The 114,404-nt window shown below is 57.6% G+C and carries 110 protein-coding genes, 1 tRNA gene, 1 other RNA gene, 3 pseudogenes and 1 riboswitch (2 of these 116 cut by a window edge); of the genes and pseudogenes, 52 read left to right on the top strand and 63 right to left on the bottom strand.

Translation table 11 applies throughout. The features are described from left to right. Positions 1-510: the 5' end (the start) of a class I SAM-dependent rRNA methyltransferase gene (locus U5K34_RS07790; RefSeq protein WP_322567820.1), read on the bottom strand. Its footprint begins 690 nt before the window's first position; 510 of the gene's 1,200 nt are visible here — the first part of the coding sequence; it begins with the start codon at positions 508-510; the stop codon falls past the left edge of the window. Positions 511-645: 135 nt separating this feature from the next. Between U5K34_RS07790 and U5K34_RS07785 the strand changes: the two genes are divergently transcribed. The 3 genes from U5K34_RS07785 (at position 646) to U5K34_RS07775 (ending at position 4,250) form a co-directional block, all read left to right on the top strand. After that, positions 646-2,730, top strand: a complete 2,085-nt coding sequence (locus tag U5K34_RS07785) for a thioredoxin domain-containing protein (RefSeq protein WP_322567819.1) — start codon at positions 646-648, stop codon at positions 2,728-2,730. Positions 2,731-2,856: 126 nt separating this feature from the next. Beyond that, positions 2,857-3,477: a hypothetical protein gene (locus tag U5K34_RS07780; protein ID WP_322567818.1), complete on the top strand. Its 621-nt coding sequence runs from the start codon at positions 2,857-2,859 to the stop codon at positions 3,475-3,477. Positions 3,478-3,536: 59 nt separating this feature from the next. After that, the gene (locus tag U5K34_RS07775; protein ID WP_322567817.1) at positions 3,537-4,250 is read left to right on the top strand and encodes a DUF429 domain-containing protein; all 714 of its coding nucleotides are present in this window, start codon (positions 3,537-3,539) and stop codon (positions 4,248-4,250) included. A gap of 563 nt (positions 4,251-4,813) precedes the next feature. Here U5K34_RS07775 and U5K34_RS07770 read toward each other — a convergent pair. From U5K34_RS07770 to U5K34_RS07760, 3 genes are all read right to left on the bottom strand, one after another. Beyond that, positions 4,814-5,050 carry a YdcH family protein gene (locus tag U5K34_RS07770; protein WP_322567816.1) on the bottom strand — a complete coding sequence of 79 codons (237 nt, stop codon included), beginning with the start codon at positions 5,048-5,050 and terminating at the stop codon, positions 4,814-4,816. A gap of 148 nt (positions 5,051-5,198) precedes the next feature. Continuing rightward, entirely contained in the window at positions 5,199-6,122 is a 924-nt protein-coding gene (locus U5K34_RS07765) for an alpha-E domain-containing protein (protein WP_322567815.1), read from the bottom strand. Continuing rightward, positions 6,119-7,576 (bottom strand): circularly permuted type 2 ATP-grasp protein, encoded by a 1,458-nt coding sequence (locus tag U5K34_RS07760; protein ID WP_322567814.1) that lies wholly within the window; start codon positions 7,574-7,576, stop codon positions 6,119-6,121. The genes U5K34_RS07765 and U5K34_RS07760 overlap by 4 nt, the downstream gene beginning before the upstream one ends. Before the next feature lie 132 nt (positions 7,577-7,708). On the opposite strand from U5K34_RS07760, the gene U5K34_RS07755 reads away from it, so the two are divergent. Further along, positions 7,709-8,446, top strand: coding sequence for a proteasome-type protease (locus U5K34_RS07755; protein ID WP_322567813.1), 738 nt, complete (start codon positions 7,709-7,711; stop codon positions 8,444-8,446). Positions 8,447-8,715: 269 nt separating this feature from the next. On the opposite strand, the gene U5K34_RS07750 is transcribed toward U5K34_RS07755, so the two are convergent. From U5K34_RS07750 to U5K34_RS07675, 16 genes are all read right to left on the bottom strand, one after another. Then, positions 8,716-9,801: a putative zinc-binding peptidase gene (locus tag U5K34_RS07750; RefSeq protein ID WP_322567812.1), complete on the bottom strand. Its 1,086-nt coding sequence runs from the start codon at positions 9,799-9,801 to the stop codon at positions 8,716-8,718. 88 nt (positions 9,802-9,889) lie between these two features. Then, positions 9,890-10,819, bottom strand: a complete 930-nt coding sequence (locus U5K34_RS07745) for a carbohydrate kinase family protein (protein WP_322567811.1) — start codon at positions 10,817-10,819, stop codon at positions 9,890-9,892. Between the two features lie 21 nt (positions 10,820-10,840). After that, positions 10,841-11,203 (bottom strand): diacylglycerol kinase, encoded by a 363-nt coding sequence (locus U5K34_RS07740; RefSeq protein WP_322567810.1) that lies wholly within the window; start codon positions 11,201-11,203, stop codon positions 10,841-10,843. Positions 11,204-11,222: 19 nt separating this feature from the next. Further along, entirely contained in the window at positions 11,223-12,671 is a 1,449-nt protein-coding gene (gcvPB, locus tag U5K34_RS07735) for an aminomethyl-transferring glycine dehydrogenase subunit GcvPB (RefSeq protein ID WP_322567809.1), read from the bottom strand. 218 nt (positions 12,672-12,889) lie between these two features. After that, the gene (gene tpx, locus U5K34_RS07730) at positions 12,890-13,390 is read right to left on the bottom strand and encodes a thiol peroxidase (RefSeq protein ID WP_322567808.1); all 501 of its coding nucleotides are present in this window, start codon (positions 13,388-13,390) and stop codon (positions 12,890-12,892) included. Between the two features lie 64 nt (positions 13,391-13,454). Beyond that, a complete protein-coding gene (gene gcvPA, locus U5K34_RS07725) occupies positions 13,455-14,819 on the bottom strand; it encodes an aminomethyl-transferring glycine dehydrogenase subunit GcvPA (RefSeq protein WP_322567807.1) in 1,365 nt (454 codons plus the stop codon). Positions 14,820-14,863: 44 nt separating this feature from the next. Next, a complete protein-coding gene (gene gcvH / locus U5K34_RS07720) occupies positions 14,864-15,259 on the bottom strand; it encodes a glycine cleavage system protein GcvH (protein WP_322567806.1) in 396 nt (131 codons plus the stop codon). Between the two features lie 30 nt (positions 15,260-15,289). After that, positions 15,290-16,381 (bottom strand): glycine cleavage system aminomethyltransferase GcvT, encoded by a 1,092-nt coding sequence (gene gcvT / locus U5K34_RS07715; RefSeq protein WP_322567805.1) that lies wholly within the window; start codon positions 16,379-16,381, stop codon positions 15,290-15,292. Between the two features lie 45 nt (positions 16,382-16,426). Beyond that, positions 16,427-17,350, bottom strand: coding sequence for a lipoyl synthase (gene lipA, locus U5K34_RS07710; RefSeq protein ID WP_322567804.1), 924 nt, complete (start codon positions 17,348-17,350; stop codon positions 16,427-16,429). A 144-nt stretch (positions 17,351-17,494) separates the two neighbouring features. After that, a riboswitch (glycine riboswitch) is annotated at positions 17,495-17,582 on the bottom strand. Positions 17,583-17,928: 346 nt separating this feature from the next. Beyond that, positions 17,929-19,527, bottom strand: a complete 1,599-nt coding sequence (locus U5K34_RS07705; protein ID WP_322567803.1) for an iron ABC transporter permease — start codon at positions 19,525-19,527, stop codon at positions 17,929-17,931. 114 nt (positions 19,528-19,641) lie between these two features. Further along, the gene (locus U5K34_RS07700; protein ID WP_322567802.1) at positions 19,642-20,640 is read right to left on the bottom strand and encodes an extracellular solute-binding protein; all 999 of its coding nucleotides are present in this window, start codon (positions 20,638-20,640) and stop codon (positions 19,642-19,644) included. A gap of 145 nt (positions 20,641-20,785) precedes the next feature. After that, entirely contained in the window at positions 20,786-22,003 is a 1,218-nt protein-coding gene (locus U5K34_RS07695) for a cation:proton antiporter (RefSeq protein WP_322567801.1), read from the bottom strand. Between the two features lie 538 nt (positions 22,004-22,541). Further along, the gene (locus tag U5K34_RS07690) at positions 22,542-23,735 is read right to left on the bottom strand and encodes a UbiH/UbiF/VisC/COQ6 family ubiquinone biosynthesis hydroxylase (protein ID WP_322567800.1); all 1,194 of its coding nucleotides are present in this window, start codon (positions 23,733-23,735) and stop codon (positions 22,542-22,544) included. Then, positions 23,732-24,985: a 2-octaprenyl-6-methoxyphenyl hydroxylase gene (ubiH, locus tag U5K34_RS07685; RefSeq protein ID WP_322567799.1), complete on the bottom strand. Its 1,254-nt coding sequence runs from the start codon at positions 24,983-24,985 to the stop codon at positions 23,732-23,734. Before ubiH ends, U5K34_RS07690 begins: the two co-directional genes overlap by 4 nt. After that, entirely contained in the window at positions 24,982-26,289 is a 1,308-nt protein-coding gene (pepP, locus tag U5K34_RS07680) for a Xaa-Pro aminopeptidase (RefSeq protein WP_322567798.1), read from the bottom strand. The genes ubiH and pepP overlap by 4 nt, the downstream gene beginning before the upstream one ends. A gap of 215 nt (positions 26,290-26,504) precedes the next feature. Next, entirely contained in the window at positions 26,505-27,068 is a 564-nt protein-coding gene (locus tag U5K34_RS07675; RefSeq protein WP_322567797.1) for a UPF0149 family protein, read from the bottom strand. Between the two features lie 190 nt (positions 27,069-27,258). On the opposite strand from U5K34_RS07675, the gene U5K34_RS07670 reads away from it, so the two are divergent. The 5 genes from U5K34_RS07670 (at position 27,259) to U5K34_RS07650 (ending at position 29,372) form a co-directional block, all read left to right on the top strand. Continuing rightward, on the top strand, positions 27,259-27,465 hold the full coding sequence (locus U5K34_RS07670; RefSeq protein ID WP_134081070.1) for a TIGR02449 family protein: 207 nt from the start codon (positions 27,259-27,261) through the stop codon (positions 27,463-27,465). Continuing rightward, the gene (locus U5K34_RS07665; protein ID WP_322567796.1) at positions 27,458-27,775 is read left to right on the top strand and encodes a cell division protein ZapA; all 318 of its coding nucleotides are present in this window, start codon (positions 27,458-27,460) and stop codon (positions 27,773-27,775) included. Before U5K34_RS07670 ends, U5K34_RS07665 begins: the two co-directional genes overlap by 8 nt. Before the next feature lie 22 nt (positions 27,776-27,797). Further along, positions 27,798-27,980: non-coding RNA, 6S RNA (ssrS, locus tag U5K34_RS07660), on the top strand. A gap of 251 nt (positions 27,981-28,231) precedes the next feature. Then, positions 28,232-28,840: a 5-formyltetrahydrofolate cyclo-ligase gene (locus U5K34_RS07655; protein ID WP_322567795.1), complete on the top strand. Its 609-nt coding sequence runs from the start codon at positions 28,232-28,234 to the stop codon at positions 28,838-28,840. 67 nt (positions 28,841-28,907) lie between these two features. Next, positions 28,908-29,372 (top strand): EVE domain-containing protein, encoded by a 465-nt coding sequence (locus U5K34_RS07650; RefSeq protein WP_322567794.1) that lies wholly within the window; start codon positions 28,908-28,910, stop codon positions 29,370-29,372. A 224-nt stretch (positions 29,373-29,596) separates the two neighbouring features. On the opposite strand, the gene U5K34_RS07645 is transcribed toward U5K34_RS07650, so the two are convergent. Together U5K34_RS07645 and U5K34_RS07640 are read right to left on the bottom strand one after the other, a co-directional pair. Then, complete coding sequence (locus tag U5K34_RS07645; RefSeq protein ID WP_322567793.1) at positions 29,597-29,725, bottom strand: hypothetical protein; 129 nt, start codon at positions 29,723-29,725, stop codon at positions 29,597-29,599. Positions 29,726-29,912: 187 nt separating this feature from the next. Continuing rightward, positions 29,913-30,074, bottom strand: a complete 162-nt coding sequence (locus U5K34_RS07640; protein ID WP_322567792.1) for a hypothetical protein — start codon at positions 30,072-30,074, stop codon at positions 29,913-29,915. Positions 30,075-30,180: 106 nt separating this feature from the next. Here U5K34_RS07640 and U5K34_RS07635 point away from each other — a divergent pair, with 106 nt between their 5' ends. Beyond that, on the top strand, positions 30,181-30,552 hold the full coding sequence (locus U5K34_RS07635) for a hypothetical protein (RefSeq protein ID WP_322568096.1): 372 nt from the start codon (positions 30,181-30,183) through the stop codon (positions 30,550-30,552). Positions 30,553-30,823: 271 nt separating this feature from the next. Here the strand turns inward: U5K34_RS07635 and U5K34_RS07630 are convergent. After that, positions 30,824-30,988, bottom strand: a pseudogene (locus U5K34_RS07630) (threonine ammonia-lyase, biosynthetic); the annotation flags it as partial. A 124-nt stretch (positions 30,989-31,112) separates the two neighbouring features. After that, a complete protein-coding gene (gene ilvA / locus U5K34_RS07625) occupies positions 31,113-32,636 on the bottom strand; it encodes a threonine ammonia-lyase, biosynthetic (protein WP_416224045.1) in 1,524 nt (507 codons plus the stop codon). 145 nt (positions 32,637-32,781) lie between these two features. On the opposite strand from ilvA, the gene rpiA reads away from it, so the two are divergent. After that, complete coding sequence (rpiA, locus tag U5K34_RS07620) at positions 32,782-33,438, top strand: ribose-5-phosphate isomerase RpiA (RefSeq protein WP_322567790.1); 657 nt, start codon at positions 32,782-32,784, stop codon at positions 33,436-33,438. Between the two features lie 276 nt (positions 33,439-33,714). Then, positions 33,715-33,915 carry a DUF2905 domain-containing protein gene (locus U5K34_RS07615; protein ID WP_322567789.1) on the top strand — a complete coding sequence of 67 codons (201 nt, stop codon included), beginning with the start codon at positions 33,715-33,717 and terminating at the stop codon, positions 33,913-33,915. Positions 33,916-34,922: 1,007 nt separating this feature from the next. Here the strand turns inward: U5K34_RS07615 and U5K34_RS07610 are convergent. Then, a complete protein-coding gene (locus tag U5K34_RS07610; protein ID WP_322567788.1) occupies positions 34,923-35,153 on the bottom strand; it encodes a hypothetical protein in 231 nt (76 codons plus the stop codon). A 42-nt stretch (positions 35,154-35,195) separates the two neighbouring features. Here U5K34_RS07610 and U5K34_RS07605 point away from each other — a divergent pair, with 42 nt between their 5' ends. Both U5K34_RS07605 and U5K34_RS07600 read left to right on the top strand, forming a co-directional pair. Beyond that, a complete protein-coding gene (locus U5K34_RS07605) occupies positions 35,196-35,747 on the top strand; it encodes an RNA polymerase sigma factor (RefSeq protein WP_322567787.1) in 552 nt (183 codons plus the stop codon). Then, on the top strand, positions 35,744-36,475 hold the full coding sequence (locus U5K34_RS07600; protein ID WP_322567786.1) for a hypothetical protein: 732 nt from the start codon (positions 35,744-35,746) through the stop codon (positions 36,473-36,475). The genes U5K34_RS07605 and U5K34_RS07600 overlap by 4 nt, the downstream gene beginning before the upstream one ends. Positions 36,476-36,815: 340 nt before the next feature. On the opposite strand, the gene U5K34_RS07595 is transcribed toward U5K34_RS07600, so the two are convergent. The 3 genes from U5K34_RS07595 to U5K34_RS07585 form a co-directional block, all read right to left on the bottom strand. After that, entirely contained in the window at positions 36,816-37,022 is a 207-nt protein-coding gene (locus U5K34_RS07595) for a hypothetical protein (RefSeq protein ID WP_322567785.1), read from the bottom strand. Between the two features lie 400 nt (positions 37,023-37,422). After that, positions 37,423-37,881, bottom strand: coding sequence for an REP-associated tyrosine transposase (locus U5K34_RS07590; RefSeq protein WP_322567784.1), 459 nt, complete (start codon positions 37,879-37,881; stop codon positions 37,423-37,425). A 796-nt stretch (positions 37,882-38,677) separates the two neighbouring features. Then, on the bottom strand, positions 38,678-42,550 hold the full coding sequence (locus U5K34_RS07585) for an FAD/FMN-binding oxidoreductase (RefSeq protein WP_322567783.1): 3,873 nt from the start codon (positions 42,548-42,550) through the stop codon (positions 38,678-38,680). Positions 42,551-43,003: 453 nt separating this feature from the next. On the opposite strand from U5K34_RS07585, the gene U5K34_RS07580 reads away from it, so the two are divergent. The 3 genes from U5K34_RS07580 to U5K34_RS07570 all read left to right on the top strand — a co-directional run bounded on the left by U5K34_RS07580 (position 43,004) and on the right by U5K34_RS07570 (position 45,105). Continuing rightward, on the top strand, positions 43,004-43,294 hold the full coding sequence (locus tag U5K34_RS07580; protein ID WP_322567782.1) for a nucleotidyltransferase family protein: 291 nt from the start codon (positions 43,004-43,006) through the stop codon (positions 43,292-43,294). After that, positions 43,291-43,656 carry a DUF86 domain-containing protein gene (locus tag U5K34_RS07575; RefSeq protein WP_322567781.1) on the top strand — a complete coding sequence of 122 codons (366 nt, stop codon included), beginning with the start codon at positions 43,291-43,293 and terminating at the stop codon, positions 43,654-43,656. Before U5K34_RS07580 ends, U5K34_RS07575 begins: the two co-directional genes overlap by 4 nt. 819 nt (positions 43,657-44,475) lie before the next feature. Beyond that, the gene (locus U5K34_RS07570; RefSeq protein ID WP_322567780.1) at positions 44,476-45,105 is read left to right on the top strand and encodes a putative 2OG-Fe(II) oxygenase; all 630 of its coding nucleotides are present in this window, start codon (positions 44,476-44,478) and stop codon (positions 45,103-45,105) included. A 491-nt stretch (positions 45,106-45,596) separates the two neighbouring features. On the opposite strand, the gene U5K34_RS07565 is transcribed toward U5K34_RS07570, so the two are convergent. Continuing rightward, positions 45,597-46,634 (bottom strand): porin, encoded by a 1,038-nt coding sequence (locus U5K34_RS07565; protein ID WP_322567779.1) that lies wholly within the window; start codon positions 46,632-46,634, stop codon positions 45,597-45,599. A gap of 597 nt (positions 46,635-47,231) precedes the next feature. On the opposite strand from U5K34_RS07565, the gene U5K34_RS07560 reads away from it, so the two are divergent. The 4 genes from U5K34_RS07560 (at position 47,232) to U5K34_RS07545 (ending at position 48,885) form a co-directional block, all read left to right on the top strand. Continuing rightward, positions 47,232-47,471, top strand: coding sequence for a ribbon-helix-helix domain-containing protein (locus tag U5K34_RS07560; RefSeq protein ID WP_322567778.1), 240 nt, complete (start codon positions 47,232-47,234; stop codon positions 47,469-47,471). Beyond that, positions 47,472-47,882, top strand: a complete 411-nt coding sequence (locus tag U5K34_RS07555; RefSeq protein WP_322567777.1) for a putative toxin-antitoxin system toxin component, PIN family — start codon at positions 47,472-47,474, stop codon at positions 47,880-47,882. Positions 47,883-48,237: 355 nt separating this feature from the next. Beyond that, positions 48,238-48,444, top strand: a complete 207-nt coding sequence (locus U5K34_RS07550) for a type II toxin-antitoxin system RelE/ParE family toxin (RefSeq protein WP_322567776.1) — start codon at positions 48,238-48,240, stop codon at positions 48,442-48,444. An 87-nt stretch (positions 48,445-48,531) separates the two neighbouring features. Continuing rightward, positions 48,532-48,885: an addiction module antidote protein gene (locus tag U5K34_RS07545; RefSeq protein ID WP_322567775.1), complete on the top strand. Its 354-nt coding sequence runs from the start codon at positions 48,532-48,534 to the stop codon at positions 48,883-48,885. A 174-nt stretch (positions 48,886-49,059) separates the two neighbouring features. On the opposite strand, the gene U5K34_RS07540 is transcribed toward U5K34_RS07545, so the two are convergent. From U5K34_RS07540 to U5K34_RS07510, 7 genes are all read right to left on the bottom strand, one after another. After that, positions 49,060-50,010 (bottom strand): IS481 family transposase, encoded by a 951-nt coding sequence (locus U5K34_RS07540; protein ID WP_322567774.1) that lies wholly within the window; start codon positions 50,008-50,010, stop codon positions 49,060-49,062. A gap of 485 nt (positions 50,011-50,495) precedes the next feature. Continuing rightward, positions 50,496-50,569: transfer RNA gene (locus tag U5K34_RS07535), tRNA-Gln, on the bottom strand. 16 nt (positions 50,570-50,585) lie between these two features. Continuing rightward, a complete protein-coding gene (locus tag U5K34_RS07530; RefSeq protein ID WP_322567773.1) occupies positions 50,586-50,957 on the bottom strand; it encodes a four helix bundle protein in 372 nt (123 codons plus the stop codon). Between the two features lie 84 nt (positions 50,958-51,041). Further along, on the bottom strand, positions 51,042-51,431 hold the full coding sequence (gene rpsI, locus U5K34_RS07525; RefSeq protein WP_322567772.1) for a 30S ribosomal protein S9: 390 nt from the start codon (positions 51,429-51,431) through the stop codon (positions 51,042-51,044). A 12-nt stretch (positions 51,432-51,443) separates the two neighbouring features. Beyond that, complete coding sequence (gene rplM, locus U5K34_RS07520; RefSeq protein WP_322567771.1) at positions 51,444-51,872, bottom strand: 50S ribosomal protein L13; 429 nt, start codon at positions 51,870-51,872, stop codon at positions 51,444-51,446. A gap of 603 nt (positions 51,873-52,475) precedes the next feature. Then, positions 52,476-53,144, bottom strand: coding sequence for an alpha/beta hydrolase (locus U5K34_RS07515; RefSeq protein ID WP_322567770.1), 669 nt, complete (start codon positions 53,142-53,144; stop codon positions 52,476-52,478). A 391-nt stretch (positions 53,145-53,535) separates the two neighbouring features. Beyond that, a complete protein-coding gene (locus tag U5K34_RS07510) occupies positions 53,536-53,844 on the bottom strand; it encodes a (2Fe-2S) ferredoxin domain-containing protein (protein WP_322567769.1) in 309 nt (102 codons plus the stop codon). 388 nt (positions 53,845-54,232) lie between these two features. Here U5K34_RS07510 and U5K34_RS07505 point away from each other — a divergent pair, with 388 nt between their 5' ends. The 3 genes from U5K34_RS07505 to coq7 all read left to right on the top strand — a co-directional run bounded on the left by U5K34_RS07505 (position 54,233) and on the right by coq7 (position 56,881). Further along, positions 54,233-55,465 (top strand): (Fe-S)-binding protein, encoded by a 1,233-nt coding sequence (locus U5K34_RS07505; RefSeq protein WP_322567768.1) that lies wholly within the window; start codon positions 54,233-54,235, stop codon positions 55,463-55,465. Beyond that, positions 55,462-55,971 carry an outer membrane beta-barrel protein gene (locus tag U5K34_RS07500; protein WP_322567767.1) on the top strand — a complete coding sequence of 170 codons (510 nt, stop codon included), beginning with the start codon at positions 55,462-55,464 and terminating at the stop codon, positions 55,969-55,971. Before U5K34_RS07505 ends, U5K34_RS07500 begins: the two co-directional genes overlap by 4 nt. 265 nt (positions 55,972-56,236) lie before the next feature. Next, entirely contained in the window at positions 56,237-56,881 is a 645-nt protein-coding gene (coq7, locus tag U5K34_RS07495) for a 2-polyprenyl-3-methyl-6-methoxy-1,4-benzoquinone monooxygenase (RefSeq protein ID WP_322567766.1), read from the top strand. Positions 56,882-57,074: 193 nt separating this feature from the next. On the opposite strand, the gene speD is transcribed toward coq7, so the two are convergent. The 4 genes from speD to U5K34_RS07475 all read right to left on the bottom strand — a co-directional run bounded on the left by speD (position 57,075) and on the right by U5K34_RS07475 (position 60,570). Next, positions 57,075-57,860, bottom strand: coding sequence for an adenosylmethionine decarboxylase (gene speD / locus U5K34_RS07490; RefSeq protein WP_322567765.1), 786 nt, complete (start codon positions 57,858-57,860; stop codon positions 57,075-57,077). 47 nt (positions 57,861-57,907) lie between these two features. Beyond that, complete coding sequence (locus tag U5K34_RS07485; protein WP_322567764.1) at positions 57,908-58,300, bottom strand: VOC family protein; 393 nt, start codon at positions 58,298-58,300, stop codon at positions 57,908-57,910. A 148-nt stretch (positions 58,301-58,448) separates the two neighbouring features. Further along, positions 58,449-60,101 carry a DUF885 domain-containing protein gene (locus U5K34_RS07480; RefSeq protein WP_322567763.1) on the bottom strand — a complete coding sequence of 551 codons (1,653 nt, stop codon included), beginning with the start codon at positions 60,099-60,101 and terminating at the stop codon, positions 58,449-58,451. A gap of 40 nt (positions 60,102-60,141) precedes the next feature. Next, positions 60,142-60,570 (bottom strand): OsmC family protein, encoded by a 429-nt coding sequence (locus U5K34_RS07475; RefSeq protein WP_322567762.1) that lies wholly within the window; start codon positions 60,568-60,570, stop codon positions 60,142-60,144. 219 nt (positions 60,571-60,789) lie between these two features. On the opposite strand from U5K34_RS07475, the gene crp reads away from it, so the two are divergent. Then, positions 60,790-61,428, top strand: a complete 639-nt coding sequence (gene crp, locus U5K34_RS07470) for a cAMP-activated global transcriptional regulator CRP (protein WP_322567761.1) — start codon at positions 60,790-60,792, stop codon at positions 61,426-61,428. A 243-nt stretch (positions 61,429-61,671) separates the two neighbouring features. Here the strand turns inward: crp and trpC are convergent, their stop codons facing one another. The 7 genes and pseudogenes from trpC to rpe form a co-directional block, all read right to left on the bottom strand. Next, positions 61,672-62,469, bottom strand: a complete 798-nt coding sequence (gene trpC, locus U5K34_RS07465; RefSeq protein WP_322567760.1) for an indole-3-glycerol phosphate synthase TrpC — start codon at positions 62,467-62,469, stop codon at positions 61,672-61,674. 144 nt (positions 62,470-62,613) lie between these two features. Beyond that, entirely contained in the window at positions 62,614-63,630 is a 1,017-nt protein-coding gene (gene trpD, locus U5K34_RS07460; RefSeq protein WP_322567759.1) for an anthranilate phosphoribosyltransferase, read from the bottom strand. Positions 63,631-63,797: 167 nt separating this feature from the next. Continuing rightward, positions 63,798-64,385: an aminodeoxychorismate/anthranilate synthase component II gene (locus U5K34_RS07455; protein ID WP_322567758.1), complete on the bottom strand. Its 588-nt coding sequence runs from the start codon at positions 64,383-64,385 to the stop codon at positions 63,798-63,800. Between the two features lie 56 nt (positions 64,386-64,441). Continuing rightward, positions 64,442-64,822, bottom strand: a pseudogene (locus U5K34_RS07450) (GxxExxY protein). Between the two features lie 73 nt (positions 64,823-64,895). Then, positions 64,896-66,380: an anthranilate synthase component I gene (gene trpE / locus U5K34_RS07445; RefSeq protein WP_322567757.1), complete on the bottom strand. Its 1,485-nt coding sequence runs from the start codon at positions 66,378-66,380 to the stop codon at positions 64,896-64,898. Positions 66,381-66,493: 113 nt separating this feature from the next. After that, positions 66,494-67,183, bottom strand: a complete 690-nt coding sequence (locus U5K34_RS07440) for a phosphoglycolate phosphatase (protein ID WP_322564748.1) — start codon at positions 67,181-67,183, stop codon at positions 66,494-66,496. 150 nt (positions 67,184-67,333) lie between these two features. Then, positions 67,334-68,023, bottom strand: a complete 690-nt coding sequence (rpe, locus tag U5K34_RS07435) for a ribulose-phosphate 3-epimerase (protein ID WP_322564747.1) — start codon at positions 68,021-68,023, stop codon at positions 67,334-67,336. A gap of 199 nt (positions 68,024-68,222) precedes the next feature. On the opposite strand from rpe, the gene U5K34_RS07430 reads away from it, so the two are divergent. Further along, positions 68,223-69,017 (top strand): alpha/beta fold hydrolase, encoded by a 795-nt coding sequence (locus U5K34_RS07430; RefSeq protein ID WP_322564746.1) that lies wholly within the window; start codon positions 68,223-68,225, stop codon positions 69,015-69,017. A 131-nt stretch (positions 69,018-69,148) separates the two neighbouring features. Further along, positions 69,149-69,610, top strand: a complete 462-nt coding sequence (locus U5K34_RS07425; RefSeq protein WP_322567756.1) for a CopD family protein — start codon at positions 69,149-69,151, stop codon at positions 69,608-69,610. Positions 69,611-70,098: 488 nt separating this feature from the next. On the opposite strand, the gene djlA is transcribed toward U5K34_RS07425, so the two are convergent. From djlA to U5K34_RS07410, 3 genes are all read right to left on the bottom strand, one after another. Next, a complete protein-coding gene (djlA, locus tag U5K34_RS07420) occupies positions 70,099-70,920 on the bottom strand; it encodes a co-chaperone DjlA (RefSeq protein ID WP_322564744.1) in 822 nt (273 codons plus the stop codon). Between the two features lie 194 nt (positions 70,921-71,114). Next, the gene (locus U5K34_RS07415; RefSeq protein WP_322564743.1) at positions 71,115-71,471 is read right to left on the bottom strand and encodes a cupredoxin domain-containing protein; all 357 of its coding nucleotides are present in this window, start codon (positions 71,469-71,471) and stop codon (positions 71,115-71,117) included. Next, the gene (locus U5K34_RS07410; RefSeq protein ID WP_322564742.1) at positions 71,468-73,696 is read right to left on the bottom strand and encodes a heavy metal translocating P-type ATPase; all 2,229 of its coding nucleotides are present in this window, start codon (positions 73,694-73,696) and stop codon (positions 71,468-71,470) included. The genes U5K34_RS07415 and U5K34_RS07410 overlap by 4 nt, the downstream gene beginning before the upstream one ends. A gap of 198 nt (positions 73,697-73,894) precedes the next feature. Between U5K34_RS07410 and U5K34_RS07405 the strand changes: the two genes are divergently transcribed. The 3 genes from U5K34_RS07405 to U5K34_RS07395 are packed head-to-tail and all read left to right on the top strand — an operon-like array spanning position 73,895 to position 76,501. Then, positions 73,895-74,806 (top strand): HDOD domain-containing protein, encoded by a 912-nt coding sequence (locus tag U5K34_RS07405; protein ID WP_322564741.1) that lies wholly within the window; start codon positions 73,895-73,897, stop codon positions 74,804-74,806. 34 nt (positions 74,807-74,840) lie between these two features. Next, a complete protein-coding gene (locus U5K34_RS07400) occupies positions 74,841-75,554 on the top strand; it encodes a sulfite exporter TauE/SafE family protein (protein WP_322564740.1) in 714 nt (237 codons plus the stop codon). Next, positions 75,551-76,501 (top strand): sigma-54 dependent transcriptional regulator, encoded by a 951-nt coding sequence (locus U5K34_RS07395; RefSeq protein ID WP_322564739.1) that lies wholly within the window; start codon positions 75,551-75,553, stop codon positions 76,499-76,501. The genes U5K34_RS07400 and U5K34_RS07395 overlap by 4 nt, the downstream gene beginning before the upstream one ends. A gap of 320 nt (positions 76,502-76,821) precedes the next feature. On the opposite strand, the gene U5K34_RS07390 is transcribed toward U5K34_RS07395, so the two are convergent. Beyond that, positions 76,822-79,104, bottom strand: coding sequence for a TonB-dependent receptor (locus U5K34_RS07390; RefSeq protein ID WP_322564738.1), 2,283 nt, complete (start codon positions 79,102-79,104; stop codon positions 76,822-76,824). Between the two features lie 362 nt (positions 79,105-79,466). Here U5K34_RS07390 and U5K34_RS07385 point away from each other — a divergent pair, with 362 nt between their 5' ends. Continuing rightward, positions 79,467-80,156 carry a TonB family protein gene (locus U5K34_RS07385; protein WP_322564737.1) on the top strand — a complete coding sequence of 230 codons (690 nt, stop codon included), beginning with the start codon at positions 79,467-79,469 and terminating at the stop codon, positions 80,154-80,156. 484 nt (positions 80,157-80,640) lie between these two features. Here U5K34_RS07385 and U5K34_RS07380 read toward each other — a convergent pair whose 3' ends face one another. From U5K34_RS07380 to U5K34_RS07340, 9 genes are all read right to left on the bottom strand, one after another. After that, positions 80,641-81,030, bottom strand: a complete 390-nt coding sequence (locus tag U5K34_RS07380) for a DUF302 domain-containing protein (RefSeq protein WP_322564736.1) — start codon at positions 81,028-81,030, stop codon at positions 80,641-80,643. Between the two features lie 233 nt (positions 81,031-81,263). After that, positions 81,264-81,752 (bottom strand): c-type cytochrome, encoded by a 489-nt coding sequence (locus U5K34_RS07375; RefSeq protein ID WP_322564734.1) that lies wholly within the window; start codon positions 81,750-81,752, stop codon positions 81,264-81,266. Between the two features lie 2 nt (positions 81,753-81,754). After that, a complete protein-coding gene (locus U5K34_RS07370) occupies positions 81,755-84,904 on the bottom strand; it encodes an efflux RND transporter permease subunit (protein WP_322564733.1) in 3,150 nt (1,049 codons plus the stop codon). 65 nt (positions 84,905-84,969) lie between these two features. Beyond that, on the bottom strand, positions 84,970-85,362 hold the full coding sequence (locus tag U5K34_RS07365; protein WP_322564732.1) for a GxxExxY protein: 393 nt from the start codon (positions 85,360-85,362) through the stop codon (positions 84,970-84,972). A 40-nt stretch (positions 85,363-85,402) separates the two neighbouring features. Then, a complete protein-coding gene (locus tag U5K34_RS07360) occupies positions 85,403-87,010 on the bottom strand; it encodes an efflux RND transporter periplasmic adaptor subunit (protein WP_322564731.1) in 1,608 nt (535 codons plus the stop codon). Continuing rightward, positions 87,007-88,251 carry a TolC family protein gene (locus U5K34_RS07355; protein WP_322564730.1) on the bottom strand — a complete coding sequence of 415 codons (1,245 nt, stop codon included), beginning with the start codon at positions 88,249-88,251 and terminating at the stop codon, positions 87,007-87,009. The genes U5K34_RS07360 and U5K34_RS07355 overlap by 4 nt, the downstream gene beginning before the upstream one ends. A gap of 83 nt (positions 88,252-88,334) precedes the next feature. Continuing rightward, the gene (locus U5K34_RS07350; protein WP_322564729.1) at positions 88,335-88,691 is read right to left on the bottom strand and encodes a hypothetical protein; all 357 of its coding nucleotides are present in this window, start codon (positions 88,689-88,691) and stop codon (positions 88,335-88,337) included. A 135-nt stretch (positions 88,692-88,826) separates the two neighbouring features. Continuing rightward, positions 88,827-89,387: a DUF3365 domain-containing protein gene (locus tag U5K34_RS07345; RefSeq protein WP_322564728.1), complete on the bottom strand. Its 561-nt coding sequence runs from the start codon at positions 89,385-89,387 to the stop codon at positions 88,827-88,829. A gap of 137 nt (positions 89,388-89,524) precedes the next feature. Beyond that, positions 89,525-90,445, bottom strand: coding sequence for a LysR family transcriptional regulator (locus U5K34_RS07340; RefSeq protein WP_322564727.1), 921 nt, complete (start codon positions 90,443-90,445; stop codon positions 89,525-89,527). A gap of 380 nt (positions 90,446-90,825) precedes the next feature. Here U5K34_RS07340 and U5K34_RS07335 point away from each other — a divergent pair, with 380 nt between their 5' ends. The 11 genes from U5K34_RS07335 (at position 90,826) to U5K34_RS07285 (ending at position 101,805) form a co-directional block, all read left to right on the top strand. Next, entirely contained in the window at positions 90,826-92,244 is a 1,419-nt protein-coding gene (locus U5K34_RS07335; RefSeq protein ID WP_322564726.1) for a form I ribulose bisphosphate carboxylase large subunit, read from the top strand. A 132-nt stretch (positions 92,245-92,376) separates the two neighbouring features. Continuing rightward, positions 92,377-92,736, top strand: a complete 360-nt coding sequence (locus U5K34_RS07330) for a ribulose bisphosphate carboxylase small subunit (protein WP_322564725.1) — start codon at positions 92,377-92,379, stop codon at positions 92,734-92,736. A 304-nt stretch (positions 92,737-93,040) separates the two neighbouring features. After that, a complete protein-coding gene (locus U5K34_RS07325; protein WP_322564724.1) occupies positions 93,041-93,853 on the top strand; it encodes a CbbQ/NirQ/NorQ/GpvN family protein in 813 nt (270 codons plus the stop codon). A 139-nt stretch (positions 93,854-93,992) separates the two neighbouring features. Next, the gene (locus tag U5K34_RS07320; RefSeq protein WP_322564723.1) at positions 93,993-94,574 is read left to right on the top strand and encodes a class I SAM-dependent methyltransferase; all 582 of its coding nucleotides are present in this window, start codon (positions 93,993-93,995) and stop codon (positions 94,572-94,574) included. Positions 94,575-94,581: 7 nt separating this feature from the next. Next, positions 94,582-96,366 carry a SulP family inorganic anion transporter gene (locus U5K34_RS07315; protein ID WP_322564722.1) on the top strand — a complete coding sequence of 595 codons (1,785 nt, stop codon included), beginning with the start codon at positions 94,582-94,584 and terminating at the stop codon, positions 96,364-96,366. 5 nt (positions 96,367-96,371) lie between these two features. Then, positions 96,372-98,699 carry a nitric oxide reductase activation protein NorD gene (locus U5K34_RS07310; RefSeq protein WP_322564721.1) on the top strand — a complete coding sequence of 776 codons (2,328 nt, stop codon included), beginning with the start codon at positions 96,372-96,374 and terminating at the stop codon, positions 98,697-98,699. A 57-nt stretch (positions 98,700-98,756) separates the two neighbouring features. Next, positions 98,757-99,248, top strand: coding sequence for a 5-(carboxyamino)imidazole ribonucleotide mutase (gene purE, locus U5K34_RS07305; RefSeq protein WP_322564720.1), 492 nt, complete (start codon positions 98,757-98,759; stop codon positions 99,246-99,248). A gap of 2 nt (positions 99,249-99,250) precedes the next feature. Beyond that, positions 99,251-100,399 carry a 5-(carboxyamino)imidazole ribonucleotide synthase gene (locus U5K34_RS07300; protein WP_322564719.1) on the top strand — a complete coding sequence of 383 codons (1,149 nt, stop codon included), beginning with the start codon at positions 99,251-99,253 and terminating at the stop codon, positions 100,397-100,399. Between the two features lie 130 nt (positions 100,400-100,529). After that, on the top strand, positions 100,530-100,856 hold the full coding sequence (locus tag U5K34_RS07295) for a hypothetical protein (protein ID WP_322564718.1): 327 nt from the start codon (positions 100,530-100,532) through the stop codon (positions 100,854-100,856). 52 nt (positions 100,857-100,908) lie between these two features. Then, positions 100,909-101,307 (top strand): hypothetical protein, encoded by a 399-nt coding sequence (locus U5K34_RS07290; RefSeq protein WP_322564717.1) that lies wholly within the window; start codon positions 100,909-100,911, stop codon positions 101,305-101,307. Between the two features lie 93 nt (positions 101,308-101,400). Continuing rightward, positions 101,401-101,805, top strand: a complete 405-nt coding sequence (locus tag U5K34_RS07285; protein ID WP_322564716.1) for a rhodanese-like domain-containing protein — start codon at positions 101,401-101,403, stop codon at positions 101,803-101,805. Here U5K34_RS07285 and U5K34_RS07280 read toward each other — a convergent pair. Next, positions 101,792-102,160: a hypothetical protein gene (locus U5K34_RS07280; protein ID WP_322564715.1), complete on the bottom strand. Its 369-nt coding sequence runs from the start codon at positions 102,158-102,160 to the stop codon at positions 101,792-101,794. The two genes, U5K34_RS07285 and U5K34_RS07280, sit on opposite strands and share 14 nt — an antisense overlap. Before the next feature lie 209 nt (positions 102,161-102,369). On the opposite strand from U5K34_RS07280, the gene U5K34_RS07275 reads away from it, so the two are divergent. The 6 genes and pseudogenes from U5K34_RS07275 to U5K34_RS07245 all read left to right on the top strand — a co-directional run bounded on the left by U5K34_RS07275 (position 102,370) and on the right by U5K34_RS07245 (position 108,853). Continuing rightward, the gene (locus U5K34_RS07275) at positions 102,370-103,803 is read left to right on the top strand and encodes a UbiA family prenyltransferase (RefSeq protein WP_322564714.1); all 1,434 of its coding nucleotides are present in this window, start codon (positions 102,370-102,372) and stop codon (positions 103,801-103,803) included. A gap of 4 nt (positions 103,804-103,807) precedes the next feature. Beyond that, positions 103,808-105,130, top strand: a complete 1,323-nt coding sequence (locus U5K34_RS07270; RefSeq protein ID WP_322564713.1) for an FAD-binding oxidoreductase — start codon at positions 103,808-103,810, stop codon at positions 105,128-105,130. Next, entirely contained in the window at positions 105,127-105,864 is a 738-nt protein-coding gene (locus U5K34_RS07265; protein WP_322564712.1) for an SDR family oxidoreductase, read from the top strand. Before U5K34_RS07270 ends, U5K34_RS07265 begins: the two co-directional genes overlap by 4 nt. After that, the gene (locus U5K34_RS07260; RefSeq protein WP_322564711.1) at positions 105,864-106,805 is read left to right on the top strand and encodes an NAD-dependent epimerase/dehydratase family protein; all 942 of its coding nucleotides are present in this window, start codon (positions 105,864-105,866) and stop codon (positions 106,803-106,805) included. Before U5K34_RS07265 ends, U5K34_RS07260 begins: the two co-directional genes overlap by 1 nt. Positions 106,806-107,146: 341 nt before the next feature. Further along, positions 107,147-108,435 (top strand): annotated as a pseudogene (locus U5K34_RS16105) (NAD(P)/FAD-dependent oxidoreductase). A 10-nt stretch (positions 108,436-108,445) separates the two neighbouring features. Continuing rightward, entirely contained in the window at positions 108,446-108,853 is a 408-nt protein-coding gene (locus U5K34_RS07245; RefSeq protein ID WP_322564709.1) for a GtrA family protein, read from the top strand. Positions 108,854-108,930: 77 nt separating this feature from the next. Here U5K34_RS07245 and U5K34_RS07240 read toward each other — a convergent pair whose 3' ends face one another. Further along, complete coding sequence (locus tag U5K34_RS07240) at positions 108,931-109,419, bottom strand: hypothetical protein (protein WP_322564708.1); 489 nt, start codon at positions 109,417-109,419, stop codon at positions 108,931-108,933. Positions 109,420-109,633: 214 nt separating this feature from the next. Between U5K34_RS07240 and U5K34_RS07235 the strand changes: the two genes are divergently transcribed. After that, positions 109,634-110,056, top strand: a complete 423-nt coding sequence (locus U5K34_RS07235; RefSeq protein ID WP_322564707.1) for a hypothetical protein — start codon at positions 109,634-109,636, stop codon at positions 110,054-110,056. Here the strand turns inward: U5K34_RS07235 and U5K34_RS07230 are convergent. Continuing rightward, entirely contained in the window at positions 110,053-111,012 is a 960-nt protein-coding gene (locus tag U5K34_RS07230) for an MBL fold metallo-hydrolase (RefSeq protein ID WP_322564706.1), read from the bottom strand. The genes U5K34_RS07235 and U5K34_RS07230 overlap by 4 nt on opposite strands. A gap of 148 nt (positions 111,013-111,160) precedes the next feature. On the opposite strand from U5K34_RS07230, the gene dauA reads away from it, so the two are divergent. The 3 genes from dauA to U5K34_RS07215 form a co-directional block, all read left to right on the top strand. Beyond that, positions 111,161-112,861: a C4-dicarboxylic acid transporter DauA gene (gene dauA, locus U5K34_RS07225; protein ID WP_322567755.1), complete on the top strand. Its 1,701-nt coding sequence runs from the start codon at positions 111,161-111,163 to the stop codon at positions 112,859-112,861. A gap of 47 nt (positions 112,862-112,908) precedes the next feature. Beyond that, the gene (locus U5K34_RS07220; protein WP_322567754.1) at positions 112,909-113,316 is read left to right on the top strand and encodes a ferritin-like domain-containing protein; all 408 of its coding nucleotides are present in this window, start codon (positions 112,909-112,911) and stop codon (positions 113,314-113,316) included. A gap of 85 nt (positions 113,317-113,401) precedes the next feature. Next, positions 113,402-114,404 carry the 5' portion of an ATP-grasp domain-containing protein gene (locus U5K34_RS07215; protein WP_416224044.1) on the top strand. 293 nt of this gene lie beyond the right edge of the window, so only the first 1,003 of its 1,296 coding nucleotides appear in the window; its start codon is at positions 113,402-113,404; the stop codon falls past the right edge of the window.

Here is a 114,404-nt window from a genome sequence, read left to right as displayed (position 1 = left end):
GCCTTCCAGTTCGCGGGCACTGCTGTCGTTACGTAAATAGATCACCGCCGGTTTGAGCAGTGTGTCGAGTACCTCGAGGATCGTGTCGCGCAGCACATCCATGCCGACCGTGGTGATCTGAACCACCAGGATCGTATCGAAGCGGTCCACTACCAGGCCGGGCAGTCCGTCACTTTCGCCGTAAACCAGCCGGTAATGGGGCGCGGCAAACAGCTCATGACGAAACGTCAGGGCGCGCTCGAGTCGACGCCGAATCAGTTGTGCGTCCAGCGTGACATCCTCCTGATGGCTGAACAGGCGGGCACAGATCAGGCTGTTGGGATTCACATAGGCACAGCCGAGTACGTTACCGCGATAGTCCGCGATCTGCAGTTGCTCGCCCGGTTCCAGCTCTGTCAGCGGGGTCGTTTTGACATCGACTTCGTTACTATAGACCCACAGGTGGCCGGTCTTGAGGCGCCGTTCTTCGCGTTTTTTCAGGCGAAGTTGACGCGGGGTGGCATCTGTCACGATTGGCTCATATCCTCGGGAAACAGTTGCCTAAGCTACAGAATTTGTGGTCCTTTGCGCAAGGGCGACAGCAACTTCGCGTTGCGGTATAGTTGAGCTTAATAGTCAGGAATTAACCTCATAGCGAGGAGTCTCATGAGCCGCCCCAATCGGCTGGCCGACGAAACCAGCCCCTATCTGCAGCAACACGCCGACAATCCGGTCCAGTGGTATCCGTGGGGCCCCGAGGCGCTGCAAATCGCGCGCGAGCAGAACAAACCGATCCTGCTCTCCATCGGCTACTCCGCCTGTCACTGGTGCCATGTCATGGCGCACGAATCGTTCGAAGACCCGGATGTGGCAAGGGTGATGAATGAGCTGTATGTGAACATCAAGGTGGATCGCGAGGAACGCCCGGATCTGGACAAGATTTATCAAACCGCGTTCCAGTTACTCAACCAGCGCGGCGGTGGCTGGCCATTGAATGTGGTGTTAACGCCCGACGACCACACGCCTTTTTTTGCCGGGACCTATTTTCCCAGGCAGGCCAGACACGGTCTGCCACCGTTCACCGAGGTGCTGCAAAAAGTGGAAGCCTTCTTTCGCGAACACGAGAGCGATATCCGCCAGCAAAACCAGGCCCTGCAGGACGCGCTGGCCCGAATGCAGGCCAGCGAGGCTAGCGGCAGCGGACAACTCGACAGCGGCCCGCTGGATGCCGCCCGGCATCAGCTGGCGCAAAACTACGATGCGACTTACGGCGGTTTTGGTCAGGCGCCCAAGTTTCCACACCCTTCCAATCTGGAGCGGCTGCTGCATCACTGGTTTTCCACCGCGCGCAACGGCAGGCCCGATCAACCGGCGCGGGATATGTTGCACCTGACCCTGCACGGCATGGGCAGTGGCGGATTGTACGATCAACTCGGTGGCGGCTTTTACCGTTATTCGGTGGACGAGAAATGGATGATTCCTCACTTCGAGAAAATGCTCTATGACAACGGGCCGTTGCTGCAACTCTATACCGAGGCCTGGCGGGCACTGGGCGATTCGGCCTTCAAACGCATTGCGCTGGAGACCGGCGAGTGGGTCATGCGCGAAATGCAAGCGCCCGAAGGCGGCTATTATTCCAGCCTCGATGCCGACAGCGAGGGCGAGGAAGGCAGGTTTTATGTCTGGACACCGACACAGGTAAAGGCCCTGCTGAGCGATGACGAATACGCCGTTGCCGCCCCACACTACGGACTGGATCGCAGCGCCAACTTCGAGGGCCACTGGCATCTGCATATCTTTACCGATCTGGAGATGATCGCCGAACGTTTGGCCATTTCCATTGAGGCGGCACAAGCGCGATTACAATCGGCCCGCCACAAACTGTTCGCCGCGCGCGAGCAGCGTGTGCGCCCCGGTCGCGATGAAAAGATCCTCACCTCCTGGAACGGTCTGATGATCAAGGGCATGGCCTGCGCCGGACAACACCTGGGGCGCCGGGACTTTATCGAATCGGCGCAACGCGCGGTCGATTTTATCCATGCCACGCTCTATCGCGATCAGCGCTTGCTGGCCACCTGCAAGGATGGCAAGGCGCATCTGATGGCCTATCTGGATGATTACGCGTTTATGATCGACGGCTTGCTGGAACTGCTGCAGGCCGACTGGCGCGATCAGGATCTGGCCTTTGCCGTGCAACTGGCCGAAACCCTGCTGGCCCAATTTGAAGATCGGGAGCAGGGCGGCTTCTATTTCACCGCCGACGATCACGAACAGCTGTTTCACCGGCCCAGGCCGACGCTGGATGAGTCGACGCCCGCCGGCAACGGGGTTGCCGCCAGCACACTTCAGCGTCTGGGACACCTGATTGGCGAAACCCGTTATCTTGAGGCGGCTGAACGCACGCTCAAGATGAGCTGGTCCGGCATCAACCAGATCCCCTATGCCCATTGCGCACTGCTACTGGCACTGGAAGAGCATCTCACACCGCCGCAGCTGATTGTTCTGCGTGGCACCCCGGCCTCGATGCAGCCCTGGGTTGAACGCTGCCATCAGGCCTACAGCCCGGCGCGGCAGTGCTATGCCATCCCCACCGACGCCCGCGAACTTCCGGGCCTGCTGGCCGAACGTCCCGCCGGCGAGGCCGAGGTCATCGCCTATCCCTGCTCCGGCATGAGCTGCCAGGCAGCGCTCACCCGCCTGGACGATCTGGAACGATGCCTGGAAGATCATTCGCTTGTCGGCGCGAAATAACCCAGTAAAACAGTAAACGCCTTCTTCCATTGTGTGTAAATTCCGGTAAATGGATTCCCTCCATTTTTCCGGAATGATAAAGTCAAACATCACGCTTACGACATAATATCGACGGGAAGGAGCGATATGGCTAACAATACAAAGAACCCTGTGCGGGCAAATGGCCGACAGATTTTCTTGCAGCAGTTCCTCAAACATCCTCTTCAGGTTGGTTCTATCATACCCAGCTCCCGCTTTCTGGAGCGACGCATTATCGAAACCGCCGGTGCCGATTCCGCCAGGGTCATCGTTGAACTGGGGCCCGGCACCGGCGGTACGACGCGCGCATTACTGGATGCCATGTCCTCCGATGCCCGTCTGCTGAGCATCGAACTCAATGACTTCTTTTACAAGGTAATCAGCCAGATTAACGACGAGCGACTCATCCCCCACCTGGGCAGCGCCTGCGACATCCAGGCGATCCTGGCAGAGTACGATCTTGGTGCCCCCGATGCAGTCATCTCCGGCATCCCCTTTTCGACCATGAGCCGCGATATGGGCACCCGGATTATCGAGTCGGTCTCATCCGCTCTGGCCCCTCAGGGTCGCTTCGTGGCTTACCAGACCCGCGATCGGGTCGCGACATTGTGCCGACCGATCATGGGCTCGGAACAGGCGCAAATGGAATTTTTCAATATTCCGCCGACGCGGATTTACCAGTGGCAGAAGAAAGTCAATGGTGAAGCTCACCAGCCACAGGTCGCGTAACCGGCTTTGCAGCCGGCCTGTCACACCCGGCGCTTTGTGACCCATGAAGAAACCGGATCGTGACGCAGGTACTGGGTATAGATGGCTGCCGTGCCGGCTGGTTCGCGATAATCAAGCAGGACGATCGCTGGTCGTATGCCCTCGCCCCGACGATCGACACCCTGCTAAACGATTACGGTGCGGCGGATCGGATTTTCATCGATATTCCTGTTGGCCTCGCTGAAGATCAGACCCGCCAGTGCGACCAGCTGGCCCGGCGCCTGTTAAGCCCCCATCGTCACAGCAGCGTGTTTTCCACGCCCGTGCGCAACGCAGTCTATGCGCCGGACTACACCACCGCCTGCCGGATCAATGCACAACAGACTGATCGCAAGATCACACGCCAGACCTGGAATATCTGTCCCAAAATCCGCGAAGTGGATACCTGGCTGCGTCAACACCCCAACGCCCAGTCCCGCATTTATGAATCCCACCCGGAAGTGGCATTTTATGCCCTCAACAAAGCGCATCCGCTTAAGACACGCAAGAAATCGCCCGAGGGACGGGAACAACGCCTGACATTACTGGCGCAGGTCATTGGCAACGCACGCCAGCTGTACGATCGGGCCGTTGGCCATTATCCACGCGCGCAGTTACAGACGGATGATATTCTCGATGCGATGGTGCTGGCCGTGATGGCCAGCTGCAAAGAAACCGACCACTGCTACCTGCCACAGCCGGCACCGGTCGATCGCCATGGCATTATGATGCGAATAGTCTATGCCGAACAGTAATTAAACCCGGGTAAACCGTCGCCTTTTGCGGGGAAACACAACCCGGCTGTGCCGCAGAAGGAAAAAGCGGAACTCTCGCAGAGACGCCAAGGCGCAGAGAAATCTGATATTGCTCTCATTCCCGGCGCGCTCTGCGTCTCTGCGAGAGTAGTAGGCCGGACATAGCAACGCGGTGTCCGGCAATCGTCTGAACACACCCAATCCACCGACGGTTCCAACCCCTGTTTTTTTCAGTGCGGGGCGGTGCCTTCGATGTTTCGGGGGTTATCCCTGTTTGGGGCAGGTGTGCCACAGAAGGAAAAAGCGGCTCTCTCGCAGAGACCGCCACGGCAAAGAAAAACTGAACGCGTTTATTTTTCGCGCACTTCACGTCTCTGCAAGAGGTTTACAGCCGGGTAGAATGCATCCTGCGCGCCATCATTTCGACCAGGATAACGATGCGTGAAACGTACCCTGTCCCTGATATCACCCCTGCGGGGATTTCATCATACTACCCGTATTGCGGTAGTAATTGATTCATCCATATCAGCAGGCCTCCAGCCATACGTGCTGGCACGAGGTACTCAGCCTTTGATCAGACTGAAAAGCTCGTCCTTGAGCTGGAGACGACGCATCTTGAGATCTTCGGTATATTCATCGGACGGCGTTTCATTACCCTCTTCAATCCGACGTACCTCGTGTTCGAGCTCATGATACTCATCAAACAGTTTGGCAAAATGCGGGTCATTGAGCTTGAGTTCGTGAATACGCTCCTTGTGTTCGGGAAACTCGTGAATCAAATCATGTTTTTCACCCAGCATGGGATTCTCCTTTTTAAATTGGCGATGAATGTGTCGATCCGGTTCAGGTTGCCGTACGCACCTGCGATGACCGACAGGATAATAAGTCAATCCAGAATATCATATTAACAGAGTCAACTCTGTCAGACATTGAGCCGGATCAGATAACTCAGAAATAACTGGCACTGATTTCCTGGTGCAGTTTGGCCAGCCCCACCTGGAGCGTATCGACAAAGCCATGCAACTCTTCCTGGTGCAGTTTTTCGGGCTTGGCGGACAGGACTTTTTTCTGCAGGCCTGTCAGGGTCTTGAGTGGCTTGTCGTTGTGCGGCAGATGCTGCAGGCAGTTTTCCACCTCGCAAATCGTATGGTAAAACGCCCGCGGGAAACGGCGCTCCTGTAACAAAAAGCGCAGCACATCCGGACGACGCACCCGGATGCGCATTTCACGCCGGTACATCTGATAGGCGGTCAGGGACTTGAGCACGCTCACCCACTGGATATTCTCGAACGGACTGAGATCCTCGCTCATTTCCGGCAACAGGGAAGCGGAGCGCACATCGACAATGCGCGTGGTCATGTCGGCCCGCTCCAGGTTGCGGCCCATGCGCAGAAAATCATAGCCTTCATCATGGGTCATGGTGCCGGCCAGCATGCCGGTCACGGTCTGGGCACCCAGTATGATCTGGCGCAGAAAGTCATCGCGCTTCCGCCGCCCCAGGCTGCTGCCGGCCAGTTCGCGAGCCTGCAGATAGTTGTGGTTGATCTGTTCCCACGCTTCGCGAGGAATAATATCGCGAATGGTGCGGGCATTTTCCCGCGCCTGGCGCAGCGTGCTGATGATCGAACCGGGGTTGGCCTGCTCGCTGACCATAAATCGCACCACCTGACGCTCATCCGCCGCATCGTGACGCTGATAGAACAGCTCATGGTTACCCAGGATATCGATGATCGGCTCCCAGCCGAGGCGCACCCGTTTGGGCAGATCCAGCAACAGAAGGCTGTTAACATTGATCAGCCGCGCGGTATTTTCCGCGCGTTCGATATAACGGGCGGCCCAGTAAATGTTGTTGGCAACGCGCGAAAGCATCATGTTCCCGACTCCATGTCGACGATCCAGGTATCCTTGCTGCCGCCGCCCTGCGAGGAATTGACCACGGTGGAGCCCTTGCGCAGCGCCACCCGGGTCAGACCACCGGTGGTGACATCGATTTTCTGTCCACTGAGAATAAACGGGCGCAAATCCAGGTGCCGCGGCTCGACCCGGTTGCCGATCAGGGTTGGCGCGGTAGACAGGGTCAACATGGGCTGCGCGATATAGTTACGCGGATCGCGACGGATCAGGTTGACGAATTTATCCCGTTCCTCCTGGCTGGCCTGGGGGCCAATCAACATCCCGTAGCCGCCCGACTCATTCGCCGGCTTGACCACCAGTTTGGCAAGATTTTCGATGACGTAGTCCCGTTCACTCTTGTTAATACAACGGTAGGTGGGGACGTTGCCGATCAACGGCTCTTCGTTCAGATAATACTGGATCATCTCGGGCACATAGGAATAGACCACCTTGTCATCGGCCACCCCGGCACCCGGTGCATTGGCCAGCGCCACGTTGCCCGCTTTCCAGGCCCGCATCAATCCCGGGACACCCAGCATCGATTCGGGATCGAACGCTTCCGGATCCAGGAACATGTCATCAATACGCCGGTAGATAACATCCACCTGTGACAGGCCTTCGATAGTGCGCATGTAAACCATATTGTCCTTGTCCACGACCAGATCCGATCCCTCGACCAGTTCCGCCCCCATCTGCTGGGCCAGGTAGGCATGCTCGAAATAGGCCGAGTTGTAGATGCCCGGAGTGAGCACCACAATTTCCGGCTGTTCAACGCCACGCGGTGCCAGTGAAGCCAGCATGTCATACAGCTGGGAGGGGTAGTCATCCACCGGCAGGATATTGTAATTCTCGAACAGCTCGGGAAAGACCCGTTTCATGATCTGACGGTTTTCCAGCATGTAGGAAACCCCGGAGGGGACACGCAGGTTATCCTCCAGAACATAGATCGTCCCGTCGCTGTCGCGCACCAGATCCGAACCACAGATGTGCGCCCAGATACCATGCGGGGGGTCAACACCCACACACTGGGGGCGGAAGTTTTTCGAATCCTTGAGCAGCTCTTCGGGAAAAACCCCGTCCTTGACGATCTGTTGCTGGTGATAGAGATCGTCAATGAACAGGTTCAGCGCCTTGACCCGCTGCTTGAGCCCGGCTTCCACCTGCTGCCATTCCTTGCGGTCGATGATGCGGGGAATAATATCGAACGGCCAGGCCCGATCGATGGAGCCCTCCTCTTCGGTATAAACCGTAAAGGTAATCCCCATGACATGGATGGCGGTCTCGGCCGCCGCCCGGTACTCTTCAATATCCCGGTCCTTGAGCGCGCGCAGATAGTCACACAGGACCTTTGCCGCCGGGCGTGGCCGCCCGCTGACCCGTATCAGCTCATCGTAAATTCCCTTGACCTTGTAGCTGCCCCAGCGTATCGCCATGGTGTTGATAACCTTCTGATTATATCGCTTCAAGCATAACGTGATGGACAATCCCAGGCAAATATACGACCATAAGTCAGGCTGTTACCATCCATTTGTACGCTTCTTTACGACGGGTATTCGATTAATAACATGACTTATTGTCTCGCTATTCGGGTCAACAAGGGCCTGGTCTTCGCCTCGGACTCGCGGACCAATGCGGGGGTGGATTACGTCACCACCTACAGCAAGATGCACCGTTTCAACTGGCCCGGCGAGCGGAGCGTTGTCATCCTCACCGCCGGCAACCTGGCCACGTCCCAGGCCGTGATCAATCATATCCACAAGGACCTGGAAGATCCCGACGCCGGGATGAATCTCGCCCTCGCCGGTCACCTTTACGAGGCGGCTCACTATGTCGGCAAGCTCAGTCAGCGCGAGCAACAACAGCATGCACCCGCGATGGAAGGCTCCAAAAGCAGCGCCGAGGCCAGTTTCATCCTGGGCGGGCAAATCGCCGGCAAGGATCCGGAAATTTACCTGATCTACCCCCAGGGTAACTACATCAGCGCCTCCCCGGAAACGCCATTTTTGCAAATCGGCGAGAACAAATACGGCAAACCCATCCTGGATCGGATTATCGGCGCCTCTACTTCGCTGGAAGACGCCGCCCGCTGCGCCCTGGTCTCGCTCGATTCCACCATGCGCAGTAACATCTCCGTCGGTCCGCCGCTGGAACTGGCGATCTATCAGGTCAACAGCCTGGAAGCGCCACGGCACATCACCCTGACACTCAACTCCCCGATCTACAAATCCCTGCAAAAACGCTGGAACGAAGGCCTCAAACGCTCCTTCAACCGCCTGCCCCGCTTCGACTGGGAAGAAGAGTAACCCCCGGAAAGTTCTTGCCTCATTTTTATTTTCTGTGGAATTAACGCGGAGGACGCAAAGACGCAGAGAACGCAAAGTGATTATTGTGTTCAATTTGGCAGGTTATGGCCTCTGGGAGAGAATCGAAGCTCTATGTAGAGTATCCGAAATATCGAATACAAGTATTCAATGCTTAAGACTCAATATTAACGATTATTTATTTTGATTCTCCGCGTCCTTTGCGTCTTTGCGACCTTTGCGTTATTTTTTGCGCAATGAAAAGGGGTGATTCACCCCTGACGATCGGTTATGAGATGATGGACAAAGCGGAGTTTTTCCAGTACCGGAGCCGAGAGGACGAAGGGGTAGGCATCCGGCAGGCCCATGCTGCGATTGAGGGCATTGAGGCCGATGGTCAGGCTGGTCCAGTCGTCCATCAGGGCATCGAAGTTGGCGCCTTTGACCGAGGAGAGATCGCTTTCGCCGCGGTTATCGCTGGCCGCATGGGGATCGTTCTGGATACGAAAACCGATATCGTTGGCGGTTTCCAGGGTATCCACCATGTGCAGATAATGCGCCCAGGTTTCCGCCCAGTCTTCCCAGGGATGGGCGCTGGCATAACCACTGATAAATCCGTCCTGCCAGCTTGAGGTGGGCTCCTGCGTATAATAATTCTCAAGCGCACTTTGATAATCCAGACGCTCATCCCCGAACAACGCCCTGAAATCGTCCAGCCGCCCGCCAAACCGGATCAATCGCTCCCAGTAATAGTGCCCGATCTCGTGACGAAAATGGCCAAGCAGGGTCCGGTAACCTTCGTTCATCTGCTCGCGCATCTGTTCGCGGGCGCTATCCTCCGCTTCGCGAATGTTGATGGTAATGATGCCCTTGTGATGGCCGGTCATCACCTGGTTAACACCGGTCAGGGTATTGCTGAACTCGTCACGCCGATTCTGGTCCTGCATAAACTTGAAGGCGAGTCCCTGTTGCGGATCGTCCCGACGCCCCACCACCGGCAGCTCCAGCCGGTAAAGGGTATACAGCAGACGCCGTTTGGCCAGTTCAATCCGGTGCCAGAGTTTGAGATTCTGCCCCTGTGACAGGTTGGGAATGATCTGGTTCAGGCGACAGGAAGCACAATATTTTTTCCCCTCGTCCACCGGCACCAGCCAGTTGCAGATATCGTATTGGGCGTAGTTGTCACACAGCCGGTAGTTGCGGCCATTGGCCAGGGATCGCCACACGCCTTCGCCGGCAGATTCCAGCGCACTGAGCTGCATATCCTCGCGAATGAAACCGAGTTTACGGCCACAAACAATGCATTGGCTGTTCTCAAAATGCAGGGTGTTGCCGCACTGGCAAATGGAGGTCTTCATGGCAGCTCGACTTGTCGGTAGTGTGTTGGACTAATCATAGCCGCTCATATTCGCATAAAAAAGCCCGCGTAAGCGGGCTTTTTTACTCTTAAAAGCTCATATCGAAGCTTTCTTTGTAGCGTTTTTTGAACTCGTCCATGGTAAAACTGTGGTTCTGCGGGCCGGTCGACTCGACCTTGATCGCCCCCATCAGCGAGGCAATGCGACCGGTGGTTTCCCAGTCCATGTCATTGAGCAAACCGTACAGAATGCCGGCCCGATAGGCGTCGCCGCAACCGGTCGGATCGTTGATGCCCTTGACCGGGGCGGTCGGGATTTCATGGCGATGCTGTTTAGTATAGATTTGCGAGCCTTCACCACCGCGGGTAATGATCAGTGCATCGACCATTTCCGCCAGTTCATGCGGGGACTTGCCGGTGCGCTCCTCGAACAGCTGCGCCTCGTAGTCATTCAGCGCGATATAGCTAGCTTTTTCGGCGAAATCCATCAGTTCATCGCCGCCAAACATGGGCAGCCCCTGGCCCGGGTCGAAAATAAACGGGATACCCTGCTCGGCAAACTGTTCGGCATGCTGAATCATGCCGTCACGGCCGTCCGGAGCAACCAGTCCCACCTTGACGCCATCGGCATCCTGGACCCGGTTTTCATGGGAGAAGCCCATGGCGCCGGGATGAAAAGCGGTAATCTGGTTATCGTCCTTATCGGTGGTAATAAAGGCCTGACCGGTATAGCTGTTAACTTCCTTGATATGCTTGCGGCTGATGCCGTTTTTATCCATCCACTCGGCATAGGGAGCAAAATCGGTACCGACGGTGCCCATCGGCAAGGGATCGCCACCCAGCAGTTTCAGATTGTAGGCGATGTTCCCGGCGCAACCACCGAACTCGCGGCGCATCTCGGGCACGAGGAAGGAAACGTTCAGAATATGAACCTTGTCGGGAAGGATATGATTCTTGAACTGGTCGGGGAAGACCATGATGGTATCGTAGGCAAATGAGCCACAGATTAATGCAGACATAGATTACTCCTGATTTTTCGTTTAATTAGTGATCCGGTCAAAGAGCAGCAGGCCCCAGATAACCAGAAAATTGATCAGCGCGATAAATACCGCCGCCGATCCAATATCCTTGGCCCGACCGGAAAGTTCATGCCATTCACTGCTGATACGATCCACGACAACTTCAATCGCGGAATTGAACAGTTCGGCCAGCAACACCAGAAACAGGGTGCCGAACAATAACGCATATTCAACGGCATTACGCCCCAGCCAGAATACGCCGGGCGTCAGAACGACAAACAGAATCAGCTCGGTACGCACTGCCGGCTCGTTGGCCGCGGCGGCCCGCAACCCTTTCCAGCTATACCCGCCGGCCCGCCAGATGCGCCTGATTTCGTTTATCATTCGGCCAGTTTACCCGAATTCATTCGGGTTTCCAGGCGAGATCCAGCTCCTTGGCCGCCTTGACATCATCCAGACGTCGCACCGGCATGGTATGCGGCGCCTGTTTCACCGTCTCCGGCGAATTTTCTGCCTCGCCCTGAATGGCGATCATCGCCTCGATAAAGGCGTCGATATCTTCCTTCGATTCCGTTTCCGTCGGCTCGATTAACAGACACTCGGGCACCAGCAACGGAAAATAGGTGGTCGGTGCATGGAATCCGTAATCGAGCAGCCGTTTGGCAAAATCCATCGCGTTAACACCCAGCTCTTTGGCCTGTTTGCGCAGGGTCACGATGAATTCATGCGTGGCACGGCGTTGCGGATAGGCCAGTTCGAAACCGGCCTCGCGCAGGCGGGCCTGCATATAGTTGGCATTCAATGTGGCAAACTCGCTGACCCGGTGCATGCCTTCCTTGCCCAGCAGACGGGCATAGATATAGGCCCGCAACAGAACCCCGGCATTACCCATAAAGGTGGACAGCTTGCCGATCGATTCGGGGCGCTCGTTATCCGTCAGCCAGCGATATTGATCGCCTTCCTTGCTCAGCAGCGGCACCGGCAGATAGGGCTCCAGCCGCTGGCTGACACCGACCGGTCCGGCACCGGGACCACCGCCGCCGTGCGGAGTGGAGAAGGTCTTGTGCAGATTCATGTGAATCACGTCAAAACCCATGTCGCCTGGCTTCACCTTGCCCAGAATCGCATTGAGGTTGGCCCCGTCGTAATACAGCAGGCCACCGGCCTCGTGCACGATGTCGGCAATCTCCTTGATCTTGCGCTCGAACACGCCCAGGGTCGACGGATTGGTCAGCATGATCCCGGCGGTCTGTGGACCGACCGCGGCTTTCAGGGCTTCCAGATCCACATCGCCCTCGTCATTGGTCGGGATCTCGCGCACCTTGTAATTGCACATCACGGCGGTCGCCGGATTGGTGCCGTGCGCCGCATCGGGCACCAGGATCTCGGTGCGGGCCTCGTCGTTACGGGATTCGTGATACTTGCGAATCATCGCCACGCCGGTGAACTCACCCTGAGCGCCAGCCATCGGCGCCATCGAGACGGCTTTCATCCCGGTGACATCCTTGAGCATCTCCTGCAATTCATACATGCAGGCCATGAAACCCTGACTCATGCTGTCCGGGCTCATGGGATGGCGGCGCAAAAAGCCGGGCAACATCGCCAGGGTATTACAACCCCGCGGGTTGTATTTCATGGTGCAGGAACCCAGCGGATAGAAATGGGTATCAATGGAGAAGTTCTTCTGCGACAGCCGGGTATAATGGCGCACCGCCTGCATCTCGGACACCTCCGGCAGGCTCGGCTTCGACTGGCGTCGAAACTGATCCGGAATGTCATCGATCGCGACATCCTGCAACGGGGCCTGCGGCGGATTGGTCCGGCCACTTCTCGATTGTTCAAAAATCAACATAATCTCATCTCAAGTTCATCAAACAACGTCTCATCGACGATTCATACAACCATAGTGTCAGCTGGTTTTTAAATTTTTTACCGCAGAGACGCGGAGTTCGCAGAGTATTTAATAAACCCAATGATATCCTGGGCTGTTGTCTACACATTAATTACTTCTCTGCGTTCTTTGCGCCTCCGCGTCCTCCGCGTTACTTTCCAGAGCGAAGAAAAATGGATCTAACCCAGCGCCGCCAGGGCCTTGTCGTAGTCCGGCTCCTGGGCAATTTCGGGCACCATTTCGGTGTAGACCACCTTATCGTTTTCATCGACCACGACCACGGCACGCGCGGTGATGCCGGCCAGCGGGCCGTCCTGGATCAGCACGCCGTAGTCCTTGGCGAAGTTCTTGTCGCGCATCATGGACAGCGGGATCACGTTATCCAGCTTCTCGCCGGTACAAAAACGGCTCATGGCGAACGGCAGATCGGCGGCGATGATCAACATCACCACATCATCGCGCCCCCTGGCCGCTTCGTTGAATTTCTCGGTCGAGGTGGCGCAGACCGGGGTATCCAGACTGGGCACGATGTTGAGCAATTTTTTCTTGCCCGGGTAGTTATCCAGACCGACATCGTCCAGATCGGCCGTGGTCAGTTTAAACGCCGGAGCGGCGCTGCCGACAGCCGGCAGATCGCCGTTGGTATTGATGGTGTCACCTTGCAATGTAATCTGTGCCATGACGCTCCTCCTTACAGGATGGGTTTGGCCTGTGCCGTTTTTGCTTTCACACAACAGTCCGCCACTACAGGCGGCTGGTGATACGCTCAACCGCTTCGACGAAGGCATCCAGATCGGCCTCGGTCTTGGTTTCTGTTGCACACAACAGCAGACAGTTATCCAGTTCCGGATAATCCTCTTTCAGCGGGTAACCGCCAACAATGCCCTGTTCCGACAGGCTGTTCAGAATATCCTGTACCGGCTGTTTCAGGCGCACGACGACCTCGTGAAATACCGGGCGATCGAACACTTTTTCGGCGCCGTCGAGTTTGTCGACCAGCTTGTCGGCCAGTTTCACGGTGTTGGCATGGCTGTGGCTGGCGACCCGTTGCAGTCCCTGGGGACCGAGCAGTGACATGTAAATGGTTGCCGCGGTCACCAGCAGGCCCTGGTTGGTACAGATATTGGACGTGGCCTTGGAGCGACGAATGTGCTGCTCGCGGGCCTGCAACGTCAGGGCAAAACCTTCCTTGCCGTCCAGATCCACGGTGCGGCCGATAATCCGGCCCGGCATCTGGCGCACATAGGCCTGGCGACAGCACATGAAACCAAAGTACGGCCCGCCGGAAGAGAGCGGCGCCCCCAGCGGCTGACCATCACCGCAGGCGATATCGGCACCGATTTCGCCCCATTCACCGGGTGGCGCGATCAGTGCCAGCGACGTCGGGTTGACCACCGCAATCACCAGGGCGCCATGTTGATGGGCCCAGTCGGTCAACGCATTGACCTCTTCCAGGTTACCGAAGAAATTGGGCTGTGGAATCACCAGCGCGGTGAAATCACCCGGATCGTTGGGCAGCGAGTCGGGATCGATAATCCCGCTATTGCGATCGTAGTCGAGCTCTTCGAGCACGATGCCCTGATTGTGCACGATGGTGTGCGCCACCTTGCGATAGGACGGATGGACGGTGCGCGGCATCAGAATGCGTTTGGCTTTCGATTTACGATTGGCGCGCACGGCCATCAGAACCGCTTCAGCCAGCGACGAGGCACCGTCATACAACGAGGCATTGGAGACATCCATGCCGGTCAGACTGGCCATCATGGTCTGGTATTCATACAGCAGCTGCAGCGTGCCCTGGCTGGCTTCCGCCTGATACGGCGTATAGGCCGAATAGAACTCACCACGGGTGGTCAGTTCCCATACCGCCGCCGGAATATGATGTTCATAGGCCCCGGCGCCCAGGAAACACAGCGTGCGCGCATCCTGATCGGCGCGCTCGTGCATCAGCCGGGTGACTTCCATTTCATTGGTACTGGTCGGCACGTCCTGCAGCCCGGCACTGCGCAGGTTTTCCGGGATCTCGTCAAACAGCTGTTCGATGCTGTCGGCCCCGATGGCCTTGAGCATTTCAGCGATATCTTTTTCGGTATGGGGTATAAACGGCATTCTGTTTACCTGGTTACATCAAAGTTCAGTTTGAAGACGGATATTCAGTGTTCGTCTTCGGCTACGACCTCGGCATACGCATCGGCATCCATCAATGCATCATAGGCCCCTTCGTCTTCGGGCTTGAGCTTGAAGATCCAGCCATCACCATAGGGATCGTTATTGATGGTTTCCGGGGCATCGGCCAGTGCTTCGTTGCTTTCGATCACTTCACCGGCAATCGGGCAATAAACGTCCGAGGCGGCCTTGACCGATTCGATCACGGCACAGTCGTCGCTGTCTTTAAAACTGCTACCGACTTCCGGGACTTCGACGAACACCAGATCACCCAGCAGTTGCTGGGCATGATCGGTAATACCGACAACCAGCGTGCCGTCTTCTTCACGTTTGACCCACTCATGGGATTTGGTGAACCGCAGTTCCTGGGGAATATTGCTCATGATTTTTATCCTCTGAAATGTTCTGAATACTTAAACGTCGATACAGGCTTTGCCGTTACGCACAAACGGCGGCTTGACAACCCGGGCGGTCAACGGCTTACCGCGTACATCCACCTGGCAATGCGTGTCGACCGAGGCCGGAACCCGGGCAAAGGCGATCGACTTGCCCAGGGTCGGAGAAAAACTGCCGCTGGTGATTTCGCCGGCCTCATTGCCGTCGACAATCACCTTCTGATGATCGCGCAACACGCCGCGATCCTCGAGCACCAGCCCGACCAGCTTGTGTTTGACGCCGTCGGCCTTCTGTCTGGCAATGGCGGCGCGGCCAATAAAGTCCCGATCTTCCGGCTCCCAGGCCACGGTCCAGCTCAGGCCGGACTCCAGCGGCGTGGTGTTCTCATCCATATCATGGCCGTACAGATTCATGCCGGCTTCCAGACGCAGCGTATCGCGCGCACCCAGACCGGTCGGTTTGACACCGGCCTCGACCAGTTGTTGCCAGAAACCGGCCGCCTGATTCGCCGGCAGAATAATTTCATAGCCGTCCTCGCCGGTATAACCGGTGCGCGCGACCTTGAACTCGCCCAGCTCGCGCATGACAAACGGTTTCATGTCACCCAGTTTGTCGGCGGCCTCGCCCCCCAGCACCTGATGGGCCTTGTCGCGGGCATTGGGGCCCTGAACCGCGATCATCGCCATCTCGTCGCGCTCAGTGACGCTGACCTCGAAAGCGGCGGCCTGTTTTTCGATCCAGGCCAGATCCTTGTCGCGGGTCGCGGCGTTAACCACCATGCGGTAAAACGTATCATCCAGATAATAGACGATCAGATCGTCAATCACCCCGCCCTGCTCGTTGAGCATGCAGGTATACAGGGCCTTGCCGGCAGTCTTGAGCTTGTCGACATTGTTGGCCAGCAGATACTGCAAAAACGGTTTTACCTTTTCGCCGCTCAGATCGACGATGGTCATGTGCGAGACATCGAACATGCCCGCGTCACGGCGCACCTGATGATGCTCCTCGATCTGCGAGCCGTAGTTGATCGGCATGTCCCAGCCGCCAAAATCGACCATCTTGGCGTTGGCGCGAAGGTGTTCTTCGTATAGCGGAGTACGGTTACCCATAAGCCTGGTTACTCTTGAATCAGATAAAAAGAAAGAACAGAAAAATCAGTTCTGCTGTTCTTCGGCATGATAGGAAGAACGCACCATGGGGCCGGACTTGACCCAGCCAAAGCCCAGCGCCCGGGCCTGTTTGCCATAGTCGTCAAACTCGGCCGGCGACAGATAGCGCTTGACCGCCAGGTGATAGCGGCTGGGGCGCAGGTACTGACCGATGGCGATGCGGCTGACGCCGACCTCGCGCAGATCGCGCAATACCTGCAGCACTTCCTCGCGGCTTTCGCCGAGGCCGAGCATGATGGCGGACTTGGCTTCGACACCCGGCTGCAGAGCGGCCAGGCGCAGCATCTCCAGCGAGCGTTCATAACTGGAACCCTTGCGTACCTGTTTATACAGTGACGGGACTGTCTCCACGTTATGCCCCCAGACCATCTGCAGTTCGCTGCTCGGATGCACCGCCTGGCGCAGCGCGGCGTTCATAATCTCGATGGACTGTTCCTGACAGCGATGAAAATCGGGGGTCAGCAGCTCGACGCCGATCGCCGGCTTGTCGCGCCGCAGTGCCTTGACGGTTTCAGCATAGATGGTGGCACCGCCGTCGGCCATGTCGTCACGATTGACCGAGGTCAGAACCACGTAGTCGAGCCCCATGTCGCGCACAGCCGCGGCAATGCGCTCCGGCTCCTGATCGTCGAACCAGCCGGGACGGCCGGTCTTGACCGCGCAAAAACCGCAGGCGCGGGTGCAGGTATCGCCCAGCAGCATGAACGTGGCCGTGCCCTGGCTCCAGCACTCGCCGCGATTGGGACAACGGGCTTCCTCGCACACGGTGTGCAGGGTATTGCTGTGCACGCTGCGCGCTGTGTGGGAATAATTGACGTGATTACCGAGCGGCTGGCGAATCCACTGGGGCATACGCCCGGCATTCGGCTCGTGGGAGAAATCGAAAACTGGAATGACTTTATCGCTCATGGTGCCCGGTCAACCTTTAACTGGTGAAAATAAAAAAGGGCGAAACATAAGCAGTTAGCTGCTTTGTTTCGCCCCTCTGTCCTTTCACCTGAGAGCTTCAGCCCCTTCGGTGCCCCGCATATCGAGGTCTCTCCAGAGTCAGCCTTATTCCCCGCGGTCCTTTTGCCTGAGCGATTCCGGGCGGTTGCGCCTTCGGCGGCAGGTCAAGCCTGCACTCTCCCACAGGGTAGTGGCTTATAGTGTGATCTTAACGGGTTGAGCAAGAGAAGCCAAGGTGAATTTGGGGAAATACCGGTGATATTTATTGGGTCTTTGCAGTAGATAGTAATGGTGGAAGTAACGCGAAGGACGCAAAGACGCAAAGATCGCAGAGGTTTTTTAGTCGCTCATCTGGTTTGTTATTGCGACTTGATATCGCACAATTCTTTGATTACACATCAATAAATTAAGCCACCTGATGCGGGAAAATTCTCCAGGTACGGAAGTGTTACTCAAGAGATTACACAATATATTTTCTCTGCGTCCTTTGCGTCTTTGCGCCCTTTGCGTTTTTTTCCAGAGCGCCTGAAAAATCCCGCTCAGCGCTGTTTGACCGGGCGCATGAGGAACCAGAGCACCGGCAGGGTGCCGATGACCAGCATCAGGGCGGCGGGGGCCGCGTGTTCGAGCATTTCCTCGCTGGCTTCGATCCAGATGCGTACCGGCAGGGTGTCGAAGCCGGTCGGTCGCAGGATCAGGGTGGCGGGCAATTCCTTGAGGGTGTCGATGAACACCAGCACCCAGGCGCTGATCATGCCACCGCGGATCATCGGCAGTATGATGCGGCGCAGATTTTCGAAGGTCCCGGCGCCGAGACTGCGCGCGGCCTCTTCCATTGAGGGCGTCAGTTGCTGGGCCGCCGCTTCCTGGGCCTGGATGGCCAGCGGCAGAAAACGGATCAGCATGGCGATCACCAGCACCGCCAGGCTGCCGTAGAGAATATCCACCTGGCTCAGGACAAAGGCCAGGATGCCCAGCGCGATCACCGGCCCGGGCAGCACAAAGCCGACGCTGGAGACATGCAGATAGGTCTGACTCAACCAGCTGCGTTCCCGCGCGTGATAAAGCGCCACCGGCAACGCCACCACCACGGTCAGGCTCGCGGCCAGCACGCTGACCAGCAGCGAGTTCCCCACATAACCCCAGAACCGGTCGCTGATGAGATCCTGCATCCAGGCCTCCCAGCTCCAGATCAGCATCCAGAGAATCGGCAGGACAAAGGCAAACAGGGCGATCAGGCCCAGCCAGAACCAGATCGCGACGATCTCGAAGCGGGTGGCCCGACGGGCGGTATAGCGTTTGGCCTGCGCCGTGCCGTAGTAACGCTGCCGGTTACGAAAGAAGCGCTCCAGGATCAAAAACGTCAGGCTCAGGGAGACCAGCACCAGGGACAACCCGGCCGCCGCGTTGTAATCAAAGCGCCCGGTCATCTGCAGGTAAATACTCAGGGTAAACGTCTGATAACGCATCATGCTGACCGCGCCAAAATCGGACAGCACATGCAGCACCACCAGCGCCAGACCCGCGGCAATCGCCGGGCGCATCAACGGCAGATTAACCCGCCAGAAGACCTGGGCCGGGCGCGCCCCCTGAATGCGGGCCGCCTCTTCCAGGTTTTGCTGGGAGCGGGACAGGGAGTCCTGCACCAGCAAAAACACATAGGAAAAGCCGGCCAGAGTGAGAATAAAACCGACCCCCACTACATTGAAGAGATCCGGTATTGCCACCGCCTCGCCAAACAGCCATTGCCAGGCCTGGCCGATCCAGCCGTCATCATCGAACAGGGTGGTATAGATATGCGCAAACACATAGGTGGGTATGGTCAGGGGCAGGACCATCAACCAGATGGCAAGCCGCCGGCCCGGAAATTCCCGCCGGGTAATCCACCAGGCGGCGGAGACGCCCAGCACCATGCTGCCGACACCGACCAGTACCGACAGGGACAGGGTATTCCATAACAGCCCCGGCAACCGACTGCTCCACAGGCCGGCCCAGCCTTCACTGTCCAGCTGCAGACTGCTGTAGATGACAAACACCAGAGGAATCGCCGCCAGCAACACCACCAGTAGCGACAGGGCGCCGCGCAGGGTCAGGCGGGTGTTAAACAGCGGCAGAGTAACGGTTTGTGTGGCACTCAAATCGGCGATCTTCAAACAGGCTGGATTAAATTAAGTTGCCGCCCGGGATACCGGGCAGCCGGATAAAAACAGCTGTCGCGCTAACGGCGATCCGTTACCGCAAGGCTAACCGAATTACGGCATGCCGACTTCTTCGATCAGATCCAGCGTGGCATTGCGCATTTCCCCCAGACGCGCCATTGGCACATCGGCCACCTTGTAGGAATCCAGCGGCGGCACTTCATCGGCAGCCGGGACACCCGGACGCGTCGGATATTCCCGATTGACCTCGGCGAACAGCTTCTGGCCCTGTTCGGAAGCGGCAAAGGCCACGAATTTTTCCGCCGCCTCGACTTTCTGGCTGTGGCGACTCATGGCAATACCAGCCACGTTCCAGGCCACGCCCATGCCGTCTTTACCCTGGTCCGGAATAATCACCTTCAGGGGCGCGTCAGGATGCTGATCCAGATGGCGATAGATGTAATAGTGATTGACCAGCCCGATCGCCTTTTTACCGTCCGCAACCGCGTTAACAATCTTGCTGTGCTTGTTAAACACGCTGCCATCCACATTATCCTTCATGCCCTGCAGCCAGTCACCGGTGACCTCTTCGCCCGCCGCCAGCATGTAGACGGTCACCCCGGCGATATAGCTTTCGTTGCCGCTGTGGGTGATGGCCAGCTTGCCTTCCAGGCGCGGATCGGCCAGATCAAACACCGATTTGACGAAGTCTGTTTCCGACTGTTCGCTGTTGGCGACCAGCATCCGGGCCCGCGCCGAGAGTCCCAGCCAGGTGTTATCCGGCGCCCGGAAGTTGGCGGGAATCACACCGGCGATCGACTCGGGAACCGGCCGAAACAGTCCCATCTCGCTGCCTTTTTGCAGATTGCCGGCATCGTTGCTGATATACAGATCCGCGTCGGTCCGCGCGCCTTCCAGTCTGAGCTTGTTCAGCAAGGTGGTGGATCCCCCGGCATGCAGCAGCACCTGGATGCCGGTCTCTTTTTCAAACGCCTCGACCACCGGCTTGACGAATTTGTCCGAGCGGCCGGAGTAGATCACCAGCGGATCGGCCGCCAGTGCCTGCAGGGAGAAAAGCCCTGCTAAAAATACGAGTAAAAGACGTGATTTCATAATTCTCCCACCTATATATAAATAGAATGCCTGTTTATTTGAATGATAATAATTATCATTTGCAAAAGCAACAGGCATCGATTCGGGAACAGCGAAAAATCCTGGCTGCAACACGCATAACGGCCCGGGCGGCCGGTAAACCCTGTCAGTCTCCGATATGGCGAACCAGTGAGCGAAAGGTCAAACCCTGCACCACAACGGCAAACAACAGAACAACCGCACTCACCAGTACCAGCGCCTCGCGCGCCTCGCCGGGCGGCAGAGACAACACCAGCGCAATACTGATTCCTCCGCGCACGCCACCCCAGGTCATGATCTGAACCGAACCCGGTGCCTGGGCGCGAAAACGGCGCAATACGGTGACCGGTAAGCCCATGGCGATAAAACGGCCCAGCAACACCAGCGGCAGAATCGCCAGCGCCGCCAGCAGGTATTCCATGCGAAAACCGGGCAGCATCACTTCCAGGGCGAGCAGAACGAACAATGCCGCGCTAACCAGCCCGCCGATCAACTCCCAGAAATCGTGCAAATGCCGGCGCGACTTCTCGCTCATGGCCAGTAAAGTGCCATGATTGCCCAGCACGAGCCCGGCGGCCAGCAAGGTCAACGGCCCGGACAACGCCCCGTGCCCGGCCAGTACCAGCGCCCCGGCCACCAGCGCCAGCAGAATCAGCACTTCCACCTGGTAATGGTCCACATGCCGTAACAGGCGATAAGCCGCCAGTCCGATAAGCAGGCCGAACAACAGGCTGCCCCCCACCTGCCAGAGTACCCGATCAGTTATCGCCATCCCGCCGGGCGCAACCATGGCCATCAGCAACACGAACAGCACCACCGCCAGGCCGCCGGCAAGCACCGACTCACCCGCCATGCGATGCTGCAACTCGGGCGCAACACGAACCCGCGTCAACAAACCCCGCACCAGCACCGGATCGGTCGGTGCGATCAACGCACCGAACAACAAACCGTATAGCCAGGGTAAGGTGATGCCGAGACCGGCCAGAATGATCCAGCCAAGCGTCCCGACCAGGAACACCGACACGCCCACACCCAGGATAACCAGTGCCAGAACGACCCAGGTTTGTCTGGCCAGATCCGCCAGATTCAGGCGCAGGGCGCCGGCAAACAACAACAGGCCCAGCAACCCCGACACCAGCGGTTCATACACCGCATGCCCCCGCAGCCAGAGCTGCGCCTGCACCGCCGGCCCGCCCGCCTCGGTCCCGATCCCCAGCGCCAACGACCACAACAAGGCCATCAGCACCAGTCCCAGCATGATCGGCAAGCGCAGATAGCGTTCATTCAAAAACGCAAACCCCGCCATCAGCACCAGCAACACCGCGGCAATATCAAGGGGATCCATAAGCGATCACAAATTCGTATGATAGATAAGGATATTAAGGGTTTACAAAGGCTTTGCAAAGCCGGGCCGGCAGAATTTAGCACCCGTCGATTATCAGATTAACTGGAAAATAACGCAGAGTTCGCAGAGGCGCAAAGACGCAGAGGAGAACGATACAAGAACTTCCTTATCGCTCGAAAGTAGCATCACAGTGCGGTAAATTCTGTTCTTCTATGCGGGGCACCGTACATTTCAGAGCCCATATACTGATGCAACAACCCGGGTTCACACAGGCTACGCCAACATGACTCACAAACCGACTTACCACGAAGACACGAAGCAACGAAGTAATAACCACTTACTATTTTTCTTCGTGTCTTCGCGACTTCGTGGTGAAAACGACTCTGACAGGCACCAGCTATACTTCTCCGCGACTCTGCGCCTCTGCGAACTCCGCGGTTCTTCCCAGAAGCCCATATACCGATATGATCGCTTGAAGTCATGCAGGCTTCGCCAACGAGATCGTCAGGACCAGTACCTAGCACCTAGCACCTGTTACCTAGTCACTGCCCGAAGGGCCACCCATCGCCTGGCGCATGATGATTTTCTTGAGCGGGGCAAGGCGATCGGTGAGATTCAGCCCGCTGTTGCGTAACCAGCGCAACGGCCCCCACTGACTGCCGAACAGGCGTTTGAAGCCGTCCATGGTCATTAACATGGCCCGGTTGTCGGCACGACGCCAGCGCTCGTAACGGCGCAGTATCGGCAAACTACCAATATCTTTGTGTTGCTGTTGCGCCTCGCGGATCACCTGCGCCAGGGAGTCGGCATCGGCAAACCCGAGGTTGACGCCCTGCCCGGCCAGCGGATGAATGGTGTGCGCCGCATCCCCCACCAGCGCCAGACGCGGCCGGATGTAATGTTCGGTCTCGAAAAAACGCAGCGGGAACACGGCGCGCGGCCCGCAGATTTCGATCGCCCCGAGGGTATAATCGAATGCGGCGGCCAGCTGCTCGCAAAAAGCGGCGTCGTCCATCGCTTGCAGTTGCTGCGCCTGTTGTGGCGAGGTGGACCAGACAATCGAACTGTATCCGTCGCTCAACGGCAAAAACGCCAGCGGCCCGTCGGGCATGAAACGTTGCCAGGCCGTCTCGCGATGAAACTGTTCGGTTTTCACGTACGTGACCAGCGCGGCCTGATCGTAATCCCAGCCACGCACGCCGATACCGACCTGGCGACGTACCCATGAATTGCCGCCGTCGGCACCGACCAGCAACTTCGCCGTCAACGGTTCACCCGCTTCCAGGCTCAGGCGCACCTGTTGGTCGTCGAATTCGATCGCCGCCGGGGTCACCGGGGCCAGATAATCGATATTGTCTGCTTCAGCGATTTGCCGATGCAGACTTTTTATCAGAACACGGTTCTCGACAATGTGCCCCAGCGTCGCCTCGCCCAGTTCCGCACTGTCGAAATGAATCACGCCATCGCCGCTGGCATCCCAGACATGCATCTCGCGAAACGGACTGACCCGCTCGCCGTGATCACCGGGCCAGGCATCCAACTGTTGTAAAAATGCTTCGCTGGCGCGAGTGATGGCACTGACCCGCAGATCGAAGCCGTCGTCCGGCCAGTCAGCCTCGAAGCGCTGCGCATCGAGCAGCGCAATCCGCAACGGGGTATCGGCCAGGGCACAGGCCAGGCTGGCGCCGACCATGCTGCCGCCGACGATGATCAGATCATAATCGCGGCTCACAGTTTCAATCCCCGGGCCAGGCGCGGCAGCTTGCCGACATAACCCATGGCATGTCGCACCAGCTGTTTTTTCAGCGGCGGCAGAATATCCAGCAGCGTCAGCCCCAGATTGCGCGCCACCGCCAGCGGCAGAACGTTATTGGAAAACAGGCGCACCAGGCCGTCCGTCGCCAGCGAGGTTTGCAGATGATCCCGTCGGCGCCACCGGGCGTAACGCTGCAGCACACTCAGCTCGCCGAGGTCTTCCTGTTGCGTCAGCGCCTCGGACAGCACCTGGGACAACACCGCCACGTCGCGCAAGCCGAGGTTGAAGCCCTGCCCGGCCACCGGATGCAGGGTATGCGCGGCATTGCCGATCACCGCCAGGCGCGGACGCACATGCTCGCGGGTTTGCAAAAATTTCAACGGATAGAGATGCCGTTGGCTGGCGCGGGTAAAGTGCCCGGCCCGCTCACCAAAGCGTTCCTGCAGTTGTGACAAAAAGGTGGCATCGTCCCATGCCTGTACCGCGTCGACCTGATCCGGTTTGAGGGTCCAGACCAGGGCGAAGGCATTGTCGTTGCCCTGCTCATCGCACATGGGCAACAGGGCCATCGGGCCACTGTCGGTAAAGCGTTCGTAGGCAATGTTGCGATGCGGCCGATCGACGGCCACGTTGCTGATCAGCGCCGACTGATGATAATCCAGCGTGAAGGTGGCAATCCCGCTGTCGTTACGAATAAACGAATCCCCGCCATCGGCGGCCACCACCAGCGCCGCGCTAACCTCGCGCAGCTCGCCGTCCTGGTTTAAAACCACCTTCGCGTGCGTCGGCGCAAACTGGACGGCCTTGACGCTGGCCGGGCAGAGCAGCGTGACGTTGGCCTGCTGTTCGAGTTGCCGGGACAGCGCCTGGCCCAGCACCCGGATCTCGGCCACATAGCCCATCGCTGCCAGTCCCTGTTCAGCAGCATCCAGGTGCGCACTGCCGGCATGGCCCCGATCGGAGACATAAATCTCCCGAATCGGTGTCACCCCCTGCGCTTCGATCGCCGACCATACCCCCATGGCGTTAAATATCTGTTGCGAACCGTAAGCCAGCGCGACAGTGCGCGCGTCGAAACCGGGATGCTGTTGTGTATCATTGAAAGGATGCGACTCGACCACCGCGATACGCAGCGGCGTGTCGGCCAGCGCACAGGCCAGGCTGGCGCCGACCAGGCCGCCGCCGACGATGATCAGATCAAATTCGTTCGGGTTCGGTGCGCTCATTCAGTCATCAATGCCTCGATCTCGTCGGGATCCTTGGGGACATCGCGGGTCAGTACCTCGCACCCCTCTTTGGTCACCAGCACATCATCCTCGATGCGAATCCCGATGTTGTGCCATTTTTTGGCCACCTCGCTGTGACGCGCCGAGATATACAGGCCCGGCTCGATGGTCAGGGTCATGCCCGGCTCCAGCACACGCCATTCGGTATCCACCTTGTAGTCGCCCACATCGTGCACATCCATACCCAGCCAGTGGCCGGTACGGTGCATGTAATACGGCTTGTAGGCCTGGTCCTCGAGCAGTTTTTTCAGGCCGCCTTTTAGAATCCCCACATCCTTGAGCCCCTGCGTGAGCACCTTCACCGCCGCTTCATGCGGATCGTTCCAGTGATTGCCCGGTTTGACCTGTTCGATCGCCGCGTACTGGGCTTCCAGGACAATATCGTACAGGGTCCGTTGTGCCTTGCTGTATTTGCCGTTAACCGGGAAGGTACGCGAGATATCCGCCGCGTAATAATCATACTCGGCGCCGGCGTCGATCAGCAGCAAATCGCCGTCATTCAAGGTCGAATAGTTTTCGATGTAATGCAGAATACACCCGTTGGCGCCGCCGCCGACGATGGACGGGTAAGCCGGAAACCGCGCCCCCTGTTGCATGAAGGTGTGCAACAGCTCGGCCTCGATCTGGTATTCATACAGCCCCGGCTTGCAGCTTTGCATGGCACGAATATGTGCCCGGGCGGAGATTTGGGCCGCCCTGCGCATTGCCTTGATCTCCTGGCTGCTCTTGTACAGACGCATGTCGTGCAGGTGATGTTCCAGCGAGACAAACTCGCCCGGGGTATGAATGCCCGCGCGGGACTGTTTGCGCAGGCGATTGACCCAGCCGATCAGGCGCTGATCGAAATCGGGGCTGGCGCCCATGGTATAAAACACCCGTTCCTTGTTCTCCAGCAGCCCCGGCAGAATGTCGTCGATATCATCGATGGGAAACGAATCATCCGCCTTGTAGCGTTCCACCGCCCCTTCCTGACCGGCACGCGGCCCGTTCCAGACTTCCATGTCAAGATCGTTCTCACGGCAGAACAGAATATACTCGCCATGCTCGCGCCCCGGCACCAGCACCACCACCGCCTCCGGCTCGGGAAAACCGGTCAGATAATAGAAGTCGCTGTCCTGGCGATAATGAAACTCCGTATCGCGATTGCGCATCCGCTGCGGCGCCGCCGGCAAAATCGCCACCGAATCGGGCCCCATCAGCTCCATCAGGTGCTTGCGGCGTTTGGTAAATTCCTGAGCATTCATAAATATAGTTACAAGTAGTCAGTTAGCAGTTATCAGTTTCAGTAACGAGGGACGAGGTACGAGTGACGAGGAAAAGCATCAAGGCCACAGGTTGTAGGAGCGCCTCTGGCGCGACAGGCCGTGCGGTCGGCAGGATCTATCGCGGCGCAGCCGCTCCTACGAACCTTCGGTTTTACCGTCCTCGTCACTCGTACCTCGTCCCTCGGCCCTTTGTTTTAATGTATCGACCCCTCGCCGGCTTTGGCGTACTGGCGCCGAAACTCCTCACGAAACAGCAACACCCCCATGCGCAGGTATTCGACCAGTTCGGCATAGGCGGCTTCGTCTTCGCCGTCGTCTTCCAGTTCATAACCTTCGGCGCGGGACATTTCCAGCATGTCCTGGATAATTTCGGGCAGCTCACCGGGCAGGTTTTCCGGTTGCTGGACTCCGCCGGCGGCCAGGCCGGTCAAAAAACCCTGGCACCAGTGTCCCAGCGCTTCCACCCGAACCGCCAGGGCGGCCTCGTCGTGGGGTAATAATAAATGGAAGTCGAACTGTTCGCTGTCGAACTGTTTGCGGGTCTCCTCGAACAGGGTCAACAACGATTCGGGAGTCGGCGCCAGGGCATCCCGGCTCGGGCCGGTGAGCACCATGGCCAGCCAGCTGTCGACGTCCAGCCCCTGAATGGTGCAGAACATGGCGCACAACAGGCCGTGGCTTTCCGCCGGATCGGTATCGGCGCCCTGGGCATGCAGGGCGTCGGCCACCAGGTCAAAATCGGGAAGTGATTCGGTCATCTATATAGGTATACGGCAGCTGAAATCGAGAGGATAAGCCATTTGCCCCATCAGCAACAGTCACAACGGCCAAATGGCGGTTTTTGGCGGCACGGGCCCGTTGACCCTGCCCGGCCGCCGCTCTATATTGAGCCATAGACTGAATTTGCGTCCCGAATCAGCGATAACAACGACTTATAAGTGATATTTGATGGACGAACTGGACCTGAAAAAGCTTGAAACCCGCGTCGATGACCTTATCAAGGCAGTAGACCGCTTGCAGCAGGAAAATAAAACCCTGCGCGACAGCCAGACAAATCTGATGTCGGAGCGCAACCAGCTGGTGGAGAAAACCGAGCTGGCGCGTAGCCGGGTCGAGGCGATGATCGAGAAACTCAAGGCGATGGAAAATGAGTGAAAAGCCGGCCAACACGGTCACCGTGCATATCCTGGACAAGGAGTACCTGATCGCCTGTCCGGAAGACGAAAAGCACGATCTGATGCGCTCGGCCGATTACCTGGACATGAAAATGCGCGAGATCCGCGACAGCGGCAAGATCATCGGCACCGATCGCATTGCTGTGATGGCCGCGTTAAATATCTCTCATGAGCTACTGACACAGTCCGGCCCCGACAGCAAAATGGACAGTGATGTCAGTGGCCGCATCAAGGGCATTCAGGACAAGATCGAGGATGCCCTGTTCAAAACCCGGCAGATGGAAATCTGACGCCGGTAACCGAGTCAATGGGCGTCCCCTGCGGTATGCGTGAGTCGATCGGGATATTCTTGAGCCGATAAACACATCCCCGGGAGCCGAACTCCGGTGTTGTGTGCAAGTCCGGCCCGACCGGAAAGCCTGATACGCCGGAAGACGCTCCCACCTTGAACCCCTGGTTCAAGACGAAGATCACCACGGTACAGGCGGGGGCGCGCCCACCCTATCAACAAGGCGTCCTTCGGACGCAGGGACGAGGTACCAGGGACGAGTGACGAGGAAGATCAAAACCCGGTCCAAATGATCTGCGCCTGCGTTAGCTTCTTCCCGACTTCCGACTCCCGACTCCCGCACTCAGCACTCAGAACTCAGAACTCAGCACTTTCAATGTTTTCGGTGGTTAAACTCCCCAATCCACGACTGCCCCCATCGGGTGACATAAATTGTTGAAAATATTAATATCACACCATGACTGATCGAAAATCCCTGCGCTTTAGCATGCGCGATAAACGCCGCGCGCTCTCGGCCGACGAACGGCGTGAAGCGTCGTTGTCCCTGTCCGAACAGCTTGCCGCGCACCGTCTGTTTCATCTGGCGCAACGCATCGCCTTTTACCTGCCCAACGACGGGGAGATCGATCTCACCTGGCTGCTGGAATACGCCTGGCAACGGAACAAGCAGTGCTATCTGCCGGTACTGGGCCCGCGCAATAGCCGACGCATGTGGTTTTTGCCCTATCACCCGGATACACAACTGATTCCCAACCGCTTCGGCATTCCCGAACCGGCACACAGCCGCCGCGATCGGCTGTTCAGCCCCATGTCGCTGGATCTGGTATTGATGCCGCTGGTGGCTTTCGATCACCAGGGCAACCGCGTCGGCATGGGCGGCGGGTTTTACGATCGAACCTTCGGTTTTCGCCGTTACCGGCGGCACTGGCAACGTCCCTGGCTGGTGGGCACCGCCTACGCGTTTCAGCAGGTCGAACAGATCGACTCGGCCATCTGGGACGTGCCACTGGACGGCATCGCCACCGAGCAGGGGCTGCTCCGGTTTCAGCCGGCGATCGGCGTCTGATCCCGCCGGGCACGCCCCTCTGAACGATTTATGAAATAATCCGGCCACGTTCCAAGAGGAGATCCGCATGAATTACTGGCTGATGAAATCCGAACCCGATGTTTTCGGCATCGATGACCTGGCCGCGATGCCGCGCAAGACCGATCACTGGGACGGCGTACGCAACTACCAGGCCCGCAACATGATGCGCGACGAGATGAAAAAAGGCGATCAGGTCTTCTTCTACCATTCCAACTGCAAGGAGCCGGGAATCGTCGGTATCGCAGAGGTGGTAAAGGAAGGCTACCCCGATCACACGGCCTGGGACCCGAAATCCAACTACTACGACCCCAAGAGTGACCCGGAAAATCCGCGCTGGTACATGGTCAACATCAAGTTCGTGCGCAAATTCGCCCGTACCGTCACCCTGCAGGAGATGAAACAGGAGAAAGCCCTGGAAGGGATGAAGCTGCTGCAGCGCGGTAATCGCCTCTCGGTCATGCCGGTCGACAAAAAACACTGGCAACATATCCTGAAAATGGAAAAACGCTGACCCCTCACGCCGGATCGCACGTTGATCAAGCGGCCTGCGGGCCGCTTTTTTGTTACAGGGCCGCTGAACAACGCAATCGGCCCACCTGATCCGCCGTTAACGAGCCGATCCAGGCCGTTTCAACCGATCCAGGCGATCAAAAATTGCATCATGCAATAAATTTTTTGCGTCATCGGGGCGACAATCGCGATCCGATCCCCTTATCCCGGCTTCACAGCAAACGATCAACCGCCCATCAAGACACTCATCAGCCCTTGTTCAGCACAAACAGCCGTTCCATCGCGGTCCATCACTAAAAAATAAACCGATAAAGCGCAATTTTCTTGTTCAGAAGCCGTGTCGGCTTCACTCACGGGCGGTTATTACGATGCAATCGCTGTGGATCATTGAAAAAATTTAACTCACACGGCCTGTCAGAGACGTTCACAAGTCCTCTTGCGCCAAATTTTGCAATATCGAATGCCAAAATCAGTGACAACCGCGTCGATCAAAGCACTCAACCGCTATCGAAGCCGGTATAAACGCCCTGATGCAAGCCGATCAGTGCCGCGATACGCCGATCCAACGCAACAAAAACCCGAATACTTGCTTAATCCCCCCTTCACCGGCAAAATTTTTCTTCGCCAGCGCAAAAAAATTAAAAAAATTTTCTTCGCGGTCGTTATAAAACAGGAAATCTGGCGTATCGAAGCCAAAATTCATACAATACAAGCGCTAACAGCAAAAAATTAATTTGCATTACTAGCATTTTTATTTTAGTTGGCTATACTCTGCTAAACTCAGTGCTCAACTCGGAGGGTTGTTAACTATGGCAACGAAGAAAAAAGCCAAGAAGAAAGTCGCGAAGAAGAAAACCGCTTCTCGCAAAAAAGTAGCGAAGAAAAAAGTCGCTAAGAAACGGGCAGCCAAGAAGAAGACCGCTGCCAAAAAGAAAACCAAGAAAAAGGCTAAGAAGAAAGTAGCCAAGAAGAAGGCGAAGAAAAAAGTCGCCAAGAAAAAGGCCAAAAAGAAGGCTAAGAAGAAAGTAGCCAAGAAAAAGGCCAAGAAGAAGGCCAAGAAGAAAGTAGCCAAGAAAAAGGCCAAGAAGAAGGCCAAGAAGAAAGTAGCCAAGAAAAAGGCGAAAAAGAAAGTCGCCAAGAAGAAGACCAAGAAGAAAACAGCCCGTCGCAAGAAAAAATAAGCGACACCGGCTGTAGAACGGGAGAAATCCCGCAAAATCGGGGGTTACCGGCGACGGTAGCCCCCTTTTTTTTTGGCCGCAGGCCAAAAAAAGGGCCGAGTTACGAGGGACGAGTGACGAGGAAATGAAAAGTAGCAGGTTCGGGCATCTGTGGGAGCGCCTCCGGCGCGAGAGATCCGTGCCAAACGGCAAAGACCATCGCGGCGTAGCCGCTCCTACGATCAACGAGGCTGTGTGCAGATTTTCCTCGTCACTCGTCCCTCGTACCTCGTCACTGCCCTGTTCCTGAAAGGAACAGGACGTTGGCCGGATTATCGGTCTCATCCCAATAGCGATAGCCGATCTCGTCGAGGAAGCGCTGCAGCATGGGCTCCTCGTCGGGCGGGACCTGCATGCCGACCAGGACGCGGCCGTAGTCGGCGCCGTGGTTGCGGTAGCATGTAGGCCGGACATAGCGAAGCGGTGTCCGGCAACCGGAGTGCCCGATACCGCTTTGCTATATCGGGCCTACGATTTCGGCTGGTGCGATGTTTTCCTCGTCACTCGTACCTCGTACCTCGTCACTGCCCTGTTCCTGAAAGGAACAGGGCATTAGCGGGATTATCCGTCTCATCCCAGTAGCGATAGCCGATCTCGTCGAGGAAGCGCTGCAGCATGGACTCCTCGTCGGGTGGCACCTGCATGCCGACCAGGACGCGGCCGTAGTCGGCGCCGTGGTTGCGGTAGTGGAACAGGCTGATGTTCCAGTGCTCGCCCATGTGATTGAGAAAACGCAGCAATGCACCGGGGCGCTCGGGGAATTCGAAGCGGTACAGGCACTCGTGTTTCACGCCATCGACCCGGCCGCCGACCATATAGCGGATGTGCAGCTTGGCCATCTCGTTGTCGGTCATGTCCCTGTAGGGATAACCGGCGGCCTCCAGCTGGGCGAACAGCTCGCGTTTTTCCTGCTCGCCGTGGTGCATCTGCACGCCGACGAAGATATGCGCCTGGCCCGGATCGGCATAGCGATAGTTGAATTCGGTAATGCCCCGCGAGCCGATGGTTTCGCAGAACTGGCGAAAGCTGCCGGGTCGTTCGGGGATGGTGGCCGCGAACAGCAGCTCGCGACGCTCGCCCAGTTCGGCCCGCTCGGCCACGTGCCGCAGGCGATCAAAGTTCATGTTGGCGCCACTGTCGATGGCGATCAGGGTCTGGCCGTGCACGCCCTTCTCGGCCACGTATTTTTTTACCCCGGCGACGGCCAGTGCCCCCGCCGGTTCGGTGATCGAGCGGGTATCATCGAAGATGTCCTTGATGGCCGCACAGATCTCGTCGGTGCTCACCAGGATCACCTCGTCCACATACTTCTGCGCCAGGCGAAACGGCTCTTCGCCCACCTGACGCACGGCCACGCCATCGGCGAATATCCCCACCTGATCGAGACGCACCCGCTCACCCTCGCGCAACGCGGTATACATACTCGGCGCATCTTCCGGTTCGACCCCGATGATCCTGATATCCGGACGCACGGTTTTCACATAGGCGGCAATCCCGGCGATCAGGCCACCGCCGCCCACCGGCACAAAGATCGCGTCGATCTGCTCGCGCTGGGCCAGCAGTTCCTTGCCGATGGTGCCCTGGCCGGCAATCACCAGCGGGTCGTCGTAAGGATGAATGAAGACCAGGCCCTGCTCCTCGACCAGCTCCATCGCATGGCAATAGGCGTCGTCGTAGGCATTGCCGTGCAAAACGGTATTCGCACCCAGCGCCCTGACCGCATGTTGCTTGATCTCCGGGGTGGTGCGTGGCATCACGATGGTCGCGTTGATATTGAGGCGTTTGGCCGCCAGCGCCACGCCCTGGGCGTGATTCCCGGCCGACGAGGCAATCACGCCGCGTTCGCGTTCCTCCTCGGTGAGATGAATAATCCGGTTGTAGGCGCCGCGCAGCTTGAAGGAAAAGACCTGCTGCAAATCCTCGCGCTTGAGCAGGACCGTATTGTCCAGCCGCTCGCTCAGGCGCGGCGCCGGGTCCAGCGGGGAGTGAATCGCCACATCGTAAACCGGGGCGGCGTTAATCATGTCGACATAGTGCTGAGTCATAGTCTGCTGCTTCTGGGGGCCTGCCGGAATGGTGACTTTCTGGCCGTCAGTTGTGGATACCAGACCGGAATGCCTAATATAATGGCCTATTACCCGTTCAACAATGATACTGGCCCGAAAACACGGCCTGGCAGGAGTAAAAGCAATGACACAGGACGAATTGAAGCAGCTGGTCGCCCAGGCCGCCATCGAACACGTGGTGCCGGGCACCATCATCGGCGTGGGCACCGGTTCCACCGCCAATTTCTTCATCGACGAGCTGGCCAAAATCAAGGGCAAGATCGACGGCACCGTCGCCAGCTCCGTGGCCAGCGCCGAACGGCTCAAGGGCCACGGGATCCCGGTTTACGATCTCAACGCCGTGGACGGCATCTCGGTCTATGTGGACGGCGCCGACGAAGCCAACGAACACCTGCAGCTGATCAAAGGCGGTGGCGGGGCGCTGACCCGCGAGAAGATCGTCGCCGCCGCCAGCAAGAAATTCGTCTGCATCGCCGACGAATCCAAGCTGGTCGGGGTGCTCGGCGCCTTCCCGCTGCCAGTCGAAGTGATCCCCATGGCCCGCAGCCTGGTGGCCCGCGAGATCGTCAAACTCGGCGGCGAGCCGGTCCTGCGCCAGGATTTCACCACCGACAACGGCAACATTATCCTGGATGTGCATAACCTCGAGATCATGGAAGCCGTCAAACTGGAGCAGACCCTCAACAACCTCACCGGCGTCGTCACCAACGGCCTGTTCGCCATGCGCCCCGCCGACGTGCTGCTGCTGGGCACCAAAGATGGTGTAAAGATGATGGAATAACCGCTTCTCCCGCCCTCTGGGAAATAACGCAGAGGGCGCAAAGACGCGGAGAACGCAAAGAATATCGTTATGCCTGCCTCTTCGAGGCATGCCAGAATCCATAGAGCTTGCCTCCTGCAAAGCTAGCAGCGTCCGTCCGGGATGACCTCAACCCCGGTATTCGGGTAAACGGGTCAAGCCGGGCTTTACATACAGTAAATGCTGCCCTGGATGCCAAGGCCAGGGGATCTTCGACATAACAAACTTCGTGTCCTGGTGTCTTCGTGGTGAGAACTTATGCAGAAACTTCTGATCAGTCTGGGGATCATTCTGGTAATCGCCGGCCTGCTCTGGCCCTGGCTGAGCAAGCTCGGCCTGTTCCGCCTGCCGGGGGATATTTACATCGAGAAGGAGAACGCGCGGTTCTATTTCCCCATCACCAGCGCGATCATCATCAGCATCGTGATCAGCGTGATTCTCTGGTTTTTCAAAAAATAGAAAAAAGTGCAGAGTTGGCAGTTGGCAGTTGGCAGTAAAATGATATGGCAGGCGTGGCCGCGCCGCGAAAGAAAACTGGCTACACCACATGACCGTCGCGGCTGAAAGCCCGCTCCTACAACAATGAATACCGGCATCTGACCCGGTAGGAGCGCCCCGCGGGCGCGATTCCCGAATCAAACGCCGATCGCGGTCGAAGCCCGCTCCTACACAACAACGAACACCGGCATCTGGCGCGGTAGGAGCGCCCCGCGGGCACGATTCACGAATCAAACGCCGATCGCGGTCGAAGCCCGCTCCTACACAACAACGAACACCGGCATCTGGCGCGGTAGGAGCGCCCCGCGGGCGCGATTCACGAATCAAACGCCGATCGCGGTCGAAGCCCGCTCCTACACAACAACGAACACCGGCATCTGACCCGGTAGGAGCGCCCCGCGGGCACGATTCACGAATCAAACGCCGATCGCGGTCGAAGCCCGCTCCTACACAACAACGAACACCGGCATCTGACCCGGTAGGAGCGCCCCGCGGGCGCGATTCTCGAATCAAACGCCGATCGCGGTCGAAGCCCGCTCCTACACAACAACGAACACCGGCATCTGACCCGGTAGGAGCGCCCCGCGGGCGCGATTCTCGAACAAACACCGGTCGCGGTCGAAGCCCGCTCCTACACAACAACGAACACCGGCATCTGACCCGGTAGGAGCGCCCCGCGGGCGCGAATCTCGAACAACAAACACCGGTCGCGGTCGAAGCCCGCTCCTACAGACAGGCGGTGACCAGGCTTTTACTGGCACCCGGCACCTAGTACCTGGCCCCTGGAACCATAGAACAGACGCGTACTGCCAGAAGAAAGTTTGAAGTTAGTCCGGGAGAAACTGAAGGGGATAGGAAATTGGGCACTGACAGCCTGACCAATCGGTGCAGATTCTTCAGGCTGTCAGTGGTTGCCCCCAAAATTCGAGTGACGGGGCCTTGCCTACCCCGTGACTCTGCCTTGCCATTTATTGTTGTTGTGTCATCCCTGTTGTTTTTAGTGCTTCCTGCTTCACATGGGAGATTTGGCGTCCTCCTCCACTTTGATCAGGTTGACGCACATACAGAAGACGATCCTTGTGCGGATTTATTCCCCCGAATCGAAAAAAAATTTTCCACATCGATATATTAGCGCCTTCTAATTTATTGATAATACAGGGAATATCCGCCTGGCAGGATTTGCCGCCCCTGACGGTCATGCTAGAATTGCCAATCCTTGCCTGACCTGAAGTTATGCAGCTATGAATCCATTAAACTTGTTTTCGCGTCACCACCATATAAAGGAACAGCTGGAAGCACTGCGCCCGCAGCTCTATCGCCTGGCCTATTCCTGGACCAACAATCCGACACTGGCCGACGACCTGACCCAGGAAACCCTGGCCAAGGCCCTGAAAAATGTCGCCCAGCTGAAAAAACCCGAGGCGTTGAAAAGCTGGTCCTTTGGCATTTTGCGTAACTGCTGGCGCGATCATTTCCGCAGCAGCCGCGACATGGATGATGTGGACAACCAGGTGCTGACCGATCATCAGACGCCGGAAAAACACCATGAACAACAAAACATTGTCGACAAGGTCCGCGGGGCAGTCTCCGAACTGCCCGAGGGCCAGCGCCACGTGCTGACCCTGATCGACCTGGAAGGCTGCAGTTATGCCGAAGTCGCCGAGATTCTGGATATTCCGATCGGCACCGTCATGAGCCGGCTGTGTCGGGCGCGCAAATGCCTGGCCGGGAAGCTGCTTGAGTTCCAGCCCGAAAGCGCCGATAACGTGACTTCTATCAGGAGAGTCATATGAATTCGAATTTTTCCGATGAGCATCTGAACGCGTATCTGGATAACCAGCTCGACGCCGAGGAGCGGAGCCTGCTGCTCGAGGAACTGCGCCGCGATCAGGTGCTGGCCGAGCGGGTCTGCAAGCTGCAAAAAGTCCAGGACATGGTTCAGCTGGCGTACCACAACGTGGCCAGCGAACAGAGTACCGCTCAGCCCGGCCGCCGTCGCTGGCAGCTCTACTTTGCCCAGGCCGCCTCGGCGCTGCTGATTCTGGGTCTGGGCCTGAGCATCGGCTGGTTCAGCCATGACACGTTCAAGCGTCCGGCCTCTTTGTTCGAAATGGCCCAGTCCGCCCAGGTCGCCGCCGAACCGCAACCGGATGACGAGCTGAAACTGATGCTGCACGTCAACTCCGACGACCCCTCGCGTCTCAAGACCGTACTGGAAGAGGCCGAGTACCTGCTGCGCACCTCGCAGAACAAACAACGTCCGTTGCGCATCGAGATCATGGCCAACGGCGAAGGCCTCAAGCTGCTGCAACAGGGCAATACCGCCTACGCCAAAAAAATCAAAAACCTGAGCAGCAGCTACCAGAATGTCCGTTTCATGGCCTGCCGCATCGCGCTGAACCGCTACCGCGAAGAAAACGGCATCAGCATCGAACTGCTGCCCAACGTGGACGTGGTTCCCTCCGCCATGCAGGAAGCCCTGCTGCGCCAGCGGGAAGGGTGGACGTATCTCAGGATCTAAAAAACAGGGCCGGGTTACGAGGGACGAGTAACGAGGAATACCTTGTACGAAGGACCCGTAGGAGCGGCTTCGCCGCGATAGCGGTATCGGGCATTTCCCGGATTGCCGGACACCGCGGAGTTTATGCGCGAAAGGTGCTATGTCCGGCCTACCTACTAAAAAACAGGGCCGAGTTACGAGGGACGAGTAACGAGGAATACCTTGTACGAAGGACCCGTAGGAGCGGCTTCGCCGCGATAGATATTGCCGACCAGAATCTGTCGCGCCAAAGGCGCTCCTACAGCTTCAGGTGATGAGATGCTTTTCCTCGTCCCTCGTTACTCGTTCCTTGGCCCTGTAATCACTGCTTATAGTTGGCATCCACCCAGCATCGGGGCAGCGCTTCGCCGGAGGGAAAGATCAGCGCCTGCTTGGTGAAGGACTGCGTATCCTGCATCTCCTCGCCCGCGTGGTAACGGCCACTGACATCGGCCACGAACGGATCGAACAGCCCTCCCAGGTCGATAATCTCCACCAGATCACCATTCTTGCTGTCCTTCAGGTACATATCCCCTCCTGCGCGGTTTTACGGAAATCCTCTCCCAGTATAGTCGGCCCATCCTGCGGGCGCGAATCCCGAATCAACCACCGGTCGCGGTCAAAGCCCGCTCCTACACAACAACGAACACCGGCATCTGGTGCGGTAGGAGCGCCCCGCGGGCGCGAATCCCGAATCAAACGCCGATCGCGGTCGAAGCCCGCTCCTACAACAACAAACACCGGCATCTGGCGCGGTAGGAGCGCCCCGCGGGCGCGAATCTCGAACAAACAACCGGTCGCGGTCGAAGCCCGCTCCTACCTAAAAACCTGTCACCGGCACAGCCCCGTAGGAGCGCCCCGTGGGCGCGAATCCCGAACAAAGGCCGGTCGCGGTCAAAGCCCGCGCCTACCAGGTATGGGATTCCATTTCACAGCCATATCGCATCCCATAACGGATAATCTCCGATTTGTCGGACCAGACCTGCCCGCAAGGGATTGGCGATGACATAGCGAGCCACTTGCCGTAAATCGTCTTCACACCGCAAGGCATGGTCGTGGTATCCCTTTTGCCATAATCGTCCCGAGCGGTTCAGATGCCTGTTTATCCAACGGGCACTGTTCGACTTGATGCTCGAAACCACCGTACCGAGATCGTGCCGGTCACCTAACTGCATGATCCAATGAAGATGTTCGGGCATGACAACATAGGCCAGTGTCGTCGTATTGCTTTGATTATCTTTCAGTGCCTGTACCACCAGCCGACCCAGCAAGATATTCTGAAAGACTGGCTGGCGTTGTTCAGTGACCGTGGTGATGAGGTAAATCCGCCCGGTTTCCGACAGGCGGCCAGTACGCAGACGATGCCCGGAAAAATGGTGGGTTGTCATGAAAACACCTCCGTGTGTTCTGACATGACTGTGCCGTAAACAGGCATTTGTGTAAAGGATTGCCATGGCGCAGTGTAGGAGCGCCCCGCGGGCGCAAATCTCGAATCAAACACCGGTCGCGGTCAAAGCCCGCTCCTACAACAACGAACACTGGCATCTGGCGCGGTAGGAGCGCCCCGCGGGCGCGAATCCCGAATCAAACGCCGGTCGCGGTCGAAGCCCGCTCCTACAACAACAATCACCGGCATCTGGCGCGGTAGGAGCGCCCCGCGGGCGCGAATCTCGAATCAAACGCCGGTCGCGGTCGAAGCCCGCTCCTACACAACAACGAACACCGGCATCTGGCGCGGTAGGAGCGCCCCGCGGGCGCGAATCTCGAATCAAACGCCGGTCGCGGTCGAAGCCCGCTCCTACAACAACAATCACCGGCATCTGGCGCGGTAGGAGCGCCCCGCAGGCGCGAATCCCGAATCAAACGCCGGTCGCGGTCGAAGCCCGCTCCTACACAACAACGAACACCGACATCTGGCGCGGTAGGAGCGCCCCGCAGGCGCGAATCTCGAATCAAACGCCGGTCGCGGTCGAAGCCCGCTCCTACACAACAACGAACACCGACATCTGGCGCGGTAGGAGCGCCCCGCGGGCGCGAATCTCGAACAAACACCGGTCGCGGTCGAAGCCCGCTCCTACACAACAACGAACACCGACATCTGGCGCGGTAGGAGCGCCCCGCGGGCGCGAATCTCGAACAAACACCGGTCGCGGTCGAAGCCCGCTCCTACAAAACAATAGTTATTTACAGGAGGACTCGCTCGATCCCCCGATCGGAGGCGCGCTTGACGAACTGGTCCTGCCAACCGTCGCCGAGCAGGTGGTTGGCCATTTCGACCACGATGTAGTCGGTCTGGATGCCGGTGTCCTCGGCGTAGCGGGACAGGCCCTGCTGGCAGGCCGGGCAGGAGGTGAGCATTTTGACTTCGCTCTGATCGTTGTAACGTTTACCGATCATCTTCTCCAGGCCGTTTTGCAGTTCTTCCTGCTTGCGATAGCGCACCTGGGTGGAGATGTCCGGACGCGCCATGGCCATGGTGCCGGCCTCGCCACAGCAGCGATCGGACAGGCTCACGTCCTGGCCCATCAGGTTGGAGGCGACCTTGACCGGGTTATAGCGTTTCATCGGTGTGTGGCAGGGGTCGTGGTACATGTACTGCTTGCCGGTCAGGTTCTCCAGCTTGACACCCTTCTCCATCAGAAATTCGTGAATATCCAGCAACCGGCAGCCGGGGAAGATCTTCTCGAACTGGTACTTGAGCAGCTGATCCATGCAGGTCCCGCAGGAGACGATCACGGTCTTGATGTCCAGGTAGTTGAGCGTGTTGGCCACGCGATGGAACAGCACCTGATTGTCCACCGAGATCTCCCGGCCCTTCTCTTCATCGCCGCCGGAGGTTTGCGGATAACCGCAGCACAGATAGCCGGGCGGCAGCACGGTCTGCACGCCGGTATCGTACAGCATGGCCAGCGTGGCGAGTCCCACCTGGCTGAACAGCCGCTCGGAGCCGCAGCCGGGGAAGTAGAACACCGCCTCGCTGTTGTCGTCGACTTTTTGCGGATCGCGCAGGATCGGCACCACCTTGTCGTCCTCGATGCCGAGCATGGCGCGGGTGGTGCGCGCCGGCAGGTTGCCCGGCATCGGTTTTTTCATAAAGTGCACCACCTGCTCGATGGCACCGGTCTGGCCGGTGGTCGACGGCGGCCGTTTCTTGTTGCTGTCGATGCGGAATTTGCGCGCCATTTTCGAGGCCAGCGACTGCGCCTTGTAACCCCACTGGATAAACAGCTTGCGGAAGATCTTGATGGCGGTGGGATCGGTGATGTTCAAAAAGATCATCGAGAACCAGGTGCCGGGATTGAAGTGCTTCTCGCCCTGCTTGCGCAGGATGTTGCGCATCGATACCGATACATCGCCGAAGTCGATGTCCACCGGGCAGGGGTTGAGACACTTGTGACAGACGGTGCAGTGATCGGCCACGTCGTTCATCTCGGCAAAGTGGCGGGTCGAGATGCCGCGCCGGGTCTGCTCCTCGTAGAGGAACGCCTCGATGATCAGCCCCGAGGCCAGAATCTTGTTGCGCGGCGAATAGAGCATGTTGGCGCGCGGGATATGCGTGTTACAGACCGGCTTGCACTTGCCGCAGCGCAGGCAGTCCTTGACCATGTGGTTGAGATCGCCCAGGTCGCTGGCCTCGAGGATCAATGCCTCCTGTTCCACCAGCCGCAATGACGGGGTATAGGCATTGGACAACCCCGAACCGGCCTGCAGTTTGCCGGGATTGAAAAGCTGATCGGGATCGACCTTTTGCTTGTAACCGGCAAAGGCCTCGATGGTATCGCGATCCAGAAACTGCATCTTGGTAATGCCGATGCCGTGCTCGCCGGAGATCACCCCGCCCAGATCGCCGGCCAGTCGCATGATCCGCTCGACCACTTCGTCGGCCTCGCGCAGCATGACGTAATCGTTGGAGTTGACCGGGATGTTGGTGTGCACGTTGCCGTCGCCGGCGTGCATGTGGGTGGCGACGAACAGCCGGCTGGAGCGGATTTGCTGATGGATCTCGTCGAGCTTCTCGCGCACGCCCTTGAGTTCATGGCCGGCAAAGATATCCTTGAGCGGCGCCTCGACCTGCTTGCGATAGGAGATGCGCACCAGGCGGCGTTGCAACAGGTTGAACAGGCTCTCTTTATCCTCGGTCTCGATCCGGTCGTTCGGGGTCTGCCACAGATCGCGGTGCTCGGCCGCCGGCTGATCCAGATGGGTCAGGATCGCCTGCCAGCGATCCTTGACTGCCTGCAGCAGTTCGCGCGCGGCATGTTTTTTGGCCGCGATGATCGCCTCGCTCTCCTCGCTCTCTTCGGCATCGGGCACTTCGCCGGCACGAATCGGGTGCAGCTCGGGCATCTCCGAATCGAGATAGTCCAGCACGGCATCGATCATGCGGATCTTGTTGCGAGTCGACAGCTCGATGTTGAGCCACTCGATGCCGTCGTTGTACTCGGCCAGTTTGGCCAGCGGGATCACCACGTCCTCGTTGATCTTGAACGCATTGGTGTGCGAGGCGATGGCCGCGGTGCGCGCCCGATCCGCCCAGAAGCGACGGCGCGCCTCGGCGCTGACGGCGACAAACCCTTCCGCCTCGCGGGCATTGGCCAGCGAGACGATGTGTGACGCGGCTTCGGCCACGGTATCTTCGTCATCCCCGGCCACATCGACCAGCAGCACCATCTTCGGCAGGTCCTGGCGCGGCGCCTTGGTGGTGTAGTTGACCGCGCGCACGTAGCGCTCGTCCAGATGCTCCATGCCGGCCAGATCCACCTCGGCCAGCCCGTCGAGATAATCCTTGGTCTCGACAATGGCCGGCACGGCTTTACGCAGATCGTTACCGAAAAATTCCAGGCAGACCGTGCGAATGAATTGCGGCATGCGATGCAGGGTAAACACGGCCGAGGTAATAATGCCGTCGCAGCCTTCTTTTTGAATGCCCGGCAGGCCGCTTAAAAACTTGTTGGTGACATCCTTGCCCAGGCCCAGCTTGCGCAGCTGCTTGCCGGGAATGCGCAGGATCTCCGGCTCGCCACAGGGCGTCTCGCCGTCGGCCTCCAGGCGGCTGATGCGAAACGCCACCTCTTCCTGCTCGTGAATCTTGCCCAGGTTGAAATTAAGCCGCTGCACTTCCAGCCATTTGGCGTCCGGGGTGACCATGCGCCAGGAAACCAGGTTGTCCAGCGTGGTGCCCCACATCACCGCCTTCTTGCCGCCGGCGTTCATGGCGATGTTACCGCCGATGCAGGAGGCGTCCTGCGAGGTCGGATCCACGGCAAACACAAAGCCGCTGGCCTCGGCCAGTTGCGAGACGCGGTTGGTCACCACCCCGGCCTCGGCGCGCACCACCGGCAGAGATTGTTCGCCCTCTTCGCCATCGACAAACAGATCCTGCCGGCTGACAGTGTCCAGTCCTTCAAGCTTTTCGGTATTGATCACCGCGCAGTTTTCCTGCAACGGCACCGCGCCGCCGGTATAGCCGGTACCGCCGCCGCGCGGAATCATGCTGATGCCCAGTTCCAGGCAGGCGGCGACCACCTGTTGCACTTCCTGCTCGTTATCGGGGTTGATCACCACCAGCGGATATTCCACCCGCCAGTCGGAGGCGTCGGTCACGTGCGAGACACGCGCCAGGCCGTCGAAACAGATATTGTCCTTGTGCGTGATCTTCTTCAGACGCTTGAAGGCTTTTTTGCGCAGCGCATTTTGTTCGGGGAACCACTTCTCGAACTTGCGCAGTGCCTCCTTGGTCTTGATGATCAGATCCTGGGTCAGCGCGTTGCCGGCGGCGCGCTCGGCAATCCCGTCCAGGCGATGATAGAGCGCCTCGACCAGTGACTCGCGGCGCTTGCGGTTGTTCAGCAGGTCATCCTGAATGAACGGATTGCGTGTCACCACCCACATATCCCCGAGGATCTCGAACAGCATCCGCGCCGAACGGCCGGTCACCCGCTCCGCGCGCAGCTTGTTCAACACCTGCCAGGCCTCATCGCCCAGCAGCCGGATCACGATTTCTTTGTCGGAAAACGAAGTGTAGTTGTATGGGATCTCGCGTATTCGTTCAGTCATATATTTGATTTCAAAGGAGTTTTGAGAGAGCGGGCGTGCCGCGAAAGAAGGCTATTCTAACATGCGCCCACAGGTGGCGTAACAGGCAATCCGGGCATAATGCCCTTGAATTCAGGAGGTTATGGAGAAGAAAGTTGACAGTCGGCAGAGGGCAGTTGGCGGTATATCGAGTGCTGAGTGCTGAGTGCTGAGTGCTGAGTGCTGAGTGCTGAGTGCTGAGCAGATTGTGTAACCTCGTTGTCCGATAATGCGTAGGAGCGGCTACGCCGCGATGGGTCTTGCCGAGCGGCACGGTCTATCGCGCCAGAGGCGCTCCTACAACTTTCGATCCAGGGTGATTTTCCCTCGTCACTCGCACCCTGTCCCTCGTTACTTTTTCAGACTTGCAAAACCCACACCGGCGACCCACAATATAAATACAATCGATAACTTTTCCCTAAGATTCAAAGACCTATGAAACCCTCAGAGGCATTGCAAACCCATCGAGAGGCTATCCGCAGGATTGTGGCACGACACCACGCCAGTAATCCCCGGATATTCGGCTCCGTGATTCATGGAGAGGATACGGATACCAGCGATCTGGATATTATCGTCGACACAACGGACGAGACGTCCTTATTTGATATTGGTGCCATTCATGCCGAATTGACAGAGCTACTTGGTGTGAAAGTCGATGTGCTGACGCCAGGAAGCTTGCCGGACAGATGGAAAGAAGATGCCCTGAATGAGGCCTGTGCTGTATGAGCAAGCGCGACCGGCTTGCCTTGCAGGATTATCTCGAACATATTCAGCAGGCAATCCAACGCATCCAGCGATACCTGGTAGATATTGATCATTCGACCTTTCTTCGCAACGAGGAAAAACAGGATGCGGTAATTCGCAATCTTGAGATAATCGGTGAAGCTGCGGGCAATATTCAGCGCCACTTCCCTGACTTTACCCATCAGTACCCGGATTTTCCACTCAATGCCGCATACAGCACCCGCAATGTCTTGGCGCACGGCTACTTCAAGATTGACCTGAACGTAGTCTGGAAAACCATTGAACGAGATCTGCCAGCACTGGCAATTCAGGTAGAAAGCGCTCTTCAATCATTTGAAAAATAATGCCCTGTATCGAACTGCAGGCCGCCATCCAGTCCCGAACCGGGGCACCGCCCTCCGGGATTGAAAAAACGAACCACGAAGGCGCGAAGACACGAAGAATTATTGGTTTACTTCGTGGCTTCGTGGCTTCGTGACTTCGTGGTGAAGGTTCTTCTCGTAAAACGCCGCTCGCCTTTTTTTGTGGGAGCGGGCTTCGACCGCGACAGCAACGGCTTCGAGATTCGCGCCCGAGGTGCGCTCCTACAGAGGGGGGACGAAGAGGGTCTTTGTAGGAGCGGGCTTCGACCGCGAACAGTGCCAGCATCGACAGTCGCGCCCGTGGGGCGCTCCCACAGGATTCTGTTCAGCTGCTACATAAACAAAAACACCACCACCGCATAGCGGGCTGTCTTACCGATCCCGATCAATATCAGACTCCACAGCAGGCCCTCCGGGCAGTGACGAGGTAAACCATGCCCGCCTGTCAGTTCGGTAGGATATGTCCCACGCACCATCACCCCCGAATCACCGATGTCTGAGGAACAGGCCCCATAACGGGTAATCAGGCATCACTCGGCAGTTGGCAGTTGGCAGTTGGCAGTTGGCAGTTGGCAGTTGGCAGTTGGCAGTTGGCAGTTGGCAGTTGGCAGTTGGCAGTTGGCAGTTGGCAGTTGGCAAAACTCTGAGTCAGGGCTTTTTTGCTGTCAACTGCACTCTGACGTCTGCCAACTTCGCTTTTCTGAGTCGGCGAGAGCGTTATATGTTTACCATTATTGCAAAGCCCCTTGGGGTTCTATAGTATTGAATTAAATCGGAATTTTATAGAAAAGCATTATTAACATGTCTCATTCTATCACCATTAATGACAAAGCCATCGACATCTGGCCAGACGATATGGAAGTGCTGACTCTGAATCCCCACCCGCCTATGTTCTGGACCGAGTTCACTGACTTTCATGAGTATCATGCCCCTCTGGTCGAACGAATTCTGGAGCTGGAGAAAACCGGCGAGCTGACCCATCGCATGGAAATCGGCGGTAGCAAGGTGCGTAACGTTCACGAATGGGGAATTCCGGAGGCCGATCTAATACATGCCCGGGCAATCGAATATCTTGCCCGAGCTACCAGCAAAAAAGCTTCGGAAATCAAACTCACTAACTGCTGGGCCAGCATCTCGAGAAAGCATGAGTACCTGAGCCCGCACAGTCATACTGATTCGATGGCAAGTATTGTTTACTGTCTGCAGCCGGGCGACAAAGAAGACAAGCATTTTCTGGACGGGCGGCTTGCTTTTGTTGACCCCCGTATTCCGTACTGCTGTCCCGCCGAAGCCGGCGTTGCGACCGAAGAACTCGCCCCGGAGATGATAGAGGGCGCCATGGTTATGTTCCCGGCCGAACTGCTCCATTTTGTCCATCCCTATACCGGCGATACACCTCGCATCACCATCGCCTGGAATCTCTATTTTTAAGATGTGATTTATCCGATACCCCTGCGCTTTATCGGGCACTACGAACGATATACTGAGTACCGAGTGGTGAGCAGGTAGGCCCGATATAGCAACGCGGTATCGGGCATTTTTCGGGATGCCGGACACCGCTACGCTCAGTCCGGCCTACATGCTGCCACTGCCAGAAGTAGCCACAACGTATGCGCCTGCTCATGGGCCAGCCAGGCCAGCACTGCTTCGGAGCCGCCGGGGAGTAATGTCGAAGAGAGGAAAGCGCTGAGGAACAGCGACCATAACGTTAAATCGGTCATCAGTTCGGCAGTCGGCAGTCGGCAGTCGGCAGTCGGCAGTCGGCAGTATAATGGTGTGTGGAACGCACCCTAGCCAAGCGGGATCTCCTCGTCACTCGGCCCTCGTAACTCGTCCCTGCCCGAAGGGCGTGCATAAAAAACGGGGCCCGAAGGCCCCGCCGAAGTACTGCTTGATATTATTATTATTAAGACTTCAAAGTCTTAGAAGTCGACGCGCATGGCACCCATTACAGTGCTCTTGTCACCATCAATACCGCCAGCAGTGGACCAATCTGCATTAGCATTCATGTAAGCCAGCATAAAGCGCGTGCTCTTGGTGAACTTGTGGGTCACACCAACACGCATGTAGGTACCTTCAGGATCATTACCGCCTCGATCCAGCTCTGACACACCATAGGTAGCGGTGAAGATGTTCTTGCCCATCTTCATGTCGTAATTGACATAGAGAACAGTACCATCGAAATCACCACCGCCGGTTTCCTGGGTAGTCATTTCATACTGAGCGGAAAGCTTGTGCGGACCGCTCTTGTACTGACCACCGATCTTCATTGCATCATAGGCCAAATCGGGGGTAGCTTCATTGTTGTCCTGGTCGGCGTCACTGGCGGTCGCAATGAACGCTTCGTAGTTGCTGCCGGAGAACTTCAGGCCCGCGGCGTAATCACCATCCTGGTTGCCACGCTCGTCGGGGGTGTAGGTCACCCACAGATTGGCGGCACCGAAGTCATTCTGGTAGCTGATGGAGTTGTCCCAGAAACCGTTGGAACCAAACTGGCCGGAAGTCATGCCGCCGTAGCGACGGGCTTCGGCTGAAGTGGTTACGAACGGATCGTAGCTGACGCCACCAAAGTATTTGTAGGGCGATTTCAGGGAACCGGCCTTGATGGTACCGAAGCCACCATTCAGACCCACGAAGGCGTTACGATTGCCGTCATCAACATCGGCCGTGGTGGTGTCAACCTGGAATTCGAACTTGTAGATGGCAGCCAGACCGCCGCCCAGATCTTCAGAACCCTTCACGCCCAGACGGCCGCGCTTGTCATCTTCGACCTGCAAATTGTCGTTAGTCCAACGAGGGGTGTTCTGCCAGACATGGTTATCAAATGCAGCAGCAGTGAAATCGGAAGAATGGCTGGCGACTTCGGCCTGAAGCTGTCCGTACCAGGTGGCGTCGGCTTGAGCAGCCATCGGCGCGGCCATGCCGGCGGCAACGGCGATTGCAATTAGTTTCTTGTTCATATATGAACTCCTCTTTCTTTTGTAGTGAGAGCTGTTATTGAGTTGTGCTTAAGTAAACTCGTGGTGTGTTATAACGCAGCATTGGCGTATTCGCAACATTTTTTTTGATAAATACAACATAGCGTGAGTAATGTTGTATTTTTGCCACAGCGCACCCTCCGGGTGCAGGGACGAGGGACGAGGGACGAGTTACGAGGAAGATCAGAACTCCGGGCTCCCTGGATCGGTAGGAGCGGCTGCGCCGCGATGGGCCTTGCCGCGCTGCGGGGTCTATCGCGCCCGTGGGGCGCTCCCACAGCCTTCTGCGCAAGGCGGTTTTCCTCGTCCCTCGTACCTCGTACCTCGTCACTGCGCCCGAAGGGCGCCGTGGGAGCGGGCTTCGACCGCGACGGTGCCAGCTACGACAGTGTCGGCTTCGACAATCGCGCCCGTGGTGCGCTCCTGACACGCCCTTCATGTACGTCAAGATGGATTTTCCCCTCGTCACTCGTCACTCGTCACTCGTCCCTCGTACCTGCACCCGGAGGGTGCGCAGTTGCAGATAAACACATAAACACCTATCATTTTTTCCAGAGATTGCATTCAGGAGTCAGACGCATGTCTACCATTCGCTGGAATATCGCGGTTTCCGCCGACACCGACCGGTCGCTGCGGCTGTACCTGGCCAGCCAGGGCCGGGGCAAAAAAGGCGACCTCTCCCGCTTCATCGAGGAGGCGGTTCGCGCCCACATCCTGGAACTGACGGCCGAACAGGCCAAGGCGGCCAATGCCGAGGTCGATGAATCCGACCTGACATCGATGGTCAATGAGGCGCTCGACTGGGCACGCACACAGTAAATGCGGGTTGTCCTTGACTCAAATATCCTGTTCAGTGCCTTGATCTCTCCCCATGGCCCGCCGGACAGGATTTACCGGGCATGGCGCAGCTCGCGGTTTGAAATCGTTACCTCACAGCTGCAACTGGATGAAATCCGCCGGGCCAGTCGCTATCCCAAACTTCGGGCGGTGCTGCAACCCGCCAGAATCGGCAACATGATCAACAACCTGCAACAGGCCATCGTACTCGAAAACCTGAATCTGGAAATTGAGGCCACCGATCCCGACGATGCTTTTTTACTGGCCATGGCCCTGGCCGGAGAGGCTGATTATCTGATTACCGGCGATCGCCGCGCCGGACTCCTTGAGCGGGGCAACATCGAGCGAACCCGCATCCTTACCCCAAGCGAGTTTTGCGCCGAAGTTCTGTGAGGGGCTATTGGCATCCCCGACACGCCATCCAGGGTACGGATAACGAGGAAGATCAGAACCCCGGGGCCCCCTGGATCGGTAGGAGCGGCTGCGCCGCGAAGGGCCTTGCCGCGTGGTGTGGTCTATCGCGCCGGAGGCGCTCCTACAGCCTTCGGTGTAAGGCATTTTTTCCTCGTCCCTCGTCCCTCGTCACTCGTACCTCGTAACTGCGTCCGGAGGACGCTGGAGGCGCTCCTACAGCTTTCTGCGCAAGGCAATTTTCCTCGTCACTCGGCCCTGTTCTACGATCGGCGTCTTCTTTGCCATTGAACCCAATATCTTGCCTTTGCTGTGATTTATAAACTACAATCATTACATGAAACGGATTTCATCACAGCGATTCAACCGCTGGATGAAGCGGCTCAAGGATGAAAAGGGCAAAGGGATCATCCTGGCTCGTATTCACCATCTGATGGAGGGCTGGCCCTCGGATGTAACCCCGCTGGGCCAGGGGCTCAACGAGCTGTGGATTCACTATGGGCCGGGTTATCAGGTCTATTTTCACCAGCGGGGGACACGCTGATCATTTTACTGTGCGGCGGCGATAAGGGCAGACAAAAACGGGATATTGATATCGCCAGAGAGATACTCGATGAGTGGAGAACGCAAAATGACTGAGACCTTTACCGATTTCGACCCGGCCGAGCATCTTGATAGCGACGTGGCCATCGCCGCCTTCATGGCGGATGCGCTGGAAACCGGTGATGCCGGTTATATCGCCCAATCCCTGGGGATTGTCGCCCGCGCCAAAGGCATGACCGAACTGGCCCGGGAAACGGGGCTGTCAAGGGAACAGCTCTACCGCAGCTTCAGCGAAACCGGCAACCCGACATTAAAAACCCTGCTGGCGGTCATGCGTGCCATTGGCGTGGATATGACCGCCAAACCCCATCGCCCTTCGGGCAGGGACGAGGAGCGAGTGACGAATAACGAGGAAGATCGAAATCGGTTTCCTGGATCGTAGGAGCGGCTGCGCCGCGATGGGCTTTGCCGCGCGGTGCGGTCTATCGCGCCGGAGGCGCTCCTACAAAGCCCTTCTGGCAGTTACTAGAACCTGGCCCCTAGTACCTGGAAACTAAAAAAGCCCCTGAAAGGGGCTTTTTTAATGTGGCTGGGGACCAAGCCCTTCGGGCAGGCACTAGGTGTGTAACCTCATAAGGTTGTTCACGGAAAATCCCAGTCGACTGATAGGCGGTTGGTAATCCAGACTCGCGTGAGGCCGATGCCAGTTGTACTGATGCAACCACGCCGACAGATGCTGCTCCCGCTGGTCTGAGCTGGCGTAAGCCCGGGCATAGGCCCACTCGCGCAACGCGGTTTGAATGAACCGTTCGGCCTTGCCGTTGGTGCGCGGACTGTAGGGCCGCGTCCGGCGGTGTGTCAGTCCCAGGCGTTGGCACAGTCGCGCAAAGCGTCGGGACTGGTAACAGGCCCCGTTGTCGGTCAACACCTGCTTGAAGTGGATCCCGAGGTGGGCATAGTAACGCACCGCCGCCAGCAAGGCCCGGCAGGCGCTTTGGCCGGTCTCATCGGGGTAAATCGTGCTAAAGGCCACCCGCGAGTGGTCATCGATGGCCACATGCACATACTCCCAACCGGCGCCGCGACTTTTGCGCTGCCGTTCCCCGGTGATCCGATGCCCGGGGCGGACAAAGCGGCCCAGCTTCTTGATATCCAGATGTAACAGGTCCCCCGGTGCCGCGTGCTCGTAGCGATTATCGGGCCGGCCCGGCGCCAATGCCCCGAGGCGATTGAGTCCTTCACGTTGGAGCAGTCGGGCGACCGTGCTATGGCCGAGGTTCAGGGCCTGGGCAATTTGACGGTAGGTCTGGCGTTGGCGGCGGCGTTCGATGATCTGGGCACGGACCGGCTCGGCGGTCGCTCGGGGACTGGCGTGGGGCCGGGAAGAGCGGTCCCGCAAACCGACTTCTCCTTCGTCACGAAAACGGGCCAACCACTTATAGACCGTGCGGGGACTGACGCCGGCGGCCTGGGCCGCTTCGGTGGGACGCAGCCCCTCTTCGAGCACACGTTGAACCAAAAGGGCTCGACCTTGAGGCGTTAATCGGGCATTTTTATGAATGTTCATCCGGGACTCCTGGAAGGTTGGTTTGTTCACACCTCCATTCTTCCGGGATCGTTCCGGATGAACAACCTATTGAGAGATCACAGCTAGGTGCTAGTTACCAGGGGCTAGCGATTCTGACTTCGCTATTCCAGGGGCAACTGCATTCTTGCTATCCCTATATAAATCTGGACCAGGATCCTCCCAGGATTTTCTAGAACCTAGCCCCTAGTACCGGGAAACTAAAAAAGCCCCTGATAAGGGGCTTTTTTAATGTGGCTGGGGACCCAGGATTGCTCCGGCCATCCATGACCTTCGCCCTGCGGGCCAGCGCCGCAAACAGCGCGCCGCTGTCCAAAATCGAGTCGCTCACGGCATCCCTGCCTTCCGCGACATTAGTGCTTCCCTGCACGTCATCCCGGCGATTTTGTCGAACCAACGGTTCTCATCCATTGAGATCCGGCAGGTGAAAATAGAAAAAGGCCGGAAAAACCGGCCTTTTTCTATTTTGGCTGGGGACCTAGGATTCGAACCTAGACTAACGGAGTCAGAGTCCGTCGTCCTGCCATTAGACGAGTCCCCAATAGAACAGGTACGAGTCACGAGGGACGAGGGACGAGGTCTTCTTGATCCTGATAGTGACGAATCAGGCCCCATATCATCCGGGAAATTTCCCTGACTTCTTCTTCCATTTCCTTGCCGGTTTCAGCCTCGATAAATCCGGCTGCCCGACCGATCATCAGTTGGGTTCGCAGCTCGCCGCAGGAACCCTTGGCAATCTTGAAGAACTGAACGCGGGTGCGGTCAGTTTCCCTTTCATAGCCTTCGGCGATATTCGAGGGCACAGAAAGTGCCGCCCTCGTGATTTGATCCTTGAAGCTGTATTCCCGGCAGTCAGCCAGGGTCTGGTACAACCTGACTGACAACCGGCAGGCCCGTTTCCAGACATCCAGGCTCTCGAGTGCATCCATGCCCCTTCCTCCTTGAAGTTCTGTGCTTTTCCTCGTGACTCGTCCCTCGTCACTCGGCCCTGCGTTAAAAACGCAGCAGCGTTTTTAACGCTTGGAGTACTGCGGACGCTTACGCGCCTTGTGCAGGCCGACTTTCTTGCGTTCGACTTCGCGGGCGTCGCGGGTGACGTAGCCGGCGCGGCGCAGGGCGGGACGCAGGGTTTCTTCGTATTTCATCAGCGCGCGGGTGATGCCGTGGCGGATGGCGCCGGCCTGGCCGGTGTTGCCGCCGCCGCGGACGAAGACTTTGACGTCGAAGGTGCCGGTGTGGTCGGTCAGCTCCAGCGGCTGGCGAACGACCATGCGGGCGGTTTCGCGGCCGAAGTATTCGTCCAGGGGACGCTTGTTGACGCTGATGCTGCCGTTACCGGGGGTCAGGTAGACCCGTGCGGTGGAGTTCTTGCGACGGCCGGTGCTGTAATAGTTATCTGCCATGAGGGTTCCTGCCTAGAGTTCCAGTGCCTTGGGCTGTTGAGCCGCGTGATTGTGGTCCGCGCCGCGGTATACCTTGAGCTTGCGGAACATGGCCCGGCCCAGCGGGTTTTTGGGCAGCATGCCGCGCACGGCGGTCTCGAGGATCCGTTCCGGGTGCTTGTCGCGCTGCTTGTCCAGGGAGACGGACTTGATGCCGCCCGGATAGCCGGTGTGGTGGTGGTACATCTTGTCCCACTCTTTGTTACCGGTGACCGCGATCTTGTCGGCGTTGATGACAATAATATAGTCACCGGTATCGACGTGCGGGGTGTATTCCGGCTTGTGCTTGCCGCGCAGGCGGCGGGCGATCTCGGTAGCGACGCGACCCAGAACTTTGTCTGTCGCATCAATCACATACCAGTCGCGTTTGACGGTTTCCGGCTTGGCGCTAAAGGTTTTCATCGACTCGAGCCTTAAGTTATTAAACTACTGCAAAAAAGAGGCGGAATCTTACAGAAATCGGGGGCCCCTGACAAGAGCCGCCGGCACGGACGGGCCATTTTTTGCGGACAAAAAAAAGGCGCGGAAAAGGGGGGAACCGCGCCACAAATACCACCATAAGGAGGATGGAGGAGTTAAAAACTGTATTTCAGTGTTTGCTAATATAATTAATTGACAATATTCAGTCAAGCCCCGATGCCCGATTTTTTTAGTCAGGAAATACCTTAAATATCATAGGGTTTGATGAGTTCTGAGTTCTGAGTACTAAGTACTGAGTTGGCAGTTGGCAGTTGGCAGTTGGCAGTTGGCAGTTGGCAGAAAAATGATGGGGTAGGAGCGGCTGCGCCGCGATGGGCCCTGCCGTGTGGCACGGCCTATCGCGCCAGAGGCGCTCCCGGCGCCCTCCGGGCGCAGGGACGAGTGACGAGTGACGAGTGACGAGGGGAAAATCAAAACCCGGCCTCATCGATCGTAGGAGCGGCTACGCCGCGATGGGTCTTGCCTTGCGGCACGGTCTATCGCGCCGGAGGCGCTCCTACAGCCCTTTGCCCCGGGTTTTCCTCGTCACTCGTCCCTCGTAACTCGTCCCTGAGCTCTTAACGCTGGCGACAGCTTCGGCCAGGCCTCGATCACCGCCTCGCGCACCTCATTCAATCGCCCGTGAAAGAAGTGGCCGGCCCCCTCGAGCCAGATGAGCTGCGGCGGGTTGGCGGTCTGGCGGGCGACCCAGTCGCGGACCTGGTGGGCGTCGATGACCTCGTCCTCGCTACCCTGGATCACGAGCCAGGGGATCGCGATCGCCGGCAGATCGTCGCTGCCGTAAAGCGACAGGGGCGGCGCCGCGACCAGCAGCCGCTCGGCCCCGACCCGCGCGTGCATCTTGAGCGCCACCTGGGCGCCGAAGGAGAAGCCGCCCAGCCACAGCGGCGCGTCGGGGTAGTGTTGCCGCACCCACTCGACCGCCGCGCGCAGATCCTCCAGCTCGCCGACCATGTTGTCGAACTCGCCCTCCGAGCGGCCCACGCCGCGGAAGTTAAAACGCACCGCCGTCGCGCCCAGCCGGTTCATAGTCGCGGCGAGGATATGCACCACCTTGTTGGTCAGGCTGCCGCCGTGCAGCGGATGGGGATGACACAGCACCGCCACCGGGGCCTGCGGCGCCGGGTTGTCGGGTTCTTCGATGAGCAGCTCCAGCTGGCCGACCGCACCTTCGATTAGCAATTTTTGACTCATAACTAATTCTGACAGTTTTCAGTTCGCAGAAATATAACCCTATGACTCAAAGCGGCAGGAGCGCCTTTGGCGCGATAGAACGTGCCACACGGCAGGGCCCATCGCGGCGCAGCCGCTCCTACAGAACCCGGAAGACCACCAACTGCCAACTCAGCCAGGTAGGCCCGATATAGCGCAGCGGTATCGGGCATTTTTCGGGATGCCGGACACCGCTGCGCTATGTCCGGCCTACACCTCAAACAGGGACGAATTACGAGGAAAAGCCTCATAACCGGAAACTGTAGGAGCGCCTTTGGCGCGATAGAACGTGCCACACAGCAGGGCCCATCGCGGCGCAGCCGCTCCTACAGGCCCCGGATGACTGCCAACTGCCAACTGCCAACTTTCTTTTCTATATCTTTAACCGATCAACAATTCTGCCGTTGAGCAAATGTTCCTCGATGATTTCGTCGATGTCTTCCTCGTCGATGTAGGTGTACCAGGTCTCGTCGGGGTAGACGACGATCACCGGGCCTTCCTCGCAGCGGTCCAGGCAGCCGGCGTTGTTGATGCGGATCTCGCCCTTGCCGTGCAGGCCGAGTTCCTTGACCCGCTGCTTGGCGTAATCGCGCAGGCGCTGGGCGCCGAAATTGTTACAGCAGGTTTCCCCTTCCTCGCGCTGATTGACGCAGAAAAAGACATGGTGCTTGTAAAAGGACATAAACCACTCCTGTACTCAGGGCCGGGGGACGAGTTACGAGGGACGAGGAAAAGCGTCATAACCGGAAACTGCGGGAGCGCCTCCGGCGCGGACAGGTCGTGCAGCCCGATAGACTGTCGCGGCTGAAAGCCCCTCCCACGGCGCCCTCCGGACGCAGGTACGAGTGGCGAGTGACGCGGTAAATCAAAATCCTCGAGCCCCTGCATTGTAGGAGCGGCTGCGCCGCGATAGATCTCTCCGCGCGGTATGGCCTATCGCGCCGGAGGCGCTCCTACAGCCTTCGGTGTAAGGTATTTTTCCTCGTCCCTCGTCCCTCGTCCCTGTTTTTGTGATTATGTCATACATCGAGCTGAAACCGGGTGCCGGAACAGGGTAGACTTGCCGGACCATGCAGCCCGACGGTTCTGAACCCTTGCCCCTTTCCCGACAGATCGATCAGCTGGCCGATCAGTGCGTCAAGTGCGGGTTGTGCCTGCCTCACTGCCCGACGTATCAGGCCGATCTGACCGAGAACGAGTCGCCGCGCGGGCGGATTGCGCTGCTGCAGGCGCTGGCCAACGGGCAGCTGGAGGCCGCGCCCAAACTGCGCGCGCATATCGACCACTGCCTGCTGTGCCGCCGCTGCGAGCGGGTTTGCCCCTCGGGGGTGGCGTATGGCCGGCTGTTCGACCTGGGCCAGCAGCTGCTGGCGCAGGATCGCCGCCCCGCTCGCGCTGCCCGCCTGGGACTGGCCCTGCTCACCCGTCCCGTCGGGTTGCGCGCGCTGGTCCGGCTGATCGTACTGGGCCAGCGCAGCGGCCTGGCCGCGCTGGGGCGCGGCCTGGGTCTGGGACGACACTCAACCCTGCTGCGCCGCGGCCTGACGCTGCCGCGGCTGCCCTGGCCCCGTTCCCTGGCGCCCCACTACCCCGCCATGACACCGCGCCGGGGCCGGGTCGCCCTGTTCACAGGCTGTGTCAGCGCGGCCGCCGACAGCCGGACCCTGGGCGACACCATCGCGGTATTGCGCTATTTCGGCTTCGATGTGACCGTTCCCGCCACGCAACAATGCTGCGGGGCCCTGCACGCCCACAGCGGACAGCACGCGCAGGCCGAACAGCTGGCGGCGCGAAACCGCCGCGCGTTTGCCGGCGAGTTCGATGCGATCATCGTCACCGCCTCCGGCTGCGCCAGCCAGTTGCTGGAAACAGATTTGCCCGTGCCGGTGCGCGATGCGGTCAGTTTTATCGCCAACCAGTCCTGGCCCGATTCACTGCCGGTTCGCGCCGGCGATGAAACCGTGGCCGTGCATGAGCCGTGCAGCGCGCAGAATGTGCTGCGTGCCGCAAATGATATCTACCCGCTGCTGGAACACATCCCCGGGCTGCGGATCCTGCCGCTGGGGGATAACGCCACCTGCTGTGGCGCCGCCGGCAGTTATCTGCTGCGCTACCCCGCGTTTGCCGATCAACTGCGGGCGCGCAAACTGGCGCACGTTGAAGAACAACATCCCGATCGCCTCGTCACGACCAACATCGGCTGTGCCCTGCATTTGCAATCAGGCCTGGTCGAACAGCACAATTTGATCCCGGTCATCCATCCACTTACCCTGTTGCGCGAATATATCGAGGCCCCGGCATGATTCACCTGCGACAATTGCCCTGGTTGCTGTTACTGGTGGCCGTGGCCACCTCGGCAACGGCCAGGGACAAGGACCATTTCTCGGTCAAACTCGGCACCCTGCAACACGAAAACCCGGCTTATGATCCGGCCATCAACCTGGGCCTGACTGTCGGCGGCAAACTCATGGACGGCAAGTACCTCAGCCTCGGGCTGCAACTGGAAATCAACACCTCGGTAGTCGAAGGCGAGACCTCGACCGTTCGCAAGGATTGGGAGATGGATACCCATGCGCTCTACACCAGTCTCTACATCGGCGAACGCCACTACCTGAAACTCAAGGCCGGCTACAGCGACTGGCAGGTGCGCTACGACACCGAAGCCGAGCGCAACGGCAACGGCCTGAGCTGGGGCGTCGGCTATGGCTACCCGCTGGATAACGGCCGTACCCTGGAACTGGAATACACCCTGCTCAGCGACGACGAAGACTACGGCATCAACTACATCAGCCTGGGGTATTACTTTTGATTCGGTCCGTCATTTTTACAGACGCTGAAAATAACGCAAAGGACGCAAAGGCGCGGAGAACGCAAAGTTAGTAATTTTTGGTGTGTAAAATAGACAGTCAGAATTCCTGGTTCAAGTATCAGGTTGATTAGCAGCCCCATATAATAATAACGAATATAATTTTCTCTGCGATCTTTGCGTCTTTGCGTCCTTTGCGTTGCTTCCAGAGCCTTGGTATAAAAACACCAGCTTGCAGCCTTAACTGTCCTCGAGTATCTTTAAGAATATGGAACAACGTCATTACAGCCCGGTGGATCATTTTCTGATGAACGTCGATCTCGGCCTGCGTACGCTGGTGGGCAGGCCGGTGCTGACCGAGCGGCCGAATCCCGCCGCGGCGGTCGCGGAGTCGGCGCTGGACGAGGACCAGCAGGTCCTGGCGGCACGGCTGATGCGCGTTAATCACGCCGGCGAGGTCTCGGCCCAGGGGCTGTATCAGGGCCAGGCGCTGACCGCCCGGCTGCCGGACGTGCGTGAAAAAATGGAGCGCGCCGCGCTGGAGGAAAACGACCACCTGGCCTGGTGCGAGTCACGCATCAACCAGCTGGGCGGACACAAGAGTTATCTCAACCCGCTGTGGTATGCCGGCTCGGTGAGCATCGGCGCACTGGCCGGGATCGCCGGCGACAAATGGAGCCTCGGCTTCGTCGCCGAAACCGAACACCAGGTGGTGCGGCATCTCGACAGCCACCTGGCGCAACTGGATGAGCGCGACGCCAAATCCCGCGCCATATTGCAGCAAATGAAAGAAGACGAAGGCCTCCACGCCACCACCGCCCTGCAGGCCGGTGGCGCCGAACTGCCCTTCCCCGTCAAAAAGCTCATGCAGCTGACCTCGAAGATCATGACCCGGACGGCTTATTGGATCTAAAACACAGGGCCGAGTGACGAGGGACGAGTAACGAGGAAAACCTTAACCACGAAGGCGCGAAGACACGAAGTTTTTTAGTCTTTAATCCTTCGTGTCTTCGAGCATTCGCGGTTAATTTATTTATATCGGAATTACGATCGAGAAGCCCGGATTTTGATCTTCCTCGTAACTCGTCCCTCGTAACTCGTCCCTGTTATTTCGAAAGTTTCGGCATGTTCTGCGCGTAGAAGATTTCCAGCATTTCTTTTTGCAGGCGCTGGTGCAGCTGTTTACGTTTGTTTTCGGGCAGGTCCTTGGCGCTGATGTCGAACAGGTAGTTGTCCAGGTCGAATTCCTTGAGGATCATCTTGGTGTGAAAGATGTTTTCCTGGTACATGTTGACGTCCACCATCTGGTAGAGGTTCTTGGTGTCCTTGGCCAGGAAGTTCTGGATCGAGTTGATCTTGTGATCGATGTAATGCTTCTTGCCCCGCACATCGCGGGTGAAGCCGCGCACGCGGTAGTCCATGATCACGATATCCGACTCGAAGCTGTGAATCAGGTAGTTCAGGGCGCGCAGGGGTGAGATACGCCCGCAGGTGGAGACATCGATATCCGCGCGAAAGGTGCTGATACCGTTATCCGGATGACTTTCCGGGTAGGTGTGCACGGTGATGTGGCTCTTGTCGAGATGCCCGACGACCGATTCGGGCAACGGCCCCGGTGCGGCATTGGTGTCGAGTTCCTCTTCCGGGATCACCGGTTCTTCGGAGATCAGCATGGTCACGCTGGCGCCCATGGGCTCGTAGTCCTGGCGCGCAACATTGAGGATATTGGCGCCGATGATGTTGCTCACCTCGGTGAGAATATTGGTCAGGCGCTCGGCATTGTACTCCTCGTCAATATACTCGATATAGGCCGCCTGTTGCTCGGCGGTATCGGCATAGTTGACATCGTAGATGTTGAAGCTCAGTGTCTTGGTGAGGTTGTTGAACCCCATCAGACGAATCTTTCTGCTGTGTTTTTTATCCAACAGCTTACCTCTCGTTACGCTTTTGCCAGTGGCGGGTGATAGATCATCTGTACCACGTTGCCATCGGGATCATAGCAATAAAAACTGCGGGCACCATCCCGATGGGTCCTGGGTTTGGTCCGCATCGACACCTCATTGGCGAGCAGGAATTCGTACCATTCATCCACCGCCTCGGGGGTATCGAGTATGAAACCGATGTGATCCAGATGTTGCGGACCGTCGAAGACTTCCTCGCTATGATGCAAGGCCAGGTTATCGTTGCCCGAGGTGAGGTAGAGGTTAGCGGGGTCCGGGCGCCACTCCTCGCGCATCCCGAGCAGCTCGACATAGAACCGCTCGCAGGCGTCGAATTCCCGGACATACAGGGCAACATGACGCAAACCGGCTGTGGCAACGGGACGTTTCATTGCATTCTCCTTATGAGCCCGATCGGGAAAAAACAACCATTTTAAACCAACCGCCCGGAGGCGTCAGGCGTTTTTGTCCCTCTGCCGATCGAGCTCAAACTGTCCGATATTATGCTGTCAAATCAGGCAGTTGCCGCCGGCGTGCCGATCAGGCGTCCGTGCCGGTTGCCGGTTCGGTGAAGATACCGCGTTGGACGCTGTCCCAGACCGGCCGGCCAAACTGGTTGCGGATCACGTGCGACAGCGCGATGGAGCCTTCCGCCAGCAGCCGGTCGTGGAAGGATTTGAGTTCAAAAGGACTCTCCAGCTGCGACAATCGCTCGCGTGTCGCGTTGATCAGGGCCCAGCCGGTGGCGTAACCCATAGGCACGGTCGGTGCATGGGTATACCAGCCCAGATCCGCCAGCGCCTGTTCGTGCGTGAAACCCAGCCACTGCTCCATCCGCTGCGCCGCCTGTGCGAGTGACACTCCCCGGGTGTGCAACTCCACATCCAGCATGATGCGCAGCGCGCGCCACAATCGGTCCTTGAGCAGGACGAAACGCGACTCCGGCGTGTCGAGGAAGCCCTGCTCCTGCATCAACTGCTCGCAATAAAGCGCCCAGCCTTCATACAGCGTCGCCGACGGATTGACCAGGCGCGGCAGGGTACTCGAACGATGGCCCCGGTTGGCCGTGACAAATTGCAGATGATGACCGGGCCAGGCCTCATGGACACAGGTATGGCGCAGACTGACCTGGTTGTGCTCGCCCAGCGACAACGCATCTTTCACCGGCGTGACATAGTAATAGCCCTGTTGCTCGGGATCGTTAAACGGCGGCTCCATATAGGCGGCAAAGGGAATCTCATGCCGCAGGAAGGTCGGCGTCTCGATCACCTTGAGCGATTCCTTGCCCGGCAGGCTGACGAGATCCTGTTCTGCGACAAACGTATGCGCGGCCTGCATGTTCTGCCGGTATTGCTCGAGCAGCTCTTCCGCCGCCGGGTGGCGGGCGTGGATCTTTTCAGTCAGTTGCCGGATATCTTCGTCGCCCTGCAGCTCGACGGTGACGGCCTTCAGTTCGCGCAACGTCTCTTCGAACAGGCGCTCGCCCAGGGCATGCAACTGCCGCGCACTGACCGGCAGGGCATGACGATGATGTAACAAGCGTTCGAACCAGGCCGTGCCACAGGCAAAATCGCCCGCCGCTTTGGGTTGCAGTTCGGTCTCCATAACGTGGGCAAACTCGTCGACGGCATGCGCGGCCTGCTCCAGCTCGGCATTGAGGCCGTGCCGGATAAACACCGGGTGTTTGCGCAGGCTGCGCAAATAATCCGCGCCCTGCTCGGCCTCGGTATGCGCGGCCTCCAGCCACACGGGCGGGATCCTCTCCGGTTCGCTCTGCAGATTGGCCTGGGCATTACGCAAGTGGCGCGGGATCGCCTGCAACCGGTTTTGCAAATGCTGTTTGTTAAATTTGAGATTATGCAGCGTTAATTGATAGATGGCATGGATCGGCAGATAACGCGCCGGATCCCGATAACGCCAGTCATGCTCGATCAGTTCGGATGATTCGATGACGGCGGCGCCATACATCACTTCCCGATCAATCACCTGTGCCGCGGTCAATACCGAGGTATCGATTTCATCCAGCGCGTCGATCAGTTTTTCATTCAATGCCTTCAGGGCACCGATCTCATCGTCGGCAAACGGAGTCAGTTGCGATTCAAAACCCCGCACTCCCAGGTCCACCGCCTTCTCGGGATGAAAACGGAACCAGGCCTGATAGTAACTGTGTACGAGCCCGGGGAAATCAGCCATAAACATTATTCCTTGCGATTGAGTTCAGTTAGCGACGGGTTCATTCATCTTCCGGCTCGATCACTTCGTAGTCATGGCTGATTTCGACACCGCCATTAGCAAGCATGATTGACGCCGAGCAATATTTTTCCGCCGACAGTTCCACGGCCCGTTTGACATGTTTTTCACCGAGGCCCTTGCCGGTAATGACAAAGTGGACATGGATGTGCGTAAACACCTTCGGTTCGGTTTCCGCGCGTTCGGCGTACAGCTCGGCATAGCAGTCCCGAATCGGCTGGCGGGATTTTTTCAGAATATTCACGACATCAAAGCTGGTGCAGCCGCCCATGCCCAGCAGTAACATTTCCATCGGGCGAATGCCGAGGTTGCGACCGCCGTGTTCCGGCGGGCCGTCCATCACCACCGCATGGCCGCTGCCCGACTCCCCGACGAAGGTGGCATCCTGAACCCATTTAATCCGCGCTTTCATCTGACTGTCATCCTCCCGAATCACACTGATTGGTTGTGCAGAACCGGCCGGCATTAGCTGAAATCCGGGCGGCAACTGCAAAATCGCTGCCGTATCAGAACCCCGGCGGGGTGACAGCATTCTCAATTCGGCGACGAAAATCGCCGCTTCTATTGTAAATGCCTTTTATTGGTATACCATAGGCAGCAACCGACGTCAGCAGACTATATAAGGAAAAGCATGGTTCAGGCCAAGGTTGAAAATACGGGCATTCCCACGCTGGATCGCTTCCTGGAGCATTGCCACCGGCGCCAGTATCCGGCCAAAAGCGTCATTATCTATGCCGAGGATGACTCCGAGGTGCTCTACTACATCGTGGACGGCTCGGTGTCGGTTCTGATCGAAGACGAGGAAGGCCGGGAGATCGTGCTGGCCTATCTTAACAAGGGCGATTTCTTCGGCGAGATGGGGCTGTTTGACGAGGAACGCAATCGCAGTGCCTGGGTGCGTGCCCGCAGCACCTGCGAAGTCGCTGAAATCAGCTACGCCAAATTCCGCCAGCTGTACCAGGACCACCCGGACATCCTGTTCGCCGTGGCCCGGCAGATGGCCACCCGCCTGCGCGACACCAGCCGCAAGGTCAGCGACCTGGCCTTCATGGATGTCACCGGCCGCGTCGCCCGCACCCTGCTGGATCTGTGCAAACAACCCGATGCCATGACCCACCCCGACGGCATGCAGATCCGCATCACCCGCCAGGAAATCGGCCGCATCGTCGGCTGCTCCCGCGAAATGGTCGGCCGCGTGCTCAAGACCATGGAAGAACAGGGACTGATCCACGTCAAAGGGAAAACTATCGTCGTCTTCGGCACCCGATAGGAATCATTTTTCAGACTCTCTGGAAAATAACGCAAAGGACGCAAAGACGCGGAGAACGCAAAGATTTTAATTACTGTTTTCCTATAGTATTGATCTGACTTATCAATACATTGAAGTCATCCTCTATTCAGAATTTTCAGAGCAAAATTTCATCCAAATTGCCACGGGTTAGTCTGAAAGATTATTTCCTTTGCGCCCTTCGCGTCTTTGCGTCCTTTGCGTTTATTCCACTAACTCATCTATTTAGTCGAACAGGGCCTTGAGCCGGGTGCCGGGGTCTTCGGCGACCATGAAGGCTTCGCCGACGAGGAAGGTGTGGACGCCGTTGTTGTGCAGGTGTTTGACATCGTCGGGGGTATGGATGCCGCTTTCGGTGACGACGATGCGATCGTCGGGGATTGCATCGAGCAGTTCGAGTGTCGTCTCCAGCCGGGTCTCGAAGGTCCGCAAATCACGGTTATTGATCCCGATCAACGGGGTTTCGAGTTTCAGGGCTCGCTGCAGTTCCCCGGCATCATGCACTTCCACCAGCACGGCCATACCCAGTTGCCGGGCCAGGTCATGCAGCTCGCGCATCCGGGTATCGTCAAGCACGGCGACGATCAGCAAGATACAATCGGCTCCGATGGCGCGGGCCTCATAGACCTGGTACGGGTCGATCATGAAGTCCTTGCGCAATACCGGCAGCGAACAGGCATTACGCGCCTGTTGCAGGAATTCGTCACTGCCCTGGAAGAAATCAACATCGGTCAACACCGACAGACAGGCAGCACCGCCCTGTTCGTAGGAGCGGGCAATCTCCGCCGGGACGAACGGATCGCGCATCACCCCCTTGCTGGGCGAGGCTTTTTTGATCTCCGCGATCACCGCCGGCTGACTGTTCGCCAGACGCTGTTCAATAGCGTGAACAAAATCCCGTACCGGCGACGCCTCCGCCACACGTTGTTGCTGTTGCGACAATGGAATTGTCGCCTGGCGTTCGGCTACCTCGTCCCGTTTACGGTCGATGATTTTTTTTAAAATATCGGGAGTATTATTCATTTCACTATTTATATTTTTCACCATAGAGAACGAAAATATAATTTTGAATGTTGAATTTTGAATTGCGGAGCCACATCTAATTCAACATTAAAAATTTAACATTCAACATTGTATCCCCGCGTCTCTGCGGTAAAAGCTTTTCTCTTAAAAAGACCTGGACAGTTCTACCAGAGCATCGAGCTTGGCGGCGGCGGAGCCGTCGGCGATCACCTCGGCGGCACGTTTGACGCCGTCCTCCAGCGTCGGCACCAGGTCGGCGGCGTAGATCGCCGCGCCGGCGTTGAGCTGGACAATATCCCGGGCCGGCCCGGGCTGGTTATTCAGCAGGTTTTTGATGATTGCCAGCGATTCCCCGGCGGTGGTCACTTTCAGGGTGGTCACATCCGTGCGCTGCAGGCCGAACTGTTCCGGGGTGATGCTATAGCTGCTGACCTTGCCGTCCTTCAGCTCCGCCACATGGGTCGGTGCACCGATGCTGATCTCATCCATGCCATCTTCGGCGTGTACCACCAGCACATGTTTGCTTCCCAGTTTTTTCAGTACCTCGGCCAGGGGAACCAGCAGTCGCTCGGAAAATACGCCGAGCACCTGATAAGGCGCGCCGGCCGGATTGGTCAAGGGCCCCAGGACATTGAAAATCGTGCGCACGCCCATTTCGCGGCGCGGACCAATGGCGTGCTTCATGGCGCTGTGATGTTTGGGTGCGAACATGAAACCCACACCGGTTTCATCGACGCAGCGCGCCACCTGCTCGGGACTCAAATCCAGATTGATGCCGGCAGCCTCCAGCACATCGGCACTGCCACACTGGCTGGAGACCGAGCGATTACCATGCTTGGCCACCTGCCCGCCGGCCGCCGCCACCACGAAGGCACTGGCAGTGGAAATATTAAAGGTACCGGCCGCGTCACCGCCGGTGCCGCAGGTATCAACCAGATGCTCGCCATGAACCGAGACCCGGGTGGCCAGCTCGCGCATCACGCCGGCGGCGGCGGCGATCTCGTCCACCGTCTCACCCTTCATGCGCAGCCCGACCAGAAAACCGCCGATCTGCGCCGGTGTTGCCTCGCCGGTCATGATCAGCCGCATCACCTGTGTCATCTCCTCGCCGGTCAGATCGCGGTTTTCAGTCACCGCCTTGATCGCTTCTGTCATATCCATTTCTATATCCCGTTTTTAATTGATCTTTACCGCAGAGACGCAGAGGACGCGAAGTAACGCTTAATGTTGAATTTTAAGTTTTGAATTTTGAATTAAAAGCCATGACCGTAATTCATAATTTAAAATTCAACATTCAAAATTATATCTCTGCGTCTCTGCGGTAAAATTTATCTTTGGTTTTGTTCCAGAAAATTACGCAACATGTCATGACCGTGTTCGGTCAGGATCGACTCGGGGTGAAACTGGATCCCTTCGATGGCCAGTTCTTTGTGCCGCACGCCCATGATCTCGTCCAGCTCGCCGTTGTCCTGTCGAGTCCAGGCAGTCACTTCCAGGCAATCGGGTAATGAATCTTTTTCGATGACCAGTGAGTGATAACGGGTCGCCTCCAGCGGATTGGCCAGTCCTTGGAATACCCCGATATCATAATGATGGATCATCGAAGTCTTGCCGTGCATGATGCTGCCGGCGTGCACGACCTTGCCGCCAAAGGCCTGGCCGATGGCCTGGTGGCCCAGACAAACCCCCAGGATCGGCAACTTGCCGGCGAAGCGGCGAATCGACTCCACCGACACCCCCGCCTCGTTGGGCGTACAGGGACCCGGCGAGATCACCAGGTACTCCGGTTTCAATTCGGCAATCTCATCCAGCGTAATCTGGTCATTACGATAAACCCGCACCTCCACGCCCAGCTCACCGAAATACTGAACCAGGTTGTAGGTAAACGAATCGTAATTGTCTATCATTAGCAACATAGAATACTCCCTGCGAAAAACGCAGAGGACGCGGAGTCGCGGAGAGGCGAAGAGAACTACAATTTATTTGCAACACGATATATACCGTTCTTAATCAATGATGTCCTGAAATTAATAAGCAACCCCAGTTTTCTGCCTGTCAATCTCAGATAGGTCAGAACCTGTGATTTATGTATATCTTTAATTTCCTCCAGCTGATTTCAGCTCAATAATCACCTTGTCCTATCCACCATAAAATCAGCTCTATAAACCTGATCAACCATGATACCTTTGTATTCCAGGGGAATAGGAACCTCCGACTCATATTCGATACCCAACATACCGAATTCATGTTTCAGGCATTCATGATACGCCGATTCCAGCAGTCCCGGACCAAGTATCCGATGCACTTCTATCGCTGCACCGATTATTTCTCCAGCAAGATCATTTTCGTGCATATGCAACTCCTTTGCATTATTGATTTCCTCTGCGTCTCCGCGCCTCCGCGCCCTCCGCGTTAAATACACCGCTCTATCTATGTGCCCCGTCCAGGCCGGCTTCGGCGAGGGCGACGGCGCGAAAGATGGCGCGGCCTTTGTTCATGGTTTCGTCCCATTCGTTGCGCGGGATGGAGTCGTGGACGATGCCGGCGCCGGCCTGGATATGCAGTTGTTTGTCCTTGATCACGGCGGTGCGGATGGCGATGGCGGTGTCCATGTTGCCGGACCAGGACAGATAGCCCACCGCGCCGGCGTAGACGCCGCGCTTGACCGGTTCGAGCTCGTCGATGATCTCCATGGCGCGGATCTTGGGCGCGCCGGAGACGGTACCGGCCGGGAAGGTGGCGCGCAGCACGTCCATGTTGGACATGCCGGCTTTGATCTTGCCGGTGACGTTGGAGACGATGTGCATGACGTGCGAATACCGCTCCACGGCCATGTTTTCGGTCACCCTGACGCTGCCGGTCTCGGCAATGCGGCCGACATCGTTGCGCCCCAGATCGATCAGCATCAGGTGTTCGGCCCGCTCCTTGGGATCGGCCAGCAGCTCGGCTTCCAGGGCCCGATCCGCCTCGTCGCTCTTGCCGCGCGGGCGGGTGCCGGCAATCGGGCGCACGGTGACGGTCTCGTCTTCCACCCGCACCAGGATCTCCGGCGAGGAGCCGACGATGTGAAAATCGTCCAGATCCAGATAGAACATATAGGGCGAGGGGTTGAGGCTGCGCAGGGCGCGATACAGATCCAGTGGCTGCGCCTCGTAGGGAATCGACAGGCGCTGCGACAGGACGACCTGCATCACATCGCCGTCGATAATGTACTGCTTGGCCTTTTCCACCGCCGACTCGAAGCCCGCCTGGGTGAAGCCGGAGATAAAATCGTCTTCATGGACCTTGAGCGAACGGGTTTTGGCAGGCCGGGGCGGCGTTTGCTGCAAGCGGGCGATCAACTGATCCAGCCGCGTTTGTCCCTGTTGATAGGCCCCGCTCTGACCTGGATCGACATACAGCACGACATAGAGCTTGCCGGAGAGATTATCGAACACCACGATCTCGTCGGAGACCATCAGCAGGATATCCGGCAGTTCCAGCGCGTCGTCGTTGGGACAGTCTGCCAGCCGCGGCTCGATGTAGCGAATCGTATCGTAGCCGAAGTAACCGACCAGGCCCCCGTTGAAGCGCGGCAAGCGGTCGTCCTCGAGGACCCGGTAGCGAGCATAAAAGGCTTCGATCCAGGCCAGCGGATCGCCGGCCTGTTCCTGTTCGATAATCTCGCCGTTGTGGTAGAGACGAATATCGTGGCCGTGAATGCGCAGAACCGTCTGGCAGGGCAGGCCGATAATGGAATAGCGGCCCCATTTCTCGCCGCCCTGCACTGATTCGAACAAATAGCTGTAGGGGCCGTCGGCCAGCTTGAGATAGGTGCTCAAGGGGGTGTCGAGATCGGCCAGCACTTCCCGCACCAGCGGGACGCGGTTATAGCCCTGTTTGGCGTACGCCTGAAATTGTGTCTCGTTCATAAACTGTCACCTGAAGAGTTGCCATCATATACCAAAAACCGGAGTCACTGCCTCACCAGTGGCGCCATCGGTTAATGGTATTGTTCATGCGGCGTTGCATCTTCAGGTCACAGTCAGGCCGCGCCACGCGCCGCCTGTTTGAGTAAATCGGGCAGTTCGGCCATGGAGTCGATCACCGCGTCGGGGTTGGCCTCGCGGATATCCACGCCATGGTTGTAGCCATAGCTCATGCAGACAATCTGGAAACCGGCGGCCCGCGCGGCGGTGACGTCGCTGACCGAATCGCCGATCATCAGTGCCTTTTCCGGTTTGACCCCGAAAAAGTCCGCCACATGCAACAGCGGCAGGGGGTCGGGCTTTTTCTTCGGCAGGGTGTCACCGCTGACCACGATCTCGAAATAATCGTACAGACCAAGCGTCTTGAGCAGCGGCACAGTGAACTGCTCCGCCTTGTTGGTCACACAACCCAGCCGGTAACCGGCCTGCTTGAGATACTCCAGCCCCTCCTTGACGCCCGGATACGCCTTGCTGCGCTTGCTGGTATTTTCGGCATACAGTTCCAGATAGATCGGATAGGCTTTGTCGAACAGTGCCTCGTCCGGCTCGCCGTCGAGCCGGCCAATCAACGCGCGACGCACCAGACGCTCGACGCCGTTACCGACCCAATGGCGCACCTTCGGCTCGCCATGTTCCGGCATGCCGAGCTGTTTCATCATCTCGTCCGCGCAATATGCAAGATCCGGCACACTGTCCACCAGCGTGCCGTCCACATCAATCAGTACCATTTCCGGCTTCTTCAACATTTTAGATTCCTGCATAAAAACGCAGAGGGCGCGGAGTCGCAGAGACGCGGAGGAGAATAGAATAATATGCTTTAGAATCAGCACAAAACAATTAATTTCTCTGCGCCTCTGCGCCTCTGCGAACTCTGCGTTACATCATCCGCCCTATGATTAACCGGCCTTGGCCAGTTCTTCCCGCATTTGTTTGATGATGGAATCATAGCGGTTGGGATCGGAATCCTGGCCCTTGCCGAAAATTGCCGAGCCGGAGACAAAGGTATCCGCGCCCGCTGCCGCGATTTCGCGGATATTGTCGGCCTTGACGCCGCCATCGACTTCCAGCTGGATGTCATAACCGGATTCGTCGATCAGTTTGCGTGCTTCACGCAGCTTGTCGAGGGTGGCCGGGATGAAGGACTGGCCGCCAAAGCCGGGGTTGACCGACATCAGCAGGACCATGTCGACCTTGTCCATGACATGCTTGAGATAATCCAGCGGCGTGGCCGGGTTGAATACCAGACCGGATTTACAGCCGCTTTCGCGCACCAGCTGCAGGGAACGATCGATATGATCGGAGGCTTCCGGATGGAAGGTAATGTAGGTGGCGCCGGCTTCGGCGAAGTCGGGAATAATCCGATCCACCGGCTTGACCATCAGATGCACGTCAATGGGCGCGGTCACACCATGCTTGCGCAGGGCTTCGCAAACCAGCGGGCCGATGGTCAGGTTGGGCACGTAATGGTTGTCCATGACATCAAAATGGACAATGTCTGCACCGGCTTTCAGTACGTTGTCCACTTCCTCGCCCAGGCGGGCAAAATCCGCGGACAGGATGGACGGGGCAATTTGATAATCGGCCATAGGTTCGCCTCTTCGCTTGTAATTTAAAGTGTCGTCGCTCGCGCCGTGACGCGACCTGCTGAAAAATGAACCGCAGACTTTACCTGATCGGATCGGATTTTTCAGCCTTTTGTGGCAACATGACTGCGGATTTGCGCCCCGCCCGGCATTTCCCCGGGCGGGCCCGGAAACAAAACCTCTCTGATTACAAGGGATTACCATGCGCGGATTGTGTACCACCCTATTAATAAGTATCGCGCTGATCAGTTCGCCGCTGTCAGCCTCGGACAAGGCCAAGGAACAGCGCTGGGCCGATCAGATCGTCGATACATTGATGGTCGGCGAGGCGATCTGGCTGGAACCCCGCGACGAGCCGGTGCTGGCGCTGGCCACCGAACACACCACCGAAAAAGCCAAAGGGGCCGCCATCGTCGTCCATGGCATCGGCGCCCATCCGAACTGGCCGGAAGTTATCCATCCGCTGCGCAGCCGGTTACCGGACCACGGCTGGATGACCCTGTCTGTCCAGATGCCCATTCTCGAAAACCAGGCCGACGCCCGGGACTATGAACCGCTGTTCGCCGAGGTCGCGCCCCGCTTCGAGGCGGCGATCGCCTACCTGCGCGAACAGGGGATCGAGAATATCGTCATCCTCGCCCACAGCATGGGCGCCGCCATGAGCACCCACTATCTGGCCAGCAATCCCGATCATCCTGTCCGGGGATTCGTCGGTATTGGCATGAATCAGAGCAAAATCGATAAAATGGACAACGCCCACAACCTGGAGAAGATCACCATTCCGGTGCTCGATCTCTACGGCAGCCGGGATCTGGAAGGCGTGATGGCTTCGGTCAAACAGCGCGCCACAGGCGCCGCCCGGGCCGGCAACAATAACTACCGCCAGGTTGAGATCGAAGGCGCCGACCATTTCTTCAACGGCATGGCCGATACAATGGTGAAACGGGTCAGCCGCTGGCTGGATAATCAGGCGCTCGGCGAGGAAGCGGCGAGATAATTTTGAATGTTGAATGTTGAGTTTTGAATTAAGTACAAACTCACAATTCAACATTCAAAATTTAAAATTCAACATTGCGCCCTTTGCCTCTGCGTTAATAATTTATAAATAACGAGGTCAGAAATATGAATATGAACAGTATCTTGATTGCCCTTCACCTGCTCGCCGCCGTCATCTGGGTCGGCGGGATGTTTTTTGCCTATATGTGCCTGCGCCCGGTAGCCGCCACGCAACTGGAACCGCCGGTACGCCTGACCCTCTGGGTTGGCACCTTTGGCAAGTTCTTTCCCTGGGTCTGGGCGTCTGTCATTCTGCTGCCATTGACCGGCTACTGGATGCTGTTTGCCATGTTCGGCGGCTTTGCCAGCGCCCCGATCTATGTCCACCTGATGAACGCCCTCGGCATCATCATGATCCTGATCTACCTGCATGTCTTCTTTGCCCCCTATCGTCGGCTCAAGCAGGCCGTTCTCAGCCAGGACTGGCCGACCGGCGGCCAGAAGCTCGGCCAGATCCGGATGCTGGTGGGACTGAATACCCTGCTGGGGCTTATTACTGTGGCCATTGCCAGCGGCGGGCGGTACTTCGGCTGAAAAATCTTAACCACGAAGACACCAAGACACCAAGACACGAAGTAAAATCAATATTAAATCCTTCGAGATTTTATGTGTTGCAGTTGTTTTATTTCACAATAGTGTTCAGGACCAGCCATGCTTGTCTCACCACAGAGGACACAAAGGTTTAAACAATATTCTTCTTCGTGTCTTGGTGTCTTCGTGGTTTGCTTTTATTTCACAGTTGGTAGGCCGGACATAGCATAGCGGTGTCCGGCAACCCGAAAAATGCCCGATACCGCTTCGCTATATCGGGCCTACCCGGGTCCGCGCGTCCTGCGGAGGCAGTTACGAGTTCCGAGGAAAAACATCTATTGTAGGAGCGCCTCTGGCGCGACAGGCCGTGCGGTACGGTGAAAGATATTAACCACGAAGACACCAAGACACGAAGTGTTCAAATATTTATTTTCTTCGTGTCTTGGCGTCTTGGTGGTTTGCTTTTATTTCTCAAATGCGCGCAAGCTATTTCAGTGCTGGCGTAATTTCTTGATCAGCTCGTAGGCTTCCTTGATCTCCTGGGTCTTTTCGTTGGCGATCTTGATCATCTCCTCGGGCATGCCCCGGGCCACCAGTTTGTCCGGGTGGTGCTGGTTCATCTGCCGCCGGTAGGCTTTTTTGATCTCGCTATCGCTGGCACTTTCACTCACGCCCAGCAGTTCATAGGCCTGCTTTAACTGTTCGGCCGGGGGACGTCCTGCCTGGGCGCCACCACCGGCACCGGCATGTTGCTGGTGGAATTGCCGCTGGGCCTGAACCATTTGCAGCAGTTGCTCGAACGCGCTGCCGCTGAAGCCCAGCCGCTGACCGATATGCCGCAGCACGTTCTGTTCGGTGGGGTGCATGACACCGTCGGCATAGGCGGCATGGATCAGGATCTCCATGAACATCTGCAACACCGTGCGACGCCGGCGCGCTTCCTGGCGGAACTGCTCCAGCACGCCATCCAGATCGAAGTCGGGCTGCTTACCCTGATTGAACAGCTCGATGGCGGCGTGCTTTTGCTGCTCGTCGAGGCGCATCTGCTGCATGACCCCGCGGGCCATCTCGATCTCGTCTTCACTCACCCGCCCGTCGGCCTTGGCCACGTGCCCCATGGTAGAGAACAACGCGGTGAAAAATGCCATCTGCACCCGCTCCGTCTCACCCGGGCGAGACGGACCACCGAGCTGTCTCTGCAAGTTCAGACCCCGATCAAATTGATGGCCGAGCACCCCGCCTAGCAGCGCGCCCAATGGTCCGCCCAGCATGAAGCCGAACGTCCCGCCGACAACCTTGCCCCACCAGCTCATAAGAACAGGGCCGAGGGACGAGGGACGAGGGACGAGGAAATTGACGTTATTAAATCATTTTGTTGTGGCAACACAGCTACCTCACTTTGTTAAAGTTTTACCACTGCAATCGTGAAATAAAATATCGAGGTGAAGATGCTACTATAATGGAGTGTTTTTGCCTCGTCACTCGTCCCTCGTAACTCGGCCCTTCGTCATATGACGATGAGCGTACCACGGTACATCTGCATCTGGCAGGTAAAGTCGTATTCGCCTTTTTCCTGCGGGGTGAGGGTGATCGCTTTGTAGTCATCCACCGGCAGTTCGGCGCTGATGTCGAAGTCGGAAAAAATGACCTGTTCGGCGCAGGGGCTGGCATCCTTGCGCAAAAAGCGCAGGGTAATCGGCTGGTTGACGGGCGTTTCGATCCGCGACGGCGTGTAGACGCCGTCGTCCACCAGGATGTCGACGGTATCGCCCTGGCGTTGGGTGGTCGCGGGTTTGGCGATCCAGAACCACCAGACGATGGCCAGCATCAGTGCCAGCCCCAGAAGATTGATCAGCCAGATCATGATTGGGCTCCTGATTTGAACCAGCGCAGGCGGTTGGCATTGCTCACCACGGTGACCGAGGACATGGCCATGGCGGCGCCGGCGATCATCGGGTTGAGCATGAGCCCCATGATCGGATACAAAATGCCGGCGGCGATGGGGATGCCCAGACTGTTATAGACAAAGGCGCCGAACAGGTTCTGCTTGATGTTGCGCAGGGTGGCGTGGGAGATGGCGATGGCATCGGCCACCCCGTGCAGCGAGCCGCGCATCAGGGTGACGTCGGCGCTTTCGATCGCCACGTCGGTGCCGCTGCCGATGGCAAAACCCACATCGGCCTGGGCCAGCGCCGGGGCGTCGTTGATGCCATCGCCGACCATGGCCACCACCTCGCCGCGTTGCTGCAATTGTTCGATATGCCGGTTCTTGTCCTGTGGCTGGACCTCGGCGATGACCTCGTCGATCCCCACCTGACGCGCCACCGCCTGTGCCGTGGCGGTGTTATCGCCGGTCAGCATGATCACCTTGAGCCCGAGCTGTTGCAAACGCCGCACCGCGGCGGCCGAGTCATCCTTGATCGGATCGGCCACTGCCACGATACCCACAAGTTGCTGCCCCCGGGCGAGGTACATGGGCGTTTCCGCCTGCCCGGCCAGCTGTTGCGCCCGGTCCTGCAGCTCGCCGATATCGATGCCCTGGCTCTGCATCAGGCGAACATTGCCGAGATAACACACGTCGCCGTCCAGTTCAGCGCTCACCCCCTGGCCGGTGATCGCCTCGAACCGCTGGACGTCGGACAGGGTGATCTCGCGCTGTTTGGCCGCCTCGACAATGGCGTGAGCGAGCGGGTGTTCGGAACCCTGCTCCAGGCTCGCAGCCAGTTGCAGCACTTGTTCCTCGCTGTAATCGGCCGCGGGCACCAGGTGGGTGACGCTCGGACGTCCCACGGTCACGGTCCCGGTCTTGTCCAGGACGATCGCTTCAAGCTTGCCTGCCTGTTGCAGGGCCTCGCCATTGCGAATCAGGATGCCGTATTCGGCGGCCTTGCCGACGCCGACCATGATGGAGATGGGCGTGGCCAGTCCCAGGGCGCAGGGGCAGGCGATGATCAGCACGGTCACGGTGGCGACGATGGCGTGACTCAGCAGCACCTCCCCGCCCAGGTTGAACCAGATCAGAAAGGTTGCCACCGCCACCAGCAGCACGGCCGGCACGAACACCCCGGCCACCTTATCCACCAGACGGCCGATGGCCGGTTTGCTGCCCTGGGCACGGCGCACCATCTCGATGATCTGCGCCAGCACCGTGTCGGCACCGATGCGTTTGGACTGGAACAGGAAGCTGCCGCTGACGTTGATGGTGCCGGCCACCACCTCGTCGCCGACCTGTTTGGTCACCGGCAGCGGCTCACCCGTAAGCATGGACTCATCGACACTGGAATGACCGTCGATAATGTCGCCGTCCACTGGGATGCGCTCGCCGGGACGAATCCGCAACGTCTCGCCCAGCCCGACCTCGTCGATGGGTACATCCTGCTCCTTACCCTCGCGCACCACCCGCGCGGTCTTCGGCTGCAGACCGATGAGCCGGCGGATCGCCTCGGAGGTCTTGCCCCGGGCGCGCATCTCCAGCGCCCCGCCCAGATTGACCAGGGCGATGATCACCACCGCCGCCTCGAAATAGGCATGCCGGGCCAGACTCGGCACGGTGTCGGGGAACAGCACCACCACCACGGAATAGACCCAGGCGGCACCGGTGCCCAGGGCAATCAGGGTATCCATGTTGGCGTTATGCACCCGAAAGGCCTTCCACGCCCCGGTGAAAAAATGGCCGCCGGCATAGATCATCACCCCCAGGGTGAGCAGCCCCAGAAACAGCCAGATTGGCTGACCGAGTGAGGTATCCAGTGCGGGCAAGAAGCCGCCCATGTCACCGATCACCAGCGGCACCCCGAGCACCGCCGCCACCGCGGTCTTGCGCAACAGGCGGCGGTAGTGGGCCATCTCGGCCGCTTCCTTGTCGGCCTCGGCATTTTGCCCTTTCATCTCGGCCGCGTCGTAACCGGCCTGTTTGACGGCCTCGACCAGTTTGTCAGCACTTACATCGCCCTCGACCGTGGCGGTGTGCTCGGCGAAATTCACCTCGGCCTGCTCGACGCCGGGCACCGCCTGCAGCGCCTGTTCGACGCTGGCTACGCAGCCGGCACAGCTCATGCCGCTGATGGAGAGTCGGGTTGCTGCCGTCATACCACGCTACCTTATATATTGATTAAAACCGCGTTATCGGGCATCCGCCCGTCTCAAATACCTACTTTAAAATGTGAATATATTCACACAATGCTCGCGTTATCACTGACCGGGACCGCCTATAATCGAAATCAACGGGTCAGGCTGAACCGGGCTCGGCGATTCGCCAACGGATAACAGGATACCTTACCCGACGCCATGGCGCCCGATCCCCAGTCCCTGCTTTATGATCGCCTTGAGCGGATTATGCTGCCGGCCATCGTCGCGCGTCTTGACACACTGATCAACGACCCCGCCTGCAGCGCCGCGGAGATTGCCGAAATCATCAATCAGGATGCCTCACTTTCGGCGCGCGTACTGAAGATCGTCAACAGTCCCTTTTGCGGCGTGTCGTCGCAGATTGACGGCATCTCCATGGCCATCACCCTCATCGGCACCCATGCGTTGCGGGACATCATTATGACCATGACGCTGATCAGACAGTTCAACCAGTTTCCCGAGGGGTTGATCACCCCCCAACAGTTCTGGCGCCACAGCCTCGCGGTGGCCAGCGCCGCCCGAACCCTGGGCGAACGACTGCGGTTCGTTAACACCGAACGTCTGTTTATCGCCGGTTTGCTGCACGACATCGGCAAACTGGTCATGTATTTATTACGACCCGAAGAATCCCGTCAGGTTCTGGCGCGTGCCGCGCAGGGCGAAGACAAGCTGTACCACATCGAGCGGGATGTCTTCGGGATTGACCATGGGGAAGTTGGCGCAGCATTGCTGCATCAGTGGCATATGCCCGAGGCAATAATCGAGGCGGTTGGCCTTCATCATCAGCCCGCCCTGGCGAACCATTACATTCAGGAAACCGGTATCGTGCATCTGGCCAACGCGATCGGCAACACGATCGAGCAAGCCATCAGCCCGGATGATGATCTGCCCATCGATACCCGGGTCTGGCAGATGGCGGATCTGAATCCCACCGAACTGATTGACCTGACCGGCGAATCCCGGCTGACGCTGCAGCATGTCCTGCAGGCGATGCATCCGGAGCTGGCCCCTGGAGTTCTGAGTTCCGATTTCCGACTCGCGACAGGTCGCGGCAATCAAGTAATGTTATGATGTCGCTTTATTTCTTGTGCGAGTGTTGATCTAGATGGATATTGCCCTGGTCAGTGCCTTTATTGTCGGGCTGTTCAGTAGTCTGCACTGCCTGGGGATGTGTGGCGGGATCATCGGCGCGCTGACCTTCAGTCTGCCGCCGGCGGTCCGCGAACACCGCTGGCGGTTGTTTCCCTATATCTCCGCTTATAACCTTGGTCGCATTACCAGCTACACAGCCGCCGGCGCCCTGCTGGGCTGGCTGGGTGACAGCCTGTTCAAGGTGCTCAGTCCCGACACAGGACATCTGATCCTGCAAGGCATTGCCAGCGCCATGATGATTGGTATCGGACTCTATCTGGCCGAGTGGTTTCCCCGTTTTGCCATGATCGAGCAACTGGGCAAACCGTTGTGGAAGCGGTTGCAACCCTGGGGGCAGAAACTCATTCCGGTGCGCTCACCCTGGCACGCCTGGTTGTTCGGCCTGGTCTGGGGCTGGCTGCCCTGCGGGCTGGTTTATTCCGCACTGATTATCTCGGGTACTGCCGGTGACGCGGTCTATGGCGCGCTGTTCATGCTGAGTTTCGGCGCCGGGACTTTGCCTTCGGTAATGACCGCCGGTATATTAACCGGATGGATGGCAAGGCTGTCCCGGTTGACCCAGGTCAAAATGGGCGTGGGTTTACTGCTGATAGTATTGGCTATCGCAAGCTTTTATCTGACCTGGGCGCACGGTCATCAACATGTTTCTGTAGGAAGTTTGCCATGAATGACGCATTCACGCATTTACTGGGCCAGGCTCCGGCCTTTCTTGCCACTCTGCGCTCGGCGCAATTGATTGCCGTGACCGAGGTCACCACCCTGATCACCGGCGAAACCGGCACCGGCAAGGAGCTGTTGGCGCATGGCATGCACCGAACGAGCTCGCGCAACCGGGCGCCGATGATCAATATTAATTGTGCCGCCCTGCCCGATAATCTGGTTGAGGCTGAACTGTTTGGTTACCGGCGCGGTGCGTTCACCGATGCCCACCAGGATCAGCCGGGCAAACTCAAGGCCGCCGACGGCGGCACCCTGTTTCTGGATGAGGTCGCCGAACTGCCCCTGCCGGTACAGGTCAAGCTCCTGCGTTTTCTCGAATCGGGCGAGATCCAGCCACTGGGTCAGACCACGACAGAAAAGGTGGATGTACGGGTCATTGCCGCCAGTAACCGGGATCTGTATACGCTGGTGAAAGAAGGTCTGTTCCGTGAAGATCTCTATTACCGCCTGCACGTGGTACCGCTGCATCTGCCGCCGTTGCGCGAACGTTTTTCCGATATCGAACTGCTGCTGGGCAAGCTGACAGCACGCCTGGCAATCTATCATCGTCTGGATGCACCCCGCTATACCACTGCCGCCATCGAAGCCTTGCAGGCTTACGCCTGGCCCGGCAACGTGCGTGAGCTGCGCAACGTCTGCGAACGCATGCTGGTGCTGCTGCCCGGCAAGACCCTCGATGTCGGCAATCTGCCGGCCGAGATCGTCCGCCCGAACACCGGGCAGGACAGTTCACTGCAACTGCCCGGTACGGGCGTACAGCTCGATGACCTGGAAGCGAGCATGATTCGCCAGGCACTGGCCCGGGTCACCGGCAACCAGAGCAAGGCCGCCCGGCTGCTCGGCATCACCCGCAGCGCGCTGATCTACCGCATGAAAAAATACGCGATCGAATAAATCAGCATCCCTGATTAAAAACGCAGAGGACGCGGAGCCGCAGAGGCGCGGAGATCATGTTTTTTGATCTTCCTGGCAACTTTTTCTATCTAAAATACAGTTCCACTGATTTAGAATTCAAAATTCATTTCTCTGCGTCTTTGCGCCTCTGCGTCCTCCGCGTTCGTCAACCGCTCTTGAATCAATGGATCAAAATACGATATTCACTTTGGCCCAGTAAGATCGGCCCGGTTCGTTGACCTGGATGACAGAGGTATCGCAGGCACATGAAAAACGCCGGCTTACGCCGGCGTCGTCTCCTTATTATGCCATCGCCAGGCTCAGAACTTGATGTTTACGCCGGCATAGATGGAACGTCCCATGCCGGGGACCGGGGTACCCCAGGCAACATCACTCCCGGACATGGTTTTGCCTTCACCCAGATAGGCGCCGCCCAGCGGGTGGTTGTAGAATTCATCGAAGACGTTCTCGATACCAACATCGAAGCGGGCCTGTTTCCAGGTGTAGCTGCTGCGCAGATGGAGCAGGCCGTAGGACTCGGTCTGCATCTCGTTACGGGTGGCGGAGACATCCTCCTTGCTATCCACCAGCTCCACCTCGACGGTGTTCTGCCATGCTCCCTTCTGCTGCACGACGGCCAGCCTGGCATTGAGCGGCATTATGTTGTAGAGGTTGTCACCGGTATCCTCGTTCTCGCCGCGAACGTAATTCAGCATACCGGTCGCGGTGAAGTTGCCGTACGGAGTGTTTTGAGCCAGCGGGAAGTGGCCGGAGATGTCCAGACCGTAGAGGGTGGCCTCCTGGTTGACAAACTGCAAATAGACAAAATCCTCGGTCGCCGTCAGGTTAGCATCAGTACAGACACCGCTGGCCGCCCCCGAGCAGCGCTCGGCATCGATATAGTCCTTGACGCGGGTATAGTAGGGGCTCACCTTCAGCTCCCACTTCTTTTGCGCTGCATCGTGCCAGCTGAAGGCGGCGCTGACGGTGCGAGCAATTTCGGGGTCCAGCTCCAGATTACCGACATAGCCGTTGCCGTCGCCGGCCCAGTTGATCATGCGCATCGCCATGCCGCCGGTCGACCAGGTGTAACGTTCGTAGAGGTTGGGCGAGCGGCTCTTCTGCGCCAGGCCGAACTCGATGGTGCGGCTGGCATCCGGGGTGAAACGGGCCAGCGCGGTGAAGTCGAAGTTGTCGTCGGTCCTGGCGCGGTCGGCATCGTTGAAGGCTGTTTCGTCAGCGAGGTAGGTAGCGTTATAACCCTGTACCTCTCCAGCATCCATTTTCACCTGTTCATAGCGCAGGCCGAGCTGGGTCAGCCAGCGCTCGTCCCACTGCGCTTCCCACTCGCCAAACAACGCCAGGCGGTCGCGCTCGCCGTCGTTGATATTGATAAAGGTGTCGGGCCACATTCCCTTACCGGAGGGATCCATCCAGTCATCCAGACGGTACTGCTGGGCCTCGGTGCCTACCCGCAGCAGGTCACGGCCCGACAGCACGATATCCGCCTTGAGCAGGAGTCCGCTGTTATTGCCCTCGGTATCCATCGGCATGCCTGCCGCACAGCCGTTCATCCCACCTTCCAGAGTACAGGGCTCGCCATCGGGATTGGTGGTGCCGTCATTGGAGCCATACCAGAAGAGCTTGTCGTCATAGAACTGCATGGAGTGACGGGTACGCTCGTGGTAGGCGCGGGCTTCCAGTGTGCCCCAGTCAAGCTCGGCGGTGTGGTTCAGATTGAATTGCGTACTGTCATTGCCGGTCATGTCCATACGCTGGTTGCTCCACCCCTGGTAGGGGATATCCTGCATGCCGATCTTGAATTCGGTGAGGTGGTTGTCGTTGAGCATCGCCAGGCTGAGGGAGCGATTGGTGGATTTGTACCTGGTCGAGCCGACCTCGTCGCTGTCAAGGGAGGGGTCGCCCACGTCATTGACATAGGTTTGGGTCTTGAAATCATCGCCTGCGCTGTAGTTGCCCGACTCGGTAGTGGAGCTGGTGTAGGTCAGGCTGAATTTTTCGTTGGCGGCGGTCGCGCTCAGGTTGTCGCCGTAGGCATTGCCGTTGCTGCGATAGAAAAAGCCGGCCTCGCCCTTTAACAGGCTTTCTTCACCGGGTTGTGCGAATTGCGGCGCAGGTGAATCGACCAGAACGGTGCCCCCGATGCTGTCGCCACCCACGCTGACCGGGCTGATGCCGGCAAACACGGTGGCGCTGTCGACATTGCTCGGGTCGATGTAGGAGAGCGGCGGGTTCATGTGGTTACCACAGGCGGAGATAAGGTCCATGCCATCGACCTTGATGCGCAGGCGATCATCGGCCAGGCCACGGATGACGGGCAGACCGGAGACCCCGCCGGAGCCCTGGATCGTGAGGCCGGGGAGGTTCTTCAGCAGGCTGGCGCTGTCGCTGGTAGCCGGGGCCAGCATCTGCAGGGTCTCCTCACTGACGGTTGTGCGGTTAACGTCGCGGCTCTCTGTCAGAGGGGGGGCGGTGACCGAAATGGTTGGTATGGCCTCTTCGGCGATCGCGGTGCCGTGGGCGAAAGCGGCGATCAGTGTGGCAAGTAAGGTTTTGCGCAAAGGTAATGGTTGCTGATGCATTTTTTTCCCTTGAATGTAGCTTGTTATTAAAGTCGGGGATCAGAACAGGAAAATATTATGCCGTTCTTAATTCAATAGAGTACCTGCACTGCATACTGCTTGCTCCCCATATAAATAAACTACAAAGGAGCAAATGCCGTGCCACAAATCATTTACCACAAAACAACAACTTGCAGTGGGAAATAAATTTGAAACTGTCTGTTATCAGACACCTCGTCTCAAAACAGCCACATTGGCATTTTGATCCCGACTATGTGTCTTACAGTTTTACCCGGCCTGCGGCATTGGAGCGGGGATGATATTACGTTAAAGTTTGCTTATATCAGCACATGCGAAAAACCCACCGGACTGACCTGCTTTTCATGACGCAACTAACGCCTGTCTTCAAACTGACGCTGCTGGTCTCAATCGGTCTGCATGTTGTGGCAATTATTCAGTCCGGCTCGCTCTCGCCGGGACACTATCCGACAGATAATGAAACGCGACTGAGCATCACTCTGAGTCCGGCAACAGAAAACCGGACAACATCCGAACCGTTACCGAAAAAACCACCCGAGAAGGCGCCGAAATCCGAACCTGAACCTGAACCTGAACCTGAACCTGAACCTGAACCTGAACCGAAGCCGAAACCCGTCAAAAAGCCGAACAGGCCCGTAAAAACACAAACTAATGAACCGTCAGAGGAAAAAGCGATAAAACCGTTTAAAGAGGCGTTGCCGCAAGAGGTGGAGCAGCAACGAATGCAGAGCGGGGGTGTCCGCAGCGGGATATCAGCCGATGAATCCTACCAGAGCCGTTTGCTGCGCCATCTGGAACAGTACCAGCACTATCCTTTTATGGCGCGCCGGCGCCAGCTGGAGGGTCGGGCTTCAATCCGCATCACGGTCGCCGATGACGGTCAATTACAAGATATCGAATGTCTTGAAGGTAATGACCTGTTTTGCGAAGCAGCCATCCAGGCCGCCCGCAAAGCCCAACCTTTTCCCCCACCGCCGGCATCTTTATCCAGCAGGGAATTTCAGTACGCGATGGAGTACCGGCTGAGAAATTAATAATCAGGCATGGTTAGTGCTGAGTGCTGAGTACTAGGTGCGGAGTGCTGAGTGCTGAGTGCTGAGTGCTGATGCTATCCCCTGAATTCAACGTCGATACTCTGCTCTTCAAGTCACGTAGGCTACGCCAACGTGACCTACAAGACTATTCTTCGAATTCAACGCCGATACCCTGCTCTTCAAGTCACGTAGGCTACGCCAACGTGACCTACAAGACTGAGGCTATTCTCCGAATTCAACGTCGATACCCTACTCTTCAAATCACGTAGGCTACGCCAACGTGACCTACAAGACTGTTCCAAATTTGTGCATACCTTATACTCTGGCTAATCCTGTAGGTCACGCTGGCATTAGCCTGCGTGACACCCCTGCCGATACGCAGAATCTCAGGTAGCGCTGCACGCAACCTGACCTACGCCTCTGTTCTCTGGTAACCAGTCACCAGCAACTAGCAACTAGCAACTAGCAACTAGCAACTAGAACCTTATTTCGACAGACTGTCGCGCACCCGTTCCAGCCTTGCCTTGACATCCCCGGCCAGCTCATGAATCCCGGGTTGTTGCACCAGATCCAGCACCGCCTGAGGATCCATGAAGGCCACGGTGATTGAGCTATCATCTTCCTCGCGCACGACCACGTTGCAGGGCAGCAGCAGACCGATATCCGGCTCGGCGGTCAGGGCCTGGTTGGCCAGTACCGGGTTACAGGCGCCCAGGATTTTGTAGGGCCGCTTGTCGATATCCAGTTTCTTTTTCATGACTGCCTTAACGTCGATCTCGGTCAATACGCCGAAACCCTCTTCTTTCAGGGCTTCGGTGACTTTCTCAACCGCATCATCAAAACTGCCCGAGACCTTGGTGTTAAATCCGTACATACTCACTCTCCTTTCAGAAATCTTTATAGTTCAGAAAATTACATGTGATTCATAAAATTGTGTCTATTCAGGCTCACGTCCTAGGTACTAGTCTCCAGGAGCTGGTATCTGTTTGATCAGCCAGACGATGGCCAGGAGTACGACAATCCAGATCAGGATACCGAAGCCCCCGTGACCGAACAACCACCAACCGCCACTCCACCCTTCACCGTGCATCATATATTCCTTCTTGCCTATCTGTTTTTTGCTCGTTGATCGTTGCGATACCACTGAGCATAGATATCATCGGGCCATTGCGCCTTGATCCAGGCCAACACATCGGCAATGTCCTGATCGCCAAGCCGGTCTTTCCAGGCCGGCATATTGCCGCCCCGATCCCGCGTGCCGTTTTTAATAATCTCGACCAGCTGGGCCGTCGGGTGGTGCCAGGTGTGTGCCGAGCCATCCAGCGGCGGTGGCGGGAATTTTCCCTCCTCGTCGCGCTGGCGCCAGTTCGACGCCCCCTGCGCCAGTTTGCCGTGGCATGCCGCGCAGTTTTGTTGATAGAGGCGCCCGCCCCGCAGGATCTGCTGCATATCCTGATTACGCGGCGGCACCCCGGTTTTTGTTGAGGCTGATTGGTCAGCTTGTGGTTGACTGTTGGAACTGACCGAGTTGTCACACCCGGCCAGCCACAGACTGCCAATAATACCCAGCACCACAATGTTGAATATCGCTGACATGTTCACACCCCCGGTATCTTGCCTTTTTCAATAAACTGCTTGACTTCAAATTGCTTCCACAGAAAATAAACGGCCGGAATCACGACCAGGGTCAATATGGTAGCGCTGACCATCCCGCCGACCATGGGTGCCGCGATGCGGCGCATGACTTCAGAGCCGGTACCGCCGCCCAGCATGATCGGCAACAGCCCCCCGGTAATGGCCGCCACGGTCATGATAATGGGGCGCACCCGCAACAGGGCACCCTCGATGACGGCCTGCTTGAGTTCTTCCAGGTTCGGCACGTGCACGCGTTCTTTATTGGCTATCTGGTTGCGATAGGCCTGATTCAGATAGACCAGCATCACCACCCCGATCTCCACGGCCACGCCGGCCAGGGCGATAAAGCCCACGCCGACGGCGACCGACATGTTGTAGCCGAGCAGGTAAAGCAGCCAGTACCCCCCGACCAGGGCCAGCGGCAGCGTGCCCATGATGATCAGCACCTCGATAATATTGCGGAAGTTGAGATACAACAGCAGCACAATAATCACCAGCGTCAGGGGCACCACGACCTTCAGGCGCTCCTTGGCCCGCACCATGTATTCATACTGCCCGGACCAGGCAATGGAGTAGCCGGCCGGTAAATCGATCTGCCGGTTAACCACCCGTTGCGCCTCTTCCACGTAGGACCCCAGGTCCCGATCCTTGATATCGACGAAGGTCCAGCCGTTGGGCCGCGCATTTTCGCTTTTGATCATGGCCGGACCCGTCTCGACACGAATATCCGCCACTTCGGACAACGGAATCCGGGCGCCCTGCTTGGTAATCACCGGCAGATCGCGCAGCTTGTCGACCGATTCGCGAACCTCCCGCGGATAACGTAAATTGATCGGATAACGTTCCAGCCCTTCCACGGTCTGGTCGACCTGCATACCGCCTATGGCTGTACTCACTACATTTTGCACATCGGCGATGTTCAGACCGACCCGAGAAGCCGCCCGTCGATCGATATCCACCGTCACATAACGGCCGCCGACGGTGCGTTCCGAATAGGCCGAGACGGTGCCCGGTACCTGCATGACCGCCTCTTCGATCTGTTGGCCGATCTCCTGGATCACGTTCAAATCCGGCCCCGAGACCTTGACGCCCACCGGCGTCTTGATGCCGGTCGCCAGCATGTCGATCCGGGTTTTGATCGGCATCACCCAGGAGTTGGTCAGACCGGGGAATTGCACCCGATCGTTCAACTCCTGTTTGAGTTTTTCGGTAGTCATGCCCTCGCGCCACTCACTGCGCGGCTTGAGCTGGATGGTGGTTTCGATCATGGTCAAAGGTGCGGGATCGGTGGCGGTTTCGGCCCGGCCGATCTTGCCGAAGACCCGCTCGACCTCCGGTACGCTCATGATCAGTTTATCGGTCTGCTGCAGCAGCTCCTGCGCCTTGCCGATCGACAGGCCGGGGAAGGTCGTCGGCATGTACATCAGATCCCCTTCGTCCAGATCCGGCATGAACTCCGAACCGATGTTCATTACCGGCCAGATCGTCATCAACACCACCAGCAGGGCAATACCGAGCACGCTTTTGGGCTTGTTCAGTACGGTATGGATAAAAGGCTGATACGCCTTGATCAAAATCCGGTTGACCGGGTTTTTCTCCTCCGGGCGGATGTGGCCGCGAATGAAGTAGCCCATCAATACCGGGACCAGGGTGATCGACAACCCGGCCGCCGCGGCCATGGCATAGGTCTTGGTAAAGGCCAGCGGCGCGAACATGCGCCCTTCCTGCGCCTCGAGTGTGAACACCGGCAAAAAGCTGAGGGTGATAATCAACAGCGAGAAGAACAGGGCCGGACCGACTTCGCGGGTCGCCTCGCTGATAATGCGCCAGCGATTCTCGTTAGTCAGCGGCTCGCGTTCGATGTGTTTGTGCACGTTTTCGATCATCACGATTGCCGCATCGACCATGGCGCCAATGGCGATGGCGATCCCGCCCAGGGACATAATGTTGGCATTGATGCCCTGGTGATACATGACGATAAACGCCCCGAGGATCCCGATCGGCAGACTGATGATGGCGACCAGCGCCGAGCGCAGGTGAAACAGAAACACCAGACAGACCAGCGCGACGATCAAAAACTCTTCCAGCAATTTACCGGTCAGGTTATCGACCGCCCGGTTGATCAGGGCGGAGCGATCATAGGTCTCGACGATCTCCACGCCGTCGGGCAGGCCGTTTTGCAGCTGTGCCAGTTTGTGCTTCACGCCCTCGATGGTCTTGAGGGCGTTCTCGCCGTAACGCATCACCACAATACCGCCGGCGACCTCGCCCTCGCCGTTCAGCTCCGCGATACCGCGGCGCATCTGCGGTCCCAGCCGGATTTCGGCTATATCCCCCAGCAACAACGGCGTGCCCTGCTCACTGACACCCAGGGGAATGTTTTTGAGATCGTCCTTGCTCTGGATGTAGCCGGTGGCCCGCACCATGTATTCAGCCTCGGCCATCTCGATCACCGAGCCGCCGGCCTCCTGGTTGCCCTGCCGGATGGCCTGGCGGACTTTCGCCAGTGGCAGATCGTAGGCGCGCAGTTTGTCCGGATCGAGGACCACCTGGTACTGCTTGACCATGCCGCCGACCGTCGCCACTTCCGACACGCCGGAAACCGTCTGCAGCTCATACTTCAAAAACCAGTCCTGCAGAGAACGCAGCTGCGACAGATCATGCTGGCCGGTGCGATCCACCAGGGCATATTCATAGATCCAGCCCACCCCGGTGGCATCGGGCCCCAGTGCCGGACGCGCCTGTTCGGGTAATCGTGCCTCGACCTGACTCAGATATTCCAGTACCCGCGATCGGGCCCAGTAGGGATCGGTCCCGTCCTCGAACAGGATATACACAAACGAATCCCCGAACATGGAATAACCCCGCACCGTCTTCGCCCCCGGCACGGAGAGCATCGCCGTGGTCAACGGATAGGTCACCTGATCCTCCACCACCCGCGGCGCCTGGCCCGGATAGGTGGTCTTGATAATCACCTGCACATCCGACAGATCCGGAATCGCATCCAGCGGCGTGTTCTTCACCGCGAACCAGCCCCAGCCGCACAGGATCACCGTCAGCAACAACACCAGAAAACGGTTGCGCAGCGACCAGTCGATAATTCGTTCAATCATTTTGAAGCTCCAAAAATCTCACCACCAAGACGCCAAGGCACCAAGGCACCAAGGCACCAAGACAGTTATAATATTCTTCTTCTGATCCCATCTTTTATGACAGGCACATTGAAATTGATCAGCAGACCAAGCCGTTTATTCGCCAGCTTCAGATAACTCAATAGTTGCGAGTCATGAACTGGCAAAATTGTCTCTACAGACTTCAATTCAACTACAACCTCATCTTCAACAAGCAAATCAAGCCGTAACCCTGCATCTATTTTTAATCCATCATAGATAACCGAGATAGTTTTCTGGCTTTCCACTTTCATTCCGCGTTTTTGAAGCTCGTGCAACATACATGCTTCATAAACTGATTCGAGCAACCCCGGACCAAGCGATTTGTGGACATGAAATGCACTATCAACAACTTCCTTCGCAATCTTGTCAACCTCAGACGATACCTTTATAAATTCCATTTTTTTCTCCTTGGTGTCTTTGTGTCTTGGTGGTTATTCTTTACTCTTTTCGCTTACGCATGGCCTTGATGACATAGCCGTCGTCGCCTTTTTCGAGATCGAATTCGACTTTGTCATCGGGGCTGAATGGTTCGAGGTCGACATCGGGTTTGACCCTGAACGACATGGTCATTGCCGGCCAGTCGATTGCGGGAATCGGATCGTGGCTCATGTTGACGCTGTTTGCTTCCGGCTCCAGCTCATGCAACACGCCGGTGCCGGTGATCGTTGACGAGGCTGATGTACTTTCTGCGGCAGTCTCGTCTGCCGGTGATGTCATGCGTTTGATGCTGGCCTTGAGGCTGGCTTCCGAATCGATCAGGAACTGTCCCGAGGTTACAACCCGCTCACCGGCTTTCAGCCCATGTTTGATCTCGACCCGGTCACCCGAGGCCATGCCGGCGACCACGGTCCGGGGCCGGAAGCGACCTTCCTCCAGTGCCAGGATCACCCGATCTTCGTCTCCGCCGCGGATCAAGGCCTCTTGTGGAATCACCACGGTATCCCGCTTCGGTCCGCCGTAAATACTGATATCGGCGAACATGTTGGGCTTGAGGGTTTGATCGGGATTGTCAAAGCGCAGGCGTACCCGCAGGGTGCGGGTTTTGGGATTAAGGCTCGGGTAGACGTATTCCACTTCGCCTTCCCAGGTGCGACCGGGGAAATAGGAGAGGCTGACATCGGCCGGCTGGCCCGCTTCGACCCAGTCCACCTGGCTTTCGAACACTTCGGCCTGAATCCAGACAGAAGAGAGATCCGCCAGCGCCATCACCTCGGCCTGTGGCTTGACATACATGCCTTCACGCACACCAAGGTTGGCTACAATACCGTCCTGCGTGGCGTAACCTTTGACATACTGGCTCACCTGACGGGTCTGGCGCAGCTTGTCAATTTGTTCGTTACCGATGCCCAGCGCCACCAGCCGTTCCCGGGAGGCGCGAATCAGCGATTTACGCCCGCTGTCCAGGGCCTGAACATACTCTTCCTGCGCATTGACCAGCTCCGGGGCATATACCTCGTAAAGCAGCTGACCTTTTTCGACTCGTTCGCCCTCGGCTTCGACATAGAGCTTTTCGATCCAGCCCTGCGTTCGCAGATGAATATGCGAGATCAGGCTTTCGTCATAGGCGACATAGCCGACCGTATCGATCTTGCGCCACAGGGTATCGCGCTCGGCTTTGGCGGTACGCACACCCATGTTGTTGATCACGGCCGGGGATATTTTCACCGAGCTGCCGCCGCCATCATCATAGACCGGGACAAAGTCCATCCCCATCTCGTCTTTTTTCGGCTCTTTGGAGGTAATCGAGGGATTGTGTGGATGGCGGTAATAGAGGATCTCCTTCTCGCCTTCGTCCTCACTCGCGTCATCCTGCTCTTTTTCGACCAGATCCATGCCACAGATCGGACAGTTGCCCGGCTCATCCCGAATAATCTGCGGGTGCATGGGACAGACATAGTTGGGATCGGTGTGCTTCTTTGCATGCTCCAGCGCGGTTTCCTGTTGTCCCGTTGCTTCGGAACCGGTGTCCGAGCTGGTCTTGTCGTCACCACAGGCGGCCAGTGCCAGCCCCAACCCAAGAATCAGTAATCCTTTCATCAGTTTCATTGTGTGACTCCTGCAAGATAGAGTAACTGCGCCTGCGCCCTGGCGTGATCGGTACGCAGGCGCAGTGCCTTGAGTTCGGTGTCCAGTTGCATAATGCGGGCCCGCATCAGGGCAGTGAATTCCGCATCGCGGCTTTGATAACCCTGCAGGGCGCTCCGGGCGTTTTCCCGCGCCATGGGTAACAAGCGGTCCTGATAACGGGCCAGACGATCGGCCAGATTGTTCCAGCGGGTATGGCTCGCCTGCCATTGCCGGTTCAGTTCTCGTTGGCGATCCTTGAGACTGTAAAGTGCGCCCTGTAATTGCTGCTTGCCGGCAGCCACCTTGCGGTCCTGGTAATTATCGGTAAACAGCGGAATATCCATCAGCACCATGGCGGAGAGAAAATCGCTGCGCCCGCTGCCGTCGGGGTTCAACCCGTCGCGTCCGCCATAGGTCACATCCAGCATCCAGGAGGGTTTGTACGACTGACGCGCCAGGGAAACCCCGTTTTGTTCCGCGTCCACCTCGGCGCGGGCGGCCTGAATCTGCGGATGCTCATCGAGCCGGGGCGATTGCGGACGAGGCAGTTCGGGGAACGGTTGCGGCGGGCTCATGGCGTCGGGCGTGTCGCCCAGATAGCGCGCCAGCGTCGCCCAGGCTTCTTCCATCTGATTGCGAATATCCACCAGGCGATCATCCAGTAACCCCAGTTCGAGCTCCGCGCGGATCACATCCTGCTGCTGTTGCCGCCCGGCGGCATACTGAGATTCGGTCACCCGTACCAGGCTGCGGTACAGATTACGGTTCTCCTGCACCACTTTTTGTGCCCGATGCCAGTAATACCATTCCAGCCAGGCCTGACGTACGTCACGCACCAGTTGCCGACGTTGATCCTCCGATCGATGTTGCTGCACCCGTGAACGGGAGAGGGTGCGTTGGGATTGGTATTTGAGCGAGTCTCCCGCCGGAAACATCTGCTGGATGCCCACCTGTACCTGGGTCATCGGTTCCTGATCCCGTTTGAACGTGTCGGTGGGAAAATTCATCAGCCCCAGCTTCAGCTTGGGATCGGGCAGGGCGTTATCGGCGACCGCCTGTTCCTTCAGGGCCGCGCTTCTGGCTTCGTTAATTCGAAACCCGGGATCATTGTCCAGCGCCAGCCGAATCGACTCCTCGAGTGTCAACGTTGACGCCGCCAACAGCGGCCGGGCTGTCAATGTCGCCAGTACGACACCGCACAACATAAATAGACGTAACATGGTGACACCTCATCATCTGATTCCATACCGATGCCTCGCATCGGCATAACGACAGCAAAGTACACCCGTGAAGGGTGTCAACGTCAGATGAGGTTTCGGGGAGGTCGGAATTGACCGCTCGGGGGCAAGCCGTCAGCGGTCCCGTGCAGGGGAAGCGAATAGTGCAGATCGGGGGTATCGATTTCGGTGTTCAGCACAGAGGCAACCGCGTTGATACTCTGGCAATGAAAACAGTCGCGGCAATTCTGGTTGCAGTGATTGGCATCCTGCTCACAACAGCTCATCGCTTTGGGGGTATCCGCCTGCGCCACCTGCATGTGCTCGCAGACATGATTTGGCGAGGGCACCTGCATCTCGGTTTGCGCATACAACGCCTGCACCGGCAATAACAGCATTGCCAGGGTCAGCAGGTGGACGAGCCCGTGTCGTGTTCGTCTCATGCGCAAATCGGCCTGAACGTCGGTTCAATACATTAATTGACCCCGGCGAACCCGACAGGTTCCTCCGGGGCCGTGCCATGTTAACAAAACCGATCCGGAAAATAACCCCAAAATCAGGCTATTTATATAGTCGGTTTAGAGATTCTTGCTAATCGTAAAGGCGCCGCGCAGATCACCCTGGCTGTAACCGGTCGCCCGATCCTCGGGATAGAGCTTTTCCAGCCTGGCGGAAACCGCCGGATCAAGTTGGGTACCGTGGCATTTCAGGCAGAGCTCGCCGGTCGGGATCGCCTTCATGTAACGAAAGACCTGCTGGCCATTTTGCTCGACGATCGCATGCTTTTCCATTTTCTTCGGGTGCTCACCATCCGCCTTGCGCTGTTCAAACTCCCTGAGCACGGCCTCTTCCCATTGATCCGGGGCATTGCCGGGGTTGCGAGGCTTAAGACTGGTCCGGCCGATCTGCAGCCCCTTATCCTTTGAGACATCGCGAGCAATCGCCGGCGCCTTGTCACTGCACACCTCAATGGCGTTGACCGGCCCGCCGGCTTTCATCCCGGCTTGCAGCTCACCTTTAAGCTGGCCGAAAAATTGCTGAACCGCCGCGCGGCTTTGTTCGACATGTTCAGTGCTCTGTTCGGCTATCGCGGGACCGGCCAACATCGCCATCAATGTGATAGAGACAAGATATTTCATCGTATAGTTACTCCCATGTTTACAACGTCAGTGAGCGAATATTGCATCGGTGTCTGACCACGGCTGAAAAACCCGAACGGGCGAATGATTATAAGTATTGGTAAGTAAATCGATTATGCGCCCGGCGCGGGCAGGACTCAAGCAAGCTGCAAGTGTGCGCGGGAAACCATACCACTGGCCTGGCTCAGAACAAACTCCTTGAAAGCCTGAGCCACAGGCGAGAGCCGTTTGCCCTCACGGTGCACCACATACCAGTGGCGCAAAATCGGAAAATCGGCCATATCCAGTACCACCAGTCGGCCGGTCTCCAGCTCCAGTTCGAGGGTATGAATGGAGACGATCCCCAGTCCCAGCCCGGCTTCCACCGCCTGCTTGATCGCCTCGTTACTGGTCATCTGCATGCCGGTTTTGAGGTTGATGCCATGTTTGGTAAAAAAGCGCTCCATGGCAATAAAGGTGCCCGAACCCGGTTCACGGACCACGAAGGGTTCTTCCTCAAGACGCTTGAGGGAAATCCCCGTTTCGCCGGCCAGCGGGTGATCCGGTGGCGCGATCACCACCAGCGGATTCTCCATGAAGGCCTCGGTCTCCAGCCCCTGATCCTCGGGCGGCTTGCCCATGATCACCATATCCTTGTCGTTCTGCTCCAGCTGCCGCAACAGGGTGGCGCGGTTGGTGACATCCAGGCTGAAACTGACTTCGGGATAGTGGCTGATAAAGCTGGCCAGCAGGCGGGTGGCAAAATAATTGGCGGTACTGGCCACCGAGATGTCCAGGTGCCCGCGCCGCACCCCCTTGAGCTGCTCGATCACCTCTTCGGCCTCGCTCAGCTGGCGGGAGATCGCCCGGCAGTAATGGTGCATCTCCCGTCCCGCTTCGGTCAGATAGGTCTGTTTACCCATCTGCTCGAACAACGGCAACCCCACCGACTCTTCCAACTGCTTGATTTGCATGGAAACGGCGGGCTGGGTCAGATGCAGCTCCTGGGCCGCCTGGGTATAGTTCAGATGCCGGGCAACGGCCTCAAAAACCTTCAACTGACGCAGAGTGACGTGCATAGCGGGCTATCCGTAAGCTGTCGCAGTAAACTATAACTCTCATATTATAGTAAATACGTGATTAATAAAGCATTATTCCACCCTGATGACATGATTTAAATAAGGGACACTTCGGCCTCCCTTGAGTCAATTTGCCTTATCGTCTCGCAGGCGATTCAGATTCAGGCAGCCATTAGGGTTTAAACCGCTTTCACGGGCGCACCAATGAATAAGCTTTACCTTATGCTTCCAATCATTATTATTTAGTTTACTTTATGCATAGGCTGTCTATACTTCCCCGACCACTTGGTACCTGCAGCTATCCACTTTTTAGACCATGGTCGGTCGTGAATGGCTGCAGGCGTAAACGATTATTTGAAACGACTTAGGAGGATATCCTCATGGGCAAGACCTATAGCGCGGGTGTAAAAGACTACCGCGAAACATACTGGATGCCGGAATATACGCCAAGCGAAACCGATCTGCTGGCTGTATTCAAAATCACGCCGCAGGAAGGGGTTCCGCGCGAAGAAGCCGCTGCCGCTGTTGCTGCCGAGTCTTCCACCGGTACCTGGACCACCGTCTGGACCGACCTGCTGACCGACCTGGACCATTATAAGGGTCGCGCCTACGCGATCGAAGACGTACCGGGTGATGACACCTGTTTCTATGCCTTCATCGCCTATCCGATCGATCTGTTCGAGGAAGGTTCTGTTGTTAACGTCTTCACCTCGCTGGTCGGCAACGTATTCGGCTTCAAGGCCGTGCGCGCCCTGCGTCTGGAAGACGTTCGCTTCCCGATTGCCTACGTCTTGACCTGTAACGGTCCGCCGCATGGTATCCAGGTTGAACGTGACATCATGAACAAATACGGTCGTCCGCTGCTGGGCTGCACCATCAAGCCGAAGCTGGGTCTGTCCGCCAAGAACTACGGCCGTGCCTGCTACGAAGGTCTGCGCGGTGGTCTGGACTTCACCAAGGACGACGAAAACGTCAACTCCCAGCCGTTCATGCGCTGGCGTCAGCGTTTCGACTTCGTCATGGAAGCCATTCACAAAGCCGAAGCCGAAACTGGCGAACGCAAGGGCCACTACCTGAACGTGACTGCGCCGACGCCGGACGAAATGTTCAAGCGTGCCGAGCATGCCAAGGAACTGGGCGCCCCGATCATCATGCACGACTATATCACCGGCGGTTTCTGCGCCAATACCGGTCTGGCCCAGTGGTGCCGTGACAACGGCCTGCTGCTGCACATCCACCGCGCGATGCATGCCGTACTCGACCGTAACCCGCACCACGGTATCCACTTCCGCGTACTGACCAAGATCCTGCGTCTGTCCGGCGGTGACCACCTGCACACCGGCACCGTAGTCGGCAAGCTGGAAGGCGACCGTGAATCCACTCTGGGCTGGATCGACATGCTACGTGAAAGCTACGTCAAGGAAGACCGTTCACGCGGTATCTTCTTCGACCAGGACTGGGGTTCCATGCCGGGCGCCTTCGCTGTTGCCTCCGGTGGTATCCACGTCTGGCACATGCCGGCACTGGTCTCCATCTTCGGTGACAACTCCGTGCTGCAGTTCGGTGGCGGTACACTGGGTCATCCCTGGGGTAACGCAGCCGGCGCCGCGGCCAACCGTGTTGCCGTTGAAGCCTGTGTCGAAGCCCGTAACCAGGGCCGCGAGATTGAGAAAGAAGGTAAGGAAATTCTTACCGAAGCCGCCAAGCACAGCCCGGAACTCAAGATGGCGATGGAAACCTGGAAGGAAATCAAGTTCGAATTCGACACCGTCGACAAGCTGGATGTTTCCCACAAATAACAGGGCCGAGTCACGAGGAACGAGTGACGAGGACATACCCCTCGTTACTCGTAACTCGGCACTCGTCACTGAATTCCAGAGCGTTCATTAAAGAACGGTGAAGAATTTGAAACTGAATTTGGAGATAAAGACATGAGCGATATGCAAGACTACAAATCAAGCTTGACCGATACCTCAAGCCGTAAATTTGAGACCTTCTCTTACCTGCCTGAGATGTCCAAGGACAATATCAAGAAGCAGGTTCAGTACATCGTCGACCAGGGCTGGAACCCGGCTATTGAACATACCGAGCCGGAAAATGCCTTTGACCATTACTGGTACATGTGGAAGCTGCCCATGTTCGGTGAAACCGACGTGGACAAGATCCTGGCTGAATCAGAAGCCTGCCACAAGGCGCACCCGAAAAATCACGTGCGTCTGATCGGTTATGACAACTATGCCCAGTCACAGGGTGCTTCAATGGTTATCTTCCGCGGCGAAATAAAGGCCTGATACCAGGCAGGGTTATATACAGGATGTATGGTATGCGGCGGGTGCATGGACGCACAGGAGCCGCGATGTACAGGATGTACGGTACGCCGCGATAATACCATGGTAGGTAAGGTGCGGCGTTTCCAGAACAACGCCCCTGCCCGACTCGTGCGGACAGGGGCTTTTTATTTTACGACCTGAAGTATTATTACCCCGGCAAGCAGAGGGCAAGAACACCTTTGTGCGATAAACATAATCGCGGCGCAGCCGCTTTTGCAATGCCGCGTTAATACTATTTTAAGACACGCAACTCGGGAGTTATGCCATGAGTAAAAACAATGTCGAGCAATACAAAATCACCCAGGAACCGTTCTACAAATCGGTGGAAAACGAAGTCGAACTCTATGAAGCGGCTTACAAGGCCCGCATGCCGATGATGCTCAAGGGACCGACCGGCTGTGGTAAATCCCGTTTTGTCGAATACATGGCCTGGAAGCTGCAAAAACCCCTGATCACCGTCGCCTGTAACGAGGACATGACCGCCTCGGATCTGGTCGGCCGTTTCCTGCTCGACAAGGACGGTACCAAATGGCAGGACGGCCCCTTGACGACCGCCGCCCGTATCGGTGCCATCTGCTACCTGGATGAAATCGTCGAGGCACGTCAGGATACGACTGTTATCATCCATCCGCTGACCGACCATCGCCGTTCCCTGCCGCTGGACAAAAAAGGCGAGCTGATCGAGGCGCATGAGGATTTCCAGCTGGTTATCTCCTACAACCCCGGCTACCAGAGCCTGATGAAGGATCTCAAACAGTCCACCAAGCAACGTTTCGGTGCGCTGGACTTTGACTATCCGGACGAAAAGGACGAAACCGAGATCGTCGCCCAGGAAACCGGCATCGACAGCGAGACCGCCGGCAAGCTGGTCCAGATCGCCCATCGCGCCCGTAACCTCAAAGGGCACGGCCTGGACGAAGGGATCTCCACCCGCCTGCTGGTTTACGCGGGTCAGTTGATCAACAAGGGCGTGGAACCGGTTGCGGCCTGCATCATGACCCTGGTTACCCCGCTGACCGACGATCCGGACATGCGCGAAACTCTGGAAGCGGCGGTCAACACCTTCTTTGTAAAATAAGGTGGCATTGACACCCGGCATTGGTGCCGGTTGTTGAGATACAATGCAATTTTTACCCGTGGCGATGACGCGAAGCGCGAGGAGAAGATATTATTTTTTTCTCTGCGTCTCTGCGACCCTCTGCGTTAATTGAGAGGCCATGAACAGGGAATCAATCGACAAGCTGCGCGAGGACATTGTCTTCAATGCGACCCTGCGCGGACAGCCGCTGACCTTCCACTCCACCTGGGGCACCTTCTCGCCCCGCGAGGTGGACGAAGGCTCACTGCTGTTACTGGATTACGTCGACATCAACCCGGATGATGACTGCCTGGATCTGGGTTGCGGTTACGGCCCCATCGGGCTGACGCTGGCCAGACTGGCGCCGCAAGGCAATACGACACTGGTCGACAGGGATTACGTGGCGATCGACTACGCGCAGAAAAATATTGCGCTCAACCGGATCACCAATGCCGAGGCGCTGTTGAGTAACGGTTTCGACCGGATCCGCGAGCGCCGCTTTGATGTGATCGCCTCCAATCTGCCGGCCAAGGTGGGCAACGAAATGCTGACCCTGTTCATGCATGATGCCCGGCAACAGATGAAACCCGGCGGGCGGTTTTATGTAGTCACCATCACCGGCCTGCGCAAATATATCGAGCGCAACTTTAAAGAGATATTTGGCAACTACAAGAAACTGAAGCAGGGCAAGCACTATACCGTCGCGATGGCAACCAGATAAGGCTTTCATGAGTACATTGTTCGACAAGCTTTTCCCGTTCCTGCTCTGGTGGCCCATGGTGGGTCGGCATACCCTGCGCGCCGATCTTATTGCGGGCCTGACAGGGGCGGTAATCGTACTGCCCCAGAGCGTGGCATTTGCCACCATTGCAGGCCTGCCGCCACAGTACGGCCTGTATACCGCGATGGTCACCCCGATCGTTGCCGCACTGTTCGGATCCTCGCGCCATCTGATATCGGGGCCGACCACGGCTATTTCCATTGTCGTGTTCAGCACCCTGAGCGGACACGCCGAACCCGGGAGTACCGAGTTTATTCAACTGGCATTAACGCTGACCTTTCTGGCCGGCGTCTACCAGTTCGCCTTTGGGCTGGCCCGACTCGGCACGCTGGTTAACTTCGTCTCGCACACGGTGGTTATCGGCTTTACCGCCGGCGCGGCCGTGCTGATTGCCACCAGTCAGATGAAACATATCACCAGCATCCATGTGCCTGCAGGCGAGTCCTTTGTCCATGTCTGGATGGATCTGTTCAGCCACCTGGAACAACTGGATCCGCTGGTGTTCGGCGTGGCCGCCTTCACGTTGATCGTGGCGGTCCTGATCAAGCGGTTTCTTCCGTCCCTGCCCAATCTGTTACTGGCCATGATCGCCGGCAGCCTGCTGGCGCTTGAGCTGGGCGGCGAAGCCGCCGGCCTGGCCATGATTGGCGAGATCCCCGGTCATTTGCCGCCACTGTCCTCACCCGATTTTTCCTTTGCCGCGATTCGGGAACTGGCCCCGCAGGCCTTTGCCGTGGCCCTGCTGGGTCTGATCGAGGCGGTGTCTATTTCCCGCGCGATCGCCGCCAAATCCCATCAGCAAATCGACGGTAACCAGGAATTTATCGGACAGGGCCTGTCCAACATGGTCGGCAGTTTCTTCTCCAGTTACGCCGGATCCGGTTCCTTTACCCGCTCCGGGATCAACTACGCCGCCGGGGCGTACACCCCGATGTCGGCCATCTTCGCCGCGATTATTCTGATGGCGATCGTATTACTGATTGCGCCCCTGATGGCCTATTTGCCCATCGCCACCATGGGCGGGATTATTCTGCTGGTCGCCTATAACCTGGTCGATTTTCATCATATAAAAAAAATCCTGCAGGTCAGTCGCTCGGAAACCGCGATTTTGCTGGTGACTTTCTTCGCCACACTGTTCCTGCACCTGGAATTCGCTATTTATCTGGGGGTCATCCTGTCGCTGGTGATTTTCCTGAGCCGCACCTCCACGCCGGAGGTGATTACGCTGGCGCCGGATCCCGCCACCCCCAAACACAGTCTGACCAATGTCGAGAAAAAGCCGCTGGCCCAGTGCCCGCAACTGAAGATCATCCGTATCGACATGTCGATCTACTTCGGCTCGCTGACCAACATCCAGCGCCTGCTGAACCATATCTCGGATGAGGAAGGAATTAATCATATTCTGATTATCTCCACCGGCATCAACTTTATCGACATGGCCGGCGCCGAGATGCTGGTGCAGGAGGCACAGCGCCTCAAACAACGTGGCGGCGGATTGTACTTTACGGATAACAAAAGCCGGGTCTGCCGATTTCTGCGCAAGGGACACTTTATAGAAGCCATTGGTGAAGATCATTTCTTTGCCTCCAAGCAGGACGCCATTCGACACATTTTTGACAACCTGAACAAGTCAACCTGTACCCGTTGTGACAAACGCATTTTCAAGGAGTGTGAAACTGTGCCCGAAGCCGGGCCGGTTTCCTCTCTTCATCCTGAACCGAAAGAGGGGTGAGTCCCATGTCTATCAATCTTGACGAATATAAAGAATATTTGCAGGAAGCCGCGCCGGAAGTGCGGGACACGTTTGAAAGCACGTTTCACGAAGCGTCCCGTGTCATGTCGCCGGCCGGTTTGCGCGATTACCTGGAAGGTGCCAAGGGCCTGTGCAACCTGGGCCGGGGCAAGGATGTGGTCATATCCTATCTGCAAGAGATGCCCCTGGTGGTCAAGGAGTGCGGCGAGGATGTGATTCCGGAAATCGTCGCCGCCGCCATGAAGCTCTCTTCGATGACCTCGGGCGAGGTGATCTCGCTGATGTTCTCCAGCCTGCCCACCGCCGCACGGCGCCTGGGCGATCCGGAACTGCTGCGCGGCTATCTGGGGCTGCTGCATCAGTTGTCCGCCAAGGCTTCACGCGGCCTGCGTCCGATGCTGCAACATATCGATGAGCTGCTGAGCAAACTGACCCTCTCCGGTCTCAAGCGCTGGGCCCTGTACGGTGCCGAGGCCTATCGCAAGGATCTCAACAACCTGGTCAACTACTTCAACCTGGACACCCAGGACAGTCTGGCCATGCTGCAGAAGGAACGCCGCGGCACGCTGTTCGTGGATACCCAGCGCAAGCTGAACTTCTATCTGCGCGCCCTGTGGGGCCGCGACTTCTTCGTGCGCCCGGCGGCCGCCGATCACGAAGGCTTCAAGCCCTATATCGATCATCATGTGCTGCACCTGCCCGACGCGGTCGATCCCATCGGCGAGATCAGCGGCCTGGAACTGTACCGCGCCATCGCCGCGCACCTGGCGGCGCATGTCTGCTACACCAGCTCGCGCATTTCCGCCGAAGGGCTGAGCCCGGCGCAGATGTTTTTCATCGGTCTGGTCGAGGATGCGCGGGTCGAATATCACGCCATGCAGGCTTTCCCCGGTCTCAGAAATCTGTGGGAGGCGCTGATGTCGATCGAGTACGAGGGCCGGGCCGAACACCCGACCGTGCCGGTGCTGGAACGCTTTGCCCACATGCTGCTGGACCCCGCCGTCAAATCCGACGACGAAGCACTCAATGCCCTGGCGGAGAAATTCCATACCAATATCGAAGAGAACAAGGACAACAACAGCTTCTCCTGGCACATCGGTCTCGAGCTGTTCAATCTCTTTGCCGAACGCAAGGACGTTCCCAGCCTGCGTATTCTGGAGCAGATCCGCATTCCCTATCGTGACGACAACCGTTTCGTCTGGGAATTCGAGGAGCTGAACTGGGAAGAAGGGATCGAATACATTCCGGCCAGCCAGCGCCAGGTCAGAAAAACCGTCAGTGTCATGGAAATGGTCAACGAACTCGACTGCGAGCTGGCCGGTGACGATGCCCAGGAGATCTGGCGCCTGGAAACGCCCTTCTGGCTCGATCAGGAAGGCTGCACCATCAACGAGCTGGAAGGCAAGGAGGCGATCTCCGATCCTTTCCACTATCAGGAATGGGATTACCAGGTGCAGCTGAACCGTCCCGACTGGGTCACGCTCTACGAGCACCGCCCGAAAAAAGGCGATCCCGAAGAGATCGAGGACATTCTGCTCGAATACAAACCGATTGCCTTTCGGATCAAGCAGATCATCGATATGTTGCAGCCCGAGGGCGTGCAGCGCATGCGCAACATGGAAGACGGCGACGAGATCGACATCAATGCCGCCATCGACGCCATGATCGCCATTCGCATGGGCGAGCAGCCCAACCCACGCATCACCATGCGCAATGTCATCCAGACCCGCGACCTGGCCGTCGCGGTACTGCTGGATCTCTCCGAGTCCACCAACGAAACCGTGGAAGGCTCGGACAAGACCGTCCTGCAGCTGACCAAGGAAGCCTGTGCACTGGTAGCCACTGCTATCAACGGTATCGGTGATCCCTTTGCCATTCACGGCTTTGCCTCCGACGGTCGGCATGATGTGCAGTACATGCGCTTCAAGGATTTCAACCAGCACTTTAACGACGAGGTTAAATCGCGTCTGGCCGGCATGCAGGGCGGGCTTTCCACCCGCATGGGAGCCGCCATGCGCCACGCCGGACAACACCTTCTGCGCCAGCAACAGCACAAAAAACTGTTATTACTGGTGACTGACGGCGAGCCGGCGGACATCGACGAGCGCGATCCGCAACATCTGCGTCACGACACAAAGAAGGCTGTCGAGGAGCTGTATACCAGGGGTGTGATCACCTACTGCCTGACGCTGGATCCCGATGCGGACAACTACGTGAAGCGGATATTCGGCGCCAACAACTACACCATCGTCGACCATGTGGACCGGCTGCCGGAGAAATTGCCCATGTTGTTCGCCAGCCTGACCAAGTAATTCCGGCCGGACTCGGGTTACAATACACAGCGCAATTTTGAACCACTGGTGAGAAGCATGAAAAAACCCGTCGTCGGCGTCGTCATGGGCAGCAACAGTGACTGGAAAGTCATGAGCCAGGCCGTTGAGGTGCTGAAAGAATTCGGTATTCCGCACGAGACCAAAGTGGTCTCGGCGCACCGCACGCCGGACCTGTTATATGAGTATGCCGAACAGGCCGCCGAACGGGGGCTGCAGTGCATCATCGCCGGCGCCGGGGGCGCGGCCCACCTGCCGGGCATGCTGGCGGCCAAGACCATCGTGCCGGTGCTGGGCGTGCCGGTCACCTCGCGGGCCCTGAAGGGGCTCGACTCACTGCTCTCCATCGTACAGATGCCCAAAGGGATTCCGGTGGCCACCTTCGCCATCGGCGAGGCGGGCGCGGCCAATGCCGGGCTGTTTGCGGTCTCCCTGCTGGCCCGTCAGGAGGACAAATACGCCCGCAAGCTGGAAACTTTCCGCAAGAAGCAGCGCACCAGGGTGCGCGCCATGAAACTGCCGAAGGTCTAACGATGCTGTTACCCGGTGCGACTCTCGGCATGCTCGGTGGCGGCCAGCTGGGCCGCATGTTCACCATCGCCGCGCGCAACATGGGCTACGAGGTGGTCGTGCTGGACCCCGATCCCGACAGCCCGGCCGGCATGCTGGCAAGCGACCATGTCTGTGCCGATTATCTCGATACCACCGCGCTGCAGTATCTGAGCGAGACCTGTGACGCCATCACCACCGAATTCGAAAACGTCCCTGCCGAAAGTCTGGAATATCTGGCCGAGCATTGCGATGTCCGCCCCGGCGCCCGCGCCGTGACCCTGACCCAGGATCGGATCAGCGAAAAAACCTTTTTGCACGATAACGGCTTTGCCACCGCGCCCTTTGCGGTGATCCGGGAGCCCGCCGATCTCGACGCGGCGGCCCGCGCCGTCCCCACCCCGGCCATTTTGAAAATTGCCCGCTTCGGCTACGACGGCAAGGGGCAATACCCGGTCGCCTCGGGCGAGGAGCTGGCCGACGCCTGGCAGGAGCTGGGCAACAACCCCTGCGTGCTGGAACAGCGGGTCGATCTCGATCTGGAAATCTCGGTGGTGGTGGCGCGCGGCATCGATGGCGAAACCCGTTGCTATCCGGTGGCCGAGAACGTTCACCGCCACGGCATTCTGGATGTCAGCCTGGTGCCGGCGCGCATCGACACCGACCTGGAACAACAGGTGCTGCAGGCGGCCACCGCCATCGCCGGGACGCTGGATTATGTTGGCGTGCTGGCCGTGGAGTTCTTTGTCTCCCATGGCGAGCTGCTGGTCAATGAAATTGCCCCGCGCCCGCACAACAGCGGCCACTATACCCTGGATGCGACACTCACTTCACAGTTCGAACAGCAGGTACGGGCGGTCTGCGGCCTGCCGCTGGGCGATCCCCGTCTGCTCTCCCCGGTAGTGATGATCAACCTGCTCGGGGATCTGTGGCAGGGTCAGACCCCGCCGGACTGGCGCCCGCTGTTTGCCCGGGCCAACGCCAAGCTGCATCTGTACGGCAAGCGTGAAGCGCGCGTCGGGCGCAAGATGGGCCATTACAACGTGCTGGCGCCCACCCTGGATGAAGCGCTGCAGACCGCGCAGGCGATCCAGCAACAACTCGCCCGCGCAGAAGTAACGCGGGACGAGTAACGAGGGACGAGGAAGATCCGCAGTGTGCGGGTCATGCACCGATTTCGTTATCGCCCGGCTCCCGACCTTATCCTATACTGATCACCCTGTGATCTGAATTTCATGCAACACAAGACGGAATGGAATACTCATGAGTAACCGCAATTCAGCACAACCCAAAAAATATGTCGGCATTTATAACGATATCCATGGCGGCATGACCGATACCGGCAAGATCATTCGTGACGCCTGGGTGTTTGGTCTGATTCCCGAGACGGAAACCTGCGAAGGCTGGCTACCGCAGGGTATCGATGATCTGTGGCGTAAGGCTAACAGCGAATGGGAGAAATACGGTTTTCTGGTGTCCAACCTGCCGGATGACTTGCGCGAGAAATTCATGCGTATTCAGGACGACGCCATCCAGCGCGCCCGCGAGGCAGGCTGGGATCCGCACAGGGATCTGGAAGACGAACACTGAGTTCCGGACCCCGGTGTAAGCCTGACAGTACAGGGCCAGTACAGGAGACACCATGTATCGTCGACTGGATGACGTGCCGGTTTTCGAATACCGCGACGGTGAACTGCCCGCCATTTACTACAACGATGTGCAGGTCGCGCTCAAACGCCTGGGCGAGGATCTGCGTTTTGCCATTCCCCGCCTCAAACACCTGGATCTGATCCTGCAAAAGGACGCCTGGATTATCGTCGACCGTGTCCTCAACGATGTCCCGGTGGTCGCCTGGACCGACTTCCAGACCGCCCACCGCAGCAGCCTGCACGAACCGATTCCCTGCCGCATTCGCCTCTATCATATGCACGGGCCGCTGGTCATGAGCCGCACCCTGGAGGCCATGGAGCTGATTCTGGGCGAGATGCTGGCCGATCATGCGCCCCCGGACGACGCCAGTATTGCTCCGATCAAGAAATAATTGACCCAGATCAATCACCTGGGAACACGCCATCGCTTATAACCTTTAGTTCTAAAGGTTTTTCCCGCCGTGTCGATATTTTAACCATCATAGATGGAAAACCAGTTACGCGATGACAGCGGCCTGCTGATCGATGCCCGGCTCCCCTCGTGGCACCAGAAGGGAACCATCCCCGGCTCCATCAACATCCCCTTTACCGTTTTCGAAAAATCAGATCTCGATCCGGAACTGATCAGTACGTTTAAACGGCTTGGGGTCACAGAACGCCAGAGCAAACCCGGCCTGGTTGAAAAGCTGCTCGCCGCTGGTGAAGTCAATGAAACCTGGGATTTCAGCAACGCCAAGGAGTTAATCCTGTGGTGCAACGGCCCCTGGTGCGGACAATCGCCGCGCGCCATCCGGGGCCTGCTGGACCACGGTTATCCGCCGGAGAAAATCAATTATTATCGCGACGGGATGCAGATGTGGCAGATACTGGGGCTGCTCACCGTCCAGTGACCTGGCAACGTTGTGCATCGAGTCGGTGCCGCAGGGACGCGAGTGCATCATCGGCCTGCAACAACCCCATATAAAACTGGACACGGGCATATCCCCGCCGGGCCGCCGGCGCCCAATGGCGCCGTGCCAGGACATACTCTTCCTGCTCAAACGCCGCCGCGCCGGCCTCGGAGGCTTGCCGGCCCTGCACGGCATTCAGGCCCAAAGCGGGCAGCGTCCCGGCGCCAGCCTCATCTGGGGCCGGGAACGAATACGCCTGGACCGACTGCCAGGCTGACAGGCCAAGACACACCCCCGCCAGCAAACAACGCCGCCACTGGCCGAGAATTCCCCGTTCCGATTGGAATAACACCATGCATCACCTCGCCCGGAAGCATCCCGACACTGCCCTGTCATAACTGGCTTAGCGACACGGCCGGCGACTTCTTGAGCCTGAATCGCCCCGCGTTCTTCTCTGCCGGGTACGCTTCACACTCGGGTGGAGTTTTATTTGCCAGCCAAAATCAATCAGTTAAAATAGGTCCATAACGAGAACGATACCCAAATTCCAACCCGGACGAGCCCTTGAGCGACACCACCCAGTTACCCCTGGCGGTCGATATGGACGGCACGCTGGTGCACAGCGACACCCTGTGGGAAGCGTGCCTGCGGCTGCTGGCCGAGCGGCCCTGGCTGGTGGTGGTGCTGCCCTTCTGGCTGCTGGGCGGTAAAGCGGCGTTCAAGCAGCGGCTCAGCGAACGTGTCCGCCTCGATCCGACAACCCTGCCCTATAACCAGCCCCTGCTGGAATTTCTGCAGGCGGAAAAACAGCGCGGCCGCCCCCTGTGGCTGGTGACCGCCTCCCACCAGCAGAGTGCCGGGGCGGTGGCCGGCTATATCGGCCTGTTCGACGGCGTGCTGGCCAGCGATGCGACACATAACCTCTCCGGCGCGGGGAAAGCCGCCCGACTGGTCGAACAGTTCGGCGAAAAGGGGTTTGTCTATGCCGCCAATGCGACGGTCGACATGAAAGTCTGGCGCCGGGCGGCGGGCGCCATCGCGGTCAACGCCGGTCCGGGGCTGACCCGTCGGGCGGCGGCGGCGACCGAGCTGGAACGCACCTTTCCCCGGCCGGGCGCCGCCGATACCGTCAAGACGCTGTTGCGGGCCATGCGCCTGCACCAGTGGAGCAAGAACGGGCTGATCTTCGTGCCCCTGGTGCTCTCCCACAGCTGGGAAGCGACGGACCTGGTGATGCATACCCTGCTGGCCTTTGTCGCCTTCGGCTGTGCCGCCTCGGCCATCTACCTGGTCAATGACCTGATCGATCTGGAGGCCGACCGGCTGCATCACGAAAAACGTCACCGGCCCTTTGCGGCCGGACTGTTACCCCTCTCCTGGGGTATCGCCATGATTCCGGTGTTGCTGGCGGCGGGCTTTGCCATTGCCAGCACGGTCAACGCTGATTTCATGTGGGTGCTGCTGGGCTACCTGCTGCTAACCGTTACTTACTCCCTGTTTCTCAAGCCGGTGGCCTTGCTGGATGTGCTGGCGCTGACCAGCCTGTATACCCTGCGGATTATTGCCGGCGCCCAGGCCATCGAGGTACCGCTCTCCTACTGGTTGCTGGCCTTTTCCATGTTTATCTTTTTCAGCCTGGCATTGAGCAAACGCTTTTCCGAGCTGTACAACCTCAAACAGAAACCGGAAGGCAAGCAGACCGCGCGTGGCTACCATACCGAAGATCTGCCCGTCGTCAGTCTGTTCGGTGTCAGCAGCGGTTATATCGCGGTACTTATCATGGTGCTGTATATCCACGATCTGCAGGCCGACAATCTGTATGATCAACCGTTATGGCTGTGGCCGGTGGCCATCGCGATACTCTACTGGATCAGCCGCATCTGGCTGCTCGCCCATCGCGGTGTGTTGCACGAAGATCCGGTACTGTTTGCCATTCATGATCGCACCAGCTATATCGTGGCCCTGCTGGTCGCCGTCTGTCTGTTACTGGCGCTCTAGTCTTATGTCGCAAGAATATTCCTGGGGACGCTATCCCGACGTGGAGCAACCGCTTTATCCCCTGCGCTGGGAAACCGATCCCTGGCCGCCAACGACCGAGGCCTCGTCCGTGCTGGCTCACGGCCAGGGCCGCAGTTACGGCGATGTCGCCCTCAATCCCGACGGCGTTTTGCTGGCGACCGACGGCCTCGATCGCTTTATCGAGTTCGACACGCAAAACGGCGTATTGCGTTGTGAAGCCGGGGTAACACTGGCCGATATTCTCAATCTGATTGTACCCCGGGGCTGGTTTTTGCCGGTTACCCCCGGCACCAAGTTTGTCTCCATCGGCGGCGCCATCGCCAATGACGTGCATGGCAAGAACCATCACCACGCCGGCACCTTCGGTTGTCACGTCAACCAGCTCGGCCTGCGCCGCTCGGACGGGCAATTGCATGAGTGCAGCCCCGACAAAAACAGCGACCTGTTTGCCGCCACCATCGGCGGACTGGGGTTGACCGGGCTGATCGTCTGGGCCGAGATCACGCTTAAAAAGATCAAAAGCACCGCCATCGAACAACAGGCGCTGCGGTTTGCCAGCCTGGAAGAGTTTTTCACCCTGAGCGATGAATCGGACCGGCACTGGGAATATACCGTCGCCTGGATCGATTGCCTGGCCCGGGGCAACAGTCTCGGACGGGGTATTTTCTATCGCGGCAATCACGCCGACGGGCGTCTTGAACAACCCGAACCCGGGGATTATCGCAAAACCCGTCTCACACTGCCGCTCACCCTGCCGGGCTTTTTACTCAATCGCGCCACGGTAAAACTGTTCAACCGGTGGTATTACGGCAAGCCGTTGAAAAGTGAGGCGCTGGTCCATTTCGATCCTTTCTTCTATCCCCTGGATAAAATCGGCCACTGGAACCGTCTGTATGGCAAACGCGGTTTTTTCCAGTATCAATGCGTCATTCCGCGGGACAGGGCCCGCGATGCCCTGCCGCAACTGCTGCAGGTGATCGCCGACAGCGGCCAGGGATCCTTTCTCAGCGTCCTGAAACAGTTCGGCGATGTTACCTCGCCCGGTATGCTTTCCTTTCCCCGGCCCGGTGTGACGCTGGCGCTCGATTTTGCCAACCGGGGACGTAAAACGCTGGATTTGCTCGATCGGCTGGACGGGATTACCGTCGCCAACGAGGGGGCCGTCTATCCTGCCAAGGACGCGCGCATGTCCGCCGACGCCTTTCAGCATTACTATCCCCGCTGGCAAACCTTTCAACACCACATCGATCCGGCCTTCTCCTCCCGCTTCTGGCGCCGGGTCACACAACAGGGAGTATCCCTATGAAAAGGATCCTGATCCTCGGGGCCACCTCGGCCATCGCCGAACAGACCGCCCGGCTGTATGCCGACCGGGGCGCGCAGCTGATGCTGGCGGCACGCGACAAAGACAAGCTCCAGCGACTGGCTGACGATCTGAATATTCGCGGTAGCGAACAGGTCGACTGGCAAACCCTCGATCTCAATGACACATCAGAACATGAAAACCTGTTAATCAATACCGAGAAACAACTCGGTGGCCTGGACATGGTACTGATCGCCTACGGCACACTTGGCGAGCAGGCGGCCGGGGAACGGGACTTCAACCTCGCGCTTGAGGAGCTGAAAACCAACTGCCTGAGTGTTCTGTCGTTCCTGACCCTGATTGCCAACCGTTTCGAGGCACAACAATCCGGCACCATCGCCGTGATTTCCTCGGTCGCCGGGGATCGCGGCCGGCAAAGCAATTATATCTATGGCACCGCCAAGGGCGCGCTGACGATCTTCCTGCAGGGGCTGCGCAATCGGTTGCACAAAGCCGGCGTGCAGGTGTTGACCATCAAGCCGGGCTTTGTCGATACGCCCATGACCCGGGAATTCGAAAAAGGGCTGTTGTGGGTCAAACCACAGGTCATCGCCGCCGGTATCGTCCGGGCCGTGGACCGGCGCAAGGACGTGGTCTATCTGCCGTTTTTCTGGCGCTATATTATGTTGATCATCAAGCTGATCCCGGAATTTGTCTTCAAGAGGCTGTCACTGTAGTGGACAAGCAGAGCAAAATCGTCATCCCCGGCGCGGCCGGACTGGTGGGCCAGAACCTGGTCGTGTTTTTGAAGCAGGCCGGCTATACCAATCTCGTCGGCATCGACAAGCACCCGCATAACACGCGCATGCTGGCCGAGCTGCACCCGGATATTACCGTGATCGAAGCCGACCTGGCCGAAAGCGGTCCCTGGCAACAACACTTTGACGGCGCCGACGTGGTGATCATGCTGCAGGCGCAGATCGGCGCGCTCACCGAGGAGCCGTTCATTCGCAATAACATTCACTCAACCCGGCATGTCATCGACGCCTGCAAGCAATACGCCGTACCCTACATCGCGCACATCAGCTCCTCGGTGGTCGAATCGGTCGCCAATGACTTTTACACCAACAGCAAGAAGGCCCAGGAGCAGCTGGTCGAGGAATGCGGTATTCCGCACGTCATCCTGCGCCCGACATTGATGTTCGGCTGGTTCGACCGCAAGCACCTGGGCTGGCTGTCGCGCTTTATGCAAAAATCCCCGATCTTTCCCATCCCCTCGCACGGTCGCTTCATGCGTCAGCCGTTGTATGTGAAGGACTTTTGTAACATCATCATCAGTGCCATGCAGCAGCGCCGGCATAATGAGGCTTTCAACATCACCGGGTGCGAGAAAGTCGATTATGTGGATATCATCCGTACCATCAAACGGGTGCAAGGCCTGCGCACCTGGATCGTCCATATCCCGTACCGGCTGTTCTGGTTCCTGCTGTGGTTTTATGCGCTGTTCGACCGGGATCCGCCCTTTACCACCCAGCAACTGGCAGCCCTGGTCGCGCATGACGAGTTCGAGCTGATACCGTGGTGGAATATTTTCGGGGTTGAGGCCACACCGTTCGATGAAGCGATACGGGAGACCTATACCGACCCGACTTACAGTAAGTATGTACTGGATTTCTAGTTGGCAGTTGGCAGTTAGCAGTTAGCAGTTAGCAGTTAGCAGTTAGCAGTTAGCAGAGACAGTGTAGGTCAGGTTGCGCGCAGCGCTACCTGACAATCGACCGGGAATCGTCACATAGGCTTCGCCAATGTGACCTACGGCTGAATAGTTAAGTCTGTAGGAGCGCCCCGCGGGCGCGATTGCCGAATCTGGCGCCGTCGCGGTCGAAGCCCGCTCCTACAGGGATTGTGTAGAGAGTTGGCAGTTGGCAATCTTAAATCATAAGTCCAAAATCGAATCTATTTCTGATTTACGACTCACGAATTTCATTTGACTGCAAACTTTATTAACAGGATTACGTAATGAGCAAAATCGCGGTCATCGGCGCCGGCCCCATGGGTCTGGCCACGGCCTACGAACTGAGCAAACAGGACCACCAGGTCGATCTGTACGAGTTCGATGATCGCCTCGGGGGAATGTCAGCGCACTTTGATTTTGATGGACTGAGTATCGAGCGCTATTACCATTTTGTCTGCCGTCCCGACGAGCCGCTGTTTGATCTGCTCGATGAGCTGGGCATGACCGACAAGCTGCACTGGGTCGATACGAAAATGGGCTACTATTATCACGGTCATCTGCATCGCTGGGGGGATCCCATATCACTGTTGACTTTTCCTCATCTCAATCTCATATCGCGCTTGCGCTATGGTGCGCATATGTTCTTCGCCTCCAAACGGGACAAGGAGAACTGGCGCGATCTGGACGGTCTCGATGCGGTCAGCTGGCTGAAGAAGGGCAGCGGCAAAAAAGCCTACGAGGTGCTGTGGGATCGGCTGTTCCGGCTCAAGTTTCACGACTTTACCGATAACCTCTCGGCCGCCTGGATCTGGGCCCGAATCCGCCGGGTCGGCCAGTCGCGGCGCAGCATCTTCCAGGAGTCACTCGGCTATATCGAGGGGGTTCACAAACCCTGCTCAACGAGCTGGCTGCCCGCATCAAACAACAAGGGGGCAATATTCATCTGTCGACACCGGTCCGCAATGTCCGCATCGAAAACGACCGGGTGACCGGCATTGAACTCAACAGCGGTCTCGAAGCCTATGACCAGATCATCAGTACCATCCCGTTACAGTATATTCCGCGGCTAATCCCCGATCTTCCCGGGGAGCAGCTGGAACGTTACCGGCAGGTGCAGAACATCGGCGTGGTCTGTCTGATCTATAAACTCAAAAAGCCGGTCACCGACAACTTCTGGCTCAACATCAGCGATCCGGATTTCGATATCCCCGGCATTATCGAAATGAGCAATCTGCGGCCGCTGTCCGACAACGTGGTCTATGTCCCCTATTACATGCCCCGCTCCCACCCCAAGTTCAGCTGGAGCGATGAGAAGATCATCAACGAGGCAACCGGCTATCTGAAAAAACTCAACCCCGAACTGGGCGATGAGGACATTATCTCGGTCAATGCCTCGCGCTATGCCTATGCGCAACCCATTTGCCAGCCGGGCTTTGCCAGTCTGCTCCCGCCCATTCGCGGCAACGTCGACAATCTTCTGATCGCCGACACCTCCTATTACTACCCGGAAGATCGTTCCATGGCCGAGAGCGTCAAGCTGGGTAGACAACTGGCGAAAATGGCCCAATCATGAGAAACCAGCCATGACCAAGGCAATCCGAACCGAGTTCATGCAGTTTCTGGTCGTCGGCGGTTTCGCCGCGCTGGTGAACTTTGTCTCGCGGATTATTATTAATGAATGGGTCGGTTATCGACTGGCGGTCATTCTCGCCTATCTGGTGGGCATGCTGACGGCGTTTATCCTGTCGAAGATCTACGTGTTCGAGAAAAGCGGTCGCCATCACTGGCACGAGTTGCGCGATTTCACCCTGGTGAACCTGCTGGCCGTGGTGCAGGTCTGGCTCATCAGCGTCGGTCTGGCCGAATACCTGTTCCCTGCCGTCGGCTACACCTTCTATGCCCCCGAAGTCGCCCATCTCATCGGCCTGGCCATCCCCGCCGTCACCAGTTACCTGGGACACAAATACTATTCATTCCGCAAGTCACCCTGATCGAAAATCTTATTTTCCTCGTCCCTCGTCACTCGTACCTCGTCCCTTTGCAACCCACCGCACAAACAGTGCGTTACTCAATGACCTCCATGATCCGAACCACCTTCGGCCAGGGACGGAAATCGATGGGTTGCAAATTTGCTGTGGCAGGTCACACAGCTTTCCAGCATTTTCGAATAATAGAACAGACTCAGTTCGGCATCGCGTGACTCGGCGGCATGCTGCAGCTTTCTGGCCTGTTGATGAAAGGCCCTGTCTTGCCGGATAAAGCCTTCCGGCAAGGCCTGATGCAGGGTCTTGCGATCTTTGGCAGTCAGCTTCTGCTGAAAAATAAAGCTGTCATGGACCTGGCCGGCTGTTTCGGCCACGCTGCGCCACTCGCCTTGCGGCAGGGCCTGGCTCAGCACCGCCATGGCTTTTTTCAATGCCTGCATTTCCTGCTGCAATAACTGACGTAACTCGGGCTGCCCCGCCAGCACTGGCGCATTTGTCCCGGCCAGGGCAGCGCGCATCGGGATCGATGCGGCAACGACGATAAAGAGCAATAAATAAAGATTATGACGCATTGCGATGCTCCGGTCCGTTCGGACATTGATACTGACATTATTCAACTAATCTTGGACCCTGGCTCAACAATGACCTTGATGCCAATCAAGGCATAGCCCCGATAAACCATTCCTGTTTGCCCATTTGGAAAAAGTTGACTATTCTACTTATATATTACAAACCCGCAAATGCCGAGGCTATCCCCTCGTCGTTGCCCATACAGGAGGTAGCTATATGCCCGCTACAATCCAGAGCGAATATGACGGGGAAGGCGTATTACTCAGGATGAGTGGGCTGGTCAGCGGCCGCGAAATCATTGATCTCAACCGGGAAATTTACGCCCGGGATCCACAAAAGAAACTGCGCTACCAGATCTGGGATTTTACCGAGGCCAAGCGCATGGAAGTCTCGCCCGAAGAGCTCCATATCATTACCCTGGAGGACAAGGAAGAGGCCGCCCTGAACCCCGACCAGCTGGTTGCCCTGGTCGGCTCACCCCGGCAACTCAACGGGGTGGATGTCTCCTACCAGATATTTTCCCGGACCTGGATCGGCGACGGCTTTCAAAGCGAATCGTTCCGTAATCTGCGTGAGGCTCGCCAGTGGATTGAGCGCTTGCTCTCACCCCGATTTGAACCACAAAACAGCCAGGGTTAGAAACTCTCGCGTTCGATCTCCAGGTAAGCCCGGTTGATGTTGATTCCCATCTGCCCTTCGAACTCCTTCATCTTCTTCCACTGTGACAAATCCAGTATCTTGCGTATCTCGCTGTCCATCAGCCCCTGATTGTATCCTGCCTCGATCCCGGCATAGAGATCCGCCATCCGTCGATGCATGGCTTTCACATCGGCTTTGGTCATCAGTGGCCCGTGGCCGGGAATGACCGTCTCGATCTCCCGCTTTTCGATCTGCGCCAGGGTTTCAATCCAGCTGCCGAGATGGGCATCGACAAAACTGGGAATCATTTTCTTGACCAGAACATCGCCGCTAATCAGCAATTTATCCTGTGGCAGGTAAATCATCATGTCACCCGGCGTATGCGAGCCGGCGGGAACCCACATCTCCATGGAGATACCCTGCAGGGTCACGTCTGTATGCGACTCTTGCGGATATACCGTTTGTGCGGGGACCGGCCGGGTATCGGGATGTTCCTTTCCCGTCGTGTTCTCCAGTATTGCGATCCAGTCGTAACCATGTTTTTCAACCAGTTCCCGGCACATTTTCGAACTGACAATTTCCGCATCCGGGAAAGCGGTGTTGCCCAGGATATGATCGCCATGATGATGGGTGTTGATGATGTGGGTCACCGGCTTATCCGTGATACCGGCAATGGTGTTTTTTAAATGCTGACCAATTTCATTGCTGAATCCGGTATCGATCAGAACCACGCCCTCATCGCCAATCAATACCGCGCTGTTGACCATATAGCCATGATTTTCTTTTGAAGGAAAGCCAATCGGTCCCAGCAGCGCGTAGACCCGGTCATTGACTTTCTTGATTTCCGGTTCCGGCAACCTCTCACCAGCCTGCACTCCGGTAACTGGCAACAGCAGTAATAGCAGGACCAGAAGACCGAACTGAATTTTCAAAAAATGATACACATTACTGAGCATGGGCTTTTCTCCTGGATAATCATTGAACATGATAATATCTGTCATCGTCGACGTAAATCGCCGGGCTAATGAAAACACCTTTCTTATTAAGGACAATGCTTGCACTATCATTTATAATTCAAGCCTGTATCGACTCTGCGAAAGTTGAATGCGCGCTTACCTGAACCACAATGCACTCATCACCGCGCTGCGCGATTACCGTCTGACCGATCTGCGCAGCGACCTGCTGGCTGGCATCACGGTCGGAATCATCGCCGTTCCACTGGCCATGGCGCTGGCCATCGCCAGCGGGGTACCCCCCCAGTACGGACTCTACACCGCGATTGTCGCCGGTCTGATCATTGCCTTGAGCGGTGGTTCCCGTTTCAGCATTTCCGGTCCTACTGCCGCTTTCGTGGTAATCCTGCTACCCATTACCCACACCTATGGACTCGGCGGGCTGCTGATCACGACCGTCATGGCCGGCTTCATTCTGATTATTATGGGCGTGGCCAGAATGGGGCGGTTGATCCAGTTCATCCCCTATCCGGTGACCATCGGTTTTACCGCCGGTATCGCGGTGGTGATCGCCAGTTTGCAGATCAAGGACTTCCTCGGTCTGGCGACCGGTGAGATGCCGCAACACTTTCTGGAGAAAATGGGCGTTCTGCTGCAGGCCTTGCCCACGACCCACTGGCCGGATCTGCTGATCGGCCTGCTCACGCTGTCCGTTCTGCTGTTCTGGTCGCGCCTCAAAAGCCGGATTCCCGGTCATCTGGTGGCCCTGCTGCTGGGTTCCCTCGCCGCCTGGCTGCTGGGATCCGTCTGGCCATCGTTCAGTGTCGCCAGCATTAATTCCCAGTTCACTTACCTGCTTGATGGCATGCAGCAACAGGGTATCCCGCAGGCACCGCCGCTACCGTTGCTACCCTGGAACCTGCCCGGTGCCGATGGTCAGCCCATCGGGCTGTCATGGCAACTGGTCCGCGATCTGCTGCCGTCGGCCTTCACCGTGGCCATGCTCGGTGCCATCGAGTCACTTCTGTGTGCCGTCGTCGCCGATGGTCTGACCGGCACGCGCCATAAACCCGATACCGAATTGATCGGTCAGGGGCTGGGCAATATCCTCGCACCCTTTTTCGGCGGCATCCCGGCCACCGCGGCCATCGCCCGCACCGCCACCAACATCCGGGCCGGGGGCCGCAGCCCGATCGCCGCCATTATCCATGCCCTGGTGATTTTATTAATTGTGATCAGCCTGGCCGGCCTGCTTGGCTATGTACCGATGGCTTCACTGGCGGCGCTGCTGCTGGTGGTGGCCTGGAACATGAGCGAGGCACGCCACTTCGTTCACATACTGCGCGTTGCACCCCGCAGCGACATCGTCGTACTGTTAGCCTGTTTCAGCCTGACCGTGCTGTTCGACATGGTGATTGCCGTGGCGGCCGGGCTGGTGTTGGCCGCCATTTTGTTCATTCGCCGCATCTCCAGCCTGACCGGCGCCGAACTGATCAATCCCGAGGAACATGAGCATCTGCAGGATATTCCGGATAATGTAGCGGTCTATGATATCAATGGCGCCCTGTTTTTCGGCGCTGCGGAAAAAGCCATCAGCACCCTGCATCATGTCAACAGCAACATTGATATCGTGGTGCTGGATATGAGCGATGTGCAGATGATCGATATGACCGGCGTTGTCGCCCTGGAGTCCCTGATCACCAGCCTGCAGCAGCAAAACATTACCGTACTGGTTGCCAACCTCCACCCCCGGATGCAGGACAAGCTGACACGCGCCGGGATTCAGGAGCAACCAAACAAGCTCGAATATCTCAGTGGACTGGCGACAATACGCCAACGTATATTGTCATAGCAGACAAAAACGCTAAACTGAATAAAACACTCACCGAGTCACGCGGTATGACACAGACCCTGCACGAAATATTGACCGAGGCGATCGAGGACGAATACAAGGCCCGAGCCACCTATCGCCGGGTATTGGAAAAGTTCGGTGACGTACGGCCTTTCAGCAACATCGTGGAGGCGGAGCAACGCCATATCGATGCCCTGCTGCTCCTGTTTGAAAATTACGGCCTGCGTGTGCCCGAGGACCACTGGCCAGAGCGAGTCGCGACACCCGACACCCTTCTGGCCGCCTGCCAGGCCGGCGTGGCCGCCGAGATCGACAATGCCGCCATGTATGATCGTCTCCTTGCCGCCAGCAGCGACTATCCGGATGTCCAGCGCGTGCTTCGAAACCTGCAACGGGCTTCCAGCGAGAATCATTTGCCGGCTTTTCAACGTTGCGTGGAAAGAGAAAGCCACTAGCAAAATAGCGATATAAAATCACCCTTGTGTTTACGCGCAGCAAGCCCTCAAAATGAGTATTCGATAAGGATGCCGGAGTGGCGAGATGTCCTCGAATATCTTTGTGGTAGGGCTCGATGATTTCAATCTCGCCCAGCTGCAGTCGCTGCGACATGCGAATGAGTATCAATTTCACTGTCTTCTTGCCTATCAGGCGATAAAACGTCCTGTCCGCGAGCCGATCGAGCACCTGCTACAACAGGCCTATACAAAGCTCGACAACTTCGAAGGCTCGATCGATGCCATCGTCGGTTACTGGGACTTTCCGGTCAGTACCCTTCTGCCGATAATCCGTCGACGCTATAACCTGCCCGGTCCGAGCCTGGAAGCCGTGCTCAAGTGTGAACACAAATACTGGAGCCGCTGCCTGCAAATTGAGGTCGTTCCCGAACTGGTACCCGAGTTTCAGCTGGTGAACCCCTTCGATGTGGACGCAGCAGATAAAATCGAAATTGCCTATCCTTTCTGGATAAAACCGATCAAGGCCGCCTCTTCCCATCTCGGATTTCGCATCAATAAGCGCCATGCGCTGATCGAGAGCCTTGCTATCATCCGTGAGAGAATACATCGCTTCGCCGAACCATTTAACGCTATCCTGAAACAGGCAGACATTCCCCCGCACATCGCCCCTTTTGATGGCAATTACTGCATCGCCGAGGGAATTATATCCACTGGCAGGCAATGCACCCTTGAGGGGTATGTTCATAAGGGCCAGGTAACCGTATACGGTATTGTCGACTCGATTCGTGCTGGAAAACACCGCAGCTCTTTTTCGCGCTATCAATATCCATCAACGCTTCCCGACCACATCAAACAGCGCATGACTCAGGCAATACAGGACGTTCTTTTATATTTTAGCTATGACAACTCGCCGTTTAATGCCGAGTTTTACTGGTCTGAAAAAAATGACAGCCTTTATTTACTTGAAATCAATACCCGGATTTCCAAGTCGCATTGCCCGCTGTTCAAAATGGTCGATGGCGAATTCCATCATGCGGTAATGGTCGAGGTCGCTCTTGGACATAAACCTGATTTTCCTTACCGCGAAG

It is taken from the genome of Thiohalophilus sp. (assembly GCF_034521165.1).
In the GTDB taxonomy this organism is placed as follows: Bacteria; Pseudomonadota; Gammaproteobacteria; order UBA6429; family Thiohalophilaceae; genus Thiohalophilus.
Note: the sequence above shows the minus strand (reverse complement) of the source record. Positions and strands in the feature narration are given on the sequence as shown.

Excerpts from the sequence above, each read along its gene's own strand:
- U5K34_RS07580 (WP_322567782.1), top strand. The coding sequence starts at position 43,004 with ATGAAACCCTCAGAGGCATTGCAAACCCATCGAGAGGCTATCCGCAGG.
- U5K34_RS07240 (WP_322564708.1), bottom strand. The coding sequence starts at position 109,419 with ATGCGTCATAATCTTTATTTATTGCTCTTTATCGTCGTTGCCGCATCG.
- U5K34_RS07555 (WP_322567777.1), top strand. The coding sequence starts at position 47,472 with ATGCGGGTTGTCCTTGACTCAAATATCCTGTTCAGTGCCTTGATCTCT.
- U5K34_RS07365 (WP_322564732.1), bottom strand. The coding sequence starts at position 85,362 with ATGGAATTTATAAAGGTATCGTCTGAGGTTGACAAGATTGCGAAGGAA.
- U5K34_RS07765 (WP_322567815.1), bottom strand. The coding sequence starts at position 6,122 with ATGATGCTTTCGCGCGTTGCCAACAACATTTACTGGGCCGCCCGTTAT.
- U5K34_RS07575 (WP_322567781.1), top strand. The coding sequence starts at position 43,291 with ATGAGCAAGCGCGACCGGCTTGCCTTGCAGGATTATCTCGAACATATT.
- U5K34_RS07320 (WP_322564723.1), top strand. The coding sequence starts at position 93,993 with ATGAACAGGGAATCAATCGACAAGCTGCGCGAGGACATTGTCTTCAAT.
- gcvPB (WP_322567809.1), bottom strand. The coding sequence starts at position 12,671 with ATGTTGATTTTTGAACAATCGAGAAGTGGCCGGACCAATCCGCCGCAG.
- U5K34_RS07780 (WP_322567818.1), top strand. The coding sequence starts at position 2,857 with ATGGCTAACAATACAAAGAACCCTGTGCGGGCAAATGGCCGACAGATT.
- U5K34_RS07265 (WP_322564712.1), top strand. The coding sequence starts at position 105,127 with ATGAAAAGGATCCTGATCCTCGGGGCCACCTCGGCCATCGCCGAACAG.
- U5K34_RS07295 (WP_322564718.1), top strand. The coding sequence starts at position 100,530 with ATGAGTAACCGCAATTCAGCACAACCCAAAAAATATGTCGGCATTTAT.
- trpD (WP_322567759.1), bottom strand. The coding sequence starts at position 63,630 with ATGGATATGACAGAAGCGATCAAGGCGGTGACTGAAAACCGCGATCTG.
- U5K34_RS07425 (WP_322567756.1), top strand. The coding sequence starts at position 69,149 with ATGAACAGTATCTTGATTGCCCTTCACCTGCTCGCCGCCGTCATCTGG.
- coq7 (WP_322567766.1), top strand. The coding sequence starts at position 56,237 with ATGGAACAACGTCATTACAGCCCGGTGGATCATTTTCTGATGAACGTC.
- U5K34_RS07635 (WP_322568096.1), top strand. The coding sequence starts at position 30,181 with ATGGCAACGAAGAAAAAAGCCAAGAAGAAAGTCGCGAAGAAGAAAACC.
- U5K34_RS07750 (WP_322567812.1), bottom strand. The coding sequence starts at position 9,801 with ATGAAGACCTCCATTTGCCAGTGCGGCAACACCCTGCATTTTGAGAAC.
- U5K34_RS07310 (WP_322564721.1), top strand. The coding sequence starts at position 96,372 with ATGTCTATCAATCTTGACGAATATAAAGAATATTTGCAGGAAGCCGCG.
- U5K34_RS07245 (WP_322564709.1), top strand. The coding sequence starts at position 108,446 with ATGACCAAGGCAATCCGAACCGAGTTCATGCAGTTTCTGGTCGTCGGC.
- ubiH (WP_322567799.1), bottom strand. The coding sequence starts at position 24,985 with ATGAGCGCACCGAACCCGAACGAATTTGATCTGATCATCGTCGGCGGC.
- U5K34_RS07315 (WP_322564722.1), top strand. The coding sequence starts at position 94,582 with ATGAGTACATTGTTCGACAAGCTTTTCCCGTTCCTGCTCTGGTGGCCC.
- crp (WP_322567761.1), top strand. The coding sequence starts at position 60,790 with ATGGTTCAGGCCAAGGTTGAAAATACGGGCATTCCCACGCTGGATCGC.
- lipA (WP_322567804.1), bottom strand. The coding sequence starts at position 17,350 with ATGAGCGATAAAGTCATTCCAGTTTTCGATTTCTCCCACGAGCCGAAT.
- U5K34_RS07500 (WP_322567767.1), top strand. The coding sequence starts at position 55,462 with ATGATTCACCTGCGACAATTGCCCTGGTTGCTGTTACTGGTGGCCGTG.
- U5K34_RS07655 (WP_322567795.1), top strand. The coding sequence starts at position 28,232 with ATGACTGATCGAAAATCCCTGCGCTTTAGCATGCGCGATAAACGCCGC.
- U5K34_RS07550 (WP_322567776.1), top strand. The coding sequence starts at position 48,238 with ATGAAACGGATTTCATCACAGCGATTCAACCGCTGGATGAAGCGGCTC.
- U5K34_RS07330 (WP_322564725.1), top strand. The coding sequence starts at position 92,377 with ATGAGCGATATGCAAGACTACAAATCAAGCTTGACCGATACCTCAAGC.
- U5K34_RS07675 (WP_322567797.1), bottom strand. The coding sequence starts at position 27,068 with ATGACCGAATCACTTCCCGATTTTGACCTGGTGGCCGACGCCCTGCAT.
- trpC (WP_322567760.1), bottom strand. The coding sequence starts at position 62,469 with ATGAATAATACTCCCGATATTTTAAAAAAAATCATCGACCGTAAACGG.
- U5K34_RS07385 (WP_322564737.1), top strand. The coding sequence starts at position 79,467 with ATGACGCAACTAACGCCTGTCTTCAAACTGACGCTGCTGGTCTCAATC.
- U5K34_RS07570 (WP_322567780.1), top strand. The coding sequence starts at position 44,476 with ATGTCTCATTCTATCACCATTAATGACAAAGCCATCGACATCTGGCCA.
- djlA (WP_322564744.1), bottom strand. The coding sequence starts at position 70,920 with ATGAGCTGGTGGGGCAAGGTTGTCGGCGGGACGTTCGGCTTCATGCTG.
- U5K34_RS07665 (WP_322567796.1), top strand. The coding sequence starts at position 27,458 with ATGAGTGAAAAGCCGGCCAACACGGTCACCGTGCATATCCTGGACAAG.
- U5K34_RS07290 (WP_322564717.1), top strand. The coding sequence starts at position 100,909 with ATGTATCGTCGACTGGATGACGTGCCGGTTTTCGAATACCGCGACGGT.
- U5K34_RS07540 (WP_322567774.1), bottom strand. The coding sequence starts at position 50,010 with ATGAACATTCATAAAAATGCCCGATTAACGCCTCAAGGTCGAGCCCTT.
- rpiA (WP_322567790.1), top strand. The coding sequence starts at position 32,782 with ATGACACAGGACGAATTGAAGCAGCTGGTCGCCCAGGCCGCCATCGAA.
- pepP (WP_322567798.1), bottom strand. The coding sequence starts at position 26,289 with ATGAATGCTCAGGAATTTACCAAACGCCGCAAGCACCTGATGGAGCTG.
- U5K34_RS07485 (WP_322567764.1), bottom strand. The coding sequence starts at position 58,300 with ATGAAACGTCCCGTTGCCACAGCCGGTTTGCGTCATGTTGCCCTGTAT.
- purE (WP_322564720.1), top strand. The coding sequence starts at position 98,757 with ATGAAAAAACCCGTCGTCGGCGTCGTCATGGGCAGCAACAGTGACTGG.
- U5K34_RS07530 (WP_322567773.1), bottom strand. The coding sequence starts at position 50,957 with ATGGATGCACTCGAGAGCCTGGATGTCTGGAAACGGGCCTGCCGGTTG.
- U5K34_RS07745 (WP_322567811.1), bottom strand. The coding sequence starts at position 10,819 with ATGTCTGCATTAATCTGTGGCTCATTTGCCTACGATACCATCATGGTC.
- U5K34_RS07345 (WP_322564728.1), bottom strand. The coding sequence starts at position 89,387 with ATGAAATATCTTGTCTCTATCACATTGATGGCGATGTTGGCCGGTCCC.
- U5K34_RS07615 (WP_322567789.1), top strand. The coding sequence starts at position 33,715 with ATGCAGAAACTTCTGATCAGTCTGGGGATCATTCTGGTAATCGCCGGC.
- U5K34_RS07300 (WP_322564719.1), top strand. The coding sequence starts at position 99,251 with ATGCTGTTACCCGGTGCGACTCTCGGCATGCTCGGTGGCGGCCAGCTG.
- U5K34_RS07340 (WP_322564727.1), bottom strand. The coding sequence starts at position 90,445 with ATGCACGTCACTCTGCGTCAGTTGAAGGTTTTTGAGGCCGTTGCCCGG.
- U5K34_RS07350 (WP_322564729.1), bottom strand. The coding sequence starts at position 88,691 with ATGAGACGAACACGACACGGGCTCGTCCACCTGCTGACCCTGGCAATG.
- rpsI (WP_322567772.1), bottom strand. The coding sequence starts at position 51,431 with ATGGCAGATAACTATTACAGCACCGGCCGTCGCAAGAACTCCACCGCA.
- U5K34_RS07355 (WP_322564730.1), bottom strand. The coding sequence starts at position 88,251 with ATGTTACGTCTATTTATGTTGTGCGGTGTCGTACTGGCGACATTGACA.
- U5K34_RS07755 (WP_322567813.1), top strand. The coding sequence starts at position 7,709 with ATGACTTATTGTCTCGCTATTCGGGTCAACAAGGGCCTGGTCTTCGCC.
- U5K34_RS07360 (WP_322564731.1), bottom strand. The coding sequence starts at position 87,010 with ATGAAACTGATGAAAGGATTACTGATTCTTGGGTTGGGGCTGGCACTG.
- U5K34_RS07220 (WP_322567754.1), top strand. The coding sequence starts at position 112,909 with ATGACACAGACCCTGCACGAAATATTGACCGAGGCGATCGAGGACGAA.
- U5K34_RS07565 (WP_322567779.1), bottom strand. The coding sequence starts at position 46,634 with ATGAACAAGAAACTAATTGCAATCGCCGTTGCCGCCGGCATGGCCGCG.
- U5K34_RS07505 (WP_322567768.1), top strand. The coding sequence starts at position 54,233 with ATGCAGCCCGACGGTTCTGAACCCTTGCCCCTTTCCCGACAGATCGAT.
- U5K34_RS07270 (WP_322564713.1), top strand. The coding sequence starts at position 103,808 with ATGTCGCAAGAATATTCCTGGGGACGCTATCCCGACGTGGAGCAACCG.
- U5K34_RS07480 (WP_322567763.1), bottom strand. The coding sequence starts at position 60,101 with ATGGCTGATTTCCCCGGGCTCGTACACAGTTACTATCAGGCCTGGTTC.
- U5K34_RS07430 (WP_322564746.1), top strand. The coding sequence starts at position 68,223 with ATGCGCGGATTGTGTACCACCCTATTAATAAGTATCGCGCTGATCAGT.
- rplM (WP_322567771.1), bottom strand. The coding sequence starts at position 51,872 with ATGAAAACCTTTAGCGCCAAGCCGGAAACCGTCAAACGCGACTGGTAT.
- U5K34_RS07370 (WP_322564733.1), bottom strand. The coding sequence starts at position 84,904 with ATGATTGAACGAATTATCGACTGGTCGCTGCGCAACCGTTTTCTGGTG.
- U5K34_RS07415 (WP_322564743.1), bottom strand. The coding sequence starts at position 71,471 with ATGATCTGGCTGATCAATCTTCTGGGGCTGGCACTGATGCTGGCCATC.
- rpe (WP_322564747.1), bottom strand. The coding sequence starts at position 68,023 with ATGGCCGATTATCAAATTGCCCCGTCCATCCTGTCCGCGGATTTTGCC.
- gcvT (WP_322567805.1), bottom strand. The coding sequence starts at position 16,381 with ATGGGTAACCGTACTCCGCTATACGAAGAACACCTTCGCGCCAACGCC.
- U5K34_RS07670 (WP_134081070.1), top strand. The coding sequence starts at position 27,259 with ATGGACGAACTGGACCTGAAAAAGCTTGAAACCCGCGTCGATGACCTT.
- U5K34_RS07230 (WP_322564706.1), bottom strand. The coding sequence starts at position 111,012 with ATGCTCAGTAATGTGTATCATTTTTTGAAAATTCAGTTCGGTCTTCTG.
- U5K34_RS07785 (WP_322567819.1), top strand. The coding sequence starts at position 646 with ATGAGCCGCCCCAATCGGCTGGCCGACGAAACCAGCCCCTATCTGCAG.
- U5K34_RS07695 (WP_322567801.1), bottom strand. The coding sequence starts at position 22,003 with ATGGATCCCCTTGATATTGCCGCGGTGTTGCTGGTGCTGATGGCGGGG.
- U5K34_RS07280 (WP_322564715.1), bottom strand. The coding sequence starts at position 102,160 with ATGGTGTTATTCCAATCGGAACGGGGAATTCTCGGCCAGTGGCGGCGT.
- U5K34_RS07590 (WP_322567784.1), bottom strand. The coding sequence starts at position 37,881 with ATGACAACCCACCATTTTTCCGGGCATCGTCTGCGTACTGGCCGCCTG.
- speD (WP_322567765.1), bottom strand. The coding sequence starts at position 57,860 with ATGGGGTTCAACAACCTCACCAAGACACTGAGCTTCAACATCTACGAT.
- U5K34_RS07700 (WP_322567802.1), bottom strand. The coding sequence starts at position 20,640 with ATGAAATCACGTCTTTTACTCGTATTTTTAGCAGGGCTTTTCTCCCTG.
- U5K34_RS07375 (WP_322564734.1), bottom strand. The coding sequence starts at position 81,752 with ATGTCAGCGATATTCAACATTGTGGTGCTGGGTATTATTGGCAGTCTG.
- gcvH (WP_322567806.1), bottom strand. The coding sequence starts at position 15,259 with ATGAGCAATATTCCCCAGGAACTGCGGTTCACCAAATCCCATGAGTGG.
- U5K34_RS07440 (WP_322564748.1), bottom strand. The coding sequence starts at position 67,183 with ATGTTGAAGAAGCCGGAAATGGTACTGATTGATGTGGACGGCACGCTG.
- U5K34_RS07380 (WP_322564736.1), bottom strand. The coding sequence starts at position 81,030 with ATGTACGGATTTAACACCAAGGTCTCGGGCAGTTTTGATGATGCGGTT.
- U5K34_RS07515 (WP_322567770.1), bottom strand. The coding sequence starts at position 53,144 with ATGAGTCAAAAATTGCTAATCGAAGGTGCGGTCGGCCAGCTGGAGCTG.
- U5K34_RS07410 (WP_322564742.1), bottom strand. The coding sequence starts at position 73,696 with ATGACGGCAGCAACCCGACTCTCCATCAGCGGCATGAGCTGTGCCGGC.
- gcvPA (WP_322567807.1), bottom strand. The coding sequence starts at position 14,819 with ATGCCGTTTATACCCCATACCGAAAAAGATATCGCTGAAATGCTCAAG.
- U5K34_RS07600 (WP_322567786.1), top strand. The coding sequence starts at position 35,744 with ATGAATTCGAATTTTTCCGATGAGCATCTGAACGCGTATCTGGATAAC.
- trpE (WP_322567757.1), bottom strand. The coding sequence starts at position 66,380 with ATGAACGAGACACAATTTCAGGCGTACGCCAAACAGGGCTATAACCGC.
- U5K34_RS07610 (WP_322567788.1), bottom strand. The coding sequence starts at position 35,153 with ATGACCGTCAGGGGCGGCAAATCCTGCCAGGCGGATATTCCCTGTATT.
- U5K34_RS07475 (WP_322567762.1), bottom strand. The coding sequence starts at position 60,570 with ATGAAAGCGCGGATTAAATGGGTTCAGGATGCCACCTTCGTCGGGGAG.
- U5K34_RS07595 (WP_322567785.1), bottom strand. The coding sequence starts at position 37,022 with ATGTACCTGAAGGACAGCAAGAATGGTGATCTGGTGGAGATTATCGAC.
- U5K34_RS07455 (WP_322567758.1), bottom strand. The coding sequence starts at position 64,385 with ATGTTGCTAATGATAGACAATTACGATTCGTTTACCTACAACCTGGTT.
- U5K34_RS07395 (WP_322564739.1), top strand. The coding sequence starts at position 75,551 with ATGAATGACGCATTCACGCATTTACTGGGCCAGGCTCCGGCCTTTCTT.
- U5K34_RS07510 (WP_322567769.1), bottom strand. The coding sequence starts at position 53,844 with ATGTCCTTTTACAAGCACCATGTCTTTTTCTGCGTCAATCAGCGCGAG.
- U5K34_RS07285 (WP_322564716.1), top strand. The coding sequence starts at position 101,401 with ATGGAAAACCAGTTACGCGATGACAGCGGCCTGCTGATCGATGCCCGG.
- tpx (WP_322567808.1), bottom strand. The coding sequence starts at position 13,390 with ATGGCACAGATTACATTGCAAGGTGACACCATCAATACCAACGGCGAT.
- U5K34_RS07235 (WP_322564707.1), top strand. The coding sequence starts at position 109,634 with ATGCCCGCTACAATCCAGAGCGAATATGACGGGGAAGGCGTATTACTC.
- U5K34_RS07325 (WP_322564724.1), top strand. The coding sequence starts at position 93,041 with ATGAGTAAAAACAATGTCGAGCAATACAAAATCACCCAGGAACCGTTC.
- U5K34_RS07640 (WP_322567792.1), bottom strand. The coding sequence starts at position 30,074 with ATGAATTTTGGCTTCGATACGCCAGATTTCCTGTTTTATAACGACCGC.
- U5K34_RS07545 (WP_322567775.1), top strand. The coding sequence starts at position 48,532 with ATGACTGAGACCTTTACCGATTTCGACCCGGCCGAGCATCTTGATAGC.
- U5K34_RS07650 (WP_322567794.1), top strand. The coding sequence starts at position 28,908 with ATGAATTACTGGCTGATGAAATCCGAACCCGATGTTTTCGGCATCGAT.
- dauA (WP_322567755.1), top strand. The coding sequence starts at position 111,161 with ATGCGCGCTTACCTGAACCACAATGCACTCATCACCGCGCTGCGCGAT.
- U5K34_RS07405 (WP_322564741.1), top strand. The coding sequence starts at position 73,895 with ATGGCGCCCGATCCCCAGTCCCTGCTTTATGATCGCCTTGAGCGGATT.
- ilvA (WP_416224045.1), bottom strand. The coding sequence starts at position 32,636 with ATGACTCAGCACTATGTCGACATGATTAACGCCGCCCCGGTTTACGAT.
- U5K34_RS07770 (WP_322567816.1), bottom strand. The coding sequence starts at position 5,050 with ATGCTGGGTGAAAAACATGATTTGATTCACGAGTTTCCCGAACACAAG.
- U5K34_RS07585 (WP_322567783.1), bottom strand. The coding sequence starts at position 42,550 with ATGACTGAACGAATACGCGAGATCCCATACAACTACACTTCGTTTTCC.
- U5K34_RS07760 (WP_322567814.1), bottom strand. The coding sequence starts at position 7,576 with ATGGCGATACGCTGGGGCAGCTACAAGGTCAAGGGAATTTACGATGAG.
- U5K34_RS07740 (WP_322567810.1), bottom strand. The coding sequence starts at position 11,203 with ATGATAAACGAAATCAGGCGCATCTGGCGGGCCGGCGGGTATAGCTGG.
- U5K34_RS07335 (WP_322564726.1), top strand. The coding sequence starts at position 90,826 with ATGGGCAAGACCTATAGCGCGGGTGTAAAAGACTACCGCGAAACATAC.
- U5K34_RS07390 (WP_322564738.1), bottom strand. The coding sequence starts at position 79,104 with ATGCATCAGCAACCATTACCTTTGCGCAAAACCTTACTTGCCACACTG.
- U5K34_RS07560 (WP_322567778.1), top strand. The coding sequence starts at position 47,232 with ATGTCTACCATTCGCTGGAATATCGCGGTTTCCGCCGACACCGACCGG.
- U5K34_RS07605 (WP_322567787.1), top strand. The coding sequence starts at position 35,196 with ATGAATCCATTAAACTTGTTTTCGCGTCACCACCATATAAAGGAACAG.
- U5K34_RS07400 (WP_322564740.1), top strand. The coding sequence starts at position 74,841 with ATGGATATTGCCCTGGTCAGTGCCTTTATTGTCGGGCTGTTCAGTAGT.